This is a genomic window from Verrucomicrobium sp. (genome assembly GCA_028283855.1).
GTDB lineage: Bacteria > Verrucomicrobiota > Verrucomicrobiia > Methylacidiphilales > GAS474 > GAS474.
Genome location: JAPWJX010000005.1, coordinates 56,350 through 166,223 on the forward strand (window position 1 = coordinate 56,350; position 109,874 = coordinate 166,223).

The following is a 109,874-nucleotide window of genomic DNA, read 5'->3' on the forward strand; positions in this document are numbered from 1 at the left end:
ACCCGGGGCGACCTTGTCAGCTATGCCGCGGACACCGGCAATATTCCGGAAAACACCCTGCCGAATTTCTCCACCTTTTCCCGGGCGGCGAACGCGCCGGACATCCCGCAGGCCACCATGGGGAGCGGTTCCTGCATTCTGGCCGGGAACGACACCTCGATCACTTACTATAACCTGCAGGGGCAGCAGAAGAGCTACACCGTCAAGAAAGGGCAGCCCTGGCTCCAGCACAAGTTTCCGCTCTCCCGCCTCCGGTGGTTTGAATACGTCGATTCCACCGGCGCGCCGACGGGCAATTACGCCCAGGCCATCAAGCGGCACTTCGGCCTGAAATGGGTGGCGGACCTGGGGGCCGCCGGCGCGGCCAAGCCCGATTTCGAGGGGGTGCCGGGCTTCATCTACACCTCCCCGGACGGGGATTCCGCCGTCTCCACCATCAAAAACCTCTCCCAGGTCCCGCAGACCCGGGAGCCCGACTTCTTTGAGTGGCTCAAGACCGGCATCGACACGAACAGCCTGGGCGTCAACTTCGGAACCAACAGCCTTACCTATTCCGTCAACCAGGATTCCAGCGTCGATTTTCAACTCGTCCAGATCGGGGCCAATATCATCGACCAGGCGGGCTCCAGCGACGTGCCCACGCGCATCGCATCCGCCGCCGCCCAGGATCGGCAGGGCGGCCCGCTGGTCGCCTTCGGGGTGAAGAACATCCCTTATCTGAATGAAATCCCCATGGCCTATCACCGGCCAAAGAATGCCCCGGCGAACCTCAATTGCTATTTCCAGTTCGAGTTCTGGAATCCGCATCAGAACGCGAGCAAGGCCCTGCTCGATCACTCCGGGCATGCCATCACGCAGTTCCGCGTCCGTCTTTTGGAGGGGGCCCCCTGGCTGAACGCCTATGTGCGCATCAGCGGCAGCGATACGGCCACGACGAGCGTCACCGCCATTGCCACCGCCTCCGAGGTGAACCGCACCATCACCCCTTTCTCTATGAACGGAGGGGCCAACAACACCGCCACCTTTGACGTCACCAGCATGGATTTCAGCGAGCCGCGCGTGTTGGAGAGGGGCTCGCGGGTGAACACGGTGCCGCTGACGATTGCCACCTGTCCCCGCACCTACTCAGTGGGGCCGCCGCCGGAGAGCCCTAACTTCATCGGGCTGGTCGTGGCCTCCAACACCGCGGCGAATCCTGGAATTACGGATGGAACCCGGTTTCAGGTCAGCAAGGACACGGCGAACTTCACGGCTTTCGCGGATCCTGCCACCCCCGCCTACACCTACCCGATGGGGGAGAAGTATTTTAACGCTACGCAGCTGCTGTTCGCCAGGCCCGCCGCCGCCTCTGTCGTCAATCAGCCGGCGGGCGGCAGTCCGGCTCCCATCACGCTGGTGGTGGAAATGAACGCGGACGGACGCTGGATTCCCTTTGAAACAGCGGAGGGGATCACCTCCACGATCCTTGCTTCCATCAACTACACCGGCAGCGTGCCGAACATGTATTCGAATCCGATGAACTGGACGGAGAACATTCCCATGCAGTTCACCACCTCGGTTAGCGCCTGGAATTGGACCAACCCGGGACATGGGGGGTCGCAGTATAACCCCAAAACCACCGCGGCCATCACCGATTCCGACCGGGGACGGCTCTATTACGGATGGCAGGATGTGCGCACGCGGCAGTCTTTCATAAAGATCGACCCCCGCACCCGGCGCTGGGGGTTGCCCTCCACCCAGTTCGGCTCGCCGGGCTTGAGCATGCGGGAGACGTCCTCCGCCTTTAACGCGAAGTTCAGCTCGCTCCAGGACAATTGGGATTCGGCCTTCGTGAACAACAACGTGACCGCTCCCATCTTGGGGGTGGCCGATTTAGCCCGCAATCTATCCTCTCCCAACAACACGGTTGCCCGCACCTATTCCGTGAAAGACAAGGATGTCGTGCGTCCCGCCGACTGGGCCTATATCCCGGACGCCGATTTCCCTTCCATCCCCGGGAAGACCACGGCCCGCCCGGTCATCCTCAACCGCCCGTTCCGCTCCGTGGCGGAGCTGGGCTATGTCTTCCGCGACACGCCGTGGAAGACGATCGATTTCTTCGAGTCGCAGAGCGCCGACTTGGGGCTGCTGGACGTCTTCTGCGTGGAGGACAATTACGCTTCCCCGGGAAAGGTGAACCCGAACGCGGCCTCGCTGGCCGTCCTGCAGTCCTTGATCCAGGGATCGGCCTTGAACAGCGCGGCGTTCGCTCTGGGGGGAGGGGATGTGGATACGGGCGTCGCCCAGGCCCTGGCGGCCAGTCTGACCAACGGACCCTCCTTGCGCAGCGACCAGGACGTGGTGAAGCGCTTCCTCTCCAGCACGGAATACACCGGCGTCCAAAACAAGATCCAGCGGGAGGCCTACGCGCGAGGCCTCATCGGGCAGACCGACACGCGCACCTGGAACTTCCTGATCGACGTGATCGCCCAGGCCGGGCGCTACCCGGTCACGGCGCGGGACCTGAGCCAGTTTCTCACCACCGGGGAGCGCCGGTATTGGGTCCACGTGGCGATCGACCGGGAGACGGGCCGGGTCGTCGACCTCTCGTTCGAGCCGGTCGTCGAGTGACGCGCCCGACCTACTTCGCGTTCTTCGTGACGAGGGGGAAGTCGTCCGTGCGGAAGGGGACGGCGGGAAAACCCGCCGCGTTGTAGAGGTTTCCCTGGGGATTGTTGGCCCAGTCGTAGCGGACGGCCACGGGCTGCGGCACGGCGGCGCTGCTTAGGACCACGTTTTCCCCTTCGATCTTCGCCGCGTCCGCCCAGTGCCATTTTTTGTCGGCGCCCGCCAGGGCGAAGCCGTCCAGCTCTCCGCCGGGGCTCTGCCGGGTGACGGGGATCATCTTGGGGGAGCCGGTCCGTTCCGGATAGGAATCGGGGAGGGGGCGGGCGGCAAGCCCTTCCGCGTTTTTGAAATGAATGCGGACGGCGTTGCCCTCGACTTTCATCGAGTCGTAGACCGGCCCGGAAAAGGGCACCTGCTGCCCGTAGCTTTGGGCCAGGGCGATGGCGGCCAGCCGCAGGCCGGCGTCCTTTTTATTCCGGGGATGGATGTCGCCCGTCTCTCCCAGATCGATGAGGACGGCCTGGCCGGTGTTGGGCAAGGCCAGGGTGAGGGTCTGTGCCTCGCGCAGTTCCGCCCAGCGGCTCTCCTCCGGCTGCGCGCCGCGCGCTTGGTAGTTGGCCAGCTGGCACCAGTAGAACGGGAAGTCGCCCTCGCTCCATCGTTTGCGCCAATCGTTGATGAGGGTGGGGAAAGCGGTGCGGTAAGCGTAGGCGCGCCCGGCGTTGTTTTCCCCCTGGTACCAGATGGCCCCGCGTAGAGCCATGGGGATGAGGGGGGCGATCATGCCGTTGTAAAGGTAGGCGGGGAGCAGCTGCGGGGCGGGCGCCTTGGCCGGGGCGGCGGGCATCGGCTCGGCTCCGGCGGCCAGGGCGGGGAGCTCTTTCTCCGCCTTGGCCTCCCATTCCCCGGCCAGGGGAATGGAGTAGTCCTGGGAGCGGCAGAGGAAGGGCTGGCGCTTGTCGCCCAGGGCGGCCTCTCCGGAAGGAACGAAAATGCGGATCGCCAGCACGTTGCTCGGCTTCAGGTCGGCTTTGCGGACGACGTATTGGCGTGCATCGGAGGGGGTGGAGCCCGGTTTTTCCGGCGTCATGTCGCCGATTTTTTTCCCGTTCCAATAGACGGTCTCGAAGCCGTTGATGCCGCCCAGATTCAGGGCGAAATCGCGCTCCTCTTTCCCGGGGGGAATCTCGATGCTCCGGCGGACCCAGAAGGCGCCGTTGGCGGGCAAGCCGGTGAGGGGGCCGGGCAGGGTCACCTTCGTCCAGCCTTCGGCGGGGGCGCCGGGCGCGGCGAAGCCTTCGGCAGGAGCGGGCGTGTCCTGGCGGCCATTGGCGGCGGCCCACGCCTGGTATTTTTGGGCGAATTCCTTTTGCAGGGCGGGGAAGGCGGCGTTGGCGGCCAGAAGCTTGTGGCAGTAGGCCTTCAGCTCGGGGTCCTGGTCCAGGGCTTCCTGGCTGGTCCAGGCCTCGACCGGCGTGCCGCCTACGCTCGAGTTGACGAGGCCGACGGGCTCCTTCAGGACGCGCTGCACCTCCTTGCCGAAGTAGTAGGCGACGGCGGAGAAATTCCCCGAATCCTGCGGCCCGGCCAGAACCCAGGAGCCCTTGCAGTCGTCCTGGGGCTTGGCCACCGGGTTCCGGGCCACCTTGAAGACGCGCAGCTGCGGGTTGGCGGAGGCGGCGATCTCCTCTTGGGCGTTCTGGGTCACCTTGAGCTCCAGGTCCATGTTCGACTGGCCGGAGCAGAGCCAGACCTGGCCGACGAGGACGTCCTCCGCCGTCACCTTGTTCGCGGGGCCGGAGACGGTGAGGGTGAAGGGGCCGGGGGCGGAGTCCTTCAGGTTGAGGAGCGCCTTCCATTTTCCGTCGCTTCCGGCGGTGGCGGAGGCCTTGGCGTCTCCCAGGCTGACCTCCACGGCTTCACCCGGCGCGGCGGTGCCCCAGATGGGGACGGCTTCCGCCTTTTGGAGCACGGCGTGGTCGGAAAAGAAGGAGGGGACTTTGACCTCCGCGTGGAGGGGGAGGACGGCGAGGAGAAGCAGGAGAAGGCTCTTTTTCATAAATTATTCCAGGGGGCGGGAGGTTTGGTCCCAGACGGTGAGGTTTTCCAAAGGGCGCGGCGCGGCGGGCCGGAGCCACGCGGCGAAAAGGCCGACGGCCAATACCAGCGCATTGCCGACGATGGCGGTGTAATAGACCTCGATCGGCAGCCGCCAGGCGGCGGGGAGCGCGCCCAGGCGGCCCGCCGTGACCCAGCCGACGAAGGCGATGGAGACGGCCAGCCCGCACCAGACGGCGCCCGATCCGGCGCGGCGGGTGAACATGCCCAGGAGGAAGACCGCCGGGATGCCCGCGAAGAGGAAGGCGGTGATCTCCAGCCAGAGGTCCAGGAGGGTGACGGCCTTGGAAAGGTAGATGAGGTAGCCGCCCCCGATCATGAGTACGGAGATGAGGAAGGAAGTGGCGAAGCCGACGCGGACGTAGTGCTTGTCCGAGCGGCGCGGGGCCAGGAAGGTGCCGTAGAGGTCCCGGACCCAGACCATGCTGGCCGCGTTGATCCCGGCGCTGACCGCCGACATGGCGGAGGCGAAGGCCCCGGCCAGCACCAGCCCGGCGATGCCGCGCGGCAGGTGAGTGACGATGAAGTAGGGGACGATTTGCTCCGCCTTCCGTGCTCCGGCCAGGATTTCCGTGGGGATGGGTGCCGGATGGTGGGAGAAGTAGACGAAAAGAGTGGTCCCCAGGAGCTTGAAGGTGCCCCAGATGGGCACGCAGCCGAAGCCGAGGATGAGGACTCCCTTGCGCGCGTCGGCGGCGGAGCGGGCGGAAACCCACCGCTGGACGGTGGCCTGGTCCAGCATGCCGGTGAGGAACTGCACGAAGCCGACGAGGACGAGCATCATCACCGTCTTGTGCAGGAGGGAGAGCCCCTCCGGCAGGGGATGGAGTGTCCCGTCCGGGCCGGCGTCCCAGAAGGAGAGGCGGTGGCTTTCTATTCCCTCCCGCAGGACCTGGCCGAAGCCGCCCGGCACGTGGCCGACGGCGACGAAGACGCAGAGAAGCGCGCCCAGGAGCAGGAGGATGGTCTGGATCACGTCGGTCCAGACGACGGCGGCGTAGCCGCCCTTCACCGTGTAGAAGGCGGTGATGCCGCCGGTGAGGAGGAGGCTGACCAGGAAGTCGAGGCCCAGGATCGACTGCACCAGGACGGAGAGCAGGTAGAGGATCATGCTGATCCGGAAGAGCTGGGAGAAGAGGAAGAGGACCGCCGCGTAGGCGGAGAGGGAGGCGCCGAAGCGGGCGCGCAGGTAGCCGTAGGCGGAGGAGATGGTCCCGCGCCGGAAGAACGGGATGAAGAAGACGGCGGCGATCACCGCCACCAAGGGGAAGGCCAGGTTGGGCAGGAAGCGGATCCACGTCGTCTTGAAGGCGTCGGCGGGCGCGGCGATGAAGGTGACGGAACTGATGAGCGAGCCGATGAGGCTGATGCCCACCACCACGCCGGAGAAGGAGCGGCCTCCCAGGAAGTATTGGTCGGTCCCGGTGTTCCGCCGGGAAACATAGAGGCCGATCCCGATCATCGACGCGAAGTAGAGGAAGAGGACCGCGAGGTCCACGGGGCCGAGCTGAAGGGTCATGCCAGGAGATGGGCGGCGATTTTTACGACGACCTTGCGCATCGACTTGTGGGTGCCGTCGGCGACTTTCGGCCGGTGCGGCTCCCCGGGGGGAAAGAAGGCGAAGTGGCCGGGGAGGAGGTTGAGGGAGCCCAGGGGCCTGGCCTCGGTCTGCCAGAACTGGACTTCCTTTTCCGGATCGTAGGCGCCCAGGGGGCGGAGCGTGTCGGGCAGGATCCAGTCGATCACCTCGCCGCCGGAAAGGCAGACCTGGACGTCGGCCGTGTGGCGGTGGGACTCCCAGCGGCACTGCTCCGCGGGCAGCGTGTCGTAGCCGTGGACGTTGCCGAACATCTCCTTCCCGCGCAGCTCGACGATGCCGTCGGGATGGGCCGGGGTGACCGTCCTGGCCCAGGCGATGGCCTCCGCCAGGACGGGATGGAAGGGGGTCACCCAGCGGGCGGTGATGCCGTCGAGCGTGTCGGTGATCATGGGGGGGATTACTTCTTGGGGGTGGGGAAGGGGGCGGTGTCGGTGCGGAAGGGGGCGGCGGGAAGTCCGGCTTGGTTGACCAGGTTGGCGTCGGCAGGGTCGTCGTGCCACGCGTAGCGGACGAAGGCGGGGGAGAGGACCTCCGGGCTGGTGAGGACTGCCTCGTCCCCCTCGATCCGGGCGGCGGCGGGCTTGTAGCCGCCGTTGCTGCCCGCGATCTCGAAGCCGCCGGGCGCCGCGTCGCTCCGGCCGGAAAGGCCCTCCGCGTGGGTGAAGCGGACGCGGGCGGAGGCACCGTCCGCCTTCCAGCTTTCGAAGACGGGGCCGGAATCGGCGACGGCCTCCCCGTAGACGCGGGCGCGGGCCAGGAGGGCCAGCCGGTGGCCGACGGGCTCCTTGTCCTTCGGGTGGCGGTTCTTCGGATCGCCCACGTCGATCGTCACGGCCAGGCCGGTGGAGGGGACCTGGGCCTGCGCCTCCCGCAGATAAGGCCAGCCGACGTGGCCGGGGGTATGGTCGCCGCTCATGGCGTCGGAGATATTCGGCAGCTGGACGACGAAGAAGGGCAGGTCTTCCCGCTCCCAACGCTTACGCCAGTCGGCGATGAGGGCGGTGAGGAGGGGGGCATATTCGTCCGCGCGGTTGACGTTTTCCTCTCCCTGGTACCAGAGGACGCCGCGGATCGCGTAGGGGACGAGGCCGTTCAGCATCCCGCCGTGGAGGCCGGTGGGGGTGTGGAAGTCCCCGGGGCCGAAGGGCGGGGCGGGCTTGTGGGGCGGCACGGGCTGCGCGTCGACTTGGGCGTCGTCCGCCTTGATCTGCCAGGCGGCCAGGTCCTTCTCATAGGCTTCCTTCAGCCGGGGATAGTCGGCCATCGCCTGGGCCCAGCGGCTGCGGATGGCGGAAAACTTCGGCTCGGAGTCCAGGGCCTCGGGAGACAGCCAGGCCTCGATGGGGGAGCCGCCCTTGGAGGAATTGATGAGGCCGACGGGAACGTTCAGGGCCTTCCGCAGGTCGCGGGCGAAGTAGTAGCCCGCGGCGGTGTAGTCTCCCACGGTCTGCGGCGTGCAGGGGATCCACTTGCCCTTCACCGTGTCGAGCGGCTTTTCCGAAAGGACGTAGGCGACCTTGAACTCGCGCAGGAGGGGGTCGTTGGCGGCCGCCGCCGCTTCCTGGGCGCCGTTGGCCTGCTTGACCATGAAGGCCATGTTCGACTGGCCGGAGCAGAGCCAGACCTCGCCCGTCACCACGTCGGTGAAGCGGAGGCTTTCCGTGCCGGAGCGGATCTCCAGCTCGCCGCTCTTGCCGGTTTCCAGGGCGGGGAGGGTGGCGCGCCAGCGGCCCTCGCCGTCGGCAGCCGCCTGCGCGGTTTTCCCGTCGTAGGAGACGGCCACTTCCTGCCCCGGAGAGGCGGTGCCCCAGACGGGGACGGGGACGCCCTGCTGGAGGACGGCGTGGTCGCCGAAGAGGGAACCCGCCGTCAGCGCCGCATGGAGCGGCAGGGCGGAAAGAAGCAGAAATCCGGGGAGGAGGCTTTTCTTCATGGGATGGGGGTAAAGGTCTGCGCGGCGTTCCAGCCGTCGAGGCCCAGGGCGGCGGGCTCGCCCTTCAGATCGTCGACGGCGCAGTCGATCGTGACGGTCTTCGCCTCGCCAGGGAGGAGGGAGAGGTCGTTCTCGCTGGAGAAGGCGGGCAGCACCCGCTCGTGGGAGGCGGCGCGGCGCAGGGTGGCGCGGGCCATCAGCACGGGGCTGGCGGAGGGATTGGAGACCGTGGCCGTGACCAGGAGGCGGCCGTTTTCCTGCCGGGCGGAAACCTTCACTTCCAGCGGCACGCGCGGCAGCGCGTTGAGGGCGCGGTAATCCTCTTCCTGCGCGGCCTGCCAGTAGAAGTTGTCCGAAAGCAGGAGGCCGGAGGCGTCCCGCAGTTCCAGCTTCACCAGGCGCGCCGCGCCGGGGGCGGGCGCGGGGAGGGCGAAGGCGCGCGTGGCCGACTGGCCGGGAGCGTTCACCCGGCCTTCCTTGGAGGCCAGGAGCTTCCCGTCGACGGAGTAGGCCCTCGCCGAGGCGCGCAGGCCCTTGAGCGGGGCGGCCTGGTGGTTGATCACGCTGACGGAGGAGTCGTCCAGGTTGAGCTGGATGTGGAGCGGCTCGCACCCCTTCTGTGCGCCGAAGAGGGCGGACGTCGGCTCCAGGTCGTAGGCGTAGAGCTGCCAGACGGTGCTGGGCCACGCCGGGTGGCTCATCCAGAGGAGGACGCCGCTGGAATCGCGCCACAGGTTCTTGTTCCACGCCTCGAAGATGGCGCGGTGGCTCTCGTAATTGAGCATCTGCGCCTTGCGGCAGAAGTCCTCCAGGCTCGTCGGGCGGCCGAAGCGGCGGGCCAGCGCGTCGTAGTAGCCGCCGGCGAACATCCCCCCCTTTGCGGCAGAAGTCGTGGTAGTTCCAGGTGTCGTTGGTGGAGGGATCGCCATTGGCGGGCCAGGTTTCCGAGGCGGGCATCATCGCGCGGATGCTGTCCGCGGAGGGGACGGAGGGCAGGCCGATCTCCGTGGTGAAGCCGTGGGCGAAGCGGGAGAAGTAGAGCTGCGGCGGCACGTACCAATAGGGTCCGCGGCCGTGGACGCCGTCCCGGTCGGAGGAGCGCTGGTAGCGGCGGGTGCCGTCCTCCTCCGCGATGATGCGGGCCAGGCCGCGGTCGATGCCCGCGGGGGGCCAGCCCTCGTTCCGCGCGCACCAGAGGGCGATGGAGGGATGGTTCCGGTAGCGGCGCACGACGTCCCGCGCGTTGTCCAGGAAGAGGTCCTCGTCGTCCGGGTTGGGGCCGTCGTTCGGGTTGGCCAGCCAGAAATCGTTCCAGACCAGGATGCCGTAGCGGTCGCAGGCGCGGTAGAATTCCTCGCCGGTGCTCTGGCCCACCCAGTTGCGGATCATGGTCAGGTGGGCATCCCGGTGGAGGCGGACGAAGGCGTCGATCCGCTTGGCGGGGATCCGCTTCAGCGCCTCGTCGATGCCCCAGTTGCCGCCGCGGCAAAGGACTTTCACGCCGTTGACCAGCAGCTCCATGTCGGGGTCGTGCGGCGCGGCGGGGACGGGCTGGAAGACGGCGGCGTCGGACCCCCACGGCACGCGCAGGTGGGCCGGGCCGTAGGCCACATCGTCCCACTGCTTCCCGTCGACGGAGGTCTGCATCGTGTAGTAGGCGCCGTGGCGGTCCGGTTGGGTCCATTGGAGGACGACACGGTCGACGGGCTGCTCCGCGCCCAGGTCGACCTGGATCGAGTGCTTTCCGTGCGAGCCGGTATCGAGGGGGTTGGTCGCCGCGCTGCCCCAGCCGGTGGCGGGGTTGCCGTCGGTCACCGCGTCGCTGCCCGGCACGGTGCCGGTGGTCGGCGCGTGAAGGGCCAGGTCTTTCCGGCCGCCGGGGCCGAAGACCTCGAAGGCGCCCAGCTCCAGCCCGGCGCGGGTCCAGCCCTGCAGGTTGATGAGGCGGACGTAGCGCGCGCGGCGGGGGGAGAAGCGGGCCTCGAACCGCGCGGAGGCAGGCGAAAGGGCGGGCTCGTGGTAGGTGATCTCCCGGATGCCGAAGGGGACGTCGACGGTGTCGGTCGGCGCGCCGTCCGCCAGGAAGGAGAGGTGGAGGGTGTACAGCTCCTGCGGGCCGTAGCCGTTCGGCCACCAGAGGCGGGGCTTTTCCAGCACCAGCTGGGGGAACTTGGCGGGGTCGAACTCGACCGTCCGCGTCTCCCCGGGGGAGAGAAGGACGGGCTCGGCGAGGACGAAGGGCAGGCCCTCGACGCGGGCTTCCAGGCGGCCGCTCTGCGGCGCGGCGGAGGCGTTGCGGACCTCGGCGCGCACGGTCAGCCGGGCGGGGGCCAGCGCGGGCAGGGGGAGGTGGGAGACGACCTGCGCGTCCCCGATGCGGACTGCGCCGGTGGGCCGCAGGAAGGCGCGGTCCCACAGGCCGATGTCCCGGTCCCGGATGCCGGGGATCCAGTCCCAGCCCACCGTGCAGGAGAAGGTGGGGCCGTTGCGCGTCGTCTCCCCGCCGTTCTTACCGGCGCCGTCGACGGCGTTCTGTTCAAAGGGGAGGCCGGTCCACTTGAGCGGATCGATCCGCACCGCGATCACGTTCTCCCCGGCGTGGAGGAGCGGAGCCACGTCGAAGCGGCCCCGGCGGAACGCGCCGCGCACGTCGCCGACGCGCTGGCCGTTGAGCCAGACCTCCGCGCCGTAGTTGGCGCCGTCCAGGCCCAGGAGCACGGGGCCCTTGGCGGCCCCTTCCGGATAAAGGAAGGAGCGGCGGTACCACCACGCGTGATGGCCCAGCGCCTCGGGGATTTGCAGGTTGTTCAGGCCGTAGAGGGGATTCGGGAACCGGCCCGCGTCGACCAAGGCGCCCAGGACCGTGCCGGGAACGGTGGCAGGGTACCACGCGCCCTTGAGGGGGCCCAGACGCGGTCGGGCGGCGGAAAGGTCGGCGCCGGAGAAGCCGGGGGCGTCCTCCGCCAGGTCCCAGCGTCCGTTAAGGGAGAGGCCGCCGTCCGGTGTCTGCGCCAGAGGCGCGGCCTTTTCCGGGGTGAGGGGCGGGGGCGGGACGGTCCAGCCCTGGGGGGCCGGGCGGTTCTTGGAGAGGGGATAGCCCAGGACGCGCAGCTCGGAGACAGCCCAGCCTTCCGTGCCGGAATAGGCCGCCGCGGCGACGCGGACGTAGCGGGCGCGGGTCGCCTCCATGGGGAGCGTCTCCGCGCCGCCCTTGCCGGAATCGGTCCGGAAGGCTTCGCGCCAAGTGATGCCGTCGTCGGAAAAAGAGAGGGCGTAGGAGGTGGCGTAGCTGGAGGGGATTTCCTTGCCGGTATACCATTTGTTTTCCAGCGCGGCGGGGTGGGCCTCCGCCGGATCGGCGGCGCCGGCGGGGGAGGAGAGGGTGACGCCGGTGATCGCGCACGGGCCGCCGAGATCGACGGTCAGGGACTGCGGACCGTCTCCCGCCGCGTGCCAAAAGGTGTCCTCTTCCCCGTCGACGGCGAAGGCGGCCTGAGCGGGCAGAAAAGCCGTGCTGGAAGCCGTGGCTGGGCGATTCCAGGCGAGGTCCTCGGTCCTGCGCGGGCCGTGTTGGGCCCACCACACCAGCGCGATTATAACAGCGATCCCGATAACGACACCCGTACGTCTCATGAGAAGAAGAAAAATTAAAGGCCGCTTCGGCCTTGTCCAGGGGACGCTACCATATATTATAACGTGGTTGCGAATGAAATTAAGGCAGCTTTTGCGAATTGCCATGGCGGGCATGGCATTGCCTTGGGCGGTTCAGGCCCAGGTTCCGGCCCCACCGTGGAAAATGCTTTATAGCAACGACACCACGCATATCCCCAGCTGCGTCAGCCCGTATAATCCGACGCTCCAAAACCAGCTGGGCCGCCCCGTCGACCCGAACGCAAAGGGGACTTTCACCGAGGCGATGCTCCGCGCCTCCGTCGACGAGGCCGCCGTGCCCGGCATGGGGGCGGAGCTGCTTCAGCCCGGCACCGGCTGGGTGGCCTGGTGGCCGAGCAAGGTCTACCCCCTGAAAGACCATCTGGCCTGGTTCCAGAAACGCTATGGCAAGCTTCAGCCCTGGCCGATCCATGACTATCTCCTTTCCGGCGGCGACCTGATCGGGCCCTTCGTCGACGAGTGCCATAAGAAGCGCGTCGCCGCGTTGGTTTCCTACCGGATGAACGACGTTCACTTCCTGGAGACGGCCGATATGGAGGAGCCGCCTTACGGGGCTGTCTATGCCTTGTCGAAATTCTACGTCGACCATCCGGACTGGCGTCTGGGTCCTCCGCCCCCGCCGCCGGCCCAGCAGGGGCGCGGCCAAAACTGGCTCCTGCCGGAAGTGCGCGCGCACAAGCTGGCTTTCCTGCGGGAGATCGTGGGCCAATACGACCTCGACGGCGTGGAGCTGGACTTCATGCGTTATTGGAACTACTTCCCGCCCGAGACGCCGACGCCCCAGCGGGTGAAGGTCATGACCGGCTTCCTGCGGGAGGTCCGCGCCATGCTCAACGCCAAGCGGAAGCCGGAAGACCGCCGCCTCTGGCTCCAGGTGCGCGTACCGTCCGTGGCGGCCAATTGGGGAAAGATGGGCTTCGACCCGAAGGCCTGGAACCGCGCGGGCGTCGACGCCTTCAACCTTAGCGCCTTCTATCCCACCTCCCAGCAGGGGGACATCCCCGCCGTGCGGGCCGCCGCTCCGCGCGCCACCATCTATCTGGAGCTGACCCACACCCCGCAGGTCTGGCATCTGGTGGCCACGGCGATGGACGGCTTCGACCACCGCCGCTCCACGCCGGAGATGCTGGAGACGACGGCCCGTCTGGCCTACCTCCGCGGGGCGGACGGCGTCACGATTTTCAACTTCCCCTACTACCGGGAATTCGGCCCTGTCATCGAGCAGCGCGGGCCGTTCGACGAGCCGCCCTTTGCCGCCCTCACGCCGCTGGCCAATCGGGCCCGGCTGGAAAAGCGCCTGCCCTCCTATTTCTTCCTGGCCGTGGGGAAGGACCTCTCCTCCGGGCAGGGCAGGGAACTGCACATGGACGTGGCTCCCCCTTCGCCGAAGAGCGCGGGCGTCCTCCGTCTCCAGGTGCTCACCCAGGCGGAATCCCACGCCGGGGAGGGGGTCCCCGCGGAAAAGGCCGACCGGGGCCGGTGGATCGTCACCCTCAACGGCAAGGAGCTGAAGCCGATTTCCAATCCCGTGGGCGCCTACCCGTTCCCCACCTCCATCAAGGCGGGCTTCGGCGACGCCTCCCAATACCTCGCCTGGGAAGTGCCTCCCGGCACGGCGATAGACGGGGTCAACGACCTCTACGCCAAGCTGGAGCACGCCTCCGGCCCCCGCCATCTGCGCTGGGTGGAAATCTGGTATCCCAAAAAATAGCCTCATGCGCGCCCCCCGTCTTTTCCCCGTCGTCCTCCTCCTGGCCGCGGCCGTCGCCGCGCGGGCGGAAAAGCCCGCCTGGAAGGTCCTCTACAGCAACGACGCCACCAACCTCCTTTCCTGCCAAAGCCCCTTCCGGCCGGAGGTGCTGAAGACCTTCACCGACGCGATGATCCGCGCCTCCGTCGACGAGGCGGCCGTCCCCGGCATGGGCGCGGAGATCCTCCAGCCCGGCACCGGCTGGGTCCCGTGGTGGAACAGCAAGGTCTATCCCCTGGCCGAGCACCTGGCCTGGTTCAAGGAAAAGTACCCCGGCGCGCCCGCCTCCTACCCCATCCTCGATTTCGTGCTCCAGGGGAACGACTTCGTCGGCGCCTTCGTCGACGAGTGCCACAAGAAGGACGTCGCCGCCATCGTCTCCTTCCGCGTGAACGACATCCATTTCCAGGACATGGCCGACGCGCCGAAGCCCGGCTACGGCGCCGTCTACGCCGTCTCCAAGTTCTACGCCGACCACCTCGACTGGCGGCTGCCCGCGCCGAAGCGCCACGCCACGCAGAAGGGCCGCGGCCTCGACTGGTCCCGGCAGGAGGTGCGGGACTACAAGCTCGCCCTCATCCGGGAAATCGCCGAGCAATACGACCTCGACGGGCTGGAACTCGACTTCATGCGCTTCCCCAATTACTTCCTGCCGGAGGTGCCGGAAGCCCAGCGGACCGCGATCATGCGGGAATTCATCGGGAAGGCCCGCGCCCTCCTCAACGAGACGGAGCGGGGCGGGAAGCACCGCTGGCTCCTGGCCCGCGTCCCCGGCGAGCGCGCCGATTGGCCTGACGTCGGCTTCGATCCGGCCGTCTTCGCCCAGGCGGGCATCGAGGCCTTCACGCTGGCCAACTTCTACACCACCACCCAGCAGACGGAAGTGGCCGCGGTGCGCGCCGCCGCGCCGGGCGCCGCCGTCTACCTGGAGATGAACCACACCTCCCAGACGTGGAAGATCGCCGACCGGACGGAGGGCTTCGACTACCGGCGCTCCACCAAGGAAGCCCTGGAGAGCACCGCGCGGCTGGCCTACAAGCGCGGGGCCGACGGCGTCGCCCTCTTCAACATCGCCTACTACCGGCAATACGGCCCCCTGCTGGAGCGGCGCGGCCCCTTCGACGAGCCTCCCTTCGCGCAATTCGCCGCCTTGGCCGATCCCGTGGCGTTGGAAAAGAGCCTGCCCTACTTCTTCCGCGCCTTCGGCTCCCCCATGGAGATCGGCCGTCCGCGCGACGTGAAGATGGACATGGCGCCCCCCGCCGGCCGCCCGGGCGTCCTGCGCCTCCAGGTCCTGGCCCCGGAAGAGGCCCAGCAGGGGGAGGAGCCGGTCACCGGCACCGCGGAGATCGACCGGGGCCAATGGAAAGTCACCTTCAACGGGCAGGTGTTGGAGCCCCTGGACACCGCCTTTCCCGCCTATCCGTTTCCCACCACTTACAAGGCCGGGTTCGGCCATCCGGAGCAGTATCTGGCCTGGAAAGTCCCCGCCGACGCGGCGAAGGACGGTCCCAACACCCTCACGATCGAGGAAGTCCAAGGCCCCGGCCCTCGCCTCCTCCGCTGGATCGAGGTTTGGTTCCCCCAAGAGTAGAGAAAGCGGGCTTTCCTTTTTTTCCCAGCCGTTCCTATACTGCGAATATGCTCGAGGGTTCCGATAATGGCAATGGCGGCGCGGCTTACTCCAAAGCCATGGCCGTTTCCGCTTTCGTCTCCCGGTCCGAAGGTTCCTCCGAAGTGGAGCGCGTCCAAAACGGCGTGCTCGACCTGATCCGGTCCCATCAGATCCTTCCCGGCCAGCGCCTCGACCAGCGCCGCCTGGCCAAGCAGCTCGACTCCACCACCGCGCCCCTGCGCGAGGCGCTCAGCTCCCTGGAGGCCAAGGGCTTCCTGGTGCGCGAGCGCGGGCTGGGCGTCTTCTGCCGCTCCTACACCGTGCGGGAGCTGGAGGAGATGATCGAGATCCGCGGCGTGCTGGAAGGCCTGGCCGCGCGCTGGGCCGTCTCCCGGCTGACGCCGGAGACCCGCAAGGAGTTGCAGCGCCTGGCCGTGGAGCTGGAGCAGCCCATTCCCGCGGGCGGCGAGGAGCAGTTCATCCGCACCCACGTCCTCTTCCACCGCACCATCATGGAGGTTTCCCAGAACTCGATGCTGCGGAACCTGATGGACCACCACTACCTGATCGACGCGGTCCTCGGCAACGTGGCCCCGGCCCTGTGGTCCGTGCAGCCGCACGACCACCATTCCATCGTGGAAGCCCTGGCCAGCGGCGACGCCGACCGGGCGGAGGCCGCCATGCGCGCCCACATCGCCCCCACCTTCAAGAGCCGCCTGGAGGCTCTGCGCCAGATTTACGGCGAGGGGCCGATCCTCCCCACCAAGACAGCCTAGCTTTCTTTCTGCGATCATATCGCTTTGCGTTAGTATCGCGGGTTGATATTAATCTGGGAGAGGTGCTGGCTGGTTTTAAAGACCGCTATGCGCGGATCAACCGCGCCATGGATTTGCTTCCGCTGGACCGGCACTGCCGCTTACGGTTGACCGCGTGAAGATGCGGGGAAGCAAAATAAGGAGGTGGGAATGAAGATGAAAATGTTGCCTCACCCGACGCCGGGGGAGACTTTGAGGCAGGATTTCATGGAACCGCTGGGGCTTAAGCCTTACGGATTGGCCAAAGCGCTTGGCGTTGGTCAGACCGCCGTGGGGGAAATCTTGGCAGGGACTCGCGCGATCTCCACGGAGATGGCTCTTCGATTGGAAGCGGTTACGGGCTCTTCGGCACAGTTTTGGTTGGCACTGCAATGTGCCTGCGATTTAGCTGTGGCGCGCGAGAATCCTGTGTTGAAAGCGAAGATCGGCGAGATTCATCGCTTGCGAACGGCCTGATTTCCTCCATGCAGGCAGCCGGTTGTCGGGTTCGAACCGACGACCCACGCTTTACAAAAGCGTCGCTCTACCACTGAGCTAAACCGGCGGATTTGGTTGTTAATCCTGGCATGGCGCAAAGTGCCAGGCGAGAGAAAGGTGGGGGCTCTGGCCTCAATATCCCCGCGTGCGCATGAGCGCCAGCAGCCCGCCGAAGGGAAGAAGCACGTACGCGACCGTCCGATGATAAGGCTGCACCGCGAAGCTCAAAATCAAATAGGCCGCCGAGGCGACGACGTACGGGGCCGCCAGCGGCCACTTGTTCCGGGAGACGAAGAAACCGAGGCCCTGGACAAAGAGGCCGACGATGAGCCAGTTGAAGATGGCGAATCCGCCGTCGTCCCACTCCAGCCGCCCGTCGGCGGCGGCGGCGCACAGGTCGACGGCGTATCCCAGCGCCCACGCCGCGAAGGAGGAAAGGCAGAAGGCCCAGGCGTAGCGGCTGCGGGGATACCGATGGGTCAATTCCACGGCGGCGGCCGTCAGGAGCGGGCCAAGGAGGAGGATTTCAAAAATGAGGACCATGCGTTTTATTTGGAACAAGTGTTGTCTACACAACACCTTTTTTATAGAAAGATAAAGTGCCAGCTAAGAAAACAAATGTTTCCCGTGCGACCTTGAGCAACCGTCCCCGCGAGAGCGGGCCGAAGGGAAAGCTCAGCGCCCACCATCGTGGCGGTGCCACGGAGAGTATGGAGGACTACTTGGAGTCGATCGCGGACATCATCGCCGCGCAGGGCTTCGTCCGCGTGACCGATGTGGCGGAGCGGCTCGACATCCGGCGCGCCTCCGTCTCCATCATGATCCAGCGGCTGGCCGACCTCGGCTTCCTCAATTACGTGCCTTACCGGGGCTTTACCCTGACTCCGCGCGGGGAGGAGGTGGCGGCCCGCGTGAAGGAGCGCCATGAGACGCTGGAGGAATTTTTCCACCTCCTGCGCCTCCCCGCGGAGGCGCTCAAGCGGGACGTGGAAGGCATCGAGCACCATGTCTCCGGCGACACGCTCCGTTTCCTGCGTGGCTTCATCGCCTTTTGGAAGCAGCATCCCTCCTTGAACGCGGATTATGGGGTGTTCCTCAACCGCGACCGCACGGACGGAGCGTAGTTTTTTTCGCTTATTTCTCCCCGCGCAGCGGTTTTTTGTTGGCGAATGTTTAGGATTACCTAAATAGATTAAGCTCTTCACTATAACGTATGCGCTTCTCTCTTCGCTCTCTCTCTTTGGGATGTGGTTTCTTGGTCGCCCTTTTCCTGTTTCTTCAGGGGTGCGGGCCCCGCTATTCCTCCAATGTCCGCAAAATTGAGGAGGCCTGCGCTCAGGTGGCCGCCAAGCACGCGGTGGCTCTGCAGGGGAATGTCCATGAGGTGATCTTCCCGGGTGAGTGGCCCGCGGCGATCGAGGGGGAGAACCCGAAGGCGGTCGAGGTTTTTGATGATTCCGTCTGGGTCTTCCTCAAGCGGAAGACGGGGGACGTGGCGGAAGGTTTCGTGTACTGCCAGGCGGGAGAGCCCAAGACTTTCGGCACCCATTGCCAAAAGACGCGGGCGCCTCACCTGTATTATTTTACCTGGCGCCCGTAGGTCCCGCCGGCAGCCACGCTTCCAGTTCCTTCTGCGCGCGCTGGAAGTCGGCGCGGAAGCCGGGATGTTCCAGGAAGCGGCAGGCCAGGTAATTGCCCAGTTTTTCCCCCGCCGCCACGTCGGACGGGAATTCGACGCCCGCCAGGGAGCGGTCCGAGCCGATCTGGCCGCCGCGATGGAGGAGTTCCTGTGATTTTCCCGGCAGGAGCTCCGCCAGGATGAGGGACCAGCAGGCGCCGACGGCGGCATGAATGCTGGGATAGGGGGGGGCCTTGGGCAGGCCGATGGCGGGCTGGATGCGGGTGTCGACCATGGGGGGGCGCGGTCGGTGCCAGAGGTCTTTTCCGGCGGCGGCTACGGTGCGCAGATCGTGTTCCGCGCGGTCCAGGAGCAGTTCCGTCTGGGGGACGTTCTGCGGGTTGAACCACCCTCCCAGCACGTCCCGGAACACGCCGGTGTTCAGGGTGACCTCTTCGGCAATGCGGGAGAGATCGTCATAGGAGCGGTTCTCCTGGAGTTTCAAAAGGGTGTCGATTTCATCCTGCCCGGCAGGAGGCGGACCGAGGAGTGCGGCCAGATCGACGCCGGCTGGGTCGACATAATAGCAGGTGTCTGCGGCCCCCGCGCTAAGGCGGTGGGGAAGCGCGATGGCCGCCCAGATTAAAGCGAACCAGAGAAGCCGCATCGGGCCGATCCTTTCATGGCGCCGCAAGCGGCGTCAACCCCGGGACTTACCTATATGGAATAGAAGGGGCGCCGCATGACGCGGCGCCCCTTTTTTCCGGGAAAGGCGGATTAGGCCTTGGTGGCGTCGATGACCTTGTCGATGGCGGTGGAGAAGACGCTCTCTCCTTCCTCGGCGTTGGTGACGCAGAGGTCCAGGTCGTGAATCAGGCCGTTGTTCAGGCCGTAGATCCAGCCGTGGACGGAGATCTCCGCGCCGCGCGCCCAGGCGTCCCGGAGCACGGTGGTCTGGCAGACGTGGCGGGCCTGTTCAAGGACGTTGAGCTCGCACAGGCGGTCGCACTGCCAGTTGGGGTCTTCTTTAGCGTGGACGGGCTCGTAGTATTTCTCCGCCACGTTGCGGAGGTGGCAGAGCCAGTTGTCCGCGAGGCCCACGCGCTTGTTCTCCAGCGCCGCGCGGACGCCGCCGCAGCCGTAGTGGCCGACGACCATGATGTGCTTCACCTGCAGGATATCGACGGCGAACTGGATGGTGGAAAGGCAGTTCAGGTCGCTGTAGACGACGAGGTTGGCCACATTGCGGTGGACGAAGACCTCGCCCGGGGGAAGGCCGATGATTTCGTTGGCCGGGACGCGGCTGTCCGAGCAGCCGATCCAAAAGTGCTTGGGCTTTTGCTGCTTGGAGAGGTTTTCGAAGAACTGGGGATTGATGGCCAGCATGTGATTGGCCCATGCGGCGTTTTGATCGAAGAGGTTTTGAAGGAGTTTCATTGGAATTCAGGATCCCTTGCAGGAAGGGGCGGTTGAATGTTGAGAGTGTTCGTGCTGGAGGCGGGGGCGGGGATGGCCTGGGCTTTCGGAGGCGGCGTCTCCGGCGCGGCGCCGGTGGCGGGCGTGGCGGTTGCGGGCTCCGGAGTGACGGGCGCGGCGGAGGGGGGCGCGGATTTGACCGGCTCCGGCGCGGGGGCGACGAGCTGCTTGATTTTCTCGTCGACGTTCAGGCTCAGGTCGAAGTTTTGCAGCATCCAGCCGGTGCCGGAGTTGTAGAAGGTGAACGCGAAGGCGGCGGGCTGGCTCTTGTAAATGCCCAGGCCGAAGATGTACTCGACGTGGTCTCCCAGTTTCTGATCCTGGAGGGTGTCGAAGCCGGAGAAGGAGCCGCAGCGCTGGCTGAATTCCCCCAGCACGTATTTGAGCTTTACGATGATGTCCGGCTTGGCGCTCATGAGCGGGTTGGACCCGCAGAGCCATTCGGCGGCGTAGGAGGCTTTGCCCTCCTTGAGGATGCCGAAGAAGCGGTCGAGGATGCCGCGGACGTCGGCCGGGTAGGGCAGGGGAGGACCGGAGGGGGCGCTGTCCGCTCCCGCGGGCGCCGCCGACGCCGCTCCCGGGTCCTGGTCGGCCTGGGCGGCCGCCAGAAGGGAGAGCGAGATCAGCAGGACGACCCGGAGGAGCAGGCTCACGGCTTAGCTGACGGGCAGGAGGGCGTTGACCGTGTTCCAGTCGATGAACTGGAAGAACTCCTCGATGTAGCTGGCGCGGGCGGTGTAGAAGTCGGCGTAGTAGGCGTGCTCGTAGACGTCCAGGCCCAGGAGCGGGGTGACGCCCCAGACGGGGTAGGTGTTCTGGGCGTCGCCCAGGTAGTTGAAGAGCTTGCCGGTGGTGTGGTCCAGGCCGGTCCAGACCCAGCCGCGGGCGGAGAGGCCGGAGGCCTTCAGGTCCTTCTTGTAGTTCTCGTAGGAGCCGAAGTCGCGGTCGATCAGCTCGGCGATCTTGCCGGAGGCCTTCCCGGTGCCGCCCAGGATGTTGAAGTAAAGCTCGTGGTTCTTGATGCCGCCCAGGGCGAAGGTGAGGTCGATCTTCAGGGCGCGGACCTGGGAGTAGATCTGGTTGCCGTGGTTGGGGTTGGCGGGATCGGGGGTGCCCAGCTTTTCCAGTTCTTCGAAGATGGCGTTGGTCCGGTTGACGTAGCCGGTGTAGAGTTTGAGGTGTTCCTCGTGGGTCTTGTCGGAGATCTTGCCGGTCTTTCCTTTGACCTTGGCGAACAGCTTTTCCTGATGATTGGCGAAGACGTGAGGCATAATGGCCGACGTTATGGGCCGCATCGGCCTTGTCAACCCGCGGTGAAGAGGGCGCGGCTTCCCGCCGCGATCCGCTCCAGGGGGAGGCGGTCGATCTCGGCCGCCAGGGAGTGATCTTTTTCCGTAATGCGCCCCGCGCTGTGGGTGAGGAGGGTGAGTGAGACCTTATTGTAGCGCAGGTCGACGTCGGGATGGTGCCCGGCCTGTTCGGCCAGGCGGCCCACTTCCACCAAAAAGGACAAGGCATGGCGGAAGTCCTGAAATTGGAAGGTCTTATGCAGGCCCGCTTCGTCTTCCTTCCAGGCCCCCAGGACGAGGTTCATTTCCATGCCGCCCATTCTACTCCGGAAGGGGCCGTTCCGCTCATAAGTTTTTTAATATTAGGGGTTAAAAATCTTGTTTGGATGCCGACAAAAGATAGAACTAGTTACCCGCATTGCCCGATGAGCGAGTCCGGATTTAAGCCGAAACCCCCCAAACCCCACCACCTGGAACAGGCTGGGGAGGGAGACTCGCAGCAGGTGGAGATGTTTGATCGCCGCAAACGCGCGGAAAAGATCATTCACACACCTGAGAAATACAAAGTCTGCGAGGGGTGCGAGTCGATCGTCGTGGTCAAGGCCTCCACCTGCCCCAGCTGCCATGGCTACCGGTTCGACGAAGAGTCGGCGCGCGTCGTCACCCAGGCCAAAGTTCTGGCCTCCCGGCCCGCGACGACGATTTCCTGGCAGGATTACCTCTAAGAGCCGCCTCATGGCGGTTTTTGTCCTGGGGAAAATTTTACCCCTCCCAAATTGGGAAAAAAGTTCCCCTTTGCCTGGGGCGGCAAAAAGCTCCTAATTTGTAAGTAGCTTATAGCAAGTTAGTTGAGTTCGACTTTAAGAGGGGTGGCATAACGCTTGCTAAATACCCTGGCGATGACCAGTGGTATCGAGAAGCTCATGAATGAGCCCACCTTGGCGAGCCTGAAGCTTACCCTTCAGGAAGCCTCTTTGCGCCATGACGCGCTGGCCAGCAACGTGGCCAACGTCAATACCCCCGGGTATCACCGCGTCGACGTTGCTTCCTCTTTCGCCTCCAGCCTTAACACGGCTCTCCACCAGATCGACAAGGGGGAAACCCCGACGGATATCCCCAAGGGGACGGTTTCCGTGGCCGACGTGCAGAACCCCGCCCGTTACGACGGCAATACGGTCAACCTGGATCAGGAAATGACCGAACTGATGAAGAACCAAAGCGACTTCGATTTTTCCGCCCGCATGTTGGCCCTGCACTACAGCCGGGTGAAGCAGGCGATCGGCGGCGGCACGAGCGGTTCCTAACTCCTAGCACCTCATGGCAAACCTAATTCCGGCTATCGACGTCAGCGGCAGCGCCCTCCAGGCGGAGCGGACCCGGTTGGAAATCGTCGCGGGCAACATCGGCAACGCGCAGACGACCCGCGGCCCGGACGGCAAGGCCTACCAGCGCAAGGAAGTCGTCTTCGAGACGGTCGCCAACCAGAACGGCGTCCCGGCCGCCCCCGGCCAGCAGATCGGCGGCGTGAAGGTGGCCAAGATCGTCGACGATCCCTCTCCCGGCCAGAAGCTTTACATGCCCGGCCATCCGCACGCCGACGCCCAGGGCTTCGTCACCATGCCGAACGTGAACGTCGTCGATGAGATGGTCGACATGATGACCGCCAGCCGCTCCTTCGAGGCCAATCTCCAGGTCATCAAGACCGGGCGCGACATGGTCAACCGCTCCATCGCCATCGCCGAAGCTTAAGCCGTAAGATATGGATCCCCTTTCCGCCGCCTCCGCCCTGACCTCCACGCCGCTCGACCCGGGCGCGGCGGTGGGCCAGGCCGGCACAGTCCTGCAGCAGGGCAACGGCGCCACCTTCGCCTTCAAGCTGCCCCAGGCCGCCGAGGCGCCGCAGGCTTCCGCCGCGGTCTCCGGGCCCAGCCAGGTTTACGCCGCCGGCGCCGAGCCGACGACCTACACGGGCATCGTGCAGGACATGATCCGGCAGACCAATCAGCTGGATCAAACGGCGGGCGCCAAGGTGCGCGACGTTCTTATGGGAGGGCCGACGACCGTCAATGACGCGATGGTCGCGGAGGAGGAGGCCGGAGTCGCCTTCAAGCTGGTGTCGCAGGTGCGGAACCAGGTCGTCAGCGCGTATCAGGAAGTCATGAGGATGCAGATTTAATCCCGCATCATTTTTTCAAGGAGGAAGCCAACCATGAACGAATTCTTTAAAAACCTGCAGCAAGTCTGGGCCGGAATCCCAGTCAGCCGCCGCATCCCCATCATCGCCACCACGGTCGCCATCATCGTCGGCCTGGGAATGGTCATCTCCTACGCGAACAAGCCGCACATGGACGTTCTCTTCAGCGGCATGCAGCCGAGCGAGGCGTCCAAGGTCGTCGAGTTCCTCAAGGGAAAGAAAATCCGTTACGAGTTGGAGGATAGCGGCGCCACCGTCATGGTCCCCAGCGCCAGCGTCTACGAGACGCGCCTCGACCTGGCCGCCAACGGCATCCCCCGCGCCCCGGATACCGGCGGCGGCGTCGGCTTTGAGCTGTTCGACAAGCCCAGCTTCGGCATGCCGGACTTCATGCAGAAGGCCAATTACTACCGCGCCATCCAGGGCGAGCTGGCCCGCACGATCAAGCAGTTCAACGACATCTCCGACGCCCGCGTCATGATCGTCGTGCCGGAAGAGCGGCTCTTCAGCAAGGACCGGAAGGAAGCCAAGGCCTCCGTCCTCATCCAGATGAAGCAGGGCCGCACGCTGGCCCCGGAACAGGTCGCCGCCATCCGCTTCCTGGTTTCCAACAGCGTCGAGGGGCTCCAGCCCAACCACGTCGCCATCGTCGACACCGCCGGCCGCTCCCTGGCCCCGGACGACGCGGGCAACGGCCTGGGCGCCCTCAGCAACACCCAGCTGAGCGTCCAGCGCCAGTATGAGGACCACCTGCGGGAGAAGGTGCAGTCGATGCTCGACCAGACCCTGGGCGTCGGCCAGTCCACCGTCCAGATCACCGCCGAGCTGAACTTCGACACCATCCAGCAGACCTCCGAGCGGTTCGACCCGAAGAGCGCCGTCGTCGGCGCCGAGCACACCACCAGCGAGGCGACCCACACCAAGACCCAGCAGGCCAACGCCACCGTCGGCTCCACCCCGAACACCACGGACGAGAGCAACAGCGGCGACAAGACCCAGACGGAAGCCTCCACGGAAAAGGCGACCGCCGAGAACCAATACGACATCAACCGCACAGTCGAGAGCCTGCAGAAGGCCGTCGGCGTGCCCACCCGCATCACCGCCGCCGTCTTCGTCAATGTGCGCCACAGCGGCACCGGCCCCACCTCCTCCGTCCGTCCCCGCACGCCGCAGGAGCTGCAGCAGCTAGACCAGATGGTGAAGGAGGCGATCGGCTTCACCCAGAGCGACGCGCGGAAAGACTCCGTCACCGTGCAGGAGATCGAGTTCGCCCCCGCCTTCGAGCAGGCGGAGCCCGCCACCACCGCCGCCGCCACCATCCTGGCCAACAAGAACCAGTGGATCCCCTGGGTCACCCAGGGCTGCCTGGGCGTCCTGGCCGTCGTGGTGCTGCTCTACCTGCGCAGCATCCTGCGCAGCTCCAGCATGTTCGAGAGCGCGGAGTCGGGCGAGTTCTCCTCCCTCCTCTCCCGCTACAAAAAGATGGCGGACGACGCCCTGGCCGAGATCGACCGGGAGAAAGCCCAGCCCAACGCCCTTTCCGTCGACGACCTGAGCAAGCTGATCCGCGACAACCCCGGCAACACCTCGCAGGCCCTCAAGGCCTGGATGATGCGCAACTAACCACGGAGCACCCCTATGGCCACCGCTACCGAGACTCCCGCAGCCCCGAAGCAGCTCAACAGCCCCGGAGGAGGAGGAAAATCCGCCGAGGAAGCCCTGCGCAGCTGGTCGAAAAAGCAGCGCCTGGCCGGCCTCCTGGTCGTCCTGGGGAAGGAGCTGGCCGCCCAGATTCTCAACGAGTTCGACGAGCGCGACGTCGAGGAAGTCACCACGGAGATGGCCCGCATCGACTTCATTTCGATGGACATGCAGCGCGCCCTTCTCAAGGAATTCACCTCCGTCACCGTCGACGCGGTGGCCTCCGCCGCGGGCGGCCCGCAGTTCGCCAAGGACGTGCTGGAGCGCTCCATCGGCACCTTTAAGGCCAACGAGCTGATCAACCGCATCGCCCCCAACAAGGCGCGCACCGTCGACAGCAGCGTGCTGCGGGACATCCAGCCCCGCCAGCTGATCAACCTCCTGCGCAAGGAGCAGATCCAGACCTGGGCGCTGGTCCTCTCCTACCTCGATCCCGCCCGCTGCGCGGAGGTCCTCTCCCTCCTTAACACCGATTTCCGCACCGACGTGGTCGAGCGTATCGCCACCATGGAGCCGACCTCGGCCGAAGTGGTGGAACAGATCCTCAATCACATCAAGCGCCGCGTGGCGATGAAGAGCACCGTTTCCGTCACCAGCTCCGGCGGCGCCCGCATCCTGGCGGACGTCATCAACGCCCTGGACGACAACGTTTCCAAGCAGCTCCTCACCGGCCTGGAGGAGCGCAATCCCGATCTGGCGAAAAACATCCAAAAGCTCCTCTTCGTCTTCGAGGACATCGCCGACATGGACAAGCAGACCCTGGCCCGCATCCTGCGGGAGGTCGACTACCACCAGCTGGCCATCGCCCTCAAGACCGCCTCGGAACGCCTCCGCAGCACCGTGCTGGGCGGCCTCTCCAAGCGCGCCGCGGAAGGCCTTCAGGAAGAAATCCAGTTCATGCCCCCCGTCCGCCTCACGGAGGTGGAGGAGGCGCAGCAGAAGATCATCGACGTTGTCCGCCAGTTGGAAGCCAGCGGCGAAATCACCATCAGCAAGGGCGGCGGACGCCGCGAGCTGGTCTAAAGCCGCCCTCTCCCTCCGATGAAATCCTTCCAGGTCCAGATTCCCGCGCGCGTCGACCGCCTCACGGTCCGCCGCCGCGTTCTGGCGCCCGCTCCGGTCCTGCCGGAGGGGGAAGGGGAGGAGGGCGCCGAGGCCGCGCCCGCGCCGGAAGTGGTCGCCTCGGAAGAGACCCTTTACGACGGCAGCTATGACGCCGGCCTCCGCGAGGGGCGCCGCCGCGCCCTGCAGGAGATGGCCGCGGCCCGCGCCGCCGACCAGAAGGAGATGCAGGCCTCCCTCCGCCAGTTCGACTTGGTGCTGCAAAAGCTCCTGGAAGTGGCGGAGAAGAATCTTCCCGAGCTGCTCCTGGCCGCCCTGGGCCGCGTTTTCCGCGAACACTCCTTCACTCATGAGGAGATGGCTGCCGAGGTTTCCGCCCTGGTGCGGGAAGTCGGCCAGGCCCAGGCGATCTCGATCGAAGCCTCCCAAGAGGAGATCGGCATCCTGGAGCGCCGTTTGGACAAGCTCGGGCTGGCTCTCCATCACGGCCGTGTCCAATGGCGCGCCAATCCCACCCTCGGCAAGGGGGAATACGTTTTGCAGACCGACCTCGGCATGGTTGACGGCCGCCGCCTGTCTAAGCTGGCCCAGATCCGCCTGGCTCTTGAGGAGGAGGCCGCCTGATGCATCCCGGGCTGAATTATCCCGGGCTGGTCGCCAAGACCCGGCGCGCCCTTTCCCAGATCCGCCCCGTCGGCCTCGTCGGGCGCGTGGCCAAGGTCGTCGGCCTGACCGTCGAGTCCCAGGGGCCGGCCGCCGCGCTGGGGGAAGCTTGCTGGATCTACTGCGGCGCCTCGCAAAAGCGCCGTTTGGCGGAAGTCGTCGGTTTCCGCGAGGGGCGCATTCTCCTTATGCCCTGGGAGGGGCTGGAAGGGATCGGGATCGGCGACGGCGTCCAGTCCACCGGCGCGCCGCCGCAGATCCCCGTCGGCCCGTCCGTCCTGGGGCGCATCCTCGATCCCCTGGGCCGCCCCATTGACGATCTGGGCCCGCTGCCGGCGGAGACGCCGACGGCTCCGCTTATCCGCAGCGTGCCGCCCCCGGCCCGCCGTCCCCGCATCAGCAACATCTTCCAGACCGGCGTCCGCGCCATCGACTCCTTCGCCACGGCGGGCGCGGGGCAGCGCCTGGGCATCTTCGCGGGCAGCGGCGTGGGCAAGAGCACGCTCCTGGGCATGATCTGCCGCTACGCCAGCGCGGACATCAACGTCATCGCCCTCATCGGCGAGCGCGGCCGCGAGGTGCTCGAGTTCGTCGAGCGGGACCTGGGTCCCGAGGCGCTCAAGCGCAGCGTCATCGTCGTCGCCACCTCGGACCAGCCCGCCCTGGCCCGTATCAAGGCCGCCTTCACCGCCAATACGATCGCCGCCCACTTCCGCGCGCAGGGGAAGCACGTCCTCCTCATGATGGATTCGCTCACCCGCCTGGCTATGGCCCAGCGGGAAATCGGCCTGGCCGTCGGTGAGCCCCCGGCCACCCGCGGCTATCCGCCCTCCGTCTTCGGCCTCATGCCGATCCTGTTGGAGCAGGCGGGCTGCCTGGATCAAGGCATCATTACCGGCTTCTACACCGTCCTGACGGAAGGCGACGACTGGAACGACCCCATCAGCGATTGCGCCCGCTCCATTCTGGATGGCCACCTCCTCCTGACCCGCCGTCTGGCCTCGGAGAACCACTATCCGGCCATCGACGTCCTGGAGAGCCTCAGCCGCCTCCAGAGCAACCTGATCGGCGCGCCCCAGCGGGAGCTCATTGGCCGCGCCCGGCACATCCTGGCCGTGCAGCGGCAATACCGGGAACTGGTGGAAATCGGCGCCTACACCCCGGGCAGCAACACCCAATTGGACCACGCCTTGGCCCTCTATCCCCAGCTCGTCCAGTTCCTCCGCCAGTCGGTGGAGGAGCCGGGCACCGTCAACGGCGCCTTTGCGGTGCTGGAGCGCATCCTCAACAGCCAGGGAGGAGGCGCGGCGCCCGTCGTTTCCTCTTCCTCCGCCGCCCTGGCCCGCAACTAAGAGCCGATGAAGCACCGCTCCCTCGAAATCCTCCACCGCCTGCGGGAATACGACCTCGAACAGGAGGAAGGAAAACTCGTCCAACGCCAGCGGGAGGAAAAGGCCAAGGAGCAGGACTGCTACCGTTCCCTGGATGTGTTGCAGGGCAGCTACCACCACAGCGTGGACAACGCCCAGGTGCATGACTATTCCCGCCGCGACGGCTGCGTGCGGGAGGCCGGGCTGCGCCACAACTACGACCTGCGCCAATACGGCATGGCCCAGATCGCCCGCAACGAGCAGGTGCAGGAAACCCTCAAGGCGAAGACCCGCGCCGACATGATCGCCAAGGTGCTCGAAAAGCGCCGCGAGCAGGACCGCGTCGAGGCCGACCTGCGCGACCGCCGCGAGATGGACGACGTGGCGCAGAACCAGTTCATCTATTCCCGCAACGAGCCCCTTTTCTAGACTCTTCTTCTACATGCCCTCCCTCATCATCTCCCTGGCGGCCGGAATCGGCCTTCTCTTCGGCCTGCTCGGCGGCACCTTCGTCGCCGCCGGCAAGGTTAAGCTCCCCCCGCGCCCGGCTCCCCATGCGGTCAAGCCTGTCTCCATGGCGACTTCCTCCGCCAAGTCTTTCGACGATTTCACCAAGATCGCCGCGGAGCTCGATTCCTGGCGCCGGGAACTGACGGAGCGGAACAACAAGGCCCTCCTCCTCGACGCCGAGCTGGCCAAGCGGGAGCAGCTCCTCCAGGCGGAGCGCGGCGCGCTGGACCAGGAGCGCAGCCGCCTGGAGCACGTGCAGAAGGACATGGAAGATCGTCTTATCAAAATCAAACAGAACGAGACTCCGCGCCTTCAGGAGCTGGCCGATCTCTATAGCACGATGAAGCCGGACGACGCGGTGTCCCTCCTGCGCGTCCTTCCGCCGGAGCAGGCGACGAAGGTCGTCACCGTCATGAAGCAGAAGACGGCGGCCAAGCTCCTCTCCAATTGGATCGAAAAGTATCCCGGCGACAAGGCCCTCGTCGCCCAGATCACCAACGACCTGGTCCGCACCATCGACCAGCCCTCCTCTTCCACCGACCTTTCCAGCAATAACCCGAGCTCAAGCTCTCCCGCCAACCCTTAACCCCTTCATTCTTTATGGCACTTTCCGCCGCGCTTTCCGCGATGTTCAACGCCGCCAAGGCCGCCACGGGGACTTCCTCCAGCGCCTCGGCCTCGTCTTCCGCCTCCGCTTCCTCCTCGCACGCTTCCGCCACGGATTCCGGGTCCAGCGCGGGTTCCGACTTCAGCTCCTACATGGATCAGGTCACCCACGGACATGATGCGCCGGCGAAGTCCTCTTCCTCCTCCTCCACCCGGCAAACGACCGCCCAGGACTCCTCCCACACGCAGGCTTCCCAAACTCAGGGCCAGGCTCAGGCCGCGCATCCTCATGCGGCCGATGCGACGCCCTCCGGAAAACCTTCCAAGTCCGGGGACAAGCATGATGACCAAGCCGATGTGACCGATGACGACGGGGCGGATAAGGACGACGCCCAGGCCGATTCTTCCACGACCCCCGTGGCCGTCGACGCCACCCAGTGGATGAACCAGATCATCGCCTCCGGCGTCATTCCCCCCCCGACGCAGGCCGCCGTTGCCGCGAATGCCTCGGCCGGGGATGACGCCTCCACCGACAGCGCCGACGCGGCCACCGTGACGACTTCCGGCGCGGCGCTCTTTGACGTGGCGACCGCCGAGACGGCCCAGCCCGCCGCGCCTCCCCCGATTTCCCTGGCAGCACAGGCGGCTCAAGCGGCCCAGACGGGGCAAAATGCGCAAGCCGGAGAGGAGACCGATGACGCCACCGCTTCCAACGATGTGACGGCATCGACCGGGGAAAATAATGCCGCCACCACGCCGCAATCCGGAATAAATGTGACCACGATGAGCCAGTCGCTGACGGCCACCGCCGCCGGAAATACCGGCAAACATTCTTCCAAGGACGAAAATTCGGAGAATTCGGACAAAAAGAAGGGGGATCAGCCCGCTAACGACCTATTGACGCCTCTTTCCACGCAGGTTGGCACGGTTTTTTCTGAAAGCACTGTAATGCCCGCGATTGCGCAAAATTTGCCGACGCACGGAACCGACGCAAAGACGACCGGCGATCTGCTGGCCGCCCTGACGGCGGTGAAGCCTGAGCGTGCCCGCTCCACCTCCGCCACGGCCGGAGCGGCCGCGGACGCCAGCCAGACCGCGGCGGCCGCCACGGCTTCCATTCAGGGGCAGGCCGGCGTGCAGGCCAGCTCCCAGGATGCGATCACGGAAAAGCGCGTTGCGCTCCAGTCGAACGATCAGTTCGTCGACGTCATCCGGCAGACGTTGAACGAGGCGCCGGTCCTCACCCCCCAGCGCATCGCCGTGGAACTGCAGACTCCCCCGGGAGAAACGGTCACCGTCTATTTTTCCCAATCCAACGGGCAATTACGCGCCCAGCTGAGCGCCAGCGACTCCAGCTCGCTGCAATGGCTCCAGCAGCAGGTCGGCGGGCTGAAGGAAGCCGGTTCCGGCTCCGGCGTCGTCTGGCTGCCTCCCCAGTTGGACAATCCCAATTCCGGCAACGGTCAACAGGGCGGCTCCGGCCAGAACGCCCACTACCAGCAGCAACAGCAGCAGAACGGTAGTGCCGATGCCGACATGGACGACCGCGCCTTGGCCGAGGCGATCTTCGGAGGATCCGACCTTAACCTAACCCTCACGGAGAATCGCTAACCCATGAATCCATTCCTCGTTGCCCCGGCCGCCTCGGCCGCCGCCTCCGCCGCTAAAGGCGGCGTGGCGGCAGCTTCCTCGGCCCTTACGACCGCCTCCAGCGGCGCCGACTTCCAGCGCTATACCGCCGGCCTGCAGGCGAGCCACGGCGTCGACGCCAACCAGCTCGTCGGCCTTAAATCCGGCGACCTGCAGGAGAAGATATCCTCGCTCACTTCCTCACAGAAGATCAGCCTGGCCCAGCAGCTCGTGGGTTCCACCGTCACGGTGGTGAACCAGGGCGGCCAGTTTGTCCAGGGCAAGGCCGAAAAGCTCCAGATCAGCCACGGCGTGCCGACGTTCCAGGTCGCCGGGCAATCCTACAGCCTCAGCCAGCTCGCCTCCGTGGCGAAGACCGCTTAACCCCCACCTTTTTTACCACCATGAGCGTTTCAAGCGTTTCCTCGACGAGCAGCAGTTCCAGCTCGACCAGCACGAGCAATAGCAACATCGGCAATCTGTCTCAGTCCGACTTTTACAAGATCATCACCACCCAGCTGCAGAATCAAAATCCGGACGATGCGACCGATACCAACGAGCTGCTCCAGCAGATGATGTCGCTGGCCAACTACGTGGCGACGCAGAACAGCGCCACGAATGTCTCGAGCCTGACCAACTATTCGACGGCCACCACCCTCCTGGGGAAGACCGTGGACGTTTCCATCCCTGCCAGCACGGTCACGTCCGCGTCGACGGTCACCGGCGAGGTCACCGACGCCAGCTTCAGCTCCGGCGGAGCCACAGTCACCGTCAACGGCACTTCCTATCCGCTGAGCTACGTCACCAGCGCCTACGCCGCCAGCAGCGGCACCGGCACGAGCAGCAACTAATCTCCAACCCAAAACGAAAAAGGAGCAAATTTTATGATCCGCGCCCTCTACTCCGCCGTCAGCGGCCTGACCAGTGACCAGACTGCCATGGACGTCATCGGCAACAACGTGGCCAACTTGAACACCACGGGCTTCAAGGCCAGCACGGCCGAATTCAGCGAAGCCTACTACCAAACCTCCCGGCTGGCCGACTCCTCCACGCCCATCGGCCTTAGCGTCGGCTTGGGCACCAAGATCGCCGGCACGGTCACGGATTTCACCCAGGGCTCGATCGCCCAGACCGGCATCCCCAGCGACGTGGCGATCAGCGGCAACGGCTACTTCGTGGTCAACACGCAGAGCACCACGGCCGCCTCCAATACCTACTACACCCGCGCCGGCGACTTCGTCGTCGACGTGAACGGCAACCTTCGCACCGTCGACGGCTATTACGTGCAGGGGTATAGCGCCGGCACTTCCACCCAGGACGCGACGGAGACGACCGGCTTCCAGTCCGTCGTCCAGTCCGACTTTGCCGCGACCGATTCCGGCAGCGCCGCCATTGACCAAACCAGCATGAGCAACATCGTCATCCCCTCGACGATCAGCTCCCTCGACGCGAGCGGCAATACGGTGACCGAGCAGGTCGTCAGCTACAGCGTGGGGAACAACGGTGCCATCTCCGTCATCGGTCAAAACGGTACCTCCGTCGTCGTCGGTTACCTGCCCATCGCCCTGGTTTCTGCCAACAACGGCCTGAACAGCGTGGGCGGCGGTTATTACCAGGCGACCGAAGCCTCCGGCGTCCCCACTGTCTACGAGGCCAGCACTAACCAGACGGGCAGCCTGCAGGGCAGCGCGTTGGAGCTTTCCAACGCCGACGTGGCCACGCAGTTCTCCAACATGATCATCATCCAGAACTCCTACGCGGCCAATGCCAAGGTCATCAGCACCAGCAGCCAGATGCTCCAGGTGGTGACCAACATGGTCCAGTAAGGCGGAAAGGCGTCCCCACGACCTTAAACTTTTAACCAGGAAACCCCAGCGGCGCGGCATCCGGGCACGTCATATGATCGGCGGCCGGGTGCCGCGGCCTGGTAGGGGAGCAAATAACTTGACCCCCCCGCACCGCAAATCCAAAGTCACGATCTGATATGTCCGATCCCGCCCCCGTAGCCGCTCCCGACGCCTCTTCCGGTAAGGGAGGCCCGTCCCCGCTCATCCTGGCCATCATCGTGGCGGTGCTGATGCTGGGTGGCGGCTTTGCCCTGGCTTACTTCGTCCTTCCGGCCCGCATTGCCGCGGCCATCCAGCAGAGTGCCCCTCCCGCCGCCGGCGGAGAAGAGGCCGCCCCGGCCCCCGCCGAGCATGCGGAAAAGGAAAAGGGCGGAGAAAAGGGCGAGAAAGGGGAGGGGAAAGCGGGCGACAGCTTCGTTATCACGGACATCCTGGTGAACATCGCCGGGACCAAGGCGGGCCGTTTTCTGAAGGCCACCGCCTACTTCGCCGCTCCGCCGAGCGTCGTCGCTGAGCTGGAGCGCAAGCGCCCCCAGATCACCGACATCGTTTCCGCCACTTTGGGGCAGAAGAGCTTGGAGGAGCTGTCCGATCCCTCCGTCCGCGGCAAGCTCCGCTCCGAGCTGCTCAATACGATCAATCCCCTCCTTGAGACTAAGGGGGAAGTGACCAACATCTACTTCCCCGAATTCATCATCCAATAAATGGCCCAGGATTCCTCCGGCGATGTCTTAAGTCAGGCCGAGGTCGAGGCGATATTAGCCTCGGTGCAGAGCGGCGTCGATCCGGGCGCCACCGTCATCAGCGCGGGGACGGAAAAGCGCCGCCCTTCCGAAGGGCAGAAGAGCCACCACATCCAGCCGTATGACTTCCGCTCGCCCGTCTTCCTGACGCCGGCGCAGATGCGGCGCCTCCGCATCAAGCATGAGGAATTCATCCGGAACCTGAGCGCGGCCCTCTCCGTCTTCCTGCGCATGGAGTTCCTGCTCCAGATGTCCCGCCTGGAGACGACGACTTACAAGCAGCTCATCGAAAGCATGGGCATGCCCAGCTATTTGACCCTCTTCCGCATGAAGCCGCTGCCGGGCATCGCGGTGTTGGACCTGACTCCCCGCCTGGGCCTGACCATCATCGACCGCATGCTGGGAGGCCCCGGCCACTCCGTGAAGGTGGAACGCGAGTTCACCGACATGGAGCAGACCGTCCTGGAGAATTTCATCCAGCTAATCATCAAGGAATACACGGAGAGCTGGATCCGCTTCCAAAAGCTGGAGTGGGAGAAGGTGGGCAATGAAAACACCATCCGCTTCCTGGACATCGCGGAGCCGGACCAGACCATGCTCTACCTGGAGATGGAAGCCCGTTTCGGCGACTGCGTTTCCACGCTGCGTTTCGTCTTCTGCTACGAGACGTTGGAGACCCTCGTGGATCAGATGATGCACGAGATGAGCGACGGGGATGACGGGAAGGAGTCGGAGGTCAGCCCCAGCTTCGAGCCCAATGCGCCGACTTACAACATCCAGATTCCGCTCACCGCCTACTGGCGCGGCTTCTCCCTGAGCCTGGAGGATATCAGCGGCCTTTCCCCGGGGGACGTCCTCATGCTCGACCCGGATAAGGTTAGCCACGTCGAGGTCGACTTGGGCGCGTTGCCGAAATTCCAGGCCTCCTTGGACCGGAAGGGAAAGCAGGTCAGCATCCAATTAACCAACAAGATAGAAGGGTAGGGCTATGAACGATAAGAACGTCGATCTGGTGATGGACATCATGGTGGGGCTCAGCGTGGAGCTGGGCCGCGCCCAGATGAAGGTGCGGGACATCGTGGCCCTGACCAGCGGCACCGTCGTGCAGCTGGACAAGAAGGTGGACGAGAACGTCGACCTCTACGTGAACGGCAAGCTCATCGGCCGCGGGGAGGTCGTCATGGTCGACGAGTCCCTGGGAATCAAAATCACGGAAGTCTTCAAACAGGCCACCCAGCCGCGGTAAGCGGCCCGCGCCCATGCATCCGGCTTGGTTCCTGGCGCTGGCCGAGGCTCAGCAGCCCGCGCCGCCACTGCCCTGGTGGCGGCTGGTGGTCCTGGTCGTCATCTTCGCCGCCCTTTTGGCGGTTTGGGCCGCCGTGAACCGGCGGCATTGGACGCGGGACAACCTCCGCCGCTGGCTCTCCCTCAATCCGGAGGCCTCCCAGATCGTCGTCCGGGAGCAGCGCTGGCTTAATTCCAAGACCCATCTCTGCCTGGTGGAAGTTTCCGGGGAGCGCTTCCTCGTCGCCCAGACGCAGGGGGCCGTTTCCTGGCAGCCTTTAGCCAAGGCGGAAGCCGCGCAACCTTCCGATTCATGAAGCAAAAGTCTTTTTTCCGCGGCAGGCCCGGCTTTTGGGCCCTGGTCCTGGGCCTGGCTCTGGCTTTTCTGGCCGTTCCGGCGCAGGCCGCTCCCGGCGACACTATCAATTTCTCCCTCAACACCGGCTCGGGCGGCGGGGCGAACATGAGCGTGAGCCTTCAGCTCCTTGTCCTCTTCACCATCCTCAGCCTGGCGCCGGGCATCATGATTATGACGACGTGTTTCGTCCGCATCGTCATCGTCCTTTCCTTTTTGCGCAATGCGCTGACCCTGCAGACCCCGCCGAATCAGGTAGTCATCGGCCTGGCCCTTTTCCTGACCTTCTACATCATGCAGCCCACCTGGGACCGCATCTCCAAGGAGGCCATCGATCCCGTGCGGGATAACAAGATCACCTTTCAGCAGGGGATGGACAAGGCCGTCATCCCGCTCAAGGAGTTCATGCTCCGCTATGCCGGGGAACAGGATTTGCGCCTCTTCCTGAGCATGTCCCCCACGCCGATCACCCTGACCACGCCGGAGGCGCTGCCCATTTCCGTCGTCGTCCCGGCCTTCATGCTCTCCGAGCTGAAGCGCGGTTTTGAGATGGGGCTCCTCATTCTCCTGCCCTTCCTGGTGATCGACATGGTGGTGGCCTCCATCCTCATGGCCCTGGGCATGATGATGCTGCCGCCCTCCACCGTCTCCCTGCCGGTGAAGCTGATGGTCTTCGTCCTGGTCGACGGATGGACGCTCGTCGTCCGCTCCCTCGTCGACAGCTTTCGCGTGTCATGAACATCGACGCCGCCCTCGACATCATCCGCATCTGCCTCTGGGAAGGCATCTATGTTTGCGCGCCGATCGTCTTGGGGGCGCTCGTCATTGGCCTGGGCATCAGCATCCTGCAGAGCATCACCACCATCCAGGAGACTTCCCTTTCCTTCGTGCCCAAGCTCCTGTGGGCCGTGGCGGGGACCTGGATTTTCGCCCCCTTCATGCTGGCCCACCTGCGCCAGCTGACCACCACCCTCTTCCAGCGCGCCGCGGAGATCGCCAGGTAAGCGCGCGCCCGGCAAATGGAACTTTTCGTCAACCCGATCGCCCTCTGGCTTATCGCCTCGCGGCTGAGCGGCTGGATGCTCCTGTCCCCGGGTTTCGCGGAGATCAACACGCCGCAGCTCACCCGCGCGGCCATGATTCTCTGGCTTAGTTACCTGCTGTTGCCGTTGGTCGGTCCCATCACGCCGCAGGCCCACCTTTATACCATGCCGGATATCATCGTGGCCGTGGTGGGGGAGTTCATCATCGGCGCGGGCTACGGACTGGTGCTCCGCCTCATCTTCGGCGCCGTCCAGTTCGGCGGCGTGCTGTTGGACAATGAGCTGGGTTTTCTCTACGCCCAGCAGGTCAATCCCGCCCTGCCGGTCAGCGGCGGCATTTTCAGCCGCCTGTTCCTCCTCATGGCCATTCTCTATTTCTGGACCTTCGACTACTTCCGCATCGTCATGGCGGCGATCCACCAGAGCTTCATCCTCATTCCCCTGGGAGTTATGGACCGGCCGCTGTTCGACTTCGCCATGCTGGTCAAGCTGGGCGCGGCCCTTTTCGCCGGGGGACTCACCTTCGCCGCGCCCATCATGGCCCTCATGTTCTTCGTCACGATTACCGTCGGCTTCCTGGCCCGCACCGTGCAGGGGATGAACATCTTCTCGGACGTCTTCGTCTTTAAGGTCGCCGTGGGCCTTATCGGCATCCTGGTTTTCCTGCCCCTTCTTTTCTTCATCATGAAGGTGCAGATGGAGAAGATCATCCCGATGTCGTCGGAATACTTCAAATTCCTCAGCCCTTCCTGACATGCCCCAGGACGACCTGAAAAATCTGCCGGCCTCCGCCAAAAAGCGCGCCAAGCTCCGCGAAAGCGGCATGGTCGTGCGCAGCCATGATCTGGCCACCACGGTCATCGTGGCCACCGGCCTGTTCTCCCTCATGTATTTCGGCTCCCAGATCGGGATCGGGCTGGCTGACTTCATGCGGGAGTGTTTCACGGAGCTGGGGAAGCCGGCCGGGCACACCTCCGCCACCACGCCCCTTTATCCGATGCTGAGCAATCACCTGCTCCTGGTTCTCATCTTGTTCATGGGGGGCATGGCCCTGGTGGCCGTGCTGGCCAACATGGTCCAGAGCGGCCCCCTGTGGATCGCCGACAAGCTGTTGGAGCAGGGCCGCGGCCGCCTCAACCCCCTCAAGGGGATCAAAAATCTCTTTTCCCTCCGCAAGCTCGTCGCCACCTCCCAGTCCGTTATCAAGCTCCTGCTCATCGCCTCCTTCGCCTACGCGGCGGTGCGGGAGCTGTCGGAAGCGCCGGTCTTCAGCCGCCCCGTCTCCGTGCAGGAGTTGGGGGCCTTTTTCCTGCAGGCCTGCTGGGCCGTCGGCTGGCGGGTCATTCTGGCCCTGCTTATCCTGGGAGTGATCGACTATCTCTACCAGAGGTGGCAGTATGAAAAGGACAACCGCATGAGCTTCCAGGACGTAAAGGACGAGGTGAAGCAGTCCGAGGGCTCCCCGGAAATCCGGGCGCGCCGCCGCGGCATCATGCGCCGGATGCGCTCCCTCCGCCGCCAGCTGGAAGACATGGCGGACGCCACCATCGTCGTCAACAACCCGACCCACTACTCCGTGGCCCTCCGCTACGTCCGCGGCCTCACGCCCACGCCTATCGTCGTCGCCAAGGGGACGCGCCGCAACGCCCTCCGCATCCGGGAACGCGCCGCCGATTTGGGCATCCCCATGCTGGAGAACGTCCCCCTGGCGCAGGGCCTCTACAAGCACGGGGAAGTCGGGGAGCCGATCCCGCCTCTTTATTACCAAGCCGTGGCCCAGGTTCTGGCCGACCTCTTCCGCCGCGGCTACCGCCCCACATCCGGGGAAGGGCAGGGGAGCCCCAACTGACGCCCTAGATGAATTCCAACCTTCTCACCCGGTTCCTGCAGCGCGGCGACGTGATCTTCAGCATCGCCCTGCTCGGCATCGTCGTCATCCTGGTGCTGCCGCTGCCGCCGGTCCTCATCGACGTCTTCCTGACCCTGAGCATCACCCTCTCGGTCATCATCATCCTTACCGTTGCCTTCCTTAAGGACCCCACGGAGTTCTTCGTCTTTCCCACGATCCTGCTCTTCACCACCCTCTTTCGGCTGGGGTTGAACGTGGCCACCACCCGCTCCATCCTTATCAACGGGGAGGCGGGCAAGCTCATCTCCGCCTTCGGCGACTTTGGCGTGCAGGGAAACCCGATCGTAGGGCTCATCGTCTTCATCATTTTGACGGCGATCAACTTCATGGTCATCACCAAGGGCGCGGGCCGCGTGGCGGAAGTCTCCGCACGCTTCACCTTGGACGCCATGCCGGGCAAGCAGATGGCCATCGATGCCGACCTTAACGCGGGCATCATCTCGGAGAAGGACGCCCGGGAACGCCGCTCGGCCATTCAGAAGGAGGCCAGCTTCTACGGCGCGATGGACGGCGCCAGCAAGTTCGTCAGCGGCGACGCCATCGCGGGCATCTTCATCACCCTGGTGAACCTCATCGGCGGCTTCGCCGTGGGCATGCTGCAGATGAACCTCAGCGCCTCGGACTCCATCCACAAGTTCTCCCTCCTCTCCATCGGCGACGGCCTGGTGACGCAGATCCCCGCCCTCATCACCTCCACTGCCGCCGGTATCCTGGTCACCCGCTCCAGCTCCAACTCGGCGCTCGGCGGGGACGTCTCCCGGCAGCTCTTCAACAGCTCCATGGTGCTGCGCATCACCGCGATGGCCCTCATCTTCTTCGCCTTCATCCCCGGCTTCCCCTCCGGGGCCATGGGCGGCGTGGCGGGCGCCCTCCTCCTCATCTCCTTCTTCTTCCTTCCCCGGAACAAGGCGGAGGCGAACAAGCTTCAGGAAGAGATGAAAGCCCGCGAGGTCAAGGAAAAGGAAGCCGCCGCTGCCAAGGACCAGCGGCCGGAAGTCCTCCTCAAGCTCGATCCCCTGGCGCTGGAGATCGGCCTGGACCTCCTGCCTTTGGTGCAGGGGCAAATGAAGAGCATGCTCGACCGCATCGGCCTCCTGCGCCGGAACATTTCCCAGGAACTGGGCATCATCATCCCTTCCATCTCCGTGCGGGACAATTCCGCCCTGCCTTCCCACAGCTACGCCGTCCTGGTCCGCGGGCACGAGGTGGCGGGAGGCGAGCTTTTCATCGGCCAATACCTGGCCATGGGCGTGGGCACCCCGCAGCGGCCCCTGCGCGGCAAGGTGACCACGGAACCGGCCTTCGGCCTGCCGGCCACCTGGATCGCGGAGGGCGACCGCCGGGAGGCCGAGCGCCTGGGCCACGCCGTCATCGATCCTCTCTCCGTCCTCATCACCCACGTCGGCGAGACCCTGCGCCGTTCCGCCGCGGAAATCTTCACCCGCCAGGACACCCAGAACCTCCTGGACGCCATGAAGGAGACCCACGCCGCCGTTTTGTCCGAAATGAAGACCCTGCAGATCAACGTCGGCACGGTGCACCGCGTCCTGCAAAGCCTCCTGCGGGAGGGCCTCTCGATCCGGGAGCTGGGCGTCATCCTGGAAAAGCTGTGCGACCAGGTGGCCTTCACGAAGAACCCGGACGAGCTGAGCGAGGCCTGCCGCCGCGTCCTGGCCATGGAAATCAGCCGCCATTGCGAAATCGAAAAGAACAAGATCCTCTGCGTCACCATGCACCCGGAGCTGGAGCAGCACGTCGCCAAGGGCATCCGCCAAAGCCAGCAGGAGATCAACCTGGTCCTCGACCCCGGCCTGGCCCGCTACCTGCACGACCACATCCAGCGCGGCGTGGCGGAAATGGGCAAGCGGGGGAAAACCCCCCTCATGCTGACCTCCCCCACCGTCCGCCTGGGGCTCAAGCGCTTCTACGCGGACAGCTTTCCTCTCCTGCGCGTGGTGGCTTATAATGAAATTCCGGCCAAATACGAGATCGAGCCTGTTTACAATATCCCGCCGCAGAATATGGTGGCGGCATAGCCCTTTCAAAAAATGTTCAAACTCCTGACCCAAACCAAGCTCCCGACGATCATCAACAAAGTGGTCGTCGTGATCGGCCTGTCCGGCATGATCGTCGGCCTCTTCCTGTCCTACATCAACGGGCAGGAACTGGGATGGTCGATGTTTTGCGCCGCCGGCCTGGGCCTCCTTTTTGCGGCCAGCGCGAAATATATCGTCGTCAAATTCATGCGCGCCTGGATGGAGGGGAAACTGGAACAGGCATCCCGCGAGCGGGACGAGGCCAAGAAGCAGGCCGAGGCGCTCCGCCTCCAGGAAAAAGAGGCCAAGGCCGAAGCCAAGAACCAAGTCTAGGACTAGCCGTTTTTGAAATCTAAGTCCAAACCCCAGCCCTCGGTCCCTCCGGCGCCCGCTGCGCCGGCTCAAGGGGCCGTGCCCCAGGCGAAGATAGAGACGGAGGCGGAGCGCGACGCCCTCATCCGCTCCATGATTCCGCTGGTTCACCACATCGTGGCGCGGATGGGGCTCTTCCTTCCGCCCCACATCGCTCAGGAAGACCTAGTCAGCGCGGGCGTCATCGGCCTGATCGATGCCGTGGAACGCTACGACGCCTCCCGCGGCTCCAGCCTGAAGACCTTTTGCTCCTTTCGCATCCGGGGAGAGGTCCTCGACGAATTGCGCCGCTTGGACTGGGTGCCCCGCTCCGTCCACAGGGAGGCCCGGATGTTGGAAGGGGCGCAGGAGGCCATCGCCCAGCGGCTCGGCCGGGAACCGACGGAGGACGAGCTTTGCCAGGAGCTGCACATCGGTAGACAGCAGCTCACCGAGCTGCTGGACCGGATCAAGCCCACCACCTACTTTTCCCTCCAGGAACCGATCTACGAGGGGGAGGGGGGAGACACCCTTTCCCATGAGGATATTCTGGCCGACGAAAGCGCCCAAACGCCATTTGCAAGCTTGCTAAATGAGGAAGATAAACTCATCTTACGCAAAACGATGGGAAAACTTCCCGCCCAGCAACTTCAGGTCCTAAGCTTTTATTACATGGAAAACCTGCGCCTGAAGGAAATCGCCGAATTGCTGGGGATCACCGAGTCCCGCGTTTCGCAGGTTCACACCTTGGCCATCACCCGGTTGCGCGCCGTCTTCCTGCGCGAGAGAAAGCGCTAGGCCTATGCTCCTTCTCATCGGTTGGGCCATCGTCTTCGGCTCGGTGCTTGGCGGCTTCATGTACAATGGCGGCCACATCGAGTCGCTTCTCCACCCCGGCGAATGGATCATCATCGTCGGCGTCATGATCGGCTTCCTCGTCGGCTCCAGCCCGGGCTCCGTGCTGAAGCTGATGATCGCCAAGATCAAGCAGGCCGTCGGAGCGCCGCCCTACACCCAGCAGCGCTACATGGACCTGTGCAAGGCCCTCTACGAGCTGTTCATGGTCGCGCGCGAGCAGGGCGTCGTCGGCATCGAGGAACACGTCATCAACCCCTCCACCAGCTCCGTCTTCTCCAAGTATCCCAGCTTCCTGAACGACCACCACGCCGTCTCCTTCCTGCAGGACGCCCTGCGCCCCCTCATCGAAGGCCGCATGAAGCCGGAGCAGCTCCGCGCCTCCCTCAACGAAGACCTGGAGCGCCTTTCCATCCACTCGGAAGCGCCCATCATGATCCTCACCAAGGTGGCGGACGCGCTGCCGGGCGTCGGCATCGTCGCGGCGGTGCTCGGCATCGTCGTCACCATGGGCTTCATCGCGGGCGAGAAGGCGAAGATCGGCGAGAAAGTCGCCGCGGCGCTCGTCGGCACCTTCCTGGGCCTTCTCATCAGCTACGGCCTCTTCCAGCCCATGATCCTCAAGCTGGAATTCATCAATGAGGACGAGCTGGCCTACTACCAGGTCATGTGCAACATGATCGTCAGCTACGCCACCGGCTCCCCGCCGGTCATGGCCGCCGAGGCCGGCCGCCGCACCATCCCGGCGGACCGCCAGCCCGCGGGCGACGCCTTTGAAACCGAGCTGAAGGCCCTCAAGAAGGCCTGATCCTCATGACCGGCCCCCTCCGCCATGTCTAAGAAAGGTGGACACCACGGCGGTTCCTGGAAAGTCGCCTACGCCGACTTCGTCACCTCCATGTTCGCGCTCTTCCTGGTCCTCTGGATCATCGGGGCGGACGAGGAAACCCGCCGCGCCGTGGAAGACTACTTCCAGGGCCGGAAAATCCACGTCACCAACGGCTCCCGCTCCGTCACGAAGTGGGAGGAGAACTCCACCTTCCACACCATCCCGCAGGACGCCCCCAGCCAGGACCTCCAGTCGATCAACGAACTGACCCAGGCCCTGGAGCAAATCCGCCAGCAGCTCAAGAACAGCAGCGATCCCGGCGACGACCAAATCCGCTTCGACTTCACCTCCGACGGCGTCCGCATCAACGTCATCGACAAGTCCAAGCGCCCTTTCTTCGACCCCAACAGCTCCAATCTGACCCCTTTCGGCTCCTTCGTCCTGCAAACCATCGGCTGGCAGCTGGAGCGGCTCCCCGTCCAGGTAGAGGTGGAAGGGCACACGGAAAACAACCCCAACAACGGTGACCCGATGCAGCCCTGGACCCTTTCCTCCGAAAGAGCCCTTTCCTCCGAAAAGGCCCTGACGGACAGCGGGGTGAAGCCGGACAAATTCTTCCGCGTGGCGGGGAAGGGGGCCACCGATCCCCTCGACGCCGCCCACCCGGAGAGCGAAAACAACCGGCGGATTACCATTGTGGTCCGCCCCGCGAAGGGGGAGGATCTCTCCTCCTTCCGCCAAAAGATGATGCAGCCATGAATTTCCTGAACCCGGAAGAACAGAAGCGCGTGGCGATCCGCAAGGCAGCCGATGTGGCTCCTCCGCCCGCCGCGGCTCCCGCTCCTGCCGCCCCGGGCGCCAAAGGAGCTGCCGCCCCGGCCAAGCCGGCAGCCAAACCCGGCGCAACCGCTCCCGCTAAGCCGGGCGCTCCGGCTGGAGCGGCCCCCACCGTCGTCAACGCCGTCGTGAAGCCGAAGCCGGCTCCCCAAGTCCAGGTCCTTCAGGTGGAAGACGGAGTTTTCGAAGTTCATTTCACCTGCTCCTGCGGCGAGCAGTACGTCATCCGGTGCGACTCCGTCGCCAAGCCCGGGGAAGCGCCTAAGGCTTCGTAGGCAGGAAAATTCTTCCCAGAAAATTTGGGCGGGCGAAGGAAAAATACTCCCCTTTGCCGAGTGGGAAAATAATTCCCTCCTCTCTTGGGAAATCTTTTAGAGAGGGTTTCTCTCTTTAAACAAGCTTCCGGCAGCGACTTTTTCGCTGCCGTGAACCACTTGGCATGAACTGTGCAAATAGAGCTGAAGCATGCAAGTAGGTCTCTACGAAGCCGTGAGTGGAATGAAGGCCCAGAGCGCCTATGAGGACGTCCTTTCCTCCAATCTGGCGCGCTCCAGCATTCCTGGCAGCAAGCAGGTGCTGACCGCCTTCGAACTGCCGAAGCCCTCCGCCCTTCAGGAAGCCAATGCGCTGCCCGGCACCACCCAAAACCTGGGCGTGGCGGGAGCCCCCCTGCAGTCCCGCACGGTGATCGACTTCTCCCCCGGCCTTGTCCGCGCCACCGGCAACCCGACCGACTTCGCCATCGAAGGCGACGCCTTTTTCAAGGTCCGCAACAAAGACGGCTCCATGGGCTACACCCGGGACGGCCAATTCCGCGTCAATACCAACGGCGTGCTGGTCACCGGCGACGGCTCCGAGGTGCTCATGGATAACGACGTGCCGCTGAACCTGAGCAAGGCCGACGCGGGCATCATCAACATCGACCCTCAGGGCGTGGTGAAAGTCGGCCCCCAGGGCGTCTCCCGCGGCAGCCTGGCCATCGTCCACATGGACGATCCCCGCACCGTCCTCCACCAGGGCCAGGGCGGTCGCTTCCAGGCCGACACGGACAAGACCGACCAGCTCCAGACCGGCCTGGGCAAGAGCGCCTTCGTCCGCCAGGGCTACCTGGAAGACAGCAACGCCAATCCCGTCACCTCCATGATCCAGCTCGTCGAAGTCGTGCGCGCGTATGAGGCCAATCAGCGCGCCGTCACCATGCAGGACTCGGTCACCGGCCAGATCATCCAAGCCGCCTCCGACAACGCCAATTCGTAATCCCCTCCCAAGCCCAAGCCTATGATCCGATCCCTCTACTCCGCCGCCAGTGGCATGCAGGCGCAGCAGACGAACATTGACGTCATCTCCAACAATTTGGCCAACGTCAACACCCCCGGCTTCAAGGGCTCCAGCGCCCAGTTTGAGGATCTCCTTTACGACGTGGAGAAGCAGCCCGGCGCCATCCTGGGCAACGGCAGCAACACCCCCGGCAGCCTCAGCGTCGGCTACGGCACCAAGCTCGTCGCCACCAACATGGACATGACCCAGGGCGAAATGGTGCAGCAGAGCGGCTCCCAGCTCTCCCTGGCCATTCAGGGCAACGGCTTCTTCCAGGTCCAGCTGGCGGACGGCTCCGGCCTCAACGCCTACACCCGCAACGGCTCCTTCCAGGTCAACCAGAGCGGCCAGATCGTGACCAACGACGGCCTCGTCCTCGTCGGCGCGCCTCAGGTGCCCCAGGGCGTCACCCAAATCTCCGTCAGCCAGGACGGCACCTTCACCTTCCAGGTCAACGGACAGACCCAGAACGGCGGCCAGGTCCAGCTCACCCAGTTCATCAACCCCCAGGGCCTGGACAACCACCTGGGCGGCGGCCTCTTCCTCCAGACCACCGCTTCCGGCCCCCAGCTCCAGGGCAAGCCGATGACCAACGGCCTGGGCAGCATCCAGCAGGGGTACATTGAAAACTCCAACGTCCAGGTCGTCACCCAGATGGTGCAGATGATCCAGGCCCAGCGCGCTTACGAAGTGAACGCCAAATCGATCCAGGCCGCCGACCAGATGATGCAGCAGGCCGACAACCTCCGCCAAAGCTAACCCGCCTTCGCTAAATGAAGCGCCACCTTCTCCTCGCCGTTCTCCTCGCCTGCGGGGTCTCCGCGCAGGCCGCCACGCTGGCCCTTCGGCCGGAGGCCCGCGTTTCCGGCGCCAACGTGACGGTGGGGGACGTGGTCGTTTCGGACAGCAGCCTGCCCGCCGGGCTGCTCCAGCTTCCCCTAGGCAGCGCCCCCGCCCTCAACGCCAAGAGCGTTTTCACCCGGGAAGTCGTCGCCGCGGCCGTCGCCGGCCATCCGGAATACGGCAAATACGACGTCACCGGAAGCGCCTCCTGCCAGATCCTGCGCCCCGCCCGCATCGTCCACCCGGAAAACCTCTCCGGCGTCCTCCTCATGGAGCTGCAGAAGGCCACCGGCAGCCAAGGCCAGGTGAAGATTGAGGAATTCGCCGCCACCGCCCCCGTCACCCTGCCCGCCGGGCAGATCGGCGCCCAGGCCCAGCTTTCCCCCACCGCCCTCCTCCACCCCTGGGCCACGGCCACCATCAACTATTACATCGGAAAGGAAATGGTCGGCAGCTCCGAGGTGCGCTTCCGCTGGAGCTGGCAGCGCCAGGCCTATCAGGCCGTCCGCAGCATCCAGGCGGGCGAGCCCTACAGCCCCCTCGACTTCCGCCTGACCACCATCGACGCCATCCGCGCCTCCGGCAACTACATGACCCAGCTTCCCACGGGGGAAGACCAGGTCATCGGCCGCCAGATCACTGCCGGCCAGCTCCTGCTGCCCTCCTTCCTGGCGCCCAAGAAACTCGTCCAGCGCGGCGATCAAGTCGTCGTCAACTACGTCCAGTCCACCTTCAAGGTGAGCATGAAAGGCGTGGCCATGCAGGACGGCACCAAGGGCCAGACCATCTCCGTCCAGAACAGCGACTCCAAGAAATCCCTTTTCGCCAAGGTCGTCGACGCCGACACCCTGGAAGCCGTAGCCGTCCAATAACCCCATTTGCGCCATTTGCCATGAAGCACCTCGCCCTTCTCTCCCTCCTTTGGATCGCCGCCGCCGGGCTGGCCTCCGCCCAGATCGCCAACCCGGCCCGCGTCTCCCCCTACAGCGGCCCCGGCTCCATCTTCCCCAGCCAGGCGGACGGGCGCGTCACCTCCCTGACCGCCGACCCCATCGCCTTCGCCGTCGGGGACTTCATCACCATCATCGTCAACCTGAACACCAGCGCCTCCCTTTCCAAGCAGCTGAGCACGGCCAAGACCTCCAGCGTCAACGACTCCATCACCTCCCTCATCAATCCGAACAACGCCAACATCGCCAACCAGTGGAGCGGCGCCCAGTCCTTCGCCGGCGGCGGCACCCAGGCCGATAGCGAGGGCCTGACCACCACCATCCAGGCCCGCATCGACGAGGCCCTGCCCAACGGCACCTTCCACGTCGTGGCCACGCGCCAGATGACCGTCGGCAAGGAAAAGTCGACCATGGTCCTCACCGGCTACGTCCGCCGCCAGGACCTGGCCGCCGACAATTCCGTCAGCTCCACCCAGGTCGCCGAATTGGCCATCAACCAGACCGGCAACGGCGACCTCTCCCGCGCCGAGCGGAAGGGCTGGCTCACCACTCTCTATGAATTCGTCAGCCCTTTCTAAACCCGGTATGAGCCGCCTTTTCCTCATTGCCGCCGCCTTCCTCACCCTGGTCTCCGGCCTCTGCGCCCAGACCCGCGTGAAGGACGTCGCCGTGGTCCAGGGCACCCGCGACAATCAGCTCATCGGCGTCGGCCTGGTCACCGGCCTGGCGGGCCAGGGCGATTCGGACCCGATCAGCACCCAGCAGCTCATGACCAACTTCATGAAGAAGTTCGGCATCACCGTGAACGCGCAGAACATGGAAGTGAAAAACTCCGCCGCCGTCACCGTCACCGGCCTCATCCACGGCGGCGCCAAGAACGGTTCCAAGTTCGACATCGTCGTCTCCTCCATCAGTAACGCCAAATCCCTCCAGGGCGGCACGCTGACCCCCACCATCCTTTACGGTCCGGACGGCAAGGCCTACGCCCAGGCCCAGGGCCCGCTCTCCATCGGCGGCTTCTACGCGGAAGGCAGCGGGGGAGGGGCCAGCGCCTCCTTCGCAAAGAACCACCCCACCGTCGGCGAGATTCCGGACGGAGCCATCGTCGAGCGGGAGATCGTGCCCGACTACTTTTCCAACGGCGTCCTGGAAGTCTCCCTCCGGGACGGCGACTTCACCTCCGCCGTCCGCATGGCCAACGCGATCAACGAGCAGATCGGCCCCATCGCCGACGCGGTCAGCTCCAAGACCGTCCGGGTCTACGTGCCCAAGGAAGCCCAGGCTTCCGAGAAGCAGCTGGAATTTATCGCCCGGGTGGAGAACGTCGTCTTCCGCCCCGACGTTGCCGCCCGCATCGTCATGAACGAGAAGACCGGCACCATCGTCGCCAATTCCCGGATCAAGATCGACTCCGTCGCCGTCGCCCACGGCAACCTGACCGTCTCCATCGTCAATTCCCTGAACGTTTCCCAGCCCAACGCCTTCACCGGCAACACCACCGTGGTCCCCGGCTATGGCGGCAGCGCGCAAGTGCCGCTCACCTCCGGCGGCAACCAGGCCTACTACGACCCCGCCACCGGCAACCAGATCTTCGTCCCCCTGGGGCAGGCTCCCCCCTCCGGCTACCAGGTGGTCATGACCTCCGCCAACGTGAACTCGCCCGCTCCGGCCGCCGCCGCCCAGGCCGGAGCTCCCGCCGGTCCCGTCGTGGCCAACGGCCCCGCCACCGCCGTCACCGGCGCCACCACCATCAACGTCCAGGAAGAGAAGAAAAACCTGGTCGTCTTCAACGACCTGCCCAGCGTGCAGGACGTCGCCTCCGCCCTGAACGCCCTGGGCGTCACCCCGCGCGACATGATGGCGATCTTCCAGGAAATGAAGGAGGCCGGCGCCCTCCAAGCCGAACTCGTCGTCCACTAAGGAGCCATGACGCCGATTCCTCCCACCGACTCCCTGGCCTCCCTGGCCGGTCCCAGCGCCACCACGGCGAACATGACCGACAAGGACCTGGCCAAGCTGAAGAAGGCCGCCACCCAGCTGGAATCGGTCTTTGACGGCTATCTCATGGAGGAGTTCGACAAGGGCCTGCCCGGCACCTCCGGCGGATTCGCCTCCCAGATTTACTCCAGCATGTTCAAAGACGCCGTGGCCACGAAGGTCGCGGAAAGCAACACGGGCCACGGATTGGCACAACAAATTTACAATGCATCCGTCAAACTCGCCCACCTCGACAAATCGGCTTCAACCTCCGCCGGAGACCAGCCGACTCTCTGAGGAAGATTCCGCCATGGAAACCATCCCCCCCACCGCCGCCGTCCCGGAAGAGAGCCAGCGCGTCCTCCAGCAGCTGGACGACATGCTGGAACAGCTCCTCGTCCGCCAGCGTGAGGAGCAGGAGTGCATCCTCAACCGCAACGTCACCCGCCTGCCCGTCGTCTGCGAGGAGATCAAGGTCCTTTCCCAGCAGCTGGAGCAGCAGCAGCTCAACCTGCGGACCTTCATCCAATCCCGCCGCCTGCCGGCCCCCCAGGAAAAGCTGCGGGGCGAGTGCATGCGCAAGTTCAAGCGCATCCAGCAGCTGGCCCGGCAGAACCATATGCTCCTGGAGAACAGCCTCCGCTTCCTCCAGCAGGTCATGAGCGAGTTCCTGGGCGCCAAGCGCAAGCAGGGAACCTACAACCACATGGGCATGGTCGAGGCGCCGCTCACCGGCAGCGGCCTACTCGTCGACGTCCAACTCTGATCCCACCCCACTATGTCCGGCATCGGTCTTAACGGTTCCCTTTATGTTGGCTTGAGCGGCTTGCAGGCCGCCCAGGCGAGCATCTCGGTCGCCGGCCAGAATCTGACGAACCAGAGCAACAGCGCCTCCTCCCGGCAAATCGTGGTGATCAGCTCCGGCACCTCCATCAACGTGGCTGGCACCAACTTGGGAACCGGCGTCACGGTCACGGGCATCGAAAACACCCGCAGCAACTATCTGGACACCCTCGTCCAGCAGTCCAACTCCAGCCTGGGTTACGCCAACACGGTCAACACCTACATGTCGAGCGTGCAGAACTCCCTCTCGGAGTCCCTCAGCTCCAGCCAGGTCGATGCCAGCTCCAGCCAGACCGGCCTGGAGGCGGCTTCCACCGACTTCTTCAACGCCTGGACCAGCCTGGCCGCCGATCCCACCTCCCAGGTGGCCCAGGATGCCGTGGCCAACGCGGGCCTGACATTCGCCAACACGGCCAACACGGTCGAGAATCAGATCCTCTCCGTCAAATCGAGCGTCTACAGCCAGGCTTCCGACGAGGTGACCACGGCCAACCAGCTCATCACCCAGATCGCCGATCTCAACTCCCAGATCCAGCGCGCGGAGGCGGGCACCACCGTCGACGCCCAGGGGCTCACCCTCAACCAGGCCACCACCCTGCGCGACCAGCGGGAAGCCCTCGTCGAGCAGCTCAGCACCATCGTCAACATCACGGTGACGAACAACCCGCAGAATTCCGCGATGGTCGACATCACCCTGACCGATTCCCCCACCACCACGCTGGTGAGCGGCACGGTGGGGGGAGGGGGCTCCAACAACCTGACGGGCGTCCAGACCTACAAGCTGGCCTCCAACACCTACGATCCCACCGGCAGCCTGACGATCAGCGCGGAAACCAGCGGCGGGACCACGGTCAACTTCACCCCCACGGGCGGCGACCTGGGCGGCCTGGTCTACCTGGACAACGACGTCATCGGCGCCCAGACGACGATGCCCCCCACCGGCACGCCGACGACGCTTCTCGACCAATTCAACAACTACGTCTACCAGGTGGTCACCGCCGTCAACGGGCTGACCAATACCGGCCAGGGCTCCGATGGCACCGCCGGCGACGACTTCTTCCACATCGGCACCGACGCCAACGGCGTCAACCAGGTCACCGTGGAGGATCCCTACAACATCACCAGCTCCTCCTACAACAGCGGGGCCATTCCCGCCGCCGCGGCCGGTGCGGGATCGGCCGACGCGACCATCGCCAACGCGATCGCCGCCCTGAACACCTCCACCACCAGCGCGGCCAACGTTTCCAAGTATGCCTCCGTGGTGAGCGGCATCGGCTTCACCACTAGCGCGGCGCAGACCAACTACACCAACCAGGCCCTCCTCAGCACCCAGGTGAGCAACCAGCGGGCCTCCTATTCCGGCATCTCCACCAATGAGGAGACCACGGACCTCATCACCTTCCAGCAGGCCTACCAGGCTTCCGCCCACTTCATCAGCGTGCTCCAGCAGCTCTACAATTCCCTGGTCAACATGGGGACCTGACCGTTTAAATTTTTCTTAACCTAACAAGGGAAAACTCATGCGCATCACGGAAACGATGTTTAGCAACTCCTTCCTGCAACAGGCCAACAACCTGCAGGAAGCCATGGCCACCAACTCCTCGCAAATATCGAGCGGCATGAGCATCATCAATCCGGGGGACGATCCGGTCGCCTTCGGCCAGGTCAGCGCGCTGCGGCAGCAGAACTCCCAGAATGCCGTTTACACCAGCACCACCAACACGCTGAGCACCACCGCCCAGTCCACGTATAACGTGCTGACGCAGATGCAGACCTTGGCCACCAGCATCACCTCCCTGATGACCCAGGCCTCCTCCACCGGCTCCGCCAACTACGCCGATTACGGCCAGCAGCTGCAGACCTACGCCGACCAGCTCGCCCAGCTGGTCAACACGCAGGTCAACGGAGTCTACATCTTCGGGGGCACGGGCAATCAGGCGCCCCTGGTTGCGATCACCCCCACCCCGTCTTCCGACGCCCCGCAATACCAGCTCAACAACACCAGCGCGGGTTACGTCTCCAACGTCACCACGGCGGCGATCAATTCCAACCTGACCGTCAGCATCGGCCTGACCGCGGGCAGCAACACCAGCGGCGCGAGCAATTTCGGCGGTTTCCTGACCGACGGCAGCGGGGTTGATTTCTACACCATGGTAGCCAGCGCCGCGCAGGACCTCCTAAACGCCTCCAGCGGCACCAGCGACCCCTTCAGCGCCGATACCAACCTGGGCAGCAGCTACTCCAACGCCGTCAGCGCCATCAACGCGGGCGCCGACAACATCTCCCGCTACCTGGGCCGCGCCTCCTCCCAGTTGGCCGTCCTGACCAACAACCAGACCGACCTGGCCACCGCCGCCACCACCCAAACGACGACGCTCGACAGCCTGACCTCGGCGGACACCGCGACTTTGGCCACGCAGCTCTCCACCCTCCAGACCGCCTACTCGGCCTCCCTGCAATCCGCGGCCACCATTTTGAAGTTGAACATGCTCGATTATATTTCTTGAGCGGTATGAATCGTTTCGTCAGCCTTTGGAGGAAGATATGGAAGCGTGCGTGAGCGTGGAGCAGGAGATCCTGGACAAGACGTTCACGTTCCCCGTCGGCCTTCCCGGGTTCCTTCAATTCCATCGTTTCGTCTTTACCCAGACGGAGGAAGAGCGCCCCTTCGCCTTCATGCGGTCGGTGGACGATCCCTCCGTCTCCTTCCTGGTGATCGAGGCCTTCTACCTGAAAGGGGACTACGTGATGGACGTCGACGACACCCTCCTGGAGGACATCGGCTCCCCCGGCCCGCTCGATTGTCTCGTCTTCTTCATTTTAAAGGTGGAAAGCTGGAAACCCTTCGTCTTCCATGCCAATCTCCGCGCCCCCCTCATTATCCATAAGGAGAAGAGGCTGGGCCGTCAGATCACCTTGAACGAAAGCAGCTACTCCACGCAGGAGAGGTTCGAATTTTAAAGGCGGCCTATGCTCGTCCTGTCACGTAAACCGGGGGAGGCTGTCAAACTCGGCGATGAGATCGAGATTATCATCGTCGCCGTCGAAGGTCAGCGCGTCCGCCTGGGCATCAAGGCCCCCCGGGATGTCCGCATCCTTCGCACGGAAATCGACCCGCAGCTGGCCCATTTCAACCAACAAGCCGTGGTGAAGGCCGATGCCGCCTCCCTTCTGGGCCAGGCCGCGGCCAAGGCCAAGCAGGCCTCCGCCAACGCCAATCCGGACGGCAGCGCCGCTTCCTAAAAGCCGCTGCGGGAAGATTTCGCCATCCATCATGGCCCTTTTGTTGACCCTGAAGCGGAAACGACTTACAACGGGTCGATGCACAAGGGTGCGATGCAATTGATGCGCTGGCGGCAGAGCCGACGCCGGGAGTCGGGCCGTGTCGGCCCGGAGATTCTCCTGGCGCTGGCCATCGTTGCATGCGGCGTCTGCATCGGCGCCCTCTACTACCAGACCCAGCAGGACGTTCAGTCCCTTCACGCCAGCATCGACACCGTCCAGGCCCGCTCGGACAGCAACGTCAAGCAGCTGGAGACCCAGCTGGGTCAGCGTTACCTCCAGCTCCTGAAACTGGCGGAAGACCTGGCCATGCAACAGGGCCGGATGGTCACGCTGGAACGGAACCTGACCCTTCAGAAAAACTCCGTCACCCAACTCCAGGACACCTTCCACGGCGAGGTCGATTCCCTGAAGAAAGAAGGAGGAGCCCGGGCTAAGGAAGTCTCCCTCCTGGAAGACAAGTTTAAGAACGCGATCGCCCTCAAGGAAAAGTCGATCACCCAGCTTCAGGAGGAATACGACGTCCTGAAAAACCTGATGGACGACCAATCCGCCCTCTTAGTCATGATGCGGGAGCAGGCCATCGTCAACGGGGGCAGCACCAATTCCTCCGGCGCCATTCCCCCGGGCGGCCCGGATGCCGTCCTGCCCGTGGCCAATCCCGGCACTCAGAGCCCCCTGGCTCCAGGCATTCCGCCTGCAGGCAGCCAGGGGCCGCAGTCCTTCCAGACCGGCGCCATCGTTCCCATTCCCTCCACCGAGGCGCCCCAGCCCACCACCCAGCCGCCGCCGCCCATGCCGATCCACGATGCGGACCAATCTCCGGCGGCTCCGGCCCAGGCTACGGCGCCTCAGCCTTAAGCCTTTTCCAGCTCAGCCCTGTGGCTCTCGCATCCATTTCCACCTCCAACGCGGGAAACCCGCCGGAAACCGTCGTCGGCGTCGCCGACCTCAAGCTGGTCTCCACCCCCGGCTCCATTCTGAGCACCTACGCCCTGGGATCGTGCATCGCCGTCACCCTGTTCGATCCCTACCGGAAAATCGGCGGCCTTTTGCACGCCATGTTGCCCGACTCCAAGCTGCACCGCAGCGGCGTGACCAACCGCTCCATGTTCGTCGACACCGGTTTGACGGACCTGGTCGCCCAGCTGACCCGCACCGGCGGCGCGCCGGAAGTCCTGGAATGCAAGGTTTTCGGCGGCGCCCGCGTCATGGGAGCCGATCAGTTTTTCCGCATTGGTGACCGCAATGTGGAAGCGTTCCGCGCCTTGAGCCAAAAGATGGGGCTGCGGGTAAAAGTCTGGGAAACCGGGGGACAGGTCAACCGCACCATCAAGCTCTACCTGGAGACCGGCCACGTCCTGGTCAAGACTCCCGGCAAGCCCCTGTACTGGATATGAGTTCCATCCTTCCCATCTCCATGGTTTGCGAGCTGGCCCGCACCCTTCCTTGCGCGCCGGCGCTTCTGCCGAAGCTCATCGCGCTCCTTTCCGATCCGGAGAAGGCCAATGCGAAGGAAATGGAAAGCCTGATCATGCGGGATCCGGGTTTGGCCACCTCCGTCCTGCGCTTTGCCAATTCCGCCTTCTTCTCCAGGACCTTCCCCTGCGAAACCGTGGGTGACGCCGTCATGCGCATCGGCTTCCGCCAGGTCTACCGCATCGCCGCCAGCTCCATCGCGGGCCGCTGGCTCATCAACCAGCCCCAGGGCTACGGCTGGGAGCCGGGAGACCTTTACAAACACTCCCTCTGCGTCGGCGTCTCCGTCGAGCACCTGGCCAAAAAGACCAAGCAGGTTCCGGAAGAGCTGGCCTACACCTCCGGCCTCCTGCACGACGTGGGCAAGCTGGCCTTGGCCCACGCCTGCGCCGACCATTTTGAATCCATCCGCAGCTACCAGGAGATCAAGCAGGTCAGCTGGCGCCAGGCGGAGCACACCATCCTGGGATACGATCATACGGAAATCGGCGGCGTCCTCATGGAAGAGTGGGGCTATCCCGCCAGCCTCGTGCAGGTCGCCCGCTTCTATCCCCGTCCCAGCCTGGCCACGCCGGACCAGCGCCTCCTCGTCGGCCACGTCCATGCCGCCAAGCACCTGGCCACCCTCCTGGGCTACGGCGTGGGGGAGGACGGCTTCCACACGGAGTTGGATGAGGCCGTGCTAAAGGAATGCGGCATTACCGAGGAACTTCTCGAAGAACTGCTCCCCAGCGTCGTCAAAGACGCCGAAAAGCTTATCGCCGCAGGAATGGGGACCGAATAAGGGGAATGCAAGCCTTTTCCCGCCTTTTTTAAGGGGGCCGGAAGGAGAGGGGAAAAGAGGCCGTTTTAGGCCCTTTTCAAGAAACTTCGGGAATTTTGAAAATAATTCTTGAAGGAAAAATTCTTTTTCGCATTCTAACCGTTCCCGTTTTAAGGGGAAAATTTAAGAAACGATACTGAAAAAAGCGAAACAACATGCCGACTATTAACCAGTTAGTGCGCAAGGGCCGCCGGAAGATCCGCAACAAAACCAAGGCCCCGGCGCTGAAGAACAGCCCGCAGCGGCGCGGTGTTTGCGTGCAGGTCATGACCCGTACGCCTAAGAAGCCGAACTCGGCGCTGCGTAAAGTCGCCAAGGTTCGCCTCACCAACGGGCAGGAAGTCATCGCCTACATCCCCGGCGAAGGCCACAACCTCCAGGAGCACTCCATCGTCCTGGTCCGCGGCGGCCGCGTGAAGGACTTGCCCGGCGTTCGCTACCACATCGTCCGCGGCACCCTCGACGCCACCGGCGCCGTCGGGCCCAGCAGCACCAACAAGGTCAACCGCAACGTCAGCCGTTCCAAATACGGCGTGAAGAAGCCGAAGGCCGGCGCCGCCGCCGCTGCCGCGAAGAAGTAATTTACCCGAAGAACCAACCTCAGCTCATCCCTCCTTATGGCTAGACGTCGCCGCGCCCAGAAGCGCGAAATCATTCCCGATGCCAAGTTCGAATCGACCATGGTCACCTGCCTCATCACCACCGTGATGCAGAGCGGCAAGCGCGCCACCGCGGAGCGCATCGTCTATGGCGCCATCGACTCCATCAACGAAAACAACAAGGACAGCAATCCGCTGGACATCCTCAAGCGCGCGATCGACAACGTGAAGCCGAAGCTCGAGGTCAAGTCCCGCCGCGTCGGCGGCGCCACCTACCAGGTGCCCATGGAAGTCCCGCCCGAGCGCCAGCTCGCGCTGGCCATGCGCTGGCTCGTCGGTTTCGCCCAGAAGCGCCGCGGCACCTCCATGCTCAAGGCCTTGGCCTCCGAGCTGAAGGACGCCTCCAACGCCCAGGGCAACGCCATCAAGAAGCGCGACGACGTGCACAAGATGGCGCAGGCCAATCGTGCCTTCGCCCACCTCCGCTTCTAGTCTCTTAGACACCACCTTTCGAAGATCACACCTATGTCCGCCGTCGCTGAAACCAAGAAAAGCCCTAATTCCCCGAACCGCCCCTTCCCCATGGAGCGGACGCGGAACTTCGGCATTTGCGCGCACATCGACGCGGGCAAGACCACGCTGACCGAGCGTATCCTCTTCTACACCGGCGCCGTCCATAAGATGGGCGAGGTGCACGAAGGCACCACCGTCACCGACTGGATGGAGCAGGAGCGCGAGCGCGGCATCACCATCACCTCCGCCGCCACCACCTGCTTCTGGCCCCAGCGCAAGGAAGAGGGCATCTCCAAAGTCTTCGAAGGCCAGAAATTCCGCATCAACATCATCGACACCCCGGGACACGTCGACTTCACCGCCGAAGTGGAGCGCTCCCTGCGCGTCCTGGACGGCGCCGTCGCCGTATTCTGCGGCGTCGCGGGCGTCCAGCCTCAGTCTGAGACCGTCTGGCGCCAGGCCACCAAATACGGCGTCCCCCGCATCGCGTTCGTCAACAAGATGGACCGCGTCGGCGCCAATTTTGAGAACGCCGTCAACGAAATGCGCGAGAAGCTCGGCGCCAACGCCTGGCCCATCCTCCTGCCCTGGGGCAAAGAAGACCAGCTCCACGGCCAGATCGACATCATCAACCAGCGCGCCGTCCGCTACCTGGACAACGACCGCTTCGGCTCCACCTACGAGCTGGTCGAAATTCCCGACGACCTGAAGGCCAACGCCAAGCAGGCCCTGGAAGACCTCATCGGCGCCATCGCCGACAAGGACGAAAAGATCGGTGAAATGTTCCTCGAGGAAAAAGTCCCCACCGCGATGGAGATCAAGCAGGCCCTCCGCCGCCTTGTCATCGCCAACCAGATCGTCCCCGTCGTCGGCGGCTCCGCCTTCAAGAACAAGGGCGTCCAGTTCCTCGTCGACGCCGTCGTCGACTACCTGCCCGGCCCCCTCGACAAGGAAGCCGCCAAGGGCCACAACCCGGACGACAGCAGCGAAGTCCTGGCCCCCGCCGACGACAACTCCAAGTTCTGTTCCCTGGCCTTCAAGCTCTGGACCGACCCCTTCGTCGGCAAGCTCGTCTTCTTCCGCGTCTACTCCGGCCAGCTCAACAAGGGCGACACCGTCTACAACCCGCGCACCAACAAGACCGAGCGCATCAGCCGCATCGTCCAGATCCAGGCCGACAAGCGCGAAGACATCGAGACCGTCTACGCGGGCGACATCGCCGCCCTCGTCGGCGTGAAGAACATCAAGACCGGCGACACCCTCGCCGATCCCGACTACAGCATCCAGCTCGAGCCGCCCTCCTTCCCTGAGCCCGTCATCTCCATGGCCGTCGAGCCCAAGACCAAGGCCGACCGCGAGAAGATGGCCGAAGGCCTCCAGCGCCTGATGGAAGAGGACCCCACCTTCTTCGTCTCCACCAACGAAGAGACCGGCCAGACCATCATCGCCGGCATGGGCGAGCTGCACCTCGACATCATCTGCGACCGCCTCAAGCGCGAATTCAACGTCCAGACCAACGCCGGCGCCCCCCAGATCGCCTATCGCGAGACCATCCTCAAGCAGGCCGGCGGCGAGGGGAAGCTGGTCAAGCAGTCCGGCGGCCGCGGCCAATACGGCCACGTCGTCCTCGAAGTCATCCCCAACGAGCGGGGCAAGGGCATCGAAGTCGAGAGCAAGGTCGTCGGCGGCAACATTCCGAAGGAGTACATCCCCGCCTGTAAGAAAGGCGTCGAGGAAGCCCTCCTCAACGGCATCGTCAACAGCAGCCCCGTCATCGACGTCAAGGTCAACATCCTCGACGGCAGCTACCACGAGGTCGACTCCAACGAGTTGGCCTTCAAGATGGCCGCCATCTTCGCGCTCAAGAACGCCCTGGAAAAGGCCAACTCCATCCTCCTGGAGCCGATCATGAAGGTCGAAGTCTCCACCCCGGACGAGTATCAGGGCGACATCCTCGGCGACTTGAACCGCCGCCGCGGCAAGATCATGAACGTCGAAACCAAGGGCAACAGCTCCCTGGTCCACTCCGAAGTGCCCCTCTCGGAAATGTTCGGCTACGTCAACAACATCCGTTCCATGTCGAAAGGCCGCGCGGCCTACTCCATGGAGCCGTCCCACTTTGAGCAGGTCCCGGCGCAAATCCTGGCCCAGATCAAGGAACAGAAGAAGAGTTAACCGTCACTACGCACACATATGGCAGCTACCAAGATTCGCATCCGCCTGAAAAGCTTCGACTACCGGCTCCTCGACCGCGCCGCAGTGGAGATCGCCGACACGGCCAGCCGCAGCGGCTCCGCCGTTGCCGGTCCCATCCCGCTCCCGACCAAAATCGAGAAGTTCACCGTGAACCGCTCGCCCCACGTCGACAAGAAGAGCATGGACCAATTCGAGATCCGCACCCACAAGCGCCTCCTGGACATCGTCGAGCCCACCTCCAAGACCGTCGATGAGCTCAAGAAGCTCAACCTGCCGGCCGGCGTCGACATCATCATCAAAATCGAAAACTAAGAAAGACCCATGAGCGTCGGTATTTTAGGCAAGAAAATCGGCATGACCCGCGTCTACGACGAGGCGGGCATCGCCACCACCGTGACCGTCATTGAGGCGGCCCCCAACACCGTCCTCCAGGTGAAAAGCCTGGAAAAGGACAAGTACCAGGCCGTCCAGGTCGGCTTCTCCGACCAGAAGGAACACCGCGTTTCCAAGCCCCTCCTGGGCCACTTCAAGAAGGCCAGCGCCACCCCCAAGCGCTTCGTCCGCGAGTTCCGCACCACCGACGCCCTGAACGTCGGTGACGCCGTCAAGGTCGACATCTTCAAGGTCGGCCAGATCGTCGACGTCATCGCGATCTCCAAGGGCAAGGGCTTCCAGGGCCCCATGAAGAAGCACAACTTCTCCGGCCAGGGCGCCGCACACGGTTCCAAGACCCACCGCCGTAACGGCGCCGTTGGTCAGCGTTCCACTCCCGGCCGCATCTTCAAGAACATGGGCATGGCCGGCCACATGGGCGACGAGCGCAAAACCGTGCAGAACCTCCGCGTCCTGCAGGTCCGTCCCGATGACAACACCCTGTTGGTCACCGGCTCCGTCCCCGGCGCCCGCGGCAACCTCGTGGTCGTCCGCACCGCCATCAAGGGCCAGCCCAAGCCCAAGCAGGTTCAGGCCTCCAAGCCGACGAACCCGATGAAGGAATCGAAAAAGAAGTAATCCATGAAAGCGACCCCCTTATCCCTCGAGCAGGCCTCCAAGCTCCTCAAGGTCGAACTCATCTCCAACGGCATCGGCACCCAGGCCCTGCACGAAACGGTTGTGGCCTACCGCGCCAACCGCCGTTCCGGCACCCGCGGCACCAAGACCAAAGCCACCGTCAGCAAATCCGGCAAGAAGCCCTGGCGCCAGAAAGGCACCGGCCGCGCCCGCGCCGGCTACGCCTCCTCCCCCGTGTGGCGCGGCGGCGGCGTCGTCTTCGGCCCGCAGCCCCGTGACTTCTCCAAGATCACCCCGCGCAAGGTCAAGCAGCTGGCCCTCAAAAAGGCCCTTTCCGAGCGCGTCAAGTCACAGAGCCTCCTGCTCGTCGACACCCTGACCCTGGCCGCCCCGAAGACCAAGGACCTCGTCGCCCTCCTGGACGGTTACCAGGTTGACGGCACCGCCCTCCTGGTCCTGGAAAAGGCCGACCAGAACGTCTACCTGGCCGCCCGCAACCACGCCTCCCTGGAAGCCGTCACCGCCGACCAGGTCAACGCCGAAGACCTCCTCCGTTACGACAGCGTCGTCGTCACGCAGGGCGCCCTCGACAAGATCTCGGCCCGCCTCCAGGCGGCCGCCAAACAGAGCTAAGCCATGCGCGATCCCTACGACATCATCAAGACCGCCCGCGTCACCGAGAAGGCCACCGCCCTCGGCGAGCGCGGCAACCAATACGTTTTCGAAGTCTGCCGCAAGGCGACCAAGATCGAAATCAAGTACGCCATCCAGCGTATCTTCAACAAGACCGTCACCAACGTGAACACCCTGAACGTGCGCGGCAAGCTCAAGCGCACCCGTCTGGGCAAGCTCACCACCACCTCGGCCAAGAAAAAGGCCGTCGTGACCCTCAAGGCTGGCGAAAAGATCGAACTGGTCTAACGCCCACCGAAACAGGATACCTCCCATGGCCATCAAGTCCTTCCGTCCCCTGACGCCGTCCCTGCGTTTCACGCAGCTCGACGACTTCGCCGACATCACCAAGAGCAAGCCGGAGCGCTCCCTCACGGAGCCCCGCCGCAAGAGCGGCGGCCGTAACAACAACGGCCGCCTGACCTCCCGCCACCGTGGCGGCGGTCACAAGCAGCGCTACCGGATCATCGACTTCAAGCGCAGCAAGCACGGCGTCACCGCCGTCGTCGAGGCGATCGAATACGATCCGATCCGCACCTCCCGCATCGCCCTCCTGAAGTACCAGGACGGGGAAAAGCGCTACATCATCGCCCCCAACGGACTGGAAGTCGGCGCCAAGATCGTCAGCGGTCCGGAAGTTGAGCCCGCCGTCGGCAACTCCCTGCCCATCGACAAGATTCCCCTGGGCCTCCCGATCCACAACATCGAGGTGATCCCCGGCCGCGGCGGCCAGCTGGTCCGCTCCGCGGGCGGCAGCGCCACCGTCATGGCCATCGACGCCGGCTACGCCAACATCCGCCTGCCGTCGGGGGAGATCCGCAAGATCTTCGCCGGCTGCTACGCCACCGTCGGCCAGGTCGGCAACCTGGAGCACTTCAACCAGTCCCTGGGCAAGGCCGGCCGCACCCGCTGGCTGGGCATCCGTCCCACCGTCCGCGGCATGGTTATGAACCCCGTCGACCACCCCAACGGTGGCGGCCAGGGCAAGAGCAAGGGCGGCGGCGGACGCCAGCAGCTCAAGAGCCCGTGGGGCCAGTACGCCAAGGGCCTCAAGACCCGCGCGCGCTACAAGCCGAGCAACAAGTTCATCGTCGAGCGCCGCAAGAAGAAATAGTCAGATAGAATTCCAAAGTTATGGGACGTAGTCTTAAAAAAGGTCCGTATGTCGCCGAGCATCTCCTCGAGAAAATCGAGAAGATGGAGAAGGCGGGTAATCGCAAGCCGATCAAAACCTGGTCGCGCCGTTCGCTGATCACCCCCGACTTCGTCGGCCACACCTTCCTGGTGCACAACGGGAAGATTTTCAATTCCGTCTTCGTGACGGAAAACATGGCTCGGCCACCGCCTGGGCGAGTTCTCACCCACCCGCATCTTCAAGCGGCACGGCGGCCACACCGAGAAGGTCTCCAAGTAATTAGAGACCCAAAGCGGTGAACCGCTGGATGATCTGGGCCTTCATCGGCCCGTTTCTCTGCGGTCTTTGCAGTTTTCAGGTAGGGGCTCAAGTCCCTGCCGGTGGTTCTTTGAGTAAAAGGGCGGAGCCGGTCCGAGGTTCGGATTCGGCAAAGGTTTTGGCGGCGGACCAGCCGGAGCTGGCCGCGCTGCGCGAAGAAAACGCGCGGCTGCGGCAAAGCTTGCAGCTGGCCAATGCCGATGCGGAGGCATTCCGCGAGCGGCTGCAGGAACTGCGGCTGCGCGAGCAGGCCATCGGCGTCGACGCCCTCACGGAGGACGGTCGGCGGCTGGAGGCCCGCTTGGTCCAGGCGGTCCGGGAACTCTACCGGGCCGAGGAAGACCGGCGCAGCGCGGAAAACCGCCTGCGGCAGCTCCTCGACGCCGGCCAGGAAGTGCTGAAAAGCGCGCAAAAAATCGCGCCTCAGCCCCGGGCCGACTATGAGGTGGCCCTGCGGGCCTCGCGCGAGCTGTTGGAAGGGAAGGGGAAACCCCCCGTTCCGGCAGCAGGCAGCCTCCAGGAAGGTCGCATCGTCGACGTGAACCGCTCCTTGGGCGCGGTGATCGTCAACATGGGGGCGGAACTGGGCGTAAAGCCCGGGATGCCCTTCCGGGTCCTGCGCGATGAGCGCGAGATCGGCCGCCTCAAGGCCTTTGAAGTCCGGGAAACGGCCTGTGCCGCCCTGGTCGAAGCCGCCGAGAAAGAGAAGGAATTTAAGTCAGGTGATCGTGTCGTGTTAGCGGCGCAAAAATGAATGCGCCGGATAACGACCAAAACGTAGGAAAAGAAAACGGAGCGGGCCGCCGATAAAATCGGCCCGAAGAAAAATATGGAAGTGAAAGCAGTGACAAAGTTTGCGCGTATCTCCGCCTTCAAGGCGCGGGAGGTGACGCGGGAGATTCAGGGTCTGCCGGCGGCGGACGCCCTGGAGCGCCTGCAGTTCTACCCGAAGAAGGCCGCCCGGCTGATCTTCAAGACGCTGCACTCCGCCGTTGCCAACGCGGAAAACAACAACAACCTGCGCCGCGAAAACCTGGTCGTGAAGGAAGCCACCGTCGGCGAAGGCCCGACCTTCAAGCGCTTCCAGCCCAAGGCCCGCGGCAGCGCCGGCCCCATCCGCAAGCGCACCAGCCACGTTCGCATCATCCTGACTGAGCAGGAAGAGCCCGTCGCCCCGAAGAAGGCGAAGAAGGTCAAGGCTGAGAAAGCCGAAAAGCAGAGCTAATCCAACAGAGAATCGTTATGGGTCAAAAAGTTAATCCGATCGGCTTCCGCGTTGCGGTCAACCGCAACTGGCGCTCCATGTGGTACGCCAACAAAAAGGACTTCCCCGTTTACGTCGTGGAAGACTACCGCATTCGCCGCTTCGTGAAAAAGAAGCTGGAGCAGGCGGCCGTCTCCAAGATCGTCATCGAGCGCGCCGGCAATCGTGTCCGCGTCAACATCCACACCGCTCGCCCCGGCCTGGTCATCGGCCGCAAGGCCGCGGAGCTGGACAAGCTTAAGGAAGAGATCCGCGCCTTCACCAGCAAGGAGCGCGAAATCCTCATCGACGTCAAGGAAGTCAAGAATCCGGAGCTGGACGCTCAGCTCGTGGCGGAAAACATCGCCACGCAGATCGAGCGCCGCATCTCCCACCGCCGCGCCATGAAGAAGGCCGTGCAGCTGACCATGGACATGGGCGCCCTCGGCATCCGCGTTCGTGCCGCCGGCCGCTTGGGCGGTTCGGAAATCGCCCGCGTGGAGCGTTACCTGGAAGGTAAAGTTCCCCTTCACACCCTGCGCGCCGACGTCGACTACGGCTTCACCGAAGCCAACACCATCGCCGGCAAAATTGGCATCAAGGTTTGGATCTGCCGTAAGGAAGAAGCCGCCCTTCTGCCCGCCTAATCGCTTAACATTGGAATAAAGCCATGCCTCTTCTCCCCAAGCGGGTCAAATACCGCAAGACCCAGCGCGGCAGCCGCAAAGGCGTCGCCACGCGCAATATCCATATCGACTTTGGCAACTACGCGCTCCAAACCCTGGAGCGGGCGTGGATCACCAACGTCCAGATCGAAGCCTGCCGCGTTGCCATCACCCGCAACATGAAGCGCAAGGGCAAGCTCTGGATCCGCATCTTCCCGGACAAGTCCGTCACCTCCCGCCCGCCTGAGACCCGAATGGGTAAGGGCAAGGGCCAGCCCGAGCATTGGGTCGCCGTCGTCAAACCCGGCAACATTCTTTTCGAGCTGGACGGTCTTACCGAGCCGATCGCCAAGGAATGCTTCCGTCTGGCCGCCAGCAAGCTGCCCATCCGCACCCGCTTCATCACTCGCGCCGGAAAGAGCGCCTAATCCGCCAGCATATGACCAAGATCTCCGATATCCGCAACCTTTCCGACGCCGAGCTGGTTTCCAAGAAGAAGGAAGCCCGCCAGGAAATCTTCAACCTGCGCCTGCAGCAGCAGACCGGCCGCTTGGAAAAGCCCAGCCGCCTGCGCGAGCTCAAGCGCCAGATCGCCCACATCGAAACGGTCGCCACCGAGCGGAAGAGCGGGAAGACCGTCGCCGCGAAGGCCGAAACCGCCCCGAAAGCCCCCAAGGCCAAAGCGAAAAAGGCTGCCACGGCAGAAAAATAAGCCTCTTTTATAAAAAAAGCTTAACAGAGGCGCAGTTTTTCTATAGGTTCCACCTTCCCCCGAAAAAAGAGGGGAAATTTTTAGAGATTTTAAAGAGAAGATTGATATGACCCAGACCGCTTCCCAACCCGTGCGCAAAGAACGCACCGGCACGGTCGTCTCGACCAAGATGGCCAAGACGATCGTTGTCAAAGTAGTGCGCCGCGTGCCGCACCCCCGCTACAAGAAAATCGTCAACGTGACGAAAAAGTTCTATGCCCACGACGCGGAAAGCGCCGCCAAGGAAGGGGATCAGGTTCGCATCCGCGAAACCCGTCCCATGAGCCGCCTCAAGCGCTGGGAACTGATCGAAGTCGTTATCGCCGCCAAGGCCTAAGCAAGGAATAGAGAGAGCGTTATGATTCAGATCCGCACCTGGCTCGATGTGGCCGACAACTCCGGCGCCAAGCTCGCCACCATGATCGGCGTCATCGGCAAGAAGACCCTGCACGCCCGTGTTGGCGACGTTATCACCGCCAACGTCAAGGAAGCCGCCCCGGACGGCACCGTCAAAAAGAGCGAAGTCGTTCGCGCCGTCATCGTTCGCACCAAGCAGCCCATTCGCCGCAACGACGGCTCCTACCTTCGGTTCGACAGCAACGCCATCGTCATCATCGACAAAGACCTCAATCCCCGGGGCACCCGCATCTTCGGTCCCGTCGCGCGTGAACTGCGCGAGAAGAACTTCATGAAGATCGTCTCCCTCGCCCCGGAGGTCGTGTAACATGAAATCCCTCTTCAAAAGCTCCCGCCAACCCAAGCAGGCCACCTTCCACCTCAAAAAGGGTGACGAGGTCGTCATCATCGCCGGCACCCAGCGTGGCAAACGCGGCAAGGTCCTCAAGATCAACCGCAACAGCAACCGCGTCCTGGTCGAAGGCGTCAACATGATCAAGAAGGCCATCCGGCCCACCCAGGAAAATCCCAAGGGCGGCGTCAACGAGCTGGAAGGCTCCATCCACATCTCCAACCTCATGCTGGCTTCCGCCCACACGGACAGCCGTGCCAGCAAGGCCGCCTCGGCCGCTCCTGCGGCCAAGAAGGCGACCAAAGCCAAGAAACAGGACTAGCAAGTAAATGACCGCTCCCGCTCCCACGCTGCAGACGCAGTACAACGAAAAAGTCGTCCCGGCCCTCAAGAAGGCCCGCGGCTATACCAACGTCCACCAGATTCCCCGGGTGGAGAAGATCGTCGTCAACTCCTGCGTCGGCTCCTCTCCTGAGATCAAGCTGGCTTTGGAAGACGCCATCCGCGACATCACCCTCATCACCGGCCAGAAGCCCATCCGCACCGTTTCCAAGAACAGCATCGCCAACTTCAAGCTGCGCGAGAACCAGGAAATCGGCTGCAAAGTGACTCTCCGCGGCCGCATCATGTGGGAATTCCTGGAGCGCCTCATCGTGGCCGCTCTGCCCCGCATCCGTGACTTCCGCGGCATCTCCCACCGCGCCTTCGACGGCCGCGGCAGCTACACGCTGGGCGTCAAGGACCACACCATCTTCCCGGAAATCGAGCTCGACAAGGTCAAGCGCACGATCGGCATGGACGTGACCATCGTCACCTCCGCCGACACGAACGACGAAGCCCGCGAATTGCTCACCCTCCTGGGCATGCCCTTCACCGAAAAGAAGGTCAAGACCGCGGAAACCGCCGAAGCGGCCGCCGCTTAATCAACCACAATAGAAGAGAAGAAATAGAGTTATGGCTAAGAAAGCTTGGGTCAACCGCCAGCAGCGCAAGGCGAAGTTTGCCTCCCGCGCCTACAACCGCTGCAAGATCACTGGCCGCCGCCGCGCCTTCATGCGCAAGTTCGGCGTCAGCCGCCTCCAGTTCCGTGAAATGGCCCTGTCGGCGGAGATCCCCGGCGTGACCAAGTCCAGCTGGTAAGCCACTCCCCACCCGTAATCGTATGCAGACCGATCCTCTCGCCGACTTCCTGAGCGCCATTCGCAACGCGTCGCTCGCCTCCAAGAAGGAAGTCCTCCTCCCTTACTCCCGCCTCAAGCAGCAGGTGGCCGTCGTCCTCCAGGAGGAAGGTTACCTGGAAAACGTCGAAGTCCTCAACCAGGACGAAAACAAGGTGAAGCCCAAGCTCAAGGTGACCCTCCGTGGCTCCAGCAAGCTGAAGGCCGTTCGCAGCATCAAGCGCATCAGCAAGCCGGGTCTGCGCCGCTACGTCGGTGCCGGGGAAATTCCCCGCGTGCTCGGCGGCCTTGGAATTTCCATTTTGTCGACGCCCCAAGGCGTCATGGCCGGCCACCGCGCCAAGAAACTGAACGTCGGGGGCGAGCTGCTCCTGACTGTTTACTAAAGCTAGAGAGAACACGTATGTCCCGCGTCGGAAATAAGCCCATTCCCCTGCCTAGCGGCGTCAAAGTCGCCGTCAACGGCTTGGAGATCAAAATCGAAGGCCCCAAGGGCAAGGCCGCGTCCCAGCTGCCGAAGGCGCTTAGCGCCCTGCTGGAAAACAACGTCCTGACCCTCAAGAACGAGAGCGAAGCCCGCGAAGATCGCGCCCTGCACGGCCTGCACCGCAGCCTCCTGGCCAACCACGTCACCGGCGTCTCCCAGGGTTTCCAGAAAAAGCTGGAAATCCAGGGCGTCGGCTTCAAGGCCAACGTTGCCGGGAAAAACCTGAACCTGGCCCTCGGCTTCTCCCACCCTGTCGTTTACAACATTCCCGAGGGGATCAAGGTGACCGTCACCGACAACACCAACATCCTCGTCGAAGGGATCGACAAGCACCTCGTCGGCCAGGTTGCCGCCGACGTTCGTAGCTTCTATCCGCCTGAGCCTTATAAGGGCAAGGGTGTCCGCTACGCCGGCGAACAGATCCGCCGCAAACAGGGCAAGACCGCCCAGAGCAAGTAAAGAGCACCGCAACAGGACCTCGTATCATGGCCATCGCATCCAAAAAAACCATCCGGCAGCGGCTGCACACCCGTCTCCGCCGCAAAGTGAGCGGCACCTCGGAACGGCCCCGCCTTTCCGTCAACTTCTCCGGCCGGCACATCTACGCCCAGCTCATCGACGACCAGATCGGCAAGACTCTCGTCAGCGCCATGAGCACGGAGAAGAGCCTGGACTCTTCCAAGCTCAAGCCCAACGCCAAGAGCGCCGAGCAGATCGGCAAGCTCGTCGCCGAACGCGCCAAGGCCAAGTCGATCGCCAAGATCGTCTTCGACCGTGGCGGCTTCAAATACCATGGCAAGGTCAAGGCCTTGGCCGACGCGGCTCGTGCGGCCGGTCTCGAATTCTAAATTGTAACTGTATATGGCCGAAAATACCGAAGCTTCCCAGACTCCCCAGCCCGCCGCTCCCGCGCCCACTCCCGCTCCCGCGCGCGAAGAGGGACATCAGCCGCAGCAGCCGCAACAGAGCGGTGGCGGATACCGCGGCCCCCGCGGCAACGGCCCCGGCGGCCGTCGCGGCCCCGGCGGTCGCCGCCCCCGCAACGACAATCGCCAGCCCGCCGAGGGCATGAGCGACCTGTCGGACAAGGTCGTCCACATCAACCGCTGCTCCAAGGTCGTCAAAGGCGGCCGCCGTTTCAGCTTCAGCGCCCTCGTCGTCGTCGGCGATAAGAAGGGGAAGGTTGGCATCGGTTTCGGCAAGGCCAACGAAGTGGCTGATTGCGTCCGCAAGGCCACGGAAAACGCCCGCCGCAACATGGAGCCCATCGCCCTCAAGGACGGCACCATCCCCCACGAGGTGTTCGGCACCTTCGACGGCGGCAAGGTGCTTCTCAAGCCCGCCTCCCAGGGTACCGGCCTCATCGCCGGTTCCTCCGTCCGCGCCGTCATCGAGCTGGCCGGCGTGAAGGACGTGCTGACCAAGTCCCTCGGCTCCGACAACCCCTACAACGTCGTCAAGGCCACCCTCGACGCCCTGCGCCAGCTCCGCACTCGGGAGACCATCTTCCAGCTGCGTGGCAAGCCTGTCCGCCAGAAGAAGGCGGAGGTTGCCGTGGCCGCCTAAGCAACACCTAGACAGAGATAAGAACTATGCGACTTCACCAACTCAAGCCCCGTCCCGGCGCGCGCCACCGTATCAAGCGCCTCGGCTGCGGCGAAAGCTCCGGCCACGGTAAGACCAGCGGCAAGGGCCACAAGGGCCAGAAAGCCCGCTCCGGCGGCAGCATCCGCCTCGGCTTCGAAGGCGGCCAGATGCCCCTCATCCGCCGTATCCCCAAGCGCGGCTTCAACAACACCGATTTCGCCACCGTCTACGCCCCCGTGAACGTCGGCGACCTGGAGAAGCTCTCCGCCGCCGAAGTGAACGAGAAAGCCCTGCGCGCCGCGGGCCTCGTCAACGGCAACTGGGACGGCGTCAAGATCCTGGGCACGGGAGAACTTAAAAAGAAGCTCGCCGTTACCGTCCACGCCATCAGCGAGGGCGCCCGCAAGAAGATCGAGGCTGCGGGAGGCACCGTCACCCTTCTGGAAAAGAAGGTGGCTGCCCCGAAGGCCAAGAAAGTCTAAGCCCGGGCCTAAAAGCCCTAAAAAGCCGTAAAAAGCGCCGTCCTCATAAAGGACGGCGCGCTTTTTTGAAGATATGCTCTCCGCGTTCGCCAATAGCTTCAAGATTCCCGAACTTCGCCAGCGAATCCTGTTCACTCTGGCCGTCATTGTCGTCGTCCGTATCGGGGCGGCCATTCCTTGCCCGGGAGTGAATCCCCACGTCCTTGGCGAGTTCTTCTCCAAGGTCGTCGACCAGCAGGCGCAAGGCTCGGTCATTGGCATGTTTAACCTCTTCTCCGGCGGCGCGCTGGAGAACTGCGCTATCTTCTCCCTGGGCGTCATGCCCTACATCAGCGCCAGCATCATGATGCAGCTGCTCACGGCGGTCATTCCTTCCTTGGGCAAGATGGCCCGCGAGGACGGCGGCCGTCAGAAGATCAGTCAATATTCCCGCGTCATGACCCTCGGCCTTTGCCTGGTCCAGGGCTACCTCCTGGCCCTCGGCTTCGAAAAGCCGGAAAGCATCCCCTTCCTGCACGGCATCAGCGGCGTCATCGACCGTCTGGGCGTTCCCCTTGTTTCCGATCCGGGATGGGTCTTCCGCATCCTCACCGTTCTCTCCCTGACCACCGGCACCATGGTCCTCATGTGGCTAGGCGAGCAGATCACGGACAAAGGCATCGGCAACGGCGTCTCCCTCATCATCGCCATCGGCATCGTTGCCCGCCTGCCGGCCGCCCTCCTTCAGGGCTGGGAAAAGCTCACCACTTCCGGTGCTGGAGGTATCTACCTTATCGTCCTCCTTCTGGCCTTCCTTTTTGGCGTCATCGCCGCCACCGTGGCCATGACGCAGGGGCTTCGGAAAATCATCGTTCAATACGCCAAGCAAGTTCGCGGCAACAAGGTCTACGGCGGCCAGGCCGCCTTCCTGCCGTTGAAGGTGAACTACGCGGGCGTCATGCCCATCATCTTCGCCCAGGCCATCCTTCTTTTCCCCTCGGTCATTCTTAACCTGCTCTTCCCGCAGCAGGGGTGGGCCATTCAGCTGGCGCAGAGCCTGAGCGTGGGCTGGCTCCACTACACCTTGTCCGCGCTGATGATCCTCTTCTTCTCCTACTTCTGGGTCGCCACGCAGTTCAATGCGGTGCAGATCGCCGACGATTTGAAGAAGCACGGCGGGTTTATTCCCGGCGTCCGCCCCGGACAGGCCACGGCTGATTTCCTGGATTACACCATGACACGCCTCACCCTGGCCGGCGCCATCTTCCTGGCCGTTCTGGCGGTGCTGCCCATGCTCATTCAGAGCACCTTGCAGATCCCCGCCATCACGGCGCAGTTCTTCGGCGGCACCAGCCTCCTCATCATGGTCGGTGTCGTCCTGGACACGATGCGCCAGACGGAGACCTACCTGCTGCAGCGCCACTACGACGGCTTCCTCAAGAAAGGGCGCATCAAGGCCGGAGGCCGCACCTACGGCCCGGCGCAGGCTACCGGCCCCGCTTTGGCCAGCGGCTCCATGCTCTGGCTCTATGTCTGCATCGCCGTGTTGGCCATCGCCGGCATCACGCTCAGCCTCGTCAAGTGATTTCGATCAAGCAAGGCGCGGAAATCGACGGGATGCGGCGCAGCGGCGCCGCCGTCGGCGCTATCCTTGAAAAAGTCGCCGCCGTTCTGGAGCCCGGTATGACGACCCGCGAGGTCGACTCCTTCGCCGCCGAGCAGATCCGCGCGGCCGGCGCGCGCAGCGCTTTCCTTAACTACCGCGGCTTCCCCGGAAATATTTGCATCTCCGTCAACGAGGAGGTCGTTCACGGCATTGGCGGCTCCCGCCGTCTCCAGCTCGGCGACATCGTCAAGCTCGACATCGGCATCGTCAAGGACGGCTGGATCGGCGACACCGCCACCACCGTCCCCGTCGGCATGGCCGATCCTGCCGTGACCAAGCTTTTGGAAGTCACCCGCGCCTCCCTGTATGAGGGCATCGCCCAGGCGAAGGAAGGAAACCGGGTAGGGGACATCTCCTCGGCGATCGAAAAATACGTCGAGAAAAACGGCTTCACCGTCGTCCGGGAATTCGTGGGCCACGGTGTGGGCCGCAAATTGCACGAGGAGCCGCAGGTTCCCAACTTTGGCTCGCCCCGCAACGGCCCGAAACTCAAGGCCGGCATGACCCTGGCTATCGAGCCGATGGTCAACATGGGGCGCGCCGACGTCCGCATCCTGGCCGACGGCTGGACCGTGGTGACGACGGATGGAAAAAAATCGTCCCATTTCGAGCACGTCGTCCTCGTCACCGAGGGGGAACCCGAGATTCTCACATGCCCAAAAGCGACCGCATCGAAGTAGAAGGAACCGTCGTGGAAAGCGTTTCTCCCACCCTTTTCCGGGTCGAATTGAGCAATGGGCACCGCCTTTTGGCCCACGCATCCGGAACTTTACGGCTTCATTTTACAAAAATATTGCCAGGAGACAAAATCTTGCTAGAAATCTCACCCTACGACTTGAGCCGGGGACGCATTGTCCAAAAGCAATCGTAGGATAAAAAAGGACATAAATTACTGTTTTTATGAAGGTTAGAGCATCCGTGAAGCGGAAAACCGCCGATTGCCAGGTCGTGCGCCGTAAAGGCCGCATTTATATCATTAACAAGAAAAACCCGCGCCTTAAGCAGCGCCAGGGTTAATCAAAAGTCAGGATTAGGAGAATATCATGCCGCGTTTATTGGGTGTTGACATCCCGGGCGACAAGCGCCTCGAAGCTTCGCTGCCGTACATCTATGGAATCGGGCCCAGCCGGGCTAAGGAAATCTGCGAGCAGGCGGAGATCGATCCGAACCTCCGTGCCAAGAACCTGACCGACCAGCAGCTGAACCGCATCATCAACGTCATTCAGGAAAACAAGTTCATCATCGAAGGCGACCTGCGCCGCGAGCTTCAGTCCAACCTGAAGCGCCTCCAGGCCATCAATTGCTACCGCGGCATCCGCCATCGCCGCGGCCTGCCCGTGCGCGGTCAGCGCACCTCCACCAACGCCCGTACCCGCAAGGGCCCGCGCAAGACCGTCGGCGTCGTCCGCAACAAGGACGCCAAGGCCGGCAAAGTCTAACAACTAGAAGGATACCATGTCAGAGGAAGTCAAGAAGACCGAGGCGCCCGCCGTCGAAGCCCCCAAGGCTGAGAAGGCCCCCACCGAAAAGGCCGCCCCCAAGAAGAAGACCGAAAAGGCCGCTCCCGCCGCCGAGGCCCCCGCGGCCGAATCGCTCGAGCTGTCGCTCGATCCGAACATCATCGAGAAGCCGAAGATCGTCAAGGCCAAGGGCAGCAAGAACATTCACACCGGCGTCGCCCACGTTCTGGCTTCCTTCAACAACACCATCGTCACCATCACCGATCTGAGCGGCAACGTCATCGGCTGGTCCAGCGCCGGTAAGTGCGGTTTCCGCGGCTCGAAGAAGTCGACCGCCTACGTCGCGCAGGTTGTGGCCCAGGACGCCTGCCGCCAGGCGATGTCCCACGGCCTCAAGGAAGTCACCGTGCAGGTGAAGGGCCCCGGCACCGGCCGTGAGTCCGCCGTCCGCGCCTTCCAGGCCATTGGCCTGGAGGTTACCGCGATCGAGGACGTCACCCCCGTCCCGCACAACGGCTGCCGTCCCCGCAAGCAGCGCCGCGTCTGATCCGGCGTTTTTGATCCACCCTTAGCATCTAGAAAGACCTCATATGGCTCGTTACACCGGTCCCCGCACCAAGAAAAGCCGCCGTTTCGGCGCCGCCCTTTTCGGCACCAGCAAGGCGCTGGAGCGCCGCGCTTATCCCCCCGGCCAGCACGGGGAGCGCAGCCGCCGCAAGCTCTCCGAATACGCCGTCGCCCTGGGCGAAAAGCAGAAGCTCAAGTACATGTACGGCGTCCTGGAGAAGCAGTTCCGCCGCTGCTTCGAGATCGCGCAGAAGAAGCGTGGCGTCACCGGCGTCATCCTCCTGCAGATCCTGGAAAGCCGCCTGGACAACGTCGTCTACCGCCTCGGCTTCGCCAATTCCCGGCGCGCGGCGCGGCAGATGGTCGGCCACGGCCACATCCGCGTGAACGGCCGCAAGGTCACCATCGCCAGCTACAGCACCCGCGTGGGTGACCAGGTCGAGGTTGTCGACAAGCCCCAGGCTCGCAAGATGGCGCTGAAGAATCTCGAGATCATGCAGATCGCCCCCGTGCCCGATTGGCTCCTCCTGGACAAGGAAGGCTACAAGGGCGAGGTCAAGCGCGTCCCGACCCGCGAGGAAATTGCGCCGATCGCCAACGAGCAGTTGGTCGTCGAGCTCTATTCCCGCTAATCCGCTCATCCCATCACGTAACCGCCCAGCCCCAAGACAAAGAAAATTATGCCCATCCGCTTAGGTCGTTTTGAAATCCCGAACCGCCTCGTCAAGGACGAGGAGTCCGCAACGTCCACGTACGCCAAGTTCGTGGCCGAGCCCTTCGAGGCCGGTTACGGTTCCACGCTGGGCAACTCCCTGCGCCGCGTGCTCCTCTCCTCCCTGGAAGGCGCCGCGATCTCCTCGATCAAGATCGAGGGGGCGCTGCACGAGTTCGCCACCCTCCCGGGCGTGGTGGAAGACGTCACCGACATCGTCCTGAACCTGAAGAAGGTTCTCTTCAAGCTCCCCAACCGCGACACCCGCACCTTCTCCCTCAACGTGACGAAGGAAGGCCCCGTCACGGCGGGCGACATCAAGCTGGACGCCGGCGTCGAGATCCTGAACCCCGACCTGATCCTCTGCACCCTGGACAAGAAGCAGCGCTTCGAGGCCGAGATCGAGGTCCGCGTGGGCCGCGGCTTTGCCACCGCCGACTTCAACAAGAAGCCGGATCAGTCCATCGGCGTCATCGCCATCGACTCCCTGTTCTCCCCCGTCCGCAAGGTGAAGTACGCGGTGGAAAACACCCGCGTCGGCCAGCGCACGGACTATGACAAGCTCGTCATCGAGATCTGGACGGACGGCCGCCTGACCCCGGACGAGGCCCTGCTCCAGTCCTCCGCCATCCTGCGCCACCACCTCGACATCTTCGTCAACTACAGCGAGGAGCCCATCGAGTTCGAGGAAACCAAGCCGCTGGCCCGCGAGGAAGACAGCAAGCTCAAGAAGCTCCTGAACATGAGCGTCAACGAGATCGAGCTCTCCGTCCGCGCCGCCAATTGCCTGAACAATGCGAACATCACCACCGTCGGCCAGCTGGCCATGAAGACGGAGGCAGAGATGCTCAAATACCGCAACTTCGGCAAGAAGTCTCTCAACGAAATCAAAGACAAGCTCCAGTCCCTGGGCCTTTCCCTCGGCATGAAGTTCGACTCGAACCTCCTGGAAGCCCCGGCCGAACCGGCCATCGTCGAATAAAGGAAAGCCATGCGCCATCAAGTCAAAACCTCCAAGCTGGGCCGTACGTCCAAGCATAAGGAGTCCCTCGTCGCCAACCTGGTCAGCAGCCTGATCCAGCACCAGCGGATCACCACCACCCTGGCCAAGGCCAAGGTCATCCGCCCTGTCGCGGAGAAAATGGTGACCCTGGGCAAGACCGGCACCCTCCACGCCCGCCGCGTGGCCGTTGCCCGCATCAAGAACCGGGACGCGGTGAGCAAGCTCTTCACCGAGATCGCCCCCCGCTTCAAGGAGCGCCAGGGTGGTTACACCCGCATCCTGAAGCTGGGCCACCGCACCACTGACGCCGCCAAGATGGCGCTGATCGAGTGGGTTGAAGGCCCCGCCACGGCCCCCACGGAGGCTCCCGCCGCCGAGGCCAAGCCGAAGAAGGCGACCAAGCCCAAGGCTCCCAAAGCCGAAAAGGCTGAAAGCGCCCAGGCTGAAAAGGCCGAATAAGGCTTCCAAGCCTCATGAAAAACCCCGGTCGAAAGGCCGGGGTTTTTTGTTGGTCGGCTTGTTTGCAGGTGATTCGCCTACATAAGCTATGCCGATGAAGGCGTGGCGATTAGGGGTGGGACTTGTTTTTCTTTTTGCCGGATTCAGCGCTTTAATATGTTTTGGCCAAACGGCTGATGCGCCGTTGGTTCGCTTCGAAACGCGGACTCTTGGCGATCCGCGCTTTGATATGGAGGCCAACGAACTGAGTCGGACGGCCAATACGTCGCTCATCCAGGTGATTCATCGAAAGGGCGGGCCCACTGGCTCGGCGATGCTCACCGTGGAAGGATTCTATTTGGTAAGCAAAGCCCGGCAGGCGGAATATTTTATTATTCTTCAGGACCGGAGCGGTCCCGATGGCAGCCGCTTATATACGGTGGGCTTCACAAACACTAAAAACGCGGATATCAAGGCGACATTCGGAAGTGACTATGGCGATACGGACGAAGCAGGGATCAAGCGCCGCTATTTGAGCGTTGCGGAGTACGCCGCAATTTTCGAAAAGGCACCGAAAAAGCCTGAATAAAGCCGATTAAATCGGCTGGGAAAGCCGGTAAAGGACGTGCGGCCGGAGGGGGTGTCCGGCAGCCAGATTGGGATGGTTGAAGTCCTCCGCCGGGTTGCGGGCCATTCCTAGGCGCTCCATGGCCGCTCTGGAGCGTTTATTGCCCTCAAACGTGAAAGCGACTGCTTCAGCCAGTCCGACGCGCCCAAAGCCGTCCTGGAGTGCGTATTGGGCTGCCTCGGTGGCGTAGCCCTTCCCCCAATGAGGACGGGCCAGCCGCCAGGCCAATTCGACGGCGGGCAGGAAGGGGACGTTTTCCAGGAAACAATGCATTAGGCCGACGAAGCCGATGAAGGAGGCTTCATCGGGAATTTCGACCGCCCAGAAGCCGAACCCGTAGCGTTCCAGGTGGCCTTGGGTCCGGCGCGCTTCAAAGTCGCTTTGTTCCCGGGTGAGGGGAGGGCCTAGGAATTCCCGGACGGCGGGATCGGCATTCAGGGCCGCGTAGGGTTCCAGGTCGGACTCGCGCCAGGGCCGAAGGAGGAGGCGCGGCGTGCGGATCACGCCTCGCCCTTGGAATCGGGGCCGTAGTAGTCCTTGCCGATGACGATCTTCCCCTTGCCGCGTTCCAGCCGGGATTTGTTGGTGTCCCGCAGGGAGTAGATGCAGCCGCAGTATTGCTGGGCGTAGAATTCCTCCCGCTTGCTGATGTCCAGCATCCGGTCGGCGCCGCCTTTCTTGCGCCAGTTGTGTTTCCAGTAGGCCATGCCGGGGTAGCGGGCGGCGGCGCGCTCTCCGCAGCCGTTGATCTGGTTCATGTCTTTCCAGCGGGAGAGGCCCAGGCAGCTGGTGATGACGGGGAAGCCGTGCTCGTGGGCGTGGAGGGCGGTCCGCTCGAAGCGCATGTCGAAGCAGGCGGTGCAGCGTTCCCCTTTTTCAGGGGCCCATTCCATGCCTTTGACGCGGGCGAACCAGTTGTCGGTGTCGTAATCGGCGTCGATGAAGGGGATGCCCATCTTTTCGGCGAAGCGGACGTTTTCCGCTTTCCGCAGCTCGTATTCTTCCCGGGGATGGATGTTGGGGTTGTAGAAGTAGATGGTGAAGTCGATCCCGGACGCGGCCATGGCTTCCATGACTTCGCCGGAGCAGGGGGCGCAGCAGGAGTGGAGCAGTACCTTCTTGGCGCCGCCGGGAGGCGGGGGAAGGGGGACGCGGTTGCCGTTCATTTTCCGGCGGGTTTGCCGGCCATGAGGGCCAGGAAGTGGGGATCGACGCGGTAGGGGTCCCAGCTGGTGTCGCCGATGGTGGCGGCGCGGAAGTCGTCCCCGCCGAGGGCGATGGCTTTGCCCAGCCAGCGGAAGGCTTCCTCCGGCTGGCGGGCGATGGCGTAGACGGAGCCCAGGCGGTAGCAGGCCACGGGGTTCTGGGGCTGGGCGGCGGCCTGCTTTTTTAGCAGCTCGATGGCCACGTCGATCCGGCCGGCGCGGACGAGGTTGGGCACGTAGGCGGAGGCTTGGTCCAGGGTCAGGGGGCTTTGCATGGTTTCCAAGACGTGTACGGCGTCGTTCCCGCGCTGGACGGCGAAGAGGACGTCGACGAGGCGGCGGGCCATGTCCCCGTTGCGGGGGTCGGCGCGGAGGGCGTCTTCCAGGTGGCGCTTTTCCTCCATGAGGTTCAGCCAGTTGATGACCTGGGCTTGCACGCCGCGAAACTGTTTGTTGGCGGGATCGTTGGCCACGGCGCCGTCGACCAGGGCGCGGATGGCCTGTTCCTGGTCGGTCTCGATGTAGAGGTTTACCAGGTGGAAGGTGAATTCCGGGTTGTAGGGGGCCAGTTGGAGGGATTGCTGGTAGGCGTAGATGGCCTCCGCCGTCAGGTGGCGGAAGGCGTAGATGTTTCCGATGGAGCCGCGCAGCTTGGCGAAGGATTTCTGCGCGTTCTCGTCCCGGAGGAATTTGGGGTCGGCCAGGAGCTTGGCGACGTAGGCGTCCCAGAAGGCGTGGTCTTTGGCGATGACTTCCGGGGGCAGGGAGGGCAGGGGATCGTGGTTGATCCGGATGAAGAGGCCGGCCGGGGTCAGGTAGGGATACATCCAGCCGATCGGGTAGCTCTCTTCCAGGTAGAAGGCGTGCTTGTCCTTGTTCTGGTCGAAGATGAGCTTTGTGATCATTCCGGCGAAGGCAAAGATGTCTTCTGTGCTGTTGAAGTTGACTGCCTGGCCGACGGGGACGGTCTTGATCTTGGCCGCGGTCATCTCCCGCAGGAGCTGGTCGAATTCCGACCGGGTGGGGATGTAGATGCCCTCTTTGGGATAGGCCTTGTCGCGGCCCAGCCATTTCTCGAGCCAGTTGAACTCGCTCTGCCGGTAGCGGACGTCGTATTGGTCGGAGAGGTAGCGCAGGTAGTAGTTATCGCCCACGGCGTTCTGCGTGATGATGTAGAGGTCGGACCGGTCGAAGGAGGGGTCCCGTTTCCAGCGCTGGGGCTGGGTGCTCTCGCAGAAGATGGTGTAGGTGGGGATGAAGCGGCCCGGATCGGTGCCGCCGAAGATGACCGCACCCGGTTCCATGTCCCGCAGGGCGTCGGTGCCGTATTCCCAGCCGAACCAGTGGTTCCGCTGTTCTGAGGTGGCCCAGTTGGATCCCAGGGGGATGAGGGAGAGGAAGGGCAGGAGGCCCAGGGCCCAGTGGGGGACTTTTTCCTGCTGGCGCTTGGCCAGGGCCATGCCGGCCGCCGCGCCGTAGCCCAGGCCGATGACGAAGATGCAGTGCGCGGGCAGGTAGAAGCGGCGCCGGATGGCGTGGGTCTGCTTGTCCATCGAGTCCGGCGGGTCGAGGATGACCATGATGAAGGAGAGGGTCAGGAAGGCGGCCAGGAGGAAGAGGAGCCACCGCCGCCGGTCGTTCGGCAGGAAGGTGAAGAGGCCGAAGCTGAGGAGCGCCAGGAGGCAGAGGGGCAGGGAGAAGGTCTTTTCCAGGTAATCGACGTAGTAGAAGACGTTTTCCCCGATGCGTTGGGCGCGGATCAGGAGGGGCGCGGCGTTGGGGTTGTCCCCCTGCACGGGGAGGCCCAGCCAGGGGCCGAGGTTCCGTTGGAGCATGGCTGTCAGGCTGTTGTTGTATTGGCCGCGGCTGACGGCGCGGAAGAAGCCGCCCTTGCTGCGCGCGTAGCTCCAGTTGATCGGCGGGTTGGTGGAGGAGATGATCATCTCCGCGCTGTAGACGCTTAAGATGAGCCAGGAGCCGCCGATCATGCAGACCAGGAAGCGGCGGTCGAAGCGGGAGATGGCGATGCAGCCGAAGAGGAGCGCGGTGGCGCCCGCGATCATCCAGCCGGTGGAGGTGTCGATCTTGAACCATCCGCCGAAGGCCCAGGAGGGCACCAGGATGAGCGCCGCTCCCAGGGCCGCGCCGCCCAGGAAGCCAAGGGGGCTCCAGCCCTTCCGCACCTGGTAGAGGGCGAAGCCGATCAGGACGAAGAGAATGGCGAAACCGAGCCGCTGGGTGAGAAGAAGGAGGCCGCCGTCGTCCGAGAACCAGACCAGCATGGCCAGGGCGGAGATGGAGACGAGCAGGACGCCGGTCAGGAAGGTGGGGAAGAAGTCTCGCCGGGCCAGGAAGACGCCCAGGAGAAAGGCGGGGAGGACGAGGATGAGGGTCTCGTAGTGGTTGGTCATGCCCACCGCGTAGGCTAGGGAGGCGCGGAGGAGCCACTTGGTGGCCGCGGGCTCGTGCATCCAGCGGTAGAAGAGGCAGAGGGTGACGGCCAGGAGGAAGGCGTTGAGGGAATAGACCTCCGTGATGACGCTCTGGCTCCACATCACGTCGCTAAAGCCCAGAGTGAGGCCCGCCGTGACGGAGGCGAAGAGGGGGATCAGCCAGTTGGGCAGGCCTTCGTCCTTGGCCTTGTGGCCGGGGGTGTGGCCGTCCAGGACCCAGCGGGTGGAGTGGGCGACGAGGCCGGTGACGACGGCGTTGGCCAGCGCGCCGAAGAGGGCGGAGAATAGGTTGACCCGCCAGGCGACATTGCCGAAGGGGAAGAGGGAGACGAAGGTGTGGGTAAGGAGTGTCCACAGGGGGTAACCCGGCGGATGGCAGACGCCCAGGGTGACGGCCGCCGTGGTGTATTCCCCGGAGTCTTCCAGCGTGACGGAAGGGGCCAGGGTAAAGAGGTACAGGGCGAAGGTGACGAGGCCCACCAAGGCCCCCGCCGCCTGGGGTACGGGAATGGAATGCCCGCGCCAGGTGACGTGGAAGGCCGAATGAGCAGATTTCACCCCGCCATACAAAGGCATTTTCAGCCGCCCGCAAGGCGTTTTATGCGCCGTTTTTTGGGCTTCCTGAGGGGAGCCATCGCGGCGGGAGGCCGGGCGGTCCGGACCCAGTGGAAAAGGTACTGCTGGGCGTAGCCCCGGTAGGGGCCGAAATAGCTCTGGCTGAAGGCGCGGAGACGGGCGGCGTCCGGGCGGCGGCGGGTGAAGTAGAGTTGCCGCAAAACCCGCTCCACCCAGACGTCTATGGGAAAGGCGTCGTACCGCCGGTAGGCAAAGAGCAGGACGCAGTCGGCGATCTTCGGTCCCACGCCGGGGAGGCCGACGAGGACTTCCCGCGCGGCGTCTGTCGGCAGGGCGTGGAGGGCCTGGAGATCGACCTCTCCCGCCGCCACGCGGGCGGCGGTGCCGTGGAGGCTCCTGGCCCGGAAGCCCAGGCGGCATTCCCGCAGCGCGGCCTCTCCGGCCTCCGCCACGGCGGCGGGGGTGGGGAAGCCGTGGAGCCCCGGCGCGCCCTTCCAGGGGGGGCCGAAGCGGCGGCGCAGAGTTTGGTTGATCTGCTCGATCTGCGGGATCTGTTTTACCGCCGAGCAGATGAAGGAGGCCAGAGTCTCCCACGGTTCCTGGGCCAGGAGGCGGAGCCGGGGGGCGTAGAGGGTGGCTTCCGCCAGCCAGGCGTCGGCGGGGAAGGTGCCCAACGCGGCGTCCAGGTCGACGTCGAGGCCGAAGTAGCGGCGCACGGCCTCTTCCTTGAGCGCGGCGGGGCCCAGGACGGCGCCGTCGGCCCCGATGCGGCAGGGGGCGGGCCCAATCCAGCCTTCCCAGACCTCTCTGTGCCGTGTCCAGCAGAAGGCCTGGCCGGAGCGGAGCGTGGCGTCGACATTGACGTCGGCGGCGGAGAGCCTGGTCACCGTGCGCCAGGGAGTTGACGGGCGAGCCATTCCCTACAAAGTAGCCTTTTCGGGCCGAATCTCATGCGAAAAACGCTCTGCCTCCTGCTCTGCCTCGCGGCTTCCGCCTTCGGCGCGGAGGCGCCGCCCACGGCGGTCCGCTGCGTTTTCCCGCAACAAGGCCAGGTGATCGAGGGGAATTCGGTCCGCGTTCAGGCGGCGCTGGAGCACCACCGCTCCGGGCAGCGCATCCGGCTCATCTTGGACAACGGAGCGCCGCAGGATCTGCCTGCCCCGGATCATGCCCTGGTGCTTAAAAACCTGCCGGAAGGGGGCCACACCCTCCGCCTCTGGGCCTCCCGGGCCAATGGCGCCGCCTTGGCCAATCCGGAGGCCTTCACGCTGGTTCGCTTCTTCGTCGGGCGGCGGGATTTCCAAAACCGGCTCGATCCGGAGACGCCTTTCCTGACCGCCACGCTGCCGGAGGAGGGAATGGACGGGGGGATCGACCACCAGGTCACCTTCGACTTTCTTTTGGCCAACGCGGTCCTTTCCAAGGACGGCGGCTTCGTTGTCCGCTGCTCTCTCAACCAGCAGCAGCGGGTCCTGACGGAGCGCAAGGCGGTGACGTGGGAGGACCTCACGCCGGGACGCTACCAATTCACCGCCGAGCTGCTCACCAGCGACCTGGAGCCAGTCCCCGGCCTCTTCAACCGGGTGACGCGGATGGTGGACGTGCCGATGACCGCCAGGGCGCTGCCCCCCGTGGGCACGGCCAGCCGGAAGCGGCCGGAGGATTAGGCCCCTAGGCCCGGCTGGTCTGGCCGATCAGTTCCGTGGCGGAACGGATCCGCTGCGCGTAGGTGGGATCTTCCAGGAAGGACTTGAGGGGGCGGTCGAGGCGCTGGCTCCAATTGGCCGCGCCGACGGAGCCGGGTTCGTTGAACCGCTGCTTGGTTCCCAGCAGGTCGGTGATCATCAGCACGGCCAGCCAGCAGGGGGACTGGAAGAGGACTTCCAGCAGGCGGTGGTGCAGGCTGTCGGTAAAGTGGCGGGGGGCGTCCTCATGCCGCCAACCCAGGTAATCCATGAAGTGCTGTACTTCCCGCCAGCCTGCGTCGCCGTCCGGGCCGGTCCAGTGCTGCACCAGCTTTTCGTAGAACGTCGCCACCGGCTCGTGGTCGTGCGTGGAGTAGGTGATGAGGTTGATCTTCGGATAGGCCTCGAAGCGCTTGTAGGAGCGGTCGGAATCCTGCCGTTCGAAGATCGGGATGGTGAAGCCCGGGATGCCCAGTTCCTGCAGGAGGGGGCGGACGTAATCGGGCACCATGCCCAGGTCCTCCGCCACCACGGGCGCGCCGTGGGCGGCGTCCTGGATCATCTGCAGCAGGGCCTTGCCCTCCGCCGCGTTCAGCTCGGCGGAGGCGGCGGGCTCGTCCGCGCGGGGAATGAAGCGGGGCAGGCGGCCGTCGGCGTGGCGGGCGGCTTCCTCTTCGGAAAGGTTGACGAATTCGGCGTTCCGCTCCGGCGTCCAGGGGAAGGAATAGACGCGGAAAAAACCCAGCACGTGGTCGATGCGGAAGGAGTGGAAAACCTGGCAGGTGGCCCCCACGCGGCGGCGCCACCAGGCAAAGTTCTGCGTCCGGTGCAGCTCCCACGGGTAAATGGGGATGCCCCAGTTCTGCCCCCAGCGGGTGGTGAAGGGGTCGCCCTGGAAGAAACGCTCCGGCGGCGCGCCGCCCGACCAGCTCATGTCGAAGAGTTCCTGCTGCGCCCAGACGTCGGCGCTGTAGCGGCTGACGCCGAAGGGGATGTCCCCCATGAGGGAGACGCCCTGCGCCGTGGCGTGGCGCTTGGTGCGGTCCCACTGGCGGTAGGCGACCCACTGGACGAAGCCGTAGAACGCGCGGGAGCGCTCCAGCTCCTTCTTCTCCGCGTCGGGGCGGGCGGCGAGCCATTTTTCCGCCTCGTCCGGGCGGCGGACGGAGGGGTTCCACAGGGGCCACCGCTCGTCGCCGTGGTGGTGGTCCAGGAGAGTGCGGAAGAGGGTATAGGCGGGCAGCCACGCGCTCTCCTGGCGGAATTTCTCCCATTCCCGCCGCAGGGGTTCTTCCCCGGCCGCCTGGAAGTGGGCGAAGGCCAGGCGGAGCAGCTCCAGCTTCAGCCGCTTGACGCGAGGGTAGTCGACGGCGGGGCCGTCCAACTCCTGGCGGACTTCCAGGTGGGCCAGGGCCTGGAGGTGTTCTTCCAGAAGGCCGGGCACCTCGTCCGGCGTCATGCGCAGGAGGGCCGGCTCCAGGGCCACGGAGCTGATCGCGTTATAGGGGCTGTTGTCGCCGCCGGTTTCGTTGATAGGGAGGATCTGGAGCCAGCGGAACTTCTGCACGGCGCAGAAATCGATGGCGGCGCGCATCGAGACGGAGTCGCCGATGCCCAGGTCGCCCACTTCCCGCAGGGCGAAGGCCGGAACCAGGATGCCGGCTGCTTTTTCAGAGAGAGAAGGCATGAACCGGCAACCTAGTCTAGCCCAGGCCATTTTTCAACTGGCGCGATCCCTTCTCCGGTCCCAGAATAATCCTCCCCATGGAAGCCAAACCGCTCCGCCCGAAGGAAGGCCTCTTCGTCCTCCACCTTTTCTACACCATCGACCGCCTAGTCTGGCAGAACGTTCCCCTGCCGGAGCGGCAGGCCAATTGGGACCGCCTCCAGCGGATCATCGAGGAGGCCGCCGCCGCCGACCAAGGCCAGGTCGTCACCTGCGCCATGATCGCCCGGGCCGACATCGGCTTCATGCTCCTGGGAGCCGATCTCCATTCCCTTCAACGGATCGAGAAGCAGATCGCCGCCTCCCTCGGCGCGGGCGTTCTTAAGCCGGTTTTCACCTTCTTCTCCCTCACGGAGCGGTCCGAATACACCCAGACGGAGGAGGAATACCAGATGGAGCTGCAGGCCCGGGGCGTCGTCCCCGCCAGCCCCGATTACGAGGGGAAAATGGAGGCCTTCCGCCAGCGCATCGCCCACTACACGGAGGCCCGCCTCTACCCGAAGCTGCCCGATTGGGAATTCTTCGCCTTTTATCCCATGCTCAAGCGCCGCGACGGCGGGGACAACTGGTACACCATTCCCCACACCCTGCGGAAAAAGCTGATGCTGGGCCACGCCGCCGTGGGCCGCACCTACAGCGGCCGGGTCCAGCAGCTGGTCACCGGCGCCACCGGCCTGGACGATTGGGAATGGGGCGTCACCCTCTTTGCCCACGATCCCTACGACGTGAAATCGATCGTCTACGAGATGCGCTTTGACGAAGTCAGTTCCCGCTACGGCGGCTTCGGCGCCTTCTACACCGGCCTTGTCCTGCCCCTGGCGGAGATTTGGAAGCGGCTCGACCTCGAATAGGGAAAAGAGGTAGTCTTTTTTCATGGATCCGGCCCCGCTCCCCCTCGACCGCAAGCCGCCCTGGCTCCGGGCCAAAATCCCCGGCGGCGCGGCTTATGCGGAAGTGCGCCAGATCGTCGACCAGCGGCGCCTCCACACCGTTTGCGAAAGCGCCCAGTGCCCCAATTTGGGCGAGTGCTGGTCCCGCCGCACGGCCACGATCATGATCCTGGGCAACATCTGCACCCGCGCCTGCGGCTTTTGCGCCGTGCAGACCGGCCGCCCCACGGAGCTGGACCGGGACGAGCCCCGCCGCGTGGCGGAGGCGATCCGCCTCATGGACCTCAAGCACGCCGTCATCACCTCCGTGGCCCGGGACGAGCTGAAGGACGGCGGCGCCGGCATCTGGGCGGAAACCATCCGGGAAGTCCGCAAGGTCAACCCGGAAACCCGCATCGAGGTGCTCATCCCCGACTTCAAGGGCCGGGAGGAAGACCTCATGACCGTCTTGGCCGCCAAGCCGGACATCCTCAATCACAACGTGGAGACGGTGCCCCGCCTCCACCCCATGGTCCGGGCCCAGGCGAAGTATGAGCGCTCCCTGGAGCTGCTCCGCCGCGCCAAGGCGGCGGGCTTCGTCACCAAGACGGGGCTCATGCTGGGCATCGGGGAGGAATTGCCGGAGATCGAGGCGACCCTGCGCGACATTGCCGCCGAGAAGGTCGATATTTTGACCCTGGGCCAATACCTGCGCCCTTCCCAGCAACACCTCCCCATGACCCGCTGGGTCACGCCGGAAGAGTTCCGTTCCTGGAAGGAATTCGCGCTGGGGATCGGCTTCGGCGTCGTCGAGTCCGGCCCGCTGGTCCGCAGCTCCTACCACGCCGACGAGCAGTCCGCCCGCTACGCGGACGAGAAGCCCGCCCTGGCGACTCCCGCCGCGGCCTAAGCCTCCGCCCAGCGTTCCTGCGCGGAACGGGGCATTTCCTCGTCCCGGATCACGTAGCGCTCCCGCATCTCTGCCGCCAGCGCGCGCAGGCGGTCTTCCAGTTCCCGGGCCAAAACAGTGCGGTTGGCGTGCGGATCGGCCTCAAAGGCTGGGCCGAAGCCGATGAAGACGCGGCACCCCCGCAACCAGGAGCGCCATTGGTAGAGCTGGTCGGCTCCCAGGATGATGGCGGGGACAATGGGTACGGCGGCTGTCTGGGCCAAGGCCAGGGAGCCCGCGTTGATCGGCGCTCCCCCCAGCAGGGAAGTGGCCCCGTGCCGGATGCCGCCTTCGACGAAAATGCCCACCAGCTTTCCGCTTTTCAGCCGTCGCAGGCTTTCCTTCACCACGCTCAGATCCTGGCGGCCGCGGTCGATGGGGAAGGCGTTCATCCCGCGCAGGACGGCTCGGGGGAGGGGTTTCACGAAAAACTCGGCCGAGGCGATGTAGTCGATCGGGCGCAGGATGCGCGTGGCGATGAGCGTGGGATCGAAGTGGCTGATGTGGTTGGCCGCCAGAATGGCCGGGCCGGAAGGGGGGACGTTTTTCCGCCCGTGAACGTGGACGCGGGCGGGCAGATGGATTCCCCTGCAAAAGACTTGGGCGAATCGGTAAAACCAAGCCGACATGGAGGGAAAGTGGTGCGCGGTACAGGGTTTGAACCTGTGACCCCTACAGTGTCAATGTAGTGCTCTACCGCTGAGCTAACCGCGCAAGGAGGGCTGAACGTAGGGAATCCTGAACCGGTTGGCAATGTCTTTTACAGAGAGAAAATCGTTTTTTTCCTTCAGCTTCGGCGGTTTTTAGCCGGTGGAGAGAGGGGGGCCGCGCCTCTCCAAATGGCACAGCGATTTGGCACATTCTTTAAGAGACGCCTCGGAAAATTGCTACAGTGATTTGCTACATCCCGGAGGCCCCGGATCAGTAGGCGTTTTTAGGGGGCAGGAGGGTGCGGAACATGATCCGGAAGTCGAGGGGCAGGCTCCAGTTCTCGTAGTAGTAGCGGTCGTAGGAGAGGCGGTCTTCGATGGAGGTGTTCCCCCGCAGGCCGTGGATGGCGGCCCAGCTGGTCATGCCGGGGCGGTAGTGGTGGCGCAGGTTGTAGTGGTCGATGTTCCGGTTGAATCCGGAGACGAATTCGGGCCGCTCCGGCCGGGGGCCGACGAGGCTCATATCCCCTTTGAAGACGTTCCAAAACTGCGGGGTTTCGTCGATGTTCCACTTCCGGATGAAGGCGCCGATGCGGAGGCGGCGGGGATCGTCGGAGACGGTCCAGCCCGCGCCGCCTGCGGCTTCCGCGTCCAGCCGCATGCTGCGCAGCTTGATGATTTGGAAAAGCCGCCCTTCCTTCCCCACGCGCACTTGGCGGTAGAAGGCGGGGCCGGGGGATTCCGCCTTGATGAGCGCGGCCATGACGGCGATGAGGGGGGCGGAGATGGCCAGCCCGACGAGGGCGCCCACGATGTCGACGGCGCGCTTAAGGATGCGGTTGAGGAGGAAGTCGAGGGGCACGCCGGTCAGGCTGAGCACGGGGATTCCGGCGACGGTCCGGGTGCGGACGCGGCGGCTTTGGATGTCGACCCAGGAGGGGATCATCTGGAAGTAGACCAGGGCGCGGGAGGCGGCCACGGAGAGGGTATGGATCCGTTCCGTGCCGAGGCTGGCCTCGTCGGCGATGAGAAGGGTGATGCCGCGCGCGGAGACGGTTCGCTCCATTTCCTCGATCGGGCCCAGGGAGGGGAATCCCTCTTCCGGCGCGGGGCCCGCCTCGAAGTAGCCGGCGACTTGCTGGAAGCGGCCGACTTCCTGCCGGTATCCCTCCAGCACGCGTTTCATGGCCGGGCTCCAGCCGACGAAGGAGATGATTTCCTGGGGAATCAGGGAGAAGCGGTCCATGATGAGGTAGCGCAGGAAAAAGCGCGTTCCCCAGACGAGGAGGAATGCGCAGAGGGTCTGGATGCCGGTCCACTTGGCCAGGAGGGAGGAGCCTGTCTGTTCCTCTCCAAAAAGGTAGGCGCAGCCAAGGAAGGTAAGGCCGGCCCCTCCCAGGACGAGGATGATCCGAAGCGGAAGAAGGCCGCGGCTGGAAAAGGCCCGCCAACTGTAGAGGGAGGAGCGCCTGAAGAAGAGGGCGATGAAGATGAGGTAGGCCGCCGTTTCCCGCCAGGGCAAGGGGGAGGCGGGGAGATGGGAGGCGGCGCGCAGGCCCTGAAGGGTGAGAAAGAGGGAGATTCCGATCGCCAGGGCGTCTCCTCCCGCCAGGGCGAAGGGCCAGTCGAATTTCTGACGCTTCTTGTTGTACATAATTTTAAACGGTCACTCGCCGAGTATTTTGGCGAGTTCCTTGCGCAGGCGCTCGACTTCTTCCGCGCCGGCCTCGGCCGGGACGCGGATCGGAGCGCCGAAGGCGAGGCGGCATTTGGCGAAGGGTTTTGGAATTTGGAAGCGGTCCCAGCTGGGCAGTTTCCAATGGGGTGTCGTGGAGTAGACGATGGGGATGATGGGGTGGCCGGTCCATTGGGCCAGCTGGAGGATGCCGGGCTTTACCTCGTGCCGGGGGCCGCGCGGGCCGTCGGGGGTGATGGCCACGTCGGCCTGGCGCTGCTCGATGACGCGGACCAGGGCCCGCAGGCCCATGCCGCCCTTCTTGGAGGTCGATCCCCGGCCCGCCTCGATGCGGAAGTGGGAGATGATGCGGGCGATGGTTTCCCCGTCCCGGCTGCGGCTGATGAGGGCCATGCCGGGGCGCCGCGGCTCGATCCACCGGTAGATGGAAGGGGCCAGGAGGAGGCGGTCGTGCCAGAAGACGAAGAGGCGCGGTCCCGCGTGGCGGATGTTTTCCAGGCCGCTGACCTCGAAGCGGAGGGTGGCGAAGAGGGCCTTGATGAGCCGCGCGGCCAGCCAGGCGACGAAGCGCGATTTGTAGAGCCCCTTCATCGTCACGGCAGGAGGCGGCGTCCCCCCGGCAGGAAACGGCTGACGGCGCGCCCCGGCGTGCGGACCAGCAGCTCGTAGAAGAAAGCCTCCGTGGTCATGGCACGGGCTTCCTGAAGCTTCCGGAGTCCAAGGAGGGAGCAGAGCATAATGCCGAGGAGCGTGGCGTAGAGGAGACTATAGCGGTTGAAGTCCCCTCCGGCGAGGGTCCAATGCATCCGCACCAGGCCGTCCAGGGCGATGCCCCAGGCGATGGGCAGGAGGCCCAGGGTCAGGTTGATGGCCACGTTGTAGAGGGCAAAGAAGTGGCTGCGGGCGTAGGCGGGCACGGTGCCCATGAGAAGGCGGGCGTTGGCCAGGTTGAAGAGGGAGACGCCCGCGCTGGCCAGCTGCAGGAAGAGCATGTTCCAGAACCGGGGCTTGAGCCAGCCGGTGGCCACGGCCGCCCAAAGGGTGAAGTGGACGATGAGGAGGAAGGAGGAAAGGGCCAGCAGCGGGCGGCTGCCCACGCGGTCCAGGATGCGGCCGAAGGCCCAGAGGGCCAGCATGGCCACGGCGTAGCCGGTGGAGCTCAGAACCAGGATGCGGGTGTCGCTCCAGTGGTAGAGGTCCCGCAGCGTGGGCATCCAGAAGACGTTGTTGGCGGCAAAGGCGGCGTTGACCACCATGTTGTAGACCAGGAGGAGGAAGAAGGGCCGGTTGGCGGAGAGGGTCTTCCAGTTCCAGGCGAAGGCCTCCGCCGCGGGGGCCCCGGCGACGGGCACGTCCGGAATGCTGCGCAGGAAGTAGAGGCTGCCCATGGCGGCAACGAAGCTGATGGAGAAGGCCAGGGTGTAGGAGCCGGTGGTGGCGCTGCCCCGGAAGAGAAGGGCGGTGCCCAGCATGGTGAGGCAGGCGGCCAGGGCGTTGCAGGTCTGCTGGCGGGAGAGGAAGTGGCCGCGGAAGGCCTCCGGCACCAGGCGGGTGATCCAGGGCGGGAAGGCGCAGAGGGAGAGGCCGCGCGAGACGTTGTAGCCGACCAGAAAAAGGAGCATGAGGGCGATCGACGCCATGGGAGCCAGGAAGAGGCTCAAGACCGGCACGCCGATCATCCCCAGGATGAAGAAGGAGCGGATCGTCCATCCGCGCAGGGCGAAGGCGCGGTAGCCGGTCTTTTCCACCAGGCCCGCCGCCGGGATCTGGAGGATGGAGAGAAGGGCGGGGAGGGAGGCGGCGATGCCCAGCACCGTGGCGGTGGCGCCCAGATGCTTGAGAAAAAGCAGCTTCGGAAGGCCGATGGCCAGGGTGAAGGAGACCGTGTTGAGGATCTCGAAGGAGTAGGCGTGGTGGATGTCTTCCGGAAGGCCGGAGCCTTCTTCCACCGCCGTCGGGACCTTCATTGTCTTAGCGCGGCCGCAGGAGGGGGAAGAGGATGACGTCCCGGATCGATTCCGCGCCGGTCAGGAGCATGACCAGCCGGTCGATGCCCAGGCCGATGCCGCCCGCCGGGGGCATGCCGTATTCCAGGGCCAGGAGGAAGTCCTCGTCGAGCTTCTGCACTTCCTCCCCCGCCTGGGCTTCCAGGCGCTGGCGCTGGATGACGGGGTCGTTCAGCTCGCTGTAGCCGGGGGAGATTTCCTGGCCGTTGATGATCAGCTCGTAGACGTCGACGACGGAGGGGTCTGCCGCGTTCTGCTTGGCCAGGGGGACCAGCTCCTTCGGCAGATGGGTGACGAAGAGGGGGTTCATGGTGACGGCCTCCACCTTCTTTTCGAAGATCTGGTTGGTCACCTCGAAGTCCTCCATGGCGGGGGAGATCTCGACCCCCAGGGCCACGGCGCGGGCGCGGCGCTCCTCCGGGGTGACGTCGAACCAGTCGGCCCCCGCCGCTTCGCGGACGCAGTCCCGGTATTTCTTCCGGGGCCAGGGCGTGGTCAGGTCGATCGTGGGGCGCGGGTCGGCGTCGGCCGGGCCGCAGGGGATCTGGAGCGTGCCGATGATTTCCTTGGCCAGGTGGACGATGAGGCCTTCCACCAGCTCCGCCATGGTCTGATAGTCGGCGTAGGCCCAGTAGGCTTCCAGCATGGTGAATTCCGGGTTGTGCTTCCGGGAGATGCCCTCGTTGCGGAAATTGCGGTTTACCTCGAAGACTTTCTCGAAGCCGCCGACCAGCAGGCGCTTGAGGTAGAGTTCCGGCGCGATGCGGAGGTAAAGCTCCAGCCCCAGGGCGTTGTGGTGGGTGACGAAGGGCCGGGCCGCCGCGCCGCCCGCGATGGCCTGCATCATGGGCGTCTCCACCTCCATGAAGCCGCGCTCCTCCAGGTAGCGGCGGATCTCCCGGACGATCCGGCTGCGCAGGACAAAGGTGTCGCGCACCTCCGGGTTGGCGATCATGTCCAGGTAGCGCTGGCGGTAGCGGGACTCCGCGTCGGAGAGGCCGTGCCACTGGGAGGGGAGGGGGCGCAGGGACTTGGAGAGGAGGACGAAGCGGGTCACCTTCACCGTCTTTTCCCCCGTGCGGGTGGTGAAGAGGGTGCCCTCCACGCCGATGATGTCGCCCAGGTCGAGGCGGCGGAAGGAGTCGAGCGCGTCGCCCAGGGACTGGGCGTTGGCGTAGAATTGGAGGCGGCCGCTCTGGTCCAGGAAGTGGCCGAAGATGCTCTTGCCCATGTCGCGGAAGGCGACGACGCGGCCCGCCAGCTTCGCGGGGGCTTCCTCCTGGAAAGAGGAGACGGTGTCGGCCACCGACCGGGTGCCGGGGAAGGACCCGCCGAAGGGATCGGTCCCTTCCGCCTGCCAGGCGGAAAGCTTCGTGCGGCGCACCTGCAACAATTCGCTCAGTTCATCCATAGTAGACATAGGGAAAGGGGCTTAGTTTCCGCGGTAGACGCAGCGGGCGCGGGGCGTCTCGTGGAGGACGATCTCCGAGAGGCCCGGCAGTTGCGGGGCCAGGCGCTGCCAGAGCCATCCGGCCATGACCTCGATGGTCGGGTTTTCCAGGCCGGGGATCTCGTTCAGGAAGGAGTGGTCCAGCTTGGCCAGGAGGGGGTTCATCGCCTCGGAGATGCGGGAGTGGTCGTAAAAGAGGCCGGTCTTGGGATCGACCTCCCCGGTGACGGAAATGGTCACCTTAAAGCTGTGGCCGTGCACCTGGCGGCATTTGTGCCCCTCCGGGAAGGAGGGGAGGGCCTGGGCCGCCTCGAAGGCGAAGTCTTTGCAGAGAGTGATTTGCACGGGAGGGGCAGAGTTTGCGGCCCGCCTTTTCCCGGTCAATTCATAAAATTTAAGGCGTGACAGGCCCCGCGGAGCCAGTAATGTCACAGGTTCCATTTAAACCCGGAGCAATTTTATGTCACAGCATCGCAGCCTGCGCGCCAACTCGGCCACCGCCACGAAACGGAACGTTCTCAAGCGCTTCGAGCGCGTCGACCTCATGAAGAAGCGCGGCCAGTGGAAGGACGGCGACAAGGTCATCGGCCTCCGCAAGACCCGCCCCGAATAACCGACCTTTTGTCCGGATTAAAAAATCCCGCCTTTCCGGCGGGATTTTTTGTTGGGACTCTTTTCCCTATGCGCCTCAACCGATTTCTAGCCCAGGCGGGCTGCGGCTCCCGCCGCGCCTGCGAGCAGCTCATCACGGAAGGCCGCGTGACGATCAACGGCAAGGTCGTGACCGACCTGTCCACCCAGGTCGAGGCGGGCGACCACGTGAAGGCGGGCAAGCGTCTCCTGCGCAACGAGCGGCTGATGACCGCCATGCTCCACAAGCCGCGCGGCTTCCTCTGCACCGCCGACGATCCGGAGGGGCGCAAGACCATCTTCCAGCTCCTGCCGTCCAATTGGCCCCGGGTCTTCTACGTCGGCCGCCTTGACGCGGACAGTGAGGGGCTCCTCCTGGTGACCAACGACGGCGCGCTCTCCCAGCGCCTGACCCACCCCAGCTACAAGCTGCCGAAGACCTATGAGGTGGTCCTGGACAAGGAATTCGACTTCACCCTGGCGGAGAAGCTGAAGAAAGGCCTCTTCGTCGAGGGGCAGAAGGGCCGTTTTGAAAGCATCCACCGCCTGGGCGCCACGGTGGTGAAGGTGGTCCTCACCCAGGGGATCAAGCGGCAGATCCGCCAGATGTTCGAGCTGGTCGGCTATAAGGTGAAGCGCCTGATCCGGACCGAGATCGGCAAGCTGAAGCTGGGCGATCTGCCCGCCGGGCAGTGGCGCCTCTTGAGCGACGAGGAAATCCGCCGCTCCTTCGGCTCCGCCAAGCCCCAGCCCGCGCCCCCGTCCGCCGCCAAGAAATACAAGCAGTCGAAGTCCCGCTCCGCCTACCCCCGCCGCAGTCCCTCCGGGGAGCGGAAGCCCACCGCGGCCCGCGCGGCCCGGGAGCGCCGCCGATGAGCCAGGGCGCGCTGTGGGGCGGCCGCTTTTCGGAGGGGACTTCCTCCGTCATGCAGCGGTTCAGCCAGTCGGTTTCCTTCGATTGGCGGCTCTACCGGCACGACATCGCCGGGAGCGTCGCGCATGCCGTGATGCTTTTTGAAATCGGCCTCCTGACCCAGGAGGAACGGGAGGCGATCACCGAGGGCCTGCGCCAGATCGAGAAGGAGATCGACGCCGGCACCTTCCAATGGTCCCTGGAGCGGGAGGACGTCCACATGAACATCGAGGCCGCGCTGACGGCCCGCGTCCCCGCCGGGGCGAAGCTCCATACCGGCCGCAGCCGGAACGACCAGGTGGCCACTGACCTGCGCCTCTGGTTCAAGGAAGAAGCCGCCCGGGAGCGGGCCGCCATCCGCCTTCTCCAGCGCGCCCTGGTCGCCTGGGCGCGGCGGGACCTGGACGTCGTCCTGCCCGGCTACACCCACCTGCAGCGGGCCCAGCCGGTCAGCCTGGCCCATCACCTCCTGGCCTACGTCGAGATGCTGGAGCGCGACTCCGGCCGCCTGGCCGACGCCGCCCGCCGGGCCGACGTCCTGCCCCTGGGCAGCGGCGCCCTGGCCGGATCGACCCTGCCGCTGAACCGGCAGCGCGTGGCGGAGCTGCTGGGCTTCGCCGCCGTCTCGGAAAACTCGATGGACGCGGTGGCGGACCGGGACTTCGCTGTGGAATACGCGGCGGCGGCGGCCCTCTGCGCCGTCCACCTCTCCCGCCTGGCGGAGGACGTCATCCTTTGGGCCAGCGCGGAATTCGGCTTCGTCTCCCTTTCGGACGCCTACACCACCGGCTCCAGCATCATGCCGCAGAAGAAAAATCCCGACGCGGCGGAGCTGGTCCGGGGGAAGACGGGCCGCGTCGTCGGCAACCTCGTCTCCCTCCTCACCCTCCTCAAGGGCCTCCCGATGACCTACAACCGGGACCTGCAGGAGGACAAGGAGCGGCTCTTCGACACCGCCGACACCCTCTTCGCCAGCCTGGAAGTCTTCGCCGGGATGGTCGACGGGGCCAAGGCCCGGCGGGAAAACTGCCGCGCCGCCGCCGCCGACCCGCTCCTTTTGGCCACCGACGTGGCCGAATGGCTCGTCCGGCAGGGGATGCCCTTCCGGCAGGCCCACCACGTCGTCGGTTCCGCCGTCGGCCTGGCGGAAAAGGGGGGATACACCCTGGACCAGCTCCCCCTGGAACGGTGGAAAGACCTTTCCCCCCTCTGTAATGAGGAGATGCGGGCCCTGCTGAGCCTGGAAGGGGCCCTGGCCCGCCGGGTCACCCTGGGGTCCCCCGACCCCGTCCAGGTGGCCGCCGCCGTCTCCCGCTGGGAGCAAAAGCTTCAGGCCTAAGCCCTTTCGGATAGCCGAATTACAGGTATGGCTCATCCGAACGCCGTACGACCCCGCCAGCTGCGCGCCGCCTATTGGGACGCCGTGCGGCATCACGCGCCGTTCCGGGAAGCCCTGGAAGCCGAGGCTCCCGCGCCGGTGCGGGCCGCCCTGCGCCAAATCGCCAAGTTCGTGGCCGCCCACAGCCCCCTGGAGCGCCTGCAGGCGCTGGACGGGCAGCCGGGCCTGTTCCCGGAAAGCAAGCGGCAGATCCGGCAGGATATCGAGCTTCTCCACTTGGCGCAGACCGCGTCCTCCTGCTCTCTCCAGTCCGTCATGGGGAGCCTGGCCAAGACCCGGGAAGATTTTCCGAAGTGCGCCGAGCTGCTCATGCCCCTCTACCAGCAATATCGGCAGGAGGGATCGGTCGACCGACGGCTGGAAAAGAAGATCGTCCACGCCTTGGCCGAACAAATCCATCCCACCGTTCACGCGTTGCGGGAACGCTACGCGGAGAAGGTCGTCGCCGGGAAGATGGGGCCGGAGCTGGAAGAGGAATTCCAGCGCGACGTGCGCATCTCCGAGCTGATGGGCCACCGCCGCCGCTGGCTTTCCCGCTCTCCCATGGAGCCGATCATCGACTACCAGCTCCTGCGGACGAAGAGCGCCTACCACCGAGAAGCCTACTCGATGAACCGGCTGGAGGAATTCGCTTTTTCCGTGGCGGCGATGACGCCGGAAAGCCACTTGGGCCTGGCCCTGCTAAGGCGCGGCGAGGAACGGAAGAGCGACGCGGAATGGGGGCAGGACCTCCTCCAGACCCCGATCCGGATGCTTGCCGCCCGCATGGGGGAAAAGCTCGACGGGCTGATCGCCCCTTCGCCGCACGCGCGGGGATACCAGGAAGTGCTGGGACGGTGGGATTCCTGCGAGGACTTTTACGGCGAACGGGAGGGCTATTTCAGCGGCAGCCTGAGGACTGTCCTGGAACTCGGCATCGACCACGCCCACAAACACGACCTGTCCGAGGCGGCCCATGGCAACCGCAAGGCGGTTCAGGACTGGCTGGAAGCCAATCCCGAAGCGGGCCGGAAGGCGGCGCAGCGGGCCCTGAGCAGCGGGGAGGCGCTCCAGACGCCCACGTTCGAGACGTTCCGCAGCTATTTGAATTACGGCGTCGCCTCGGTCTTTGACGGCGCGCCCACCCGCCTCCAGCCGGGCGATTGCGCCGGGATGGAGCGTTCCTCCGGCCCCGTCAGCGCGCCGGGCGCAGGCGCTTCCAAAGAGCGGCGCTGACCAGCGCCACCTCCAGCGCGGCGAAGGCGGCGACGTAGGGCGTCCCGCCGAAGCCGAAGCCGTAGCTGTGCAGCCCCTTGCCCAGGACGAAGTTGACCCCGTACCAGGCCATCACCACGGAGAGGAAGCAGACGAGGGAGCCGACGGCCAGGCCGAAGCCGCCCCACCACCCGGCGAAGCGCCCGTGGAGCAGCGCCAGGTAGCCCAGCAGCGTGATGAGGGCCCACGTCTCCTTCGGGTCCCAGTCCCAGAAGCGGCCCCAGGAATAGTTGGCCCAGACGCCGCCCAGGATCGTCCCGGCGGCCAGGAGGAGGACGCCGATCTGGACCGCCCGGTAAATGGCGCGGACCGCGCCGCCGTCCGCCTGGAAGGGCGTGCCGCGTAGATAACGGCCCAGGGCGATGTGGCCCAGCCCCATCGCCAGGGCGAAGGCGCCGTAGCTCATCGTGATGGTGAGGACGTGGATGGAGAGCCAGAAATTGTTCCGCAGGACGGGCACCAGGGGCTGGATCGAGCTGTCGAAGACGAGCGGCGCCATGTCGACCCACAGGAGGACGACGGCGGCCAGAGGCAGCGCGGCCAGGAGGAAGAGGCGGGGCCGGTAGACCGCCTCCAGGACCAGGGCGAAGAGGACGGCGGCGAAGGCGACCCAGACGATCGACTCGAACATGTTGGTCACCGGCGGCCGCCCGGCGATCACGATGCGGCTGGCGAAGCCGTAGGCCTGGAAGGCGAAGCCCGCGAGGGCCAGCGCCCAGGTCCACCGGTAGGCGGCGGGGCGTATGCCGCCGAGAAGGCAGACGCAGGCGGCGGCCAGGTAGGCCAGCCAGGCCCAGCGCCACGGATGGACTTGGAGGTAGGTGTTTTCGAAGGAAAGCCGCCACGCGGGCGGGTAGACGCCGGGGCTCAGGGCGCGGAGGCGGGCGGCCAGCTCCCGCGCGCCTTCGTTGACGCCGGGGGCGTCCCCTTTGGTCCAGGCCTGGGCCAGCTTTTGGAAGGCCAGCAAGGGAGGGAGCGCCTGCGGGGCGGGATAGACGGTGGCGATCCGCTCGATGACGCCCCAGGTGCCGGTGGCGGCGGAGGGATCGGGGACGATGGCGTAGGAGGTGCCTTCCGCAAGGCGGGCGAAGAGGGTGAGCCGCTCGGCCACGCGTCCGGCTTCCCGTTCCAGCGGCTGCGGCGGCGCTTCCGGGGCAGCGATACGGCGGCGGGCGGCTTCCCGCTGCATGCGCAGCAGGGCGGGATTTTCCGCCAGCTCCCGGTAGCTGAAGCGGCTTTGCAACCGGGGCAGGCCCAGGACCTTCTTCAGCCGGGCGGATTCCACGGCCAGGATCGGTTTTTTGTCCCAGCCGGTGGGATCGAGCCAGAGGGCGACGACGAGGTCGAGGTCGCTCCACGTTTTCCCGCCGGCCTCCACGGAGGAGCGGCCGGTCAGCTGGAGCGTCGATTCCCGGGCGAAGCTGGTGAAGGGCTTCTTGCGCCCCCGATCCTGGACGGCGAGCTGGGCGAAGGCGTCGGGCCGGGCCAGGCCGGCCCAGGCGGGCGCGGCCAGGAGAAGCAGGAGGAAGAGGAGGCGGATCATGAGGTGGGCTTGAAGTAGAAGAGGAGGGCGACGCCGGTGACGACGAGGAGCGCGCCGATCCATTTGAGCGGCCAGCCGGGGTCGAAGAGAACTTGGAGGGTGGTGCGGTCCAGGTCGCTGGGATCCCAGGAGGATTGGGAGAACTTGTAGTTGAGGCCTAGCATGGAGCGCCAGAGCCCGCCGGGGAAGCTGGCGGGGTAGTTCATGTGGGCCTGGCCGATGGCCTGCCGCCCGGCCCCGTCGAAGCGGATGGTGGCGATGAAGTCGGCGGGATTGGCGGTCCCTTCGTCCCGCGGCACTTCGAAGCGCAGGAGCGTCACGGCGAAGGGAAGGGGACGCGTCTTCAGGCCGAAGGCGACGGGGACGCTCCGCCCGGAGGGTGTGGGAAAGAGCCGCTCCTCGCCGGAGGGGATCCATTGGGCGACGGAGAATGGCTTGCCGTCGCGCAGGAGGACGGCGCGGAGGCCGCCTGCGTCGGCGGGATCGTTGCCGGGCAGGAAGTAGGTTTCCACGTGGGCGCGATTCTCCGCCTGGAGGAGCGTCGCCTGCCAATCGGCCCAGCCCAGGGGGACGGGCTGGCCTGGGCGCAGGACGCCGGAGGCGAAGGCCTTTTTCTTCCGCCACAGGACGTAGGGCACGGCGCCGTCCTTCGGCGGGGAGAGCTGGAGGGTGGGCAGGTCGGTCGCCGGCTTGGTCCACTCGATCCGGGCCAGGGTGAAGAGGGGGCGCGGATCGCCCGCCAGGAGGACGAGGGAAAGCTCCTGCCCCATCATCGCCGTCTGGAGCCGCAGCGCCACGCCGGGTTTTTCGCCGCCGGGGGCCAGGCGTTCCTTGGCGGCAAGGTGCTCGGCGTAGCCGTCCAGGCGCAGGGCCAGGCCGGGCTCTTCCGGGAGCGGCAGGTCCCACGGGCGGGCTTCGGTCGGCGGGCGGGCCTCCGGATCGAGCGCGATTTCGTAGAGGCGGCCGGTCTGGGGGATCCGGATTTGGGCGACGGTCTGTTTGAGGACGACGCGGTTTTGCGGCGCGCCCTGGTCCAGGCTCATGAACCCCTCGAAGCCCCACAGCCGCCCCACGACGGCTCCGGCCAGCAGGGTGATGATTCCGTAGTGGGTGATGACGAAGCCGAGGTGCTCCCGCCGCCACGGCCAGCGGGTGAGGGTGACGCAGAAGAGGTTCAGGCAAAGAACGCCCAGCCAGGCGAGGAACCAGGGCGCCTTGTAGATGTAGTGGCGGGCCACGTCGCCGTTGAAACGGGACTCCGTGATGGTGGCCACGGCGCAGGCCGACGCGATGGTGAGGAGGAGCACCATGGCCAGGTGGAGGGAACCGCCCCGGTGGATGAGCCGCCAAAGGCGGGAACCGTCCCGGCGCGCGGCGACGTGGGCGCGGTGCGCGGCGGGGGGGAGTTCCGTGGTCAGCCTCATCGGGGAGGGGAACGGTAGCCGGGGAGGCGGCGCGTGACAATCCCGGCAGCCGCCGCTTGTATGGAAGGCCTTCCGCGATGCCGCTCTTTGCCGAAATCCGCACGACCCACATCTGGGGCCTGCCGCCCGCCGTGACGGCGGGCGCCCATGAGATCGACGCGCTGCTCCTCTTCATCGCGGGTCTGACGGGGGCGGTCTTTGTCCTCACGCAGGGGATTTTCTTTTACAGCCTTTACCGTTACCGGAGGCGGGACGGGGTGGCGGCCCGGCCTACCACGGGCCACCTGGGCGCGGAGATCGCCTGGACGCTGGTGACGACGCTCATTTTTCTGGGCCTCTTCGTCTGGGGGGAGGGGCTGTGGAAGAAGCTGCAGACGCCGCCCCCGGACGCCGGGGCGCTCCAGGTGGAGGTGATGGCGGAGCAATACGACTGGGTGATCCATTACCCGGAGACGGGCCGGACGCTGCATAACGAGATGGTCGTCCCCGTCGGCCGCCCGGTCCACCTGCACCTGACCTCCCGGGACGTGATCCATTCCCTCTACATCCCGGAGTTCCGCCTTTACCAGGACCTTGTCCCGGGCCGGACGATCGACTGGGTTTCCTTTACCGCGGAGAGGCCGGGCCGCTTCTCCATCTCCTGCAGCCAGCTCTGCGGCGCGGGGCACGAGCTGATGCAGGGCCATCTGCGCGTCCTGCCGCAGGCGGAGTTCGACGCGTGGTATAAGGAAGCCAAACGATGAGCGCGCCGGACCACAAGCAGCTGGGCCTCCGCTACCTTTGGACCAGCCTGGGATTCCTCCTTTTCGGCGGGCTCCTGGCCATCGTCATGCGCTGGCAGGTCGCCTTTCCCCGGGAGCACCTCATGACGGCGGCGACCTACCACATGATCCTGACCATGCACTCCACGGTCATGGTCTTCCTGGTCGTCATGCCGCTCCTTTTGGGGGCTTTCGGCAACTACGTGGTGCCGCTTCAGATCGGCGCGCGGGGGTTGCTCTTTCCCCGTTTGGGCGTCCTTTCCTATTGGCTCTACGCGGCCTCCGGCGCGGTGCTGCTGGCCAGCTTTTGGGTGCCGGGCGGAGGAGCGCAGGCGGGCTGGACCTCCTACGCCCCGCTGAGCACGCTGGCCCGATACAACCTGACCCAGGTCGGCCAGACCTGCTGGTGCGTGGCGGTCTTCCTCAACGTCACCGGCTCCCTTTGCGGGGCGGTCAACCTCCTGGCCACGGTGGTCCTTTCCCGCGCGCCGGGAATGGCGTTTTTCCGGATGCCACTTTTCACTTGGTCGGTCGCCGTCTCCTCCGTCCTGGTGGTGGTGGCCGCGCCGGTCCTCCAGGCGGCGCTGGTCATGCTGGTGCTCGACCTCGACTGCGGCACCGCCTTCTTCGACGCGGCCCGGGGCGGCCAGCCGCTCCTCTGGCAGCACCTCTTCTGGTTCTTCGCCCATCCGGAGGTCTACATCCTCATCCTGCCCGCCATGGGCATCGTCTCGGAGGTTTTGCCGGTCTTCGCGCGGAAGCCGGTCTTCGGCTACCGGGCGATGGTCTGGGCGATGATCGCCATCGCCCTGCTGGGCTTCCTGGTCTGGGGGCACCACATGTTCGTCAGCGGCATGAGCCTGGTGCTGGCGGCCACGTTTTCCCTCTCCACGCTGCTCATCGCGGTGCCCTCCGGCATCAAGACCTTTAACTGGATGGGGACGGTCTGGGGCGGCTCGATCGAATTCGCGCTGCCGATGCTCTACGCGCTCGGCTTCGTCACTCTCTTCGTCATCGGGGGGCTCTCCGGCATCTTCATGGCCTCGACGCCGGTCGACCTCTTCGTCCACCACACCTACTTCATCGTGGCCCATATCCACTACGTCCTCTTCGGGGGGAGCCTCTTCGGCGTCTTCGCGGGGATCGCCTATTGGTATCCGAAGATGTTCGGCCGGATGATGGACCCCTTTCTGGGGCGTCTCCACTTCGGCCTGACGCTGGCCTTTTTCAACCTGACTTTTTTCCCCATGCACTTCCTGGGCCTGGGAGGGATGATGCGCCGCATTTCCGACCCGCTGCTCTACGAGCACCTGGTCAGCCTCCAGCCGATCAACCAGCTCTGCACCCTCGGCGCGGTGGGGTTGGGCCTGGCTCAGATTCCCTTCGTCGTGAATTTCTTCCGCAGCTTGCGGCACGGGGCGCCCGCCGGGCCGAATCCCTGGCGCGCGGCCACCCTGGAATGGGCCTGCCCGTCGCCGCCGCCCCCGGGGAATTTCGAGAAAATCCCCCTCGTCACCCGGGGACCCTACGAATATAGTCTCCACCCCTCGAGCGATTACCGCCCCCAAAACGACTCATGAGCACGACCCTTTCCGAGCCTGCCGCCGCCTCCGCCCCGTATACGCCGCCTCCGGGCCTCCGCATTTACAGCGGCTTCGTTGTCGGCGCGGTGCTTTTCCTCATCACCGTCGGCGCGCTGGTCACCAGCCATGAGGCCGGGATGACCGTCCCCGACTGGCCCACGAGCTTCCACCAGAACATGTTCACCTTTCCCTACCAAAAGTGGGTCGGGGGCATCTTCTACGAGCACTCCCACCGCCTCGTCGCCTCGGGCGTCGGCCTCCTCACGGTCGTCCTGGCCATCTGGATGGGCGTCCGCGAATCGCGCCGCTGGCTGCGGAACCTCGGCTTCGTCGCCCTGGGGCTGGTCATCCTGCAGGGGGTGGTCGGCGGCCTGCGCGTCGTCTGGCGGCTGAACGACTTCGGCATTCCCCACGCCGTCCTCGGACAGCTCTTCCTAGTCGTCACGGGGCTCATCGCGCTGGCCTACACCGGCAGCTGGCTGACGCCGCCGCCGCACGCGGAGCGCCTCCCGCGCCGCTGGCAGCGGGGCATTCACCTGGTGGCCGGGCTCATCTTTATCCAGCTCATCCTGGGCGCGGTGATGCGCCACCAGCACGCGGGGCTTTCCATCCCGGACTTCCCCACCGCCTACCACCATTTCTGGCCCCACGTGAACAAGGCCAATCTGCCGGAGATCAACGCCGCCCGCGCCGCCGCCGGCCAGGCTCCCACCACGATCATGCAGATCCACCTGCAGATGACCCACCGGATGCTGGCCTATATCATCTTCTTCGGCGTCGTCTTTTGCGGCTTGGCCGTCCTGCGCTGCCGCCAAAGCCCCGACGTCCTGCGGAACCTGGCCGTTTTCTGGCTTTTCCTCATCTTCATGCAGATCGCCCTGGGCGCGGCGGTGATCTGGAGCGGGAAGAGCCCGCTCGTCGCCACGCTGCACGTCGTCACCGGGGCGGCGCTCCTTCTCACCGGCTCCACCATGGCAGCCCTGGTCAGCCGCTGGCGGCGCTCCGCCGTTGCCGTCGAGGCTTGATTTGACTCCCGCACGATGAAGGAAACGGCCGTCCCCGCCGCAGAGCCTCAGCCCAGCTGGTTCTCCGACGTCATGGAGCTGGCCAAGGCCCGGCTCACCTTCATGGTGCTGGTGACCACCCTGGCGGGCTTCTACCTGGCCGCGCCGGGCGCGGTGGACGGGCGGCTCCTCTTCCACACCCTGCTGGGCACGGCCCTGGTGGCCGCCTCCGCCTCGGCGCTCAACCAGCTGGTGGAGCGGGAGCACGACAGCCGCATGCCCCGCACGGCGGACCGCCCCCTGGCGGCGCGCCGCCGCCGGGCCGATACGGTTCTCTTCGGCGCCCTGGTCGTGGGCGTCCTGGGACTGGTGGAGCTGGCGGTGGCGGTGAACCTCCTCTCCTGCCTCCTGGCGGCGGTGACGCTGGCCTCCTACGTCCTGGTCTACACGCCGATGAAGCGGACGACGACGCTCAACACCTTCGTCGGCGCCATCCCCGGCGCGATCCCGCCGGTCATCGGCTACACGGCGGTGGAGAACAAACTGGGGCTGGAGGCGGCGCTTCTCTTCGCCATCCTCTTTTTCTGGCAGCTGCCCCACTTCCTGGCCATCGCGTGGATGTACCGGGCGCAATATCGGGACGCGGGCTTCAAGATGCTGACGGCGGACGATCCCCACGGGGCGCAGACCGGGCGGCAATCCTTCCTCACCGCCACGGCGCTCCTGCCGGTGGCGCTCCTGCCTTCCCTGGTCCGTCTGGCGGGCCCGGTCTATTTCTGGGGGGCGCTGATCCTGGGCCTCTTCTTCTGCTTCAAGGCATGGCAGTTCTCCCGCCAGCCGGGCGACGGCCGCGCGCGGCAGCTTTTTTTCACCTCCATCATCTATCTGCCGCTCCTTTTGGGCCTGATGGCTTATGACGCCGCCCGCGGGTAGGCTGGCCCTGGCCATCTTCCTGGTGGCCGACGGGATGTTTTTCGCCGGGTTCCTGGCGGCGTCCCTGGTGCTCCCTTCCGGAGAGGCCTTCCGCAAGCCCGTGGCCCTCCTTTACTGGGCCCATCTGGCCTTCGGAATCGGCTGGGCGGCCTGGGCCCTTCTCCGGCGGCGGCCCCTGGTCCTGCCTCTCTTTTATTTTCGCTATCTCTTTGGCCTGGGGATCCTCCTCTTTTTGCTGCTTTACGCCCGGCTTTGGTTTTAGAAGCATTACCCCCCTCTATGGCGCGTGTTGGCATTGGATATGACGTTCACCAGCTGGTGACGGGACGGAAACTTTTCCTCGGCGGGGTCGAAATCCCCTATGAGAAGGGCCTCGACGGCCATTCGGACGCCGACGTCCTCATCCACGCCATCGCCGACGCCATCCTGGGCGCGATCGGCGAGGCCGACATCGGCCACCATTTCCCGAACAACGACGAGCGCTGGCGCGGCGTGAGCAGCCTGGTCTTCCTGCGGGAGATCGCCTCCATGCTCCAGTCGAAGGGCCTTGTCCTGGAGAACGTCGATTCCTCCCTGATTTCCGAGGCTCCCAAGATCGGCCCCTACCTGGCGGAGATGAAGGAGCGCATGGGCACCGCGCTGGGGATCGCCCCGGAGCGCGTCGGCGTGAAGGCGACGACGAACGAGCTGATGGGCTTCATCGGGCGCGGGGAGGGGATCGCGGCCATGGCCGTGGCCTCCGTCTCCGAAAAGGCAGACCGATGAGCGGGACGGCCCTGCGCCTCTACAATTCCCAGAGCCGCGCGGTCGAGCCCTTCCAGCCGCGCGACCCGAAGCGCGTCTCCATGTACGCCTGCGGGCCGACGGTCTACAACTACGCCCACATCGGCAATTTCCGCTCCTTCCTCTACGGCGACCTGCTGCGGCGCGTCCTCCGTTTCTTCGGCTTCGAGGTGAAGAGCGTGATGAACTTTACCGACGTGGACGACAAGACGATCCGCGGCTCCCGCGAGGCGGGCGTCCCCCTGGGCGCCTTCACCGACAAGTTCATCGCCGCCTTCCGGGAAGACATGGCCACGCTGCGCATCGACCCCCAGGACGCCCAGCCGCGCGCCACCGACTATATCCCGCAGATGATCGCCCTGGTGGAGACGCTCCTGGAAAAGGGCCTGGCCTACCGGTCCGAGGACGGCTCCGTCTACTTCCGCATCGCCGCCCTGCCCGATTACGGGAAGCTCTCCCGCCTGGACAAGGACGGCCTGAAGGCCGGCGCCCGCGTCGCCCAGGACGAATACCAAAAGGAAGCCTACGGCGACTTCGTCCTCTGGAAGGCCTGGGTGGCGGAAGACGGCGACGTGGCCTGGGACTCCCCCTGGGGGAAGGGCCGGCCCGGCTGGCATATCGAGTGTTCCGCCATGAGCATGGCGCTCCTGGGGCCGGAGCTGGACCTCCACTGCGCCGGGATCGACCTCCTCTTCCCCCACCATGAGAACGAGATCGCCCAGAGCGAGGGGGCCACGGGCAAGCCCTTCGTCCGCTGCTGGGGCCACTGCGCGCACCTCATGGTCGACGGGCAGAAAATGTCCAAGTCCTTGGGCAACCTCTTCACCGTCCGCGACGTGCTGGCCCGCGGCTACACCGGCCGGGAACTGCGCTACGTCCTCCTGGGCACCCACTACCGCCAGACCCTCAACTTCACCTGGGAAGGCGTCGCCGCCGCGCGGCAGGCCCTGGGCCGGATCGACAACTGGCTGGGCCGCTGGCAGGCGCTGCCCGCCGCCTCCTTTCAGGGGGACGCCGCCGTGGGCGCGGCCTTCCTGGAGAAATTCACCGCCGCCTTCGCCGACGACCTGAACATCTCCGGCGCCCTCGGCCACTTCTTCGACTTCATCCACGAGACGAACCGCCTGATCGACCAGGGGCAGCCCCTGCCCGACCTGCCCGCGATCTGGAAGCGGGTCGATTCCGTCCTGGGCCTGGGCGAGAAGGCCGTGGAAGTCCCCGTCGAGATCCAGTCCCTGGCCGACGCGCGCCTCGCCGCCCGCCAGGCGAAAGACTGGAAGAAGAGCGACGAATTGCGCGGCGAGCTCGACCGCCTCGGCTGGTCCGTGCGCGACAGCGCCAAGGGGCAGGAACTGGTCAAGAAATGACCCGCCGCCGCTTCATCAGCTTCGAGGGATCGGAGGGGTGCGGAAAGACGACCCAGATCGCCCTCCTGCGCGAGCGTCTAGAACAGCGCGGGGAAACCGTCCTCCTCACGCGCGAGCCGGGCGGCACTCTCCTGGGAGAGGCGATCCGCCACCTCCTCAAGCACGCGCGCGAAGGCCAGAACATGGCCGCCGAGGCCGAGCTGCTCCTCTTCAACGCCAGCCGCGCCGAATTGGTCCGCAAGGAAATACTCCCCGCCCTCGACTCCGGAGCCTGGGTCCTGAGCGACCGCTTCGGCGACTCCTCCGTCGTCTACCAGGGCATCGCCCGCGGATTGGGCATGGAGACGGTCCGGCAGGTCGTCGAGTTCGCCACCGGCGGTTTGAAGCCCGGCCTCACCTTCCTCCTCGACCTTGATCCGAAGGTGGCTTCGCGCCGCATCCGCCGCCGCCCGCAGCCCGTCGATCGGATCGAGAAGGAAGGGAGCGCCTTCTTTGCCAAGGTCCGGGACGGTTTCCTTTCCCTGGCCCAGGCGGAGCCCGACCGCATCCGCACCATCGACACCACGGAGGCGGCCGCCGCCGTTTTTGAGGTGATTTGGAAAGAAGTCTCCCATGCCTTTTCCCTCTAGCCAGATCGCCGCGCGTTTCCGGGAGGCCGTCGCCTCCGGCCGGATGGCCCACGCCTACCTACTGCAGGGGGGAGACCGCGCCGCCCTGCGCCGCTTGGCGGAGGAACTGGCCGCCGCCGTCCTGAAGGCCCCGCCGGAAAAGCATCCCGACTTTCACTGCGTCGAGCCCGGCTCCAAATCCCGCCGCATCCGCATTGAGCAGATGCGCGATTTGGAAAAGAACCTTCAGCTCAAGTCCTACGCCGGAGGCCGTAAAGTGGCCCTCATCTGCGAGGCCGAGCGGATGTGCATCGGCGGCTCGGAAGCGGCCAACGCCTTCCTCAAGACCTTGGAAGAGCCGCAGGAGGACACCCTCATCCTCCTCACCAGCAACGCGCCCCAGCTCATTCTCCCCACCATCCTTTCCCGTTGCGTCCGCCTGAGCCTGAAGGACGAGGGGGAGGCCGAGGCCCTTTCTGAAGGGGACCGGAAATTCCTGGAAACCTGGTTCGGCTACGTAAAGCCCGGCCCCCTGCGCGCCTACGCCCGGGCCGCCCTCTTCGGCCGCCGCTGCCAGGAGCTGCGGGAAGAAATCGAGGCCTCGATCGAGCCTGCCGAGGACGAGGAAGAAGAGGGGACCGCCAAGGCCCTGCTGGAGGGGGAATTCCTTCTGGCCCGCCAGCGCCTCCTGGGCTCCCTGCAAAAGGCCGTCTGGGAGCGGTCGCGGGCAGAGGGGGCCTCCCCTTCCACGGAGACCCTCCAGACCCTGCGCAGCCTGGAAGGGCTGCACGCCTCCCTTTCTCAGAACGTCGACACGGCCCTGGCGACGGAGCGCGCAGCCCTGGCCATCGAAGGCTTGATCGCCGGATAAAGCCGGAGACCCGGCTTTACTCAATAAAACGGGGCCGGCCGGCCAGCGTCGCGAAAACGCCCGCCAGGCCGCTGGCAATGACAAGCATTCCCAGCGGCCAGGACCATCCATGGGTGGCGTCGTGAAGAATGCCGACCAACAATGGGCCCGCCGCGCCGCCCGCATAGCCGATGAACTGAGCCATGCCGGAAAGCCGCGCGGCCTGGTGGTGGTTGCGGGTTCTCAAGGCAAACAGGGAAAGATTAGTCACCAGGGCGATTCCTGCTCCCAACCCGGCGCTGGCCAGCCAGAGCAGTGAATGGGCGGGGGACCAAAGCATCCCTAACGTCCCTGCGAGGAGGAATAAGCCGCAGGCAAGGCCCAGCAGCCTTTGGTCCCCGAGCTTCTTAATGAGGGAGGCGCTACCCAGATTGGAGCCTATGGCAATGACTTGATAAAAAAGCAGGTAAATCCCGGCGGCGTCCGCGGCGATGCCCGCCGAAGCGGCGTAGGAGGCATACCAATCCACGATGGAATAAAACACCAGGGAGTGCATGGCGAAGAAGAGGGATACCTGCCAGCCGATTGGATGCCGCCAGGGCGAGGTATGCCCCCGGGTTTCCGGAGCCGCGTCGGCCAGGTGGTGTTGGCGCTTGCGCCCCTGCGGCAGCCACACCATCAACGTGACGAGCGCCAGAGCCGCCCAGCAGCCGATCGCCCAGCGCCAGCTTGATCCCGGCAAATGGGAAATCGGTCCGGCGAGGCCCGCGGCCAGGCCCGCGCATCCGGCCATGGCCGCCGCGTACAGGCCGATGAGCCCGGCAGCCCGCGCGGGAAACTCCCGTTTTACCAGGCCTGGCAGCAGCACATTGCCGAAGGCGATGCCCGCGCCAATCAAGCCGGTTCCGATCCAGATCAGGCCGGGAAAAGGAAGCGAGCGCAGGACCGTGCCGGCCAAGATGACGGCCACCGCGCCGGCTAAGATCCGCTCCAGACCGTACCGGCGGCCCGCCCGCGGCGCAGCCAAAGACAGGAGCGCGAAAAGGAGAAGGGGAAGGGCGTGCAATAATCCTGCGCCGAAGCCGCCCAAGCTCAGTGAGTCTTGGATTTCCGGAAGCACCGGGCCCAGGCTGGTGATGGGGGCGCGCAGATTTGCGCCGATGAGCACGATGCCCAGGTAGAGCCCCCATGGCGTTTGGGGAGAACGGGGGGAATTGATCCGCGCAGCAGTCGTCATAAAAAACCTCGCATTTGGCCGGGCCTCTTTTTGGGGAAGCCTGGCGGTAAATGCGTTGGCTAACGTTAACGCTTACGCGGAATCGGCGTCTGCCGTCCGTATGAGGCGGACCGTAGTGCGGCCCTCTTTTTTTGTCAACGGCTGGAAAGCGAGCCATGCCACTGGGGTGGATAAAAAATGGGTCTTTGCGCCCGGGCGGAATCTTGCTTAACTCCCCCCCTCGCAAAGGACAGGTGCCAGAGTGGTTTAATGGGCTCGCCTGGAAAGCGTGTAACGGCTTAAACCCGTTCGAGGGTTCGAATCCCTCCCTGTCCGCGCGTTTTCGCGCCATGAATGCCGCAATGGGAATGAATCGGCGGCAATTTATTTCCCTTGCAGGAGGGGCTTTAGCCCTTTCGTCTTTTCCCTATCCGTTGCGGGCGGAAGCGGCGGACCGCGCGCCGTTCCGGCTTCTTTACAGCAACGACCTGACGAATCTTCTGACCTGTGTCAGTCCCTTTCACCGGAAAGGGGAGGGGTTCCGCCCGGAGATGCTGGAGGCTTCCGTGGACGAGGTTGCGGGACTGGGCGTCGACGCCCATTTCCTCCAGCCCGCGAAGGGCTGGGTGCCGTGGTGGAGGAGCAAGATTTATCCCGCGGCGGAGCATTACCGCTGGTTTGAGGAAACCTACGGGAAGGGGCCGGACAGCTGCGGGAAATATCTCCTGGGCGGCGGCGATTACGTCCAGGTCTTCATCGACCGCTGCCGTCTGCGCGGCCAGGCGCCGTTCATCTCCTTTCGGCTTAACGACGGGCACCACCTGGAATGGGTCGATGCCAAGCGGGGGGAGAAGGTCGACGTTAACGCGCAGCAGGCGCTGACCCCCTTTTACCGGGACCATCCCGAATACCGGCTGGGCCCGGATCTGCACGATTGGAAGCAGCGCGTCCTCAATTGGGCGATCCCGGAGGTGCGGGAGCGGGTCTTCTCCCTTATTCAAGAGCTTTGCGAGAATTACGACCTGGAGGGGTTGGAACTCGACTACATGCGCTATTTCAGTTTTTTCCGCGCCGCGGAGACGACGAGCGCACAGCGCCGGGAGATCATGACGGCCTTCGTCGGGCGGGTGCGGGCGCTGCTGGACCGGACGGCGCGCCAGGGGAAGCGCCGCTGGCTTTGCGCGCGCGTCCCCGCCTATGTCGCCGCCTGGGACGGGATGGGAATCGACCTGGCCGCCATGGCGGAGGCGGGGCTCGACATGGCCAACCTCTCCGCCAGCTACTTCACCGTCCAGCAGACCGACTTGCCCGCCATCCGCAAGCAGGTGCCGGGCGTCGCCCTCTATGACGAAATGACTCACGTCACCTGGGCCGGAAAGCCGGTGGGAAAGGGGTACGACAGCCGTCAGGACCGCCGGACGACGCCGGAGCAATTCTACACCACGGCCCACCTGGCCTACGCGGAAGGGGCGGACGGGGTGAGCCTTTTCAACTTCGCCTACTACCGGGAATACGGGGAGCCCTACCGCGGGCCTTTCAGCGAGCCGCCTTTCCTCATCCTGCCGCACCTCCGCGACAAGGCCTGGCTGGCCCGCCAGCCGCAGCACTATTTCCTGGGGCCCAGCTGGAAGGACAGCGGGATGACCCTTCCCATTCCCCGCACGGTCAAGCCGGGGGAGACGGCGTCGTTCCCGCTGGACTTGGCCCCGCCGTCGGGCGGCTGGGTGGGGACCGGCGGTCTCCGCGTCCAGGGGCAGGACTCCCTGGGGGAGAGCCGTTGGGAGGCGCGGATCAACGGCGTGGCGCTGAACGAGAGCGCGGAGCGCGGGGAACCTTATCCCAATTTCTACACGCAGCTCCTGGGCAAGCCGGAGCAGCTCCGCGCCTGGCGGGTGCCCGCCTCCTGTCTGCGTCCGGGGAAAAACGTGGTGGAGCTCTTTCTGCGGGAGGCGCGGCAGCCCCTGCGCCTTTACTTCCTGGACCTCTGGGCCTCCGGCACGGCGTAAAATAAATAGTGACGATTTTGTTTTTTCGTCACAAAGTCCCTCTTCGTTATGAGGAAAAGCCGCTCCAGCCGGGAAGTGACCCGCGCCCGCATTGTGGAGACGGCCAACGCCCTTTTCCGCCGGTTCGGCTACACCAAGACCTCCATGGCCGAAATTGCCGCCGAGTTGAAGATGTCTCCGGCGAACATTTATAAGTTCTTTCCTTCCAAGAGGGCCCTTATCGAGGAGGGCGCGGAGTGTAACATGGTCGAGATCCAGGAGGAGCTGGAGCGCATTCGCGACGGGAAGGGGGAAGCCATCGGCAAGCTGGAAAAAATCGTCCGCTATCTTTACGGCTACCACCGGAAGATTTTCAGCAAGGAAAAGCAGATTTACCAGCTGGTGGTCGACGCTTATGAGGAAGACTGGGAGTGCATCCGGGACTTCCGGGAGTTCTTTTTGGAAGTAGTTGCCAGCATCGTCCGGGAAGGGGTCGCCGGCGGGGAATTTTCCCGCGCGGAGGCCTCCACGGCGGAGACCCTTTTGGACTCTTTACAATGGGTCGTTCACCCGCTTTTGTTTCCTGAGCTCGACCACAAGAAGGTCGAAGGCCGGGTGCGTGCCCATATCCGATTTATCGAAGGAGCTTTGAAATGAGAAATGGTGTGTGGAAATGGGCCGTTTACGCGGCTTTCGGAGCGGTCCTCTTCGGTTGCGAGAAGGAAGAGAAAGCTGCCCAGGGCGGCGGTTCCCGCCCCCCGCAGGAAGTCGTCGTGGTGACGCTGAAACCCCAGCGTGCCGCCATCATGACGGACCTGCCCGCGCGGGCCAATCCCTACCGCGTGGCGGAGATTCGCCCCCAGGTCAACGGCATCATCCAGAAGCGCCTCTTCACCGAAGGCGCCGAGGTGAAGGCGAACGACCAGCTTTACCAGATCGACCCTGCTCCCTATCAGGCCGCCTGGGACAGCGCGCAGGCTTCCGTGGCCCGCGCCGAGGCGACGCTGGCCTCCGCCACGCTCCTGGCGGAGCGCTATAAGCCCTTGGTTTCCGCCTACGCGGTGAGCAAGCAGGATTATGACAACGCCGTCGCGGCCCAAAAGCAGGCGGAGGCCGACGTGGCCTCCGGCAAGGCTTCCGTGGAGACGGCCCGGATCAACCTGGTCTACACGAAGGTCCTTTCCCCCATCACCGGCATCACCGGCCGCTCCAGCGTCACGGAGGGGGCCCTGGTCACGGCCAACCAGTCGAACACTCTGGTCATCGTCCAGCAGCTCGACCCGATCTATATCGACGCCGTCCAGCCCAGCGTCACCCTCCTGCGCCTGCGCCGGGAAATGGCCGCGGGCAAGCTGGAGAAGGCCGGCCCCAACGAGGCGAGGGTGAAGCTGGTGCTGGAAGACGGCACCGAGTACGACCAGCCCGGACGCCTGGAATTTTCCGAAACCACCGTCGATCAGGGGACTGGCTCCGTCATCCTGCGCATGGTTTTTCCGAACCCGAAGCACGTCCTTTTGCCCGGCATGTTCGTCCATGCCCAGGTGCAGGAGGCCGACGACGACCACGCGCTCCTGGTTCCCCAGCAGGGCGTCACCCACAACGTGAAGGGGGAGCCCACCGCCCTCGTCGTCGGGCAGGGGAACAAAGTGGAGCAGCGCGTCATCCAGGCCGATCGCGCCATGGGCGACAAGTGGCTGATCACCGGCGGCCTGAACGCCGGAGACCGCGTCATCGTGGAAGGCCTTCAAAAAGTCGCCCCCGGCGCCGTGGTCAACCCCACGGAAGCCGCCTCCCAGCCCGCCGCCAAGTAAGCCTCCCGCCGCATGGTCAATTTCTTCATCGACCGCCCGATCTTCTCCTGGGTCATCGCCATCGTCATCATGTTGGCGGGCGGTCTGGCCATTAAGACCCTGCCCATCGCGCAGTATCCCAGCATCGCGCCGCCCTCGGTCTCCATTCAGGCGACCTATCCCGGCGCCTCGGCGGAGACGATCCAGAGCACCGTCGTCC

125 protein-coding genes, 3 tRNA genes and 2 pseudogenes (2 of these 130 only partly in view) are annotated in these 109,874 nt (G+C 64.9%); 104 read left to right on the forward strand and 26 right to left on the reverse strand.

Annotated features, from left to right (window positions below; genetic code table 11):
* A protein-coding gene (locus PW734_09750; GenBank protein MDE1171474.1) for a hypothetical protein crosses the window boundary here: on the forward strand, positions 1-2,610 show its 3' portion. Its footprint begins 852 nt before the window's first position; only the last 2,610 of its 3,462 coding nucleotides appear in the window; its start codon lies beyond the left edge, outside the window; its stop codon occupies positions 2,608-2,610.
* 10 nt (positions 2,611-2,620) lie between these two features.
* Here the strand turns inward: PW734_09750 and PW734_09755 are convergent, their stop codons facing one another.
* From PW734_09755 to PW734_09770, 4 genes are read right to left on the reverse strand one after another with little or no spacing between them, the layout of a single operon-like run.
* Positions 2,621-4,666 carry a sialate O-acetylesterase gene (locus tag PW734_09755; protein MDE1171475.1) on the reverse strand — a complete coding sequence of 682 codons (2,046 nt, stop codon included), beginning with the start codon at positions 4,664-4,666 and terminating at the stop codon, positions 2,621-2,623.
* Positions 4,667-4,669: 3 nt separating this feature from the next.
* Positions 4,670-6,244, reverse strand: coding sequence for a sodium/solute symporter (locus PW734_09760; GenBank protein ID MDE1171476.1), 1,575 nt, complete (start codon positions 6,242-6,244; stop codon positions 4,670-4,672).
* A complete protein-coding gene (locus tag PW734_09765; GenBank protein MDE1171477.1) occupies positions 6,241-6,714 on the reverse strand; it encodes a YhcH/YjgK/YiaL family protein in 474 nt (157 codons plus the stop codon). The genes PW734_09760 and PW734_09765 overlap by 4 nt, the downstream gene beginning before the upstream one ends.
* Before the next feature lie 8 nt (positions 6,715-6,722).
* The gene (locus PW734_09770; GenBank protein MDE1171478.1) at positions 6,723-11,891 is read right to left on the reverse strand and encodes a discoidin domain-containing protein; all 5,169 of its coding nucleotides are present in this window, start codon (positions 11,889-11,891) and stop codon (positions 6,723-6,725) included.
* Between the two features lie 163 nt (positions 11,892-12,054).
* On the opposite strand from PW734_09770, the gene PW734_09775 reads away from it, so the two are divergent.
* The 4 genes from PW734_09775 to PW734_09790 all read left to right on the forward strand — a co-directional run bounded on the left by PW734_09775 (position 12,055) and on the right by PW734_09790 (position 16,566).
* Complete coding sequence (locus tag PW734_09775) at positions 12,055-13,641, forward strand: hypothetical protein (protein MDE1171479.1); 1,587 nt, start codon at positions 12,055-12,057, stop codon at positions 13,639-13,641.
* 4 nt (positions 13,642-13,645) lie between these two features.
* Positions 13,646-15,274: a hypothetical protein gene (locus PW734_09780; GenBank protein MDE1171480.1), complete on the forward strand. Its 1,629-nt coding sequence runs from the start codon at positions 13,646-13,648 to the stop codon at positions 15,272-15,274.
* Positions 15,275-15,372: 98 nt separating this feature from the next.
* Complete coding sequence (locus PW734_09785; GenBank protein MDE1171481.1) at positions 15,373-16,071, forward strand: GntR family transcriptional regulator; 699 nt, start codon at positions 15,373-15,375, stop codon at positions 16,069-16,071.
* Positions 16,072-16,260: 189 nt separating this feature from the next.
* Positions 16,261-16,566, forward strand: coding sequence for a HigA family addiction module antitoxin (locus tag PW734_09790; GenBank protein MDE1171482.1), 306 nt, complete (start codon positions 16,261-16,263; stop codon positions 16,564-16,566).
* Between the two features lie 16 nt (positions 16,567-16,582).
* On the opposite strand, the gene PW734_09795 is transcribed toward PW734_09790, so the two are convergent.
* Positions 16,583-16,654 (reverse strand) — tRNA-Thr (locus tag PW734_09795).
* A 65-nt stretch (positions 16,655-16,719) separates the two neighbouring features.
* Entirely contained in the window at positions 16,720-17,130 is a 411-nt protein-coding gene (locus PW734_09800) for a hypothetical protein (protein ID MDE1171483.1), read from the reverse strand.
* A 92-nt stretch (positions 17,131-17,222) separates the two neighbouring features.
* On the opposite strand from PW734_09800, the gene PW734_09805 reads away from it, so the two are divergent.
* Positions 17,223-17,711, forward strand: coding sequence for an iron dependent repressor, metal binding and dimerization domain protein (locus PW734_09805; protein ID MDE1171484.1), 489 nt, complete (start codon positions 17,223-17,225; stop codon positions 17,709-17,711).
* Positions 17,712-17,926: 215 nt separating this feature from the next.
* Positions 17,927-18,187 (forward strand): hypothetical protein, encoded by a 261-nt coding sequence (locus tag PW734_09810; GenBank protein MDE1171485.1) that lies wholly within the window; start codon positions 17,927-17,929, stop codon positions 18,185-18,187.
* Here PW734_09810 and PW734_09815 read toward each other — a convergent pair.
* From PW734_09815 to PW734_09835, 5 genes are all read right to left on the reverse strand, one after another.
* A complete protein-coding gene (locus PW734_09815) occupies positions 18,171-18,872 on the reverse strand; it encodes a phosphatase PAP2 family protein (GenBank protein MDE1171486.1) in 702 nt (233 codons plus the stop codon). The two genes, PW734_09810 and PW734_09815, sit on opposite strands and share 17 nt — an antisense overlap.
* Positions 18,873-18,982: 110 nt before the next feature.
* The gene (can, locus tag PW734_09820; GenBank protein MDE1171487.1) at positions 18,983-19,642 is read right to left on the reverse strand and encodes a carbonate dehydratase; all 660 of its coding nucleotides are present in this window, start codon (positions 19,640-19,642) and stop codon (positions 18,983-18,985) included.
* Positions 19,639-20,334: a hypothetical protein gene (locus PW734_09825; protein MDE1171488.1), complete on the reverse strand. Its 696-nt coding sequence runs from the start codon at positions 20,332-20,334 to the stop codon at positions 19,639-19,641. Before PW734_09825 ends, can begins: the two co-directional genes overlap by 4 nt.
* Positions 20,335-20,337: 3 nt before the next feature.
* Positions 20,338-20,952, reverse strand: coding sequence for a Fe-Mn family superoxide dismutase (locus tag PW734_09830; protein MDE1171489.1), 615 nt, complete (start codon positions 20,950-20,952; stop codon positions 20,338-20,340).
* A 32-nt stretch (positions 20,953-20,984) separates the two neighbouring features.
* Positions 20,985-21,281 carry a 4a-hydroxytetrahydrobiopterin dehydratase gene (locus PW734_09835; GenBank protein ID MDE1171490.1) on the reverse strand — a complete coding sequence of 99 codons (297 nt, stop codon included), beginning with the start codon at positions 21,279-21,281 and terminating at the stop codon, positions 20,985-20,987.
* 114 nt (positions 21,282-21,395) lie between these two features.
* Here PW734_09835 and PW734_09840 point away from each other — a divergent pair, with 114 nt between their 5' ends.
* The 76 genes and pseudogenes from PW734_09840 to PW734_10215 all read left to right on the forward strand — a co-directional run bounded on the left by PW734_09840 (position 21,396) and on the right by PW734_10215 (position 74,307).
* Entirely contained in the window at positions 21,396-21,695 is a 300-nt protein-coding gene (locus tag PW734_09840) for a hypothetical protein (GenBank protein MDE1171491.1), read from the forward strand.
* 174 nt (positions 21,696-21,869) lie between these two features.
* Entirely contained in the window at positions 21,870-22,274 is a 405-nt protein-coding gene (flgB, locus tag PW734_09845; GenBank protein ID MDE1171492.1) for a flagellar basal body rod protein FlgB, read from the forward strand.
* Between the two features lie 13 nt (positions 22,275-22,287).
* Positions 22,288-22,719 (forward strand): flagellar basal body rod protein FlgC, encoded by a 432-nt coding sequence (gene flgC, locus PW734_09850; protein MDE1171493.1) that lies wholly within the window; start codon positions 22,288-22,290, stop codon positions 22,717-22,719.
* Between the two features lie 10 nt (positions 22,720-22,729).
* Positions 22,730-23,146 (forward strand): flagellar hook-basal body complex protein FliE, encoded by a 417-nt coding sequence (locus PW734_09855; GenBank protein ID MDE1171494.1) that lies wholly within the window; start codon positions 22,730-22,732, stop codon positions 23,144-23,146.
* Positions 23,147-23,179: 33 nt separating this feature from the next.
* On the forward strand, positions 23,180-24,787 hold the full coding sequence (gene fliF / locus PW734_09860; protein MDE1171495.1) for a flagellar basal-body MS-ring/collar protein FliF: 1,608 nt from the start codon (positions 23,180-23,182) through the stop codon (positions 24,785-24,787).
* Positions 24,788-24,802: 15 nt separating this feature from the next.
* On the forward strand, positions 24,803-25,888 hold the full coding sequence (gene fliG / locus PW734_09865) for a flagellar motor switch protein FliG (GenBank protein ID MDE1171496.1): 1,086 nt from the start codon (positions 24,803-24,805) through the stop codon (positions 25,886-25,888).
* A gap of 18 nt (positions 25,889-25,906) precedes the next feature.
* The gene (locus PW734_09870) at positions 25,907-26,551 is read left to right on the forward strand and encodes a hypothetical protein (protein MDE1171497.1); all 645 of its coding nucleotides are present in this window, start codon (positions 25,907-25,909) and stop codon (positions 26,549-26,551) included.
* Positions 26,551-27,942, forward strand: coding sequence for a FliI/YscN family ATPase (locus PW734_09875; GenBank protein ID MDE1171498.1), 1,392 nt, complete (start codon positions 26,551-26,553; stop codon positions 27,940-27,942). The genes PW734_09870 and PW734_09875 overlap by 1 nt, the downstream gene beginning before the upstream one ends.
* Positions 27,943-27,948: 6 nt before the next feature.
* Positions 27,949-28,389 (forward strand): hypothetical protein, encoded by a 441-nt coding sequence (locus PW734_09880; GenBank protein ID MDE1171499.1) that lies wholly within the window; start codon positions 27,949-27,951, stop codon positions 28,387-28,389.
* 13 nt (positions 28,390-28,402) lie between these two features.
* Positions 28,403-29,056 carry a hypothetical protein gene (locus PW734_09885; GenBank protein ID MDE1171500.1) on the forward strand — a complete coding sequence of 218 codons (654 nt, stop codon included), beginning with the start codon at positions 28,403-28,405 and terminating at the stop codon, positions 29,054-29,056.
* A gap of 14 nt (positions 29,057-29,070) precedes the next feature.
* Positions 29,071-30,687: a hypothetical protein gene (locus tag PW734_09890; GenBank protein ID MDE1171501.1), complete on the forward strand. Its 1,617-nt coding sequence runs from the start codon at positions 29,071-29,073 to the stop codon at positions 30,685-30,687.
* A gap of 3 nt (positions 30,688-30,690) precedes the next feature.
* Positions 30,691-31,089, forward strand: coding sequence for a hypothetical protein (locus tag PW734_09895; GenBank protein ID MDE1171502.1), 399 nt, complete (start codon positions 30,691-30,693; stop codon positions 31,087-31,089).
* 20 nt (positions 31,090-31,109) lie between these two features.
* Positions 31,110-31,556: a flagellar hook capping FlgD N-terminal domain-containing protein gene (locus tag PW734_09900; protein MDE1171503.1), complete on the forward strand. Its 447-nt coding sequence runs from the start codon at positions 31,110-31,112 to the stop codon at positions 31,554-31,556.
* A gap of 33 nt (positions 31,557-31,589) precedes the next feature.
* Positions 31,590-32,531 carry a flagellar hook-basal body complex protein gene (locus PW734_09905; protein MDE1171504.1) on the forward strand — a complete coding sequence of 314 codons (942 nt, stop codon included), beginning with the start codon at positions 31,590-31,592 and terminating at the stop codon, positions 32,529-32,531.
* A gap of 158 nt (positions 32,532-32,689) precedes the next feature.
* A complete protein-coding gene (locus PW734_09910) occupies positions 32,690-33,256 on the forward strand; it encodes a flagellar basal body-associated FliL family protein (protein ID MDE1171505.1) in 567 nt (188 codons plus the stop codon).
* On the forward strand, positions 33,257-34,279 hold the full coding sequence (locus PW734_09915; protein MDE1171506.1) for a FliM/FliN family flagellar motor switch protein: 1,023 nt from the start codon (positions 33,257-33,259) through the stop codon (positions 34,277-34,279).
* 4 nt (positions 34,280-34,283) lie between these two features.
* A complete protein-coding gene (gene fliN / locus PW734_09920; GenBank protein MDE1171507.1) occupies positions 34,284-34,541 on the forward strand; it encodes a flagellar motor switch protein FliN in 258 nt (85 codons plus the stop codon).
* 13 nt (positions 34,542-34,554) lie between these two features.
* Entirely contained in the window at positions 34,555-34,896 is a 342-nt protein-coding gene (locus PW734_09925) for a hypothetical protein (GenBank protein ID MDE1171508.1), read from the forward strand.
* Positions 34,893-35,672, forward strand: a complete 780-nt coding sequence (gene fliP, locus PW734_09930; GenBank protein ID MDE1171509.1) for a flagellar type III secretion system pore protein FliP — start codon at positions 34,893-34,895, stop codon at positions 35,670-35,672. The genes PW734_09925 and fliP overlap by 4 nt, the downstream gene beginning before the upstream one ends.
* Positions 35,669-35,938, forward strand: a complete 270-nt coding sequence (locus PW734_09935; GenBank protein ID MDE1171510.1) for a flagellar biosynthetic protein FliQ — start codon at positions 35,669-35,671, stop codon at positions 35,936-35,938. Before fliP ends, PW734_09935 begins: the two co-directional genes overlap by 4 nt.
* A 15-nt stretch (positions 35,939-35,953) precedes the next feature.
* Positions 35,954-36,730, forward strand: a complete 777-nt coding sequence (locus PW734_09940; protein ID MDE1171511.1) for a flagellar biosynthetic protein FliR — start codon at positions 35,954-35,956, stop codon at positions 36,728-36,730.
* A gap of 1 nt (position 36,731) precedes the next feature.
* Positions 36,732-37,826, forward strand: coding sequence for an EscU/YscU/HrcU family type III secretion system export apparatus switch protein (locus tag PW734_09945; protein ID MDE1171512.1), 1,095 nt, complete (start codon positions 36,732-36,734; stop codon positions 37,824-37,826).
* A gap of 8 nt (positions 37,827-37,834) precedes the next feature.
* Positions 37,835-39,922 (forward strand): flagellar biosynthesis protein FlhA, encoded by a 2,088-nt coding sequence (locus PW734_09950; protein MDE1171513.1) that lies wholly within the window; start codon positions 37,835-37,837, stop codon positions 39,920-39,922.
* Between the two features lie 12 nt (positions 39,923-39,934).
* The gene (locus PW734_09955) at positions 39,935-40,255 is read left to right on the forward strand and encodes a hypothetical protein (protein MDE1171514.1); all 321 of its coding nucleotides are present in this window, start codon (positions 39,935-39,937) and stop codon (positions 40,253-40,255) included.
* Between the two features lie 78 nt (positions 40,256-40,333).
* The gene (locus PW734_09960) at positions 40,334-41,071 is read left to right on the forward strand and encodes a FliA/WhiG family RNA polymerase sigma factor (GenBank protein MDE1171515.1); all 738 of its coding nucleotides are present in this window, start codon (positions 40,334-40,336) and stop codon (positions 41,069-41,071) included.
* Between the two features lie 4 nt (positions 41,072-41,075).
* Positions 41,076-41,936 carry a MotA/TolQ/ExbB proton channel family protein gene (locus PW734_09965; protein ID MDE1171516.1) on the forward strand — a complete coding sequence of 287 codons (861 nt, stop codon included), beginning with the start codon at positions 41,076-41,078 and terminating at the stop codon, positions 41,934-41,936.
* Between the two features lie 24 nt (positions 41,937-41,960).
* Positions 41,961-42,716, forward strand: a complete 756-nt coding sequence (locus PW734_09970; protein ID MDE1171517.1) for an OmpA family protein — start codon at positions 41,961-41,963, stop codon at positions 42,714-42,716.
* Positions 42,713-43,069 carry a hypothetical protein gene (locus PW734_09975; GenBank protein MDE1171518.1) on the forward strand — a complete coding sequence of 119 codons (357 nt, stop codon included), beginning with the start codon at positions 42,713-42,715 and terminating at the stop codon, positions 43,067-43,069. The genes PW734_09970 and PW734_09975 overlap by 4 nt, the downstream gene beginning before the upstream one ends.
* Positions 43,070-43,259: 190 nt before the next feature.
* Positions 43,260-44,051 carry a flagellar hook-basal body protein gene (locus PW734_09980; protein ID MDE1171519.1) on the forward strand — a complete coding sequence of 264 codons (792 nt, stop codon included), beginning with the start codon at positions 43,260-43,262 and terminating at the stop codon, positions 44,049-44,051.
* Between the two features lie 21 nt (positions 44,052-44,072).
* Entirely contained in the window at positions 44,073-44,870 is a 798-nt protein-coding gene (flgG, locus tag PW734_09985; protein MDE1171520.1) for a flagellar basal-body rod protein FlgG, read from the forward strand.
* Between the two features lie 14 nt (positions 44,871-44,884).
* Complete coding sequence (gene flgA / locus PW734_09990) at positions 44,885-45,826, forward strand: flagellar basal body P-ring formation chaperone FlgA (GenBank protein MDE1171521.1); 942 nt, start codon at positions 44,885-44,887, stop codon at positions 45,824-45,826.
* 20 nt (positions 45,827-45,846) lie between these two features.
* Positions 45,847-46,482, forward strand: coding sequence for a flagellar basal body L-ring protein FlgH (locus PW734_09995; protein MDE1171522.1), 636 nt, complete (start codon positions 45,847-45,849; stop codon positions 46,480-46,482).
* 7 nt (positions 46,483-46,489) lie between these two features.
* Complete coding sequence (locus tag PW734_10000; protein MDE1171523.1) at positions 46,490-47,824, forward strand: flagellar basal body P-ring protein FlgI; 1,335 nt, start codon at positions 46,490-46,492, stop codon at positions 47,822-47,824.
* A 6-nt stretch (positions 47,825-47,830) separates the two neighbouring features.
* A complete protein-coding gene (locus PW734_10005; protein ID MDE1171524.1) occupies positions 47,831-48,178 on the forward strand; it encodes a hypothetical protein in 348 nt (115 codons plus the stop codon).
* A gap of 13 nt (positions 48,179-48,191) precedes the next feature.
* A complete protein-coding gene (gene flgN, locus PW734_10010; protein MDE1171525.1) occupies positions 48,192-48,647 on the forward strand; it encodes a flagellar export chaperone FlgN in 456 nt (151 codons plus the stop codon).
* Between the two features lie 12 nt (positions 48,648-48,659).
* Positions 48,660-50,207, forward strand: a complete 1,548-nt coding sequence (flgK, locus tag PW734_10015; protein ID MDE1171526.1) for a flagellar hook-associated protein FlgK — start codon at positions 48,660-48,662, stop codon at positions 50,205-50,207.
* Positions 50,208-50,244: 37 nt separating this feature from the next.
* Positions 50,245-51,231 carry a hypothetical protein gene (locus tag PW734_10020; GenBank protein ID MDE1171527.1) on the forward strand — a complete coding sequence of 329 codons (987 nt, stop codon included), beginning with the start codon at positions 50,245-50,247 and terminating at the stop codon, positions 51,229-51,231.
* A gap of 37 nt (positions 51,232-51,268) precedes the next feature.
* Entirely contained in the window at positions 51,269-51,685 is a 417-nt protein-coding gene (gene fliW, locus PW734_10025; GenBank protein MDE1171528.1) for a flagellar assembly protein FliW, read from the forward strand.
* 9 nt (positions 51,686-51,694) lie between these two features.
* Entirely contained in the window at positions 51,695-51,967 is a 273-nt protein-coding gene (gene csrA, locus PW734_10030) for a carbon storage regulator CsrA (protein MDE1171529.1), read from the forward strand.
* Between the two features lie 93 nt (positions 51,968-52,060).
* Positions 52,061-52,867 carry a hypothetical protein gene (locus tag PW734_10035; GenBank protein ID MDE1171530.1) on the forward strand — a complete coding sequence of 269 codons (807 nt, stop codon included), beginning with the start codon at positions 52,061-52,063 and terminating at the stop codon, positions 52,865-52,867.
* 20 nt (positions 52,868-52,887) lie between these two features.
* Positions 52,888-53,406 (forward strand): chemotaxis protein CheD, encoded by a 519-nt coding sequence (locus tag PW734_10040; protein ID MDE1171531.1) that lies wholly within the window; start codon positions 52,888-52,890, stop codon positions 53,404-53,406.
* Positions 53,403-54,269 (forward strand): HDOD domain-containing protein, encoded by an 867-nt coding sequence (locus tag PW734_10045; protein MDE1171532.1) that lies wholly within the window; start codon positions 53,403-53,405, stop codon positions 54,267-54,269. The genes PW734_10040 and PW734_10045 overlap by 4 nt, the downstream gene beginning before the upstream one ends.
* Positions 54,270-54,463: 194 nt before the next feature.
* Positions 54,464-54,889: a 30S ribosomal protein S12 gene (gene rpsL, locus PW734_10050; GenBank protein MDE1171533.1), complete on the forward strand. Its 426-nt coding sequence runs from the start codon at positions 54,464-54,466 to the stop codon at positions 54,887-54,889.
* Positions 54,890-54,925: 36 nt separating this feature from the next.
* Positions 54,926-55,399 (forward strand): 30S ribosomal protein S7, encoded by a 474-nt coding sequence (rpsG, locus tag PW734_10055; GenBank protein MDE1171534.1) that lies wholly within the window; start codon positions 54,926-54,928, stop codon positions 55,397-55,399.
* Positions 55,400-55,432: 33 nt separating this feature from the next.
* Positions 55,433-57,595, forward strand: coding sequence for an elongation factor G (gene fusA / locus PW734_10060; protein MDE1171535.1), 2,163 nt, complete (start codon positions 55,433-55,435; stop codon positions 57,593-57,595).
* A gap of 18 nt (positions 57,596-57,613) precedes the next feature.
* Positions 57,614-57,928 carry a 30S ribosomal protein S10 gene (rpsJ, locus tag PW734_10065; protein MDE1171536.1) on the forward strand — a complete coding sequence of 105 codons (315 nt, stop codon included), beginning with the start codon at positions 57,614-57,616 and terminating at the stop codon, positions 57,926-57,928.
* Positions 57,929-57,937: 9 nt separating this feature from the next.
* Positions 57,938-58,627 (forward strand): 50S ribosomal protein L3, encoded by a 690-nt coding sequence (gene rplC, locus PW734_10070; protein MDE1171537.1) that lies wholly within the window; start codon positions 57,938-57,940, stop codon positions 58,625-58,627.
* Positions 58,628-58,630: 3 nt separating this feature from the next.
* Entirely contained in the window at positions 58,631-59,260 is a 630-nt protein-coding gene (gene rplD, locus PW734_10075; protein ID MDE1171538.1) for a 50S ribosomal protein L4, read from the forward strand.
* Between the two features lie 3 nt (positions 59,261-59,263).
* Positions 59,264-59,548: a 50S ribosomal protein L23 gene (rplW, locus tag PW734_10080; protein ID MDE1171539.1), complete on the forward strand. Its 285-nt coding sequence runs from the start codon at positions 59,264-59,266 to the stop codon at positions 59,546-59,548.
* Between the two features lie 25 nt (positions 59,549-59,573).
* Positions 59,574-60,413 carry a 50S ribosomal protein L2 gene (rplB, locus tag PW734_10085; protein ID MDE1171540.1) on the forward strand — a complete coding sequence of 280 codons (840 nt, stop codon included), beginning with the start codon at positions 59,574-59,576 and terminating at the stop codon, positions 60,411-60,413.
* A 20-nt stretch (positions 60,414-60,433) separates the two neighbouring features.
* Positions 60,434-60,713 (forward strand): annotated as a pseudogene (rpsS, locus tag PW734_10090) (30S ribosomal protein S19).
* 157 nt (positions 60,714-60,870) lie between these two features.
* A complete protein-coding gene (locus PW734_10095) occupies positions 60,871-61,506 on the forward strand; it encodes a hypothetical protein (protein MDE1171541.1) in 636 nt (211 codons plus the stop codon).
* A 75-nt stretch (positions 61,507-61,581) separates the two neighbouring features.
* Positions 61,582-61,977, forward strand: coding sequence for a 50S ribosomal protein L22 (rplV, locus tag PW734_10100; GenBank protein ID MDE1171542.1), 396 nt, complete (start codon positions 61,582-61,584; stop codon positions 61,975-61,977).
* Positions 61,978-61,994: 17 nt separating this feature from the next.
* A complete protein-coding gene (gene rpsC / locus PW734_10105) occupies positions 61,995-62,642 on the forward strand; it encodes a 30S ribosomal protein S3 (GenBank protein ID MDE1171543.1) in 648 nt (215 codons plus the stop codon).
* Positions 62,643-62,665: 23 nt separating this feature from the next.
* Entirely contained in the window at positions 62,666-63,088 is a 423-nt protein-coding gene (gene rplP / locus PW734_10110; protein MDE1171544.1) for a 50S ribosomal protein L16, read from the forward strand.
* Between the two features lie 11 nt (positions 63,089-63,099).
* Entirely contained in the window at positions 63,100-63,372 is a 273-nt protein-coding gene (rpmC, locus tag PW734_10115) for a 50S ribosomal protein L29 (protein ID MDE1171545.1), read from the forward strand.
* A gap of 106 nt (positions 63,373-63,478) precedes the next feature.
* Positions 63,479-63,748 (forward strand): 30S ribosomal protein S17, encoded by a 270-nt coding sequence (rpsQ, locus tag PW734_10120; GenBank protein ID MDE1171546.1) that lies wholly within the window; start codon positions 63,479-63,481, stop codon positions 63,746-63,748.
* 21 nt (positions 63,749-63,769) lie between these two features.
* A complete protein-coding gene (gene rplN, locus PW734_10125; GenBank protein MDE1171547.1) occupies positions 63,770-64,135 on the forward strand; it encodes a 50S ribosomal protein L14 in 366 nt (121 codons plus the stop codon).
* Between the two features lies 1 nt (position 64,136).
* Positions 64,137-64,481 (forward strand): 50S ribosomal protein L24, encoded by a 345-nt coding sequence (locus PW734_10130; protein MDE1171548.1) that lies wholly within the window; start codon positions 64,137-64,139, stop codon positions 64,479-64,481.
* A 7-nt stretch (positions 64,482-64,488) separates the two neighbouring features.
* A complete protein-coding gene (rplE, locus tag PW734_10135) occupies positions 64,489-65,082 on the forward strand; it encodes a 50S ribosomal protein L5 (GenBank protein MDE1171549.1) in 594 nt (197 codons plus the stop codon).
* A gap of 31 nt (positions 65,083-65,113) precedes the next feature.
* A complete protein-coding gene (locus PW734_10140; protein MDE1171550.1) occupies positions 65,114-65,299 on the forward strand; it encodes a type Z 30S ribosomal protein S14 in 186 nt (61 codons plus the stop codon).
* Between the two features lie 22 nt (positions 65,300-65,321).
* Positions 65,322-65,723: a 30S ribosomal protein S8 gene (gene rpsH, locus PW734_10145; protein ID MDE1171551.1), complete on the forward strand. Its 402-nt coding sequence runs from the start codon at positions 65,322-65,324 to the stop codon at positions 65,721-65,723.
* 17 nt (positions 65,724-65,740) lie between these two features.
* A complete protein-coding gene (rplF, locus tag PW734_10150; protein ID MDE1171552.1) occupies positions 65,741-66,283 on the forward strand; it encodes a 50S ribosomal protein L6 in 543 nt (180 codons plus the stop codon).
* 26 nt (positions 66,284-66,309) lie between these two features.
* Complete coding sequence (gene rplR / locus PW734_10155) at positions 66,310-66,672, forward strand: 50S ribosomal protein L18 (protein MDE1171553.1); 363 nt, start codon at positions 66,310-66,312, stop codon at positions 66,670-66,672.
* Positions 66,673-66,892: 220 nt separating this feature from the next.
* Entirely contained in the window at positions 66,893-67,390 is a 498-nt protein-coding gene (rpsE, locus tag PW734_10160) for a 30S ribosomal protein S5 (GenBank protein ID MDE1171554.1), read from the forward strand.
* 26 nt (positions 67,391-67,416) lie between these two features.
* The gene (gene rplO / locus PW734_10165) at positions 67,417-67,893 is read left to right on the forward strand and encodes a 50S ribosomal protein L15 (GenBank protein ID MDE1171555.1); all 477 of its coding nucleotides are present in this window, start codon (positions 67,417-67,419) and stop codon (positions 67,891-67,893) included.
* 73 nt (positions 67,894-67,966) lie between these two features.
* The gene (gene secY, locus PW734_10170) at positions 67,967-69,457 is read left to right on the forward strand and encodes a preprotein translocase subunit SecY (GenBank protein ID MDE1171556.1); all 1,491 of its coding nucleotides are present in this window, start codon (positions 67,967-67,969) and stop codon (positions 69,455-69,457) included.
* A complete protein-coding gene (gene map / locus PW734_10175; GenBank protein MDE1171557.1) occupies positions 69,454-70,218 on the forward strand; it encodes a type I methionyl aminopeptidase in 765 nt (254 codons plus the stop codon). The genes secY and map overlap by 4 nt, the downstream gene beginning before the upstream one ends.
* Entirely contained in the window at positions 70,191-70,409 is a 219-nt protein-coding gene (gene infA, locus PW734_10180) for a translation initiation factor IF-1 (GenBank protein MDE1171558.1), read from the forward strand. Before map ends, infA begins: the two co-directional genes overlap by 28 nt.
* A gap of 29 nt (positions 70,410-70,438) precedes the next feature.
* A complete protein-coding gene (ykgO, locus tag PW734_10185) occupies positions 70,439-70,555 on the forward strand; it encodes a type B 50S ribosomal protein L36 (protein MDE1171559.1) in 117 nt (38 codons plus the stop codon).
* A 26-nt stretch (positions 70,556-70,581) separates the two neighbouring features.
* Complete coding sequence (gene rpsM / locus PW734_10190) at positions 70,582-70,977, forward strand: 30S ribosomal protein S13 (GenBank protein ID MDE1171560.1); 396 nt, start codon at positions 70,582-70,584, stop codon at positions 70,975-70,977.
* A gap of 178 nt (positions 70,978-71,155) precedes the next feature.
* Positions 71,156-71,545 carry a 30S ribosomal protein S11 gene (rpsK, locus tag PW734_10195; protein ID MDE1171561.1) on the forward strand — a complete coding sequence of 130 codons (390 nt, stop codon included), beginning with the start codon at positions 71,156-71,158 and terminating at the stop codon, positions 71,543-71,545.
* 43 nt (positions 71,546-71,588) lie between these two features.
* The gene (gene rpsD / locus PW734_10200) at positions 71,589-72,197 is read left to right on the forward strand and encodes a 30S ribosomal protein S4 (GenBank protein MDE1171562.1); all 609 of its coding nucleotides are present in this window, start codon (positions 71,589-71,591) and stop codon (positions 72,195-72,197) included.
* A gap of 48 nt (positions 72,198-72,245) precedes the next feature.
* The gene (locus PW734_10205; protein MDE1171563.1) at positions 72,246-73,259 is read left to right on the forward strand and encodes a DNA-directed RNA polymerase subunit alpha; all 1,014 of its coding nucleotides are present in this window, start codon (positions 72,246-72,248) and stop codon (positions 73,257-73,259) included.
* Positions 73,260-73,268: 9 nt separating this feature from the next.
* Positions 73,269-73,739, forward strand: a complete 471-nt coding sequence (gene rplQ / locus PW734_10210) for a 50S ribosomal protein L17 (GenBank protein MDE1171564.1) — start codon at positions 73,269-73,271, stop codon at positions 73,737-73,739.
* An 88-nt stretch (positions 73,740-73,827) separates the two neighbouring features.
* Positions 73,828-74,307: a hypothetical protein gene (locus PW734_10215; GenBank protein ID MDE1171565.1), complete on the forward strand. Its 480-nt coding sequence runs from the start codon at positions 73,828-73,830 to the stop codon at positions 74,305-74,307.
* Between the two features lie 6 nt (positions 74,308-74,313).
* On the opposite strand, the gene PW734_10220 is transcribed toward PW734_10215, so the two are convergent.
* The 4 genes from PW734_10220 to PW734_10235 are packed head-to-tail and all read right to left on the reverse strand — an operon-like array spanning position 74,314 to position 79,497.
* Positions 74,314-74,850, reverse strand: coding sequence for a GNAT family N-acetyltransferase (locus PW734_10220; GenBank protein ID MDE1171566.1), 537 nt, complete (start codon positions 74,848-74,850; stop codon positions 74,314-74,316).
* On the reverse strand, positions 74,847-75,512 hold the full coding sequence (locus tag PW734_10225) for an epoxyqueuosine reductase QueH (GenBank protein MDE1171567.1): 666 nt from the start codon (positions 75,510-75,512) through the stop codon (positions 74,847-74,849). The genes PW734_10220 and PW734_10225 overlap by 4 nt, the downstream gene beginning before the upstream one ends.
* Positions 75,509-78,562: a DUF2723 domain-containing protein gene (locus PW734_10230; GenBank protein MDE1171568.1), complete on the reverse strand. Its 3,054-nt coding sequence runs from the start codon at positions 78,560-78,562 to the stop codon at positions 75,509-75,511. The genes PW734_10225 and PW734_10230 overlap by 4 nt, the downstream gene beginning before the upstream one ends.
* 20 nt (positions 78,563-78,582) lie before the next feature.
* Positions 78,583-79,497 carry a hypothetical protein gene (locus PW734_10235; GenBank protein MDE1171569.1) on the reverse strand — a complete coding sequence of 305 codons (915 nt, stop codon included), beginning with the start codon at positions 79,495-79,497 and terminating at the stop codon, positions 78,583-78,585.
* Between the two features lie 33 nt (positions 79,498-79,530).
* Here PW734_10235 and PW734_10240 point away from each other — a divergent pair, with 33 nt between their 5' ends.
* Positions 79,531-80,247, forward strand: coding sequence for a hypothetical protein (locus PW734_10240; protein MDE1171570.1), 717 nt, complete (start codon positions 79,531-79,533; stop codon positions 80,245-80,247).
* 4 nt (positions 80,248-80,251) lie between these two features.
* On the opposite strand, the gene PW734_10245 is transcribed toward PW734_10240, so the two are convergent.
* Positions 80,252-81,952, reverse strand: coding sequence for a 4-alpha-glucanotransferase (locus PW734_10245; protein ID MDE1171571.1), 1,701 nt, complete (start codon positions 81,950-81,952; stop codon positions 80,252-80,254).
* Positions 81,953-82,029: 77 nt separating this feature from the next.
* Here PW734_10245 and PW734_10250 point away from each other — a divergent pair, with 77 nt between their 5' ends.
* Both PW734_10250 and lipA read left to right on the forward strand, forming a co-directional pair.
* On the forward strand, positions 82,030-82,842 hold the full coding sequence (locus PW734_10250; protein ID MDE1171572.1) for a chlorite dismutase family protein: 813 nt from the start codon (positions 82,030-82,032) through the stop codon (positions 82,840-82,842).
* Between the two features lie 22 nt (positions 82,843-82,864).
* Positions 82,865-83,770 (forward strand): lipoyl synthase, encoded by a 906-nt coding sequence (gene lipA, locus PW734_10255; GenBank protein ID MDE1171573.1) that lies wholly within the window; start codon positions 82,865-82,867, stop codon positions 83,768-83,770.
* On the opposite strand, the gene PW734_10260 is transcribed toward lipA, so the two are convergent.
* From PW734_10260 to PW734_10290, 7 genes are all read right to left on the reverse strand, one after another.
* Positions 83,767-84,438: a lysophospholipid acyltransferase family protein gene (locus PW734_10260; GenBank protein MDE1171574.1), complete on the reverse strand. Its 672-nt coding sequence runs from the start codon at positions 84,436-84,438 to the stop codon at positions 83,767-83,769. The genes lipA and PW734_10260 overlap by 4 nt on opposite strands.
* A 10-nt stretch (positions 84,439-84,448) precedes the next feature.
* Positions 84,449-84,523, reverse strand: a tRNA-Val gene (locus tag PW734_10265).
* A gap of 207 nt (positions 84,524-84,730) precedes the next feature.
* A complete protein-coding gene (locus PW734_10270; GenBank protein MDE1171575.1) occupies positions 84,731-86,113 on the reverse strand; it encodes a sugar transferase in 1,383 nt (460 codons plus the stop codon).
* A 12-nt stretch (positions 86,114-86,125) separates the two neighbouring features.
* Positions 86,126-86,746 (reverse strand): lysophospholipid acyltransferase family protein, encoded by a 621-nt coding sequence (locus PW734_10275; protein MDE1171576.1) that lies wholly within the window; start codon positions 86,744-86,746, stop codon positions 86,126-86,128.
* Positions 86,747-86,748: 2 nt separating this feature from the next.
* Positions 86,749-88,122 (reverse strand): MFS transporter, encoded by a 1,374-nt coding sequence (locus PW734_10280; GenBank protein MDE1171577.1) that lies wholly within the window; start codon positions 88,120-88,122, stop codon positions 86,749-86,751.
* Positions 88,123-88,126: 4 nt separating this feature from the next.
* On the reverse strand, positions 88,127-89,581 hold the full coding sequence (gene lysS, locus PW734_10285; protein ID MDE1171578.1) for a lysine--tRNA ligase: 1,455 nt from the start codon (positions 89,579-89,581) through the stop codon (positions 88,127-88,129).
* A gap of 12 nt (positions 89,582-89,593) precedes the next feature.
* Complete coding sequence (locus tag PW734_10290; GenBank protein MDE1171579.1) at positions 89,594-89,956, reverse strand: 6-carboxytetrahydropterin synthase; 363 nt, start codon at positions 89,954-89,956, stop codon at positions 89,594-89,596.
* A gap of 115 nt (positions 89,957-90,071) precedes the next feature.
* On the opposite strand from PW734_10290, the gene PW734_10295 reads away from it, so the two are divergent.
* The 4 genes from PW734_10295 (at position 90,072) to PW734_10310 (ending at position 93,768) form a co-directional block, all read left to right on the forward strand.
* Positions 90,072-90,224 carry a small basic protein gene (locus PW734_10295; GenBank protein MDE1171580.1) on the forward strand — a complete coding sequence of 51 codons (153 nt, stop codon included), beginning with the start codon at positions 90,072-90,074 and terminating at the stop codon, positions 90,222-90,224.
* Between the two features lie 68 nt (positions 90,225-90,292).
* Positions 90,293-91,117: a pseudouridine synthase gene (locus PW734_10300; protein MDE1171581.1), complete on the forward strand. Its 825-nt coding sequence runs from the start codon at positions 90,293-90,295 to the stop codon at positions 91,115-91,117.
* Positions 91,114-92,493: an argininosuccinate lyase gene (gene argH, locus PW734_10305; GenBank protein ID MDE1171582.1), complete on the forward strand. Its 1,380-nt coding sequence runs from the start codon at positions 91,114-91,116 to the stop codon at positions 92,491-92,493. The genes PW734_10300 and argH overlap by 4 nt, the downstream gene beginning before the upstream one ends.
* Positions 92,494-92,520: 27 nt before the next feature.
* Positions 92,521-93,768 carry a hypothetical protein gene (locus tag PW734_10310; GenBank protein MDE1171583.1) on the forward strand — a complete coding sequence of 416 codons (1,248 nt, stop codon included), beginning with the start codon at positions 92,521-92,523 and terminating at the stop codon, positions 93,766-93,768.
* Here PW734_10310 and ccsA read toward each other — a convergent pair.
* Both ccsA and PW734_10320 read right to left on the reverse strand, forming a co-directional pair.
* Positions 93,728-95,350 (reverse strand): cytochrome c biogenesis protein CcsA, encoded by a 1,623-nt coding sequence (ccsA, locus tag PW734_10315; GenBank protein MDE1171584.1) that lies wholly within the window; start codon positions 95,348-95,350, stop codon positions 93,728-93,730. The genes PW734_10310 and ccsA overlap by 41 nt on opposite strands.
* The gene (locus PW734_10320; GenBank protein ID MDE1171585.1) at positions 95,347-96,774 is read right to left on the reverse strand and encodes a hypothetical protein; all 1,428 of its coding nucleotides are present in this window, start codon (positions 96,772-96,774) and stop codon (positions 95,347-95,349) included. The genes ccsA and PW734_10320 overlap by 4 nt, the downstream gene beginning before the upstream one ends.
* A 77-nt stretch (positions 96,775-96,851) precedes the next feature.
* Between PW734_10320 and coxB the strand changes: the two genes are divergently transcribed.
* Genes coxB through PW734_10365 form a run of 9 tightly spaced genes read left to right on the forward strand, consistent with a single transcriptional unit; the run spans position 96,852 to position 104,684 of the window.
* Positions 96,852-97,517: a cytochrome c oxidase subunit II gene (gene coxB, locus PW734_10325; protein MDE1171586.1), complete on the forward strand. Its 666-nt coding sequence runs from the start codon at positions 96,852-96,854 to the stop codon at positions 97,515-97,517.
* Positions 97,514-99,115 carry a cbb3-type cytochrome c oxidase subunit I gene (locus PW734_10330; GenBank protein MDE1171587.1) on the forward strand — a complete coding sequence of 534 codons (1,602 nt, stop codon included), beginning with the start codon at positions 97,514-97,516 and terminating at the stop codon, positions 99,113-99,115. Before coxB ends, PW734_10330 begins: the two co-directional genes overlap by 4 nt.
* On the forward strand, positions 99,112-100,143 hold the full coding sequence (locus tag PW734_10335) for a COX15/CtaA family protein (protein MDE1171588.1): 1,032 nt from the start codon (positions 99,112-99,114) through the stop codon (positions 100,141-100,143). Before PW734_10330 ends, PW734_10335 begins: the two co-directional genes overlap by 4 nt.
* A gap of 15 nt (positions 100,144-100,158) precedes the next feature.
* The gene (gene cyoE / locus PW734_10340; GenBank protein ID MDE1171589.1) at positions 100,159-101,055 is read left to right on the forward strand and encodes a heme o synthase; all 897 of its coding nucleotides are present in this window, start codon (positions 100,159-100,161) and stop codon (positions 101,053-101,055) included.
* Positions 101,036-101,317 carry a hypothetical protein gene (locus PW734_10345; protein ID MDE1171590.1) on the forward strand — a complete coding sequence of 94 codons (282 nt, stop codon included), beginning with the start codon at positions 101,036-101,038 and terminating at the stop codon, positions 101,315-101,317. The genes cyoE and PW734_10345 overlap by 20 nt, the downstream gene beginning before the upstream one ends.
* Positions 101,318-101,334: 17 nt before the next feature.
* Positions 101,335-101,820, forward strand: coding sequence for a 2-C-methyl-D-erythritol 2,4-cyclodiphosphate synthase (gene ispF / locus PW734_10350; GenBank protein ID MDE1171591.1), 486 nt, complete (start codon positions 101,335-101,337; stop codon positions 101,818-101,820).
* On the forward strand, positions 101,817-103,205 hold the full coding sequence (gene cysS / locus PW734_10355; protein ID MDE1171592.1) for a cysteine--tRNA ligase: 1,389 nt from the start codon (positions 101,817-101,819) through the stop codon (positions 103,203-103,205). The genes ispF and cysS overlap by 4 nt, the downstream gene beginning before the upstream one ends.
* Positions 103,202-103,834: a dTMP kinase gene (gene tmk, locus PW734_10360; GenBank protein ID MDE1171593.1), complete on the forward strand. Its 633-nt coding sequence runs from the start codon at positions 103,202-103,204 to the stop codon at positions 103,832-103,834. Before cysS ends, tmk begins: the two co-directional genes overlap by 4 nt.
* Positions 103,818-104,684 (forward strand): hypothetical protein, encoded by an 867-nt coding sequence (locus PW734_10365; protein MDE1171594.1) that lies wholly within the window; start codon positions 103,818-103,820, stop codon positions 104,682-104,684. Before tmk ends, PW734_10365 begins: the two co-directional genes overlap by 17 nt.
* Before the next feature lie 16 nt (positions 104,685-104,700).
* Here PW734_10365 and PW734_10370 read toward each other — a convergent pair whose 3' ends face one another.
* Complete coding sequence (locus tag PW734_10370; protein ID MDE1171595.1) at positions 104,701-105,900, reverse strand: MFS transporter; 1,200 nt, start codon at positions 105,898-105,900, stop codon at positions 104,701-104,703.
* Positions 105,901-106,127: 227 nt separating this feature from the next.
* Here PW734_10370 and PW734_10375 point away from each other — a divergent pair.
* The 5 genes and pseudogenes from PW734_10375 to PW734_10395 form a co-directional block, all read left to right on the forward strand.
* A tRNA-Ser gene (locus tag PW734_10375) sits at positions 106,128-106,215 on the forward strand.
* Between the two features lie 98 nt (positions 106,216-106,313).
* Positions 106,314-107,885 (forward strand): hypothetical protein, encoded by a 1,572-nt coding sequence (locus tag PW734_10380; GenBank protein ID MDE1171596.1) that lies wholly within the window; start codon positions 106,314-106,316, stop codon positions 107,883-107,885.
* 48 nt (positions 107,886-107,933) lie between these two features.
* The gene (locus PW734_10385) at positions 107,934-108,521 is read left to right on the forward strand and encodes a TetR/AcrR family transcriptional regulator (GenBank protein ID MDE1171597.1); all 588 of its coding nucleotides are present in this window, start codon (positions 107,934-107,936) and stop codon (positions 108,519-108,521) included.
* 8 nt (positions 108,522-108,529) lie between these two features.
* Positions 108,530-109,675, forward strand: coding sequence for an efflux RND transporter periplasmic adaptor subunit (locus tag PW734_10390; GenBank protein MDE1171598.1), 1,146 nt, complete (start codon positions 108,530-108,532; stop codon positions 109,673-109,675).
* Positions 109,676-109,744: 69 nt separating this feature from the next.
* Positions 109,745-109,874 (forward strand): annotated as a pseudogene (locus PW734_10395) (efflux RND transporter permease subunit); it runs 209 nt beyond the window's last position.

Bases quoted from the DNA above. Each gene is read 5' to 3' on its own strand.
- rplR (MDE1171553.1), top strand. From the start codon at position 66,310: ATGGCCATCGCATCCAAAAAAACCATCCGGCAGCGGCTGCACACCCGT.
- PW734_10260 (MDE1171574.1), bottom strand. From the start codon at position 84,438: ATGTCGGCTTGGTTTTACCGATTCGCCCAAGTCTTTTGCAGGGGAATC.
- PW734_09790 (MDE1171482.1), top strand. From the start codon at position 16,261: ATGAAGATGAAAATGTTGCCTCACCCGACGCCGGGGGAGACTTTGAGG.
- fliP (MDE1171509.1), top strand. From the start codon at position 34,893: ATGAAGCAAAAGTCTTTTTTCCGCGGCAGGCCCGGCTTTTGGGCCCTG.
- PW734_10270 (MDE1171575.1), bottom strand. From the start codon at position 86,113: ATGTACAACAAGAAGCGTCAGAAATTCGACTGGCCCTTCGCCCTGGCG.
- PW734_09905 (MDE1171504.1), top strand. From the start codon at position 31,590: ATGATCCGCGCCCTCTACTCCGCCGTCAGCGGCCTGACCAGTGACCAG.
- PW734_10140 (MDE1171550.1), top strand. From the start codon at position 65,114: ATGGCTAAGAAAGCTTGGGTCAACCGCCAGCAGCGCAAGGCGAAGTTT.
- PW734_09755 (MDE1171475.1), bottom strand. From the start codon at position 4,666: ATGAAAAAGAGCCTTCTCCTGCTTCTCCTCGCCGTCCTCCCCCTCCAC.
- PW734_10345 (MDE1171590.1), top strand. From the start codon at position 101,036: ATGACGCCGCCCGCGGGTAGGCTGGCCCTGGCCATCTTCCTGGTGGCC.
- rplF (MDE1171552.1), top strand. From the start codon at position 65,741: ATGTCCCGCGTCGGAAATAAGCCCATTCCCCTGCCTAGCGGCGTCAAA.
- rplE (MDE1171549.1), top strand. From the start codon at position 64,489: ATGACCGCTCCCGCTCCCACGCTGCAGACGCAGTACAACGAAAAAGTC.
- PW734_09870 (MDE1171497.1), top strand. From the start codon at position 25,907: ATGAAATCCTTCCAGGTCCAGATTCCCGCGCGCGTCGACCGCCTCACG.
- PW734_09945 (MDE1171512.1), top strand. From the start codon at position 36,732: ATGCCCCAGGACGACCTGAAAAATCTGCCGGCCTCCGCCAAAAAGCGC.
- rpmC (MDE1171545.1), top strand. From the start codon at position 63,100: ATGACCAAGATCTCCGATATCCGCAACCTTTCCGACGCCGAGCTGGTT.
- rplO (MDE1171555.1), top strand. From the start codon at position 67,417: ATGCGACTTCACCAACTCAAGCCCCGTCCCGGCGCGCGCCACCGTATC.
- PW734_09840 (MDE1171491.1), top strand. From the start codon at position 21,396: ATGAGCGAGTCCGGATTTAAGCCGAAACCCCCCAAACCCCACCACCTG.
- PW734_09995 (MDE1171522.1), top strand. From the start codon at position 45,847: ATGAAGCACCTCGCCCTTCTCTCCCTCCTTTGGATCGCCGCCGCCGGG.
- rplQ (MDE1171564.1), top strand. From the start codon at position 73,269: ATGCGCCATCAAGTCAAAACCTCCAAGCTGGGCCGTACGTCCAAGCAT.
- PW734_10250 (MDE1171572.1), top strand. From the start codon at position 82,030: ATGGAAGCCAAACCGCTCCGCCCGAAGGAAGGCCTCTTCGTCCTCCAC.
- ispF (MDE1171591.1), top strand. From the start codon at position 101,335: ATGGCGCGTGTTGGCATTGGATATGACGTTCACCAGCTGGTGACGGGA.
- PW734_09815 (MDE1171486.1), bottom strand. From the start codon at position 18,872: ATGCGGCTTCTCTGGTTCGCTTTAATCTGGGCGGCCATCGCGCTTCCC.
- lysS (MDE1171578.1), bottom strand. From the start codon at position 89,581: ATGTCTACTATGGATGAACTGAGCGAATTGTTGCAGGTGCGCCGCACG.
- PW734_10205 (MDE1171563.1), top strand. From the start codon at position 72,246: ATGCCCATCCGCTTAGGTCGTTTTGAAATCCCGAACCGCCTCGTCAAG.
- PW734_09955 (MDE1171514.1), top strand. From the start codon at position 39,935: ATGTTCAAACTCCTGACCCAAACCAAGCTCCCGACGATCATCAACAAA.
- PW734_10035 (MDE1171530.1), top strand. From the start codon at position 52,061: ATGCAATTGATGCGCTGGCGGCAGAGCCGACGCCGGGAGTCGGGCCGT.
- rpsL (MDE1171533.1), top strand. From the start codon at position 54,464: ATGCCGACTATTAACCAGTTAGTGCGCAAGGGCCGCCGGAAGATCCGC.
- PW734_09975 (MDE1171518.1), top strand. From the start codon at position 42,713: ATGAATTTCCTGAACCCGGAAGAACAGAAGCGCGTGGCGATCCGCAAG.
- PW734_10335 (MDE1171588.1), top strand. From the start codon at position 99,112: ATGAGCACGACCCTTTCCGAGCCTGCCGCCGCCTCCGCCCCGTATACG.
- rplB (MDE1171540.1), top strand. From the start codon at position 59,574: ATGGCCATCAAGTCCTTCCGTCCCCTGACGCCGTCCCTGCGTTTCACG.
- PW734_09880 (MDE1171499.1), top strand. From the start codon at position 27,949: ATGAAGCACCGCTCCCTCGAAATCCTCCACCGCCTGCGGGAATACGAC.
- rpsC (MDE1171543.1), top strand. From the start codon at position 61,995: ATGGGTCAAAAAGTTAATCCGATCGGCTTCCGCGTTGCGGTCAACCGC.
- PW734_09925 (MDE1171508.1), top strand. From the start codon at position 34,555: ATGCATCCGGCTTGGTTCCTGGCGCTGGCCGAGGCTCAGCAGCCCGCG.
- rpsG (MDE1171534.1), top strand. From the start codon at position 54,926: ATGGCTAGACGTCGCCGCGCCCAGAAGCGCGAAATCATTCCCGATGCC.
- PW734_10365 (MDE1171594.1), top strand. From the start codon at position 103,818: ATGCCTTTTCCCTCTAGCCAGATCGCCGCGCGTTTCCGGGAGGCCGTC.
- PW734_09770 (MDE1171478.1), bottom strand. From the start codon at position 11,891: ATGAGACGTACGGGTGTCGTTATCGGGATCGCTGTTATAATCGCGCTG.
- cysS (MDE1171592.1), top strand. From the start codon at position 101,817: ATGAGCGGGACGGCCCTGCGCCTCTACAATTCCCAGAGCCGCGCGGTC.
- PW734_09835 (MDE1171490.1), bottom strand. From the start codon at position 21,281: ATGGAAATGAACCTCGTCCTGGGGGCCTGGAAGGAAGACGAAGCGGGC.
- PW734_10300 (MDE1171581.1), top strand. From the start codon at position 90,293: ATGCGCCTCAACCGATTTCTAGCCCAGGCGGGCTGCGGCTCCCGCCGC.
- fliW (MDE1171528.1), top strand. From the start codon at position 51,269: ATGGAAGCGTGCGTGAGCGTGGAGCAGGAGATCCTGGACAAGACGTTC.
- coxB (MDE1171586.1), top strand. From the start codon at position 96,852: ATGCCGCTCTTTGCCGAAATCCGCACGACCCACATCTGGGGCCTGCCG.
- PW734_09940 (MDE1171511.1), top strand. From the start codon at position 35,954: ATGGAACTTTTCGTCAACCCGATCGCCCTCTGGCTTATCGCCTCGCGG.
- PW734_10275 (MDE1171576.1), bottom strand. From the start codon at position 86,746: ATGAAGGGGCTCTACAAATCGCGCTTCGTCGCCTGGCTGGCCGCGCGG.
- PW734_09935 (MDE1171510.1), top strand. From the start codon at position 35,669: ATGAACATCGACGCCGCCCTCGACATCATCCGCATCTGCCTCTGGGAA.
- fliG (MDE1171496.1), top strand. From the start codon at position 24,803: ATGGCCACCGCTACCGAGACTCCCGCAGCCCCGAAGCAGCTCAACAGC.
- PW734_09765 (MDE1171477.1), bottom strand. From the start codon at position 6,714: ATGATCACCGACACGCTCGACGGCATCACCGCCCGCTGGGTGACCCCC.
- fliF (MDE1171495.1), top strand. From the start codon at position 23,180: ATGAACGAATTCTTTAAAAACCTGCAGCAAGTCTGGGCCGGAATCCCA.
- argH (MDE1171582.1), top strand. From the start codon at position 91,114: ATGAGCCAGGGCGCGCTGTGGGGCGGCCGCTTTTCGGAGGGGACTTCC.
- PW734_09980 (MDE1171519.1), top strand. From the start codon at position 43,260: ATGCAAGTAGGTCTCTACGAAGCCGTGAGTGGAATGAAGGCCCAGAGC.
- PW734_10045 (MDE1171532.1), top strand. From the start codon at position 53,403: ATGAGTTCCATCCTTCCCATCTCCATGGTTTGCGAGCTGGCCCGCACC.
- PW734_10020 (MDE1171527.1), top strand. From the start codon at position 50,245: ATGCGCATCACGGAAACGATGTTTAGCAACTCCTTCCTGCAACAGGCC.
- PW734_10330 (MDE1171587.1), top strand. From the start codon at position 97,514: ATGAGCGCGCCGGACCACAAGCAGCTGGGCCTCCGCTACCTTTGGACC.
- PW734_09885 (MDE1171500.1), top strand. From the start codon at position 28,403: ATGCCCTCCCTCATCATCTCCCTGGCGGCCGGAATCGGCCTTCTCTTC.
- rpsD (MDE1171562.1), top strand. From the start codon at position 71,589: ATGGCTCGTTACACCGGTCCCCGCACCAAGAAAAGCCGCCGTTTCGGC.
- cyoE (MDE1171589.1), top strand. From the start codon at position 100,159: ATGAAGGAAACGGCCGTCCCCGCCGCAGAGCCTCAGCCCAGCTGGTTC.
- PW734_10005 (MDE1171524.1), top strand. From the start codon at position 47,831: ATGACGCCGATTCCTCCCACCGACTCCCTGGCCTCCCTGGCCGGTCCC.
- lipA (MDE1171573.1), top strand. From the start codon at position 82,865: ATGGATCCGGCCCCGCTCCCCCTCGACCGCAAGCCGCCCTGGCTCCGG.
- PW734_10295 (MDE1171580.1), top strand. From the start codon at position 90,072: ATGTCACAGCATCGCAGCCTGCGCGCCAACTCGGCCACCGCCACGAAA.
- PW734_09775 (MDE1171479.1), top strand. From the start codon at position 12,055: ATGCTTTATAGCAACGACACCACGCATATCCCCAGCTGCGTCAGCCCG.
- PW734_10385 (MDE1171597.1), top strand. From the start codon at position 107,934: ATGAGGAAAAGCCGCTCCAGCCGGGAAGTGACCCGCGCCCGCATTGTG.
- fliN (MDE1171507.1), top strand. From the start codon at position 34,284: ATGAACGATAAGAACGTCGATCTGGTGATGGACATCATGGTGGGGCTC.
- PW734_09965 (MDE1171516.1), top strand. From the start codon at position 41,076: ATGCTCCTTCTCATCGGTTGGGCCATCGTCTTCGGCTCGGTGCTTGGC.
- PW734_10245 (MDE1171571.1), bottom strand. From the start codon at position 81,952: ATGCCTTCTCTCTCTGAAAAAGCAGCCGGCATCCTGGTTCCGGCCTTC.
- PW734_09900 (MDE1171503.1), top strand. From the start codon at position 31,110: ATGAGCGTTTCAAGCGTTTCCTCGACGAGCAGCAGTTCCAGCTCGACC.
- csrA (MDE1171529.1), top strand. From the start codon at position 51,695: ATGCTCGTCCTGTCACGTAAACCGGGGGAGGCTGTCAAACTCGGCGAT.
- PW734_09910 (MDE1171505.1), top strand. From the start codon at position 32,690: ATGTCCGATCCCGCCCCCGTAGCCGCTCCCGACGCCTCTTCCGGTAAG.
- ccsA (MDE1171584.1), bottom strand. From the start codon at position 95,350: ATGATCCGCCTCCTCTTCCTCCTGCTTCTCCTGGCCGCGCCCGCCTGG.
- rpsH (MDE1171551.1), top strand. From the start codon at position 65,322: ATGCAGACCGATCCTCTCGCCGACTTCCTGAGCGCCATTCGCAACGCG.
- PW734_09895 (MDE1171502.1), top strand. From the start codon at position 30,691: ATGAATCCATTCCTCGTTGCCCCGGCCGCCTCGGCCGCCGCCTCCGCC.
- rpsE (MDE1171554.1), top strand. From the start codon at position 66,893: ATGAGCGACCTGTCGGACAAGGTCGTCCACATCAACCGCTGCTCCAAG.
- rplW (MDE1171539.1), top strand. From the start codon at position 59,264: ATGCGCGATCCCTACGACATCATCAAGACCGCCCGCGTCACCGAGAAG.
- PW734_10320 (MDE1171585.1), bottom strand. From the start codon at position 96,774: ATGAGGCTGACCACGGAACTCCCCCCCGCCGCGCACCGCGCCCACGTC.
- tmk (MDE1171593.1), top strand. From the start codon at position 103,202: ATGACCCGCCGCCGCTTCATCAGCTTCGAGGGATCGGAGGGGTGCGGA.
- PW734_10225 (MDE1171567.1), bottom strand. From the start codon at position 75,512: ATGAACGGCAACCGCGTCCCCCTTCCCCCGCCTCCCGGCGGCGCCAAG.
- flgC (MDE1171493.1), top strand. From the start codon at position 22,288: ATGGCAAACCTAATTCCGGCTATCGACGTCAGCGGCAGCGCCCTCCAG.
- infA (MDE1171558.1), top strand. From the start codon at position 70,191: ATGCCCAAAAGCGACCGCATCGAAGTAGAAGGAACCGTCGTGGAAAGC.
- PW734_09915 (MDE1171506.1), top strand. From the start codon at position 33,257: ATGGCCCAGGATTCCTCCGGCGATGTCTTAAGTCAGGCCGAGGTCGAG.
- rpsJ (MDE1171536.1), top strand. From the start codon at position 57,614: ATGGCAGCTACCAAGATTCGCATCCGCCTGAAAAGCTTCGACTACCGG.
- rplN (MDE1171547.1), top strand. From the start codon at position 63,770: ATGATTCAGATCCGCACCTGGCTCGATGTGGCCGACAACTCCGGCGCC.
- rplP (MDE1171544.1), top strand. From the start codon at position 62,666: ATGCCTCTTCTCCCCAAGCGGGTCAAATACCGCAAGACCCAGCGCGGC.
- rplC (MDE1171537.1), top strand. From the start codon at position 57,938: ATGAGCGTCGGTATTTTAGGCAAGAAAATCGGCATGACCCGCGTCTAC.
- PW734_09950 (MDE1171513.1), top strand. From the start codon at position 37,835: ATGAATTCCAACCTTCTCACCCGGTTCCTGCAGCGCGGCGACGTGATC.
- fusA (MDE1171535.1), top strand. From the start codon at position 55,433: ATGTCCGCCGTCGCTGAAACCAAGAAAAGCCCTAATTCCCCGAACCGC.
- PW734_09855 (MDE1171494.1), top strand. From the start codon at position 22,730: ATGGATCCCCTTTCCGCCGCCTCCGCCCTGACCTCCACGCCGCTCGAC.
- PW734_09875 (MDE1171498.1), top strand. From the start codon at position 26,551: ATGCATCCCGGGCTGAATTATCCCGGGCTGGTCGCCAAGACCCGGCGC.
- PW734_10280 (MDE1171577.1), bottom strand. From the start codon at position 88,122: ATGAAGGTCCCGACGGCGGTGGAAGAAGGCTCCGGCCTTCCGGAAGAC.
- flgN (MDE1171525.1), top strand. From the start codon at position 48,192: ATGGAAACCATCCCCCCCACCGCCGCCGTCCCGGAAGAGAGCCAGCGC.
- PW734_09830 (MDE1171489.1), bottom strand. From the start codon at position 20,952: ATGCCTCACGTCTTCGCCAATCATCAGGAAAAGCTGTTCGCCAAGGTC.
- rplD (MDE1171538.1), top strand. From the start codon at position 58,631: ATGAAAGCGACCCCCTTATCCCTCGAGCAGGCCTCCAAGCTCCTCAAG.
- secY (MDE1171556.1), top strand. From the start codon at position 67,967: ATGCTCTCCGCGTTCGCCAATAGCTTCAAGATTCCCGAACTTCGCCAG.
- PW734_09785 (MDE1171481.1), top strand. From the start codon at position 15,373: ATGGCCGTTTCCGCTTTCGTCTCCCGGTCCGAAGGTTCCTCCGAAGTG.
- PW734_09780 (MDE1171480.1), top strand. From the start codon at position 13,646: ATGCGCGCCCCCCGTCTTTTCCCCGTCGTCCTCCTCCTGGCCGCGGCC.
- PW734_10240 (MDE1171570.1), top strand. From the start codon at position 79,531: ATGCGAAAAACGCTCTGCCTCCTGCTCTGCCTCGCGGCTTCCGCCTTC.
- PW734_10215 (MDE1171565.1), top strand. From the start codon at position 73,828: ATGCCGATGAAGGCGTGGCGATTAGGGGTGGGACTTGTTTTTCTTTTT.
- flgG (MDE1171520.1), top strand. From the start codon at position 44,073: ATGATCCGATCCCTCTACTCCGCCGCCAGTGGCATGCAGGCGCAGCAG.
- flgB (MDE1171492.1), top strand. From the start codon at position 21,870: ATGACCAGTGGTATCGAGAAGCTCATGAATGAGCCCACCTTGGCGAGC.
- PW734_09760 (MDE1171476.1), bottom strand. From the start codon at position 6,244: ATGACCCTTCAGCTCGGCCCCGTGGACCTCGCGGTCCTCTTCCTCTAC.
- PW734_09890 (MDE1171501.1), top strand. From the start codon at position 29,071: ATGGCACTTTCCGCCGCGCTTTCCGCGATGTTCAACGCCGCCAAGGCC.
- PW734_10310 (MDE1171583.1), top strand. From the start codon at position 92,521: ATGGCTCATCCGAACGCCGTACGACCCCGCCAGCTGCGCGCCGCCTAT.
- rplV (MDE1171542.1), top strand. From the start codon at position 61,582: ATGGAAGTGAAAGCAGTGACAAAGTTTGCGCGTATCTCCGCCTTCAAG.
- rpsM (MDE1171560.1), top strand. From the start codon at position 70,582: ATGCCGCGTTTATTGGGTGTTGACATCCCGGGCGACAAGCGCCTCGAA.
- flgK (MDE1171526.1), top strand. From the start codon at position 48,660: ATGTCCGGCATCGGTCTTAACGGTTCCCTTTATGTTGGCTTGAGCGGC.
- PW734_10235 (MDE1171569.1), bottom strand. From the start codon at position 79,497: ATGGCTCGCCCGTCAACTCCCTGGCGCACGGTGACCAGGCTCTCCGCC.
- ykgO (MDE1171559.1), top strand. From the start codon at position 70,439: ATGAAGGTTAGAGCATCCGTGAAGCGGAAAACCGCCGATTGCCAGGTC.
- flgA (MDE1171521.1), top strand. From the start codon at position 44,885: ATGAAGCGCCACCTTCTCCTCGCCGTTCTCCTCGCCTGCGGGGTCTCC.
- PW734_09970 (MDE1171517.1), top strand. From the start codon at position 41,961: ATGTCTAAGAAAGGTGGACACCACGGCGGTTCCTGGAAAGTCGCCTAC.
- can (MDE1171487.1), bottom strand. From the start codon at position 19,642: ATGAAACTCCTTCAAAACCTCTTCGATCAAAACGCCGCATGGGCCAAT.
- PW734_10370 (MDE1171595.1), bottom strand. From the start codon at position 105,900: ATGACGACTGCTGCGCGGATCAATTCCCCCCGTTCTCCCCAAACGCCA.
- PW734_10130 (MDE1171548.1), top strand. From the start codon at position 64,137: ATGAAATCCCTCTTCAAAAGCTCCCGCCAACCCAAGCAGGCCACCTTC.
- PW734_09800 (MDE1171483.1), bottom strand. From the start codon at position 17,130: ATGGTCCTCATTTTTGAAATCCTCCTCCTTGGCCCGCTCCTGACGGCC.
- PW734_10000 (MDE1171523.1), top strand. From the start codon at position 46,490: ATGAGCCGCCTTTTCCTCATTGCCGCCGCCTTCCTCACCCTGGTCTCC.
- rpsQ (MDE1171546.1), top strand. From the start codon at position 63,479: ATGACCCAGACCGCTTCCCAACCCGTGCGCAAAGAACGCACCGGCACG.